Source organism: Spiribacter curvatus (assembly GCF_000485905.1).
GTDB classification, from domain to species: domain Bacteria; phylum Pseudomonadota; class Gammaproteobacteria; order Nitrococcales; family Nitrococcaceae; genus Spiribacter; species Spiribacter curvatus.
The window spans coordinates 1,645,187-1,740,000 of record NC_022664.1 but is presented as its reverse complement, the minus strand read 5'-3'; the positions used below and the strand labels follow the sequence as shown (position 1 = coordinate 1,740,000).

Here is a 94,814-nt window from a genome sequence, read left to right as displayed (position 1 = left end):
GGCAGGGTGAGAATCCCAAGGCGCTTGAGAGAACTCGGGTGAAGGAACTAGGCAAAATAGTACCGTAACTTCGGGAGAAGGTACGCCCGTATTAGGTGAAGCTCTTCGCGAGCGGAGCCGAGGCGGGCCGCAGTGACCAGGGGGCTGCGACTGTTTACTAAAAACACAGCACTCTGCTAACTCGTAAGAGGATGTATAGGGTGTGACGCCTGCCCGGTGCCGGAAGGTTAAGTGATGGGGTTAGCTCTTCGGAGCGAAGCTCTTGATCGAAGCCCCGGTAAACGGCGGCCGTAACTATAACGGTCCTAAGGTAGCGAAATTCCTTGTCGGGTAAGTTCCGACCTGCACGAATGGCGTAACGACGGCCCCGCTGTCTCCACCCGAGACTCAGTGAAATTGAAATCGCTGTTAAGATGCAGCGTTCCCGCGGCAAGACGGAAAGACCCCGTGAACCTTTACTACAGCTTCACACTGGACTTTGAGCATGCTTGTGCAGGATAGGTGGGAGGTGTCGAAACCGGAGCGCTAGCTCTGGTGGAGCCATCCTTGAGATACCACCCTTGCATGCTTGGGGTTCTAACCTAGACCCGTAATCCGGGCCAGGAACAGTGTGTGGTGGGTAGTTTGACTGGGGCGGTCTCCTCCCAAAGAGTAACGGAGGAGTGCGAAGGTACCCTCGGCGCGGTCGGAAATCGCGCTCTGAGTATAAAGGCAAAAGGGTGCCTGACTGCGAGACTGACAAGTCGAGCAGGGGCGAAAGCCGGTCTTAGTGATCCGGTGGTTCTGTATGGAAGGGCCATCGCTCAACGGATAAAAGGTACTCCGGGGATAACAGGCTGATTCCTCCCAAGAGTCCACATCGACGGAGGAGTTTGGCACCTCGATGTCGGCTCATCACATCCTGGGGCTGTAGCAGGTCCCAAGGGTATGGCTGTTCGCCATTTAAAGTGGTACGCGAGCTGGGTTTAGAACGTCGTGAGACAGTTCGGTCCCTATCTGCCGTGGGCGTCGGAGATTTGAGAGGATCTGCTCCTAGTACGAGAGGACCGGAGTGGACGAACCTCTGGTGTTCCGGTTGTCACGCCAGTGGCACTGCCGGGTAGCTACGTTCGGAAGGGATAACCGCTGAAAGCATCTAAGCGGGAAGTCCACCTCAAGATAAGATCTCCCCGAGGACTTGATCCTCCTGAAGGGACGTGGAAGACGACCACGTTGATAGGCTGGATGTGGAAGTGCAGTAATGTATGAAGCTAACCAGTACTAATTTCCCGTGAGGCTTGATCATATAACCCCAAGAGGGCTATAGGACATTGGTCCTGCATGCCAATCGACAATGTTTCTGACGCTGGTGGTGTCCAAGTGGACATGGCCGGTAACCGGTTTGCCTGGCGAAAATAGCGCGTGGGAACCACCCGATTCCATTCCGAACTCGGAAGTGAAACCGCGTAGCGCCGATGATAGTGCCGCCACGCTGTGGTGCGAAAGTAGGTCATCGCCAGGCGCTTACAACGAAACCCTCGTCGGTCTCAGGACCGGCGGGGGTTTTTTTTGTTGAAAAGGCGCCAACACTGAGTGGTTTCAATGGCCAGTTATCCTGACGATCGAGTGCCAGTCCTTCGCGCGGCGATGGGCGAGCGCTGGGTTCACACATCCATTCATGTGTTCGAGACGCTCGAGAGCACGAGTCAGTGGCTTGCGGATCATCCGCCGGACGAGCCGGCGCTTGTCATCGCCGATCAGCAGACCCGTGGTCGGGGGCGGCAGGGTCGGCAGTGGGCCTCGCCGACGGGCGGGCTCTATTTCAGTGTCGGCGTGCCGGTGCCACCCAGCCAGTCGATCCCGCCAGCGCTGTCCCTGCTCGTCGGTCTTCAACTCACCGAGATACTCCAGTCGCACGGTTTCGCTGGTATTCATCTCAAGTGGCCCAACGACCTTGTCGTCGGCGACGCCAAACTCGCCGGACTGCTGGTCGAGCGGTTGCCGAATCTGCTCATCATCGGCGTCGGGATCAACACGATGGCGGGTCATGTCGGCAGGCTGCCCGCCGACCGGCGGGCCATGGGTCTCCATCAGCTCGCTGATGGGGTCGTTGATGACGCGTTGCTCGGTGCCCTGGGTGGCGGGGTGCTCGATGCGACGGCCTGGTCGGCGACCCAGGCCGAGTGGTTGCTCGCCGAGCGCTGGCCCGCGTTTGATATCCTCGCCGGACGGAACATCGTCGTCGATCAGGCGGGTGGCGTGGCGCTCGAGGGCCGCGTCGCGGGCATTACACCGACGGGCGAGCTGCGATTGATCACCGATACCGGTGAGCGGTATCTGCAGGCCGGCGAGTGCCGGATACAAGGGGGGTGGGCAACGCCATCATGACCGATCTGCTGATCGACATTGGCAACAGCCGCATTAAATGGGCCCTCGCGGCCGATGGCGAGCTGATCGGCGCGGCCCGGGCGGCGACCCATGACTCGCTCGAGCGTCTATTCGCCGAATGGCGGCAACTCGCCGAGCGACCGGCGCGGGTCCGGGTGGTGAATGTCGCCAGGGCATCCGTGGTCAACCGCATCACCGCCTGGCTGCAGGTTCACTGGGAGCGGGCACCGGAGTTTATTCAGACGCCGGCGGCCGGCGACGCGATCCACTCCGCTTATACGCATCCCACCGAACTCGGGACCGATCGCTGGCTTGCCATGCTGGGGGCGAAGGCCGCGGGTTATCTGCCCGTCTGCGTCGTCGACTGCGGCACCGCCATCACCGTGGATGTGGTGACCGGGGACGCCCGCCACCAGGGCGGCCTGATCCTCTCCGGACTCCCCGCGCAGAAGGCGGGGCTGGCACGACTGGCGCCGCAGTTGCCCAGCATCGACCTCCCCACCCGGCCGCCATTCCTCGCAACCAATACCGCCGATGCCCTCGCCAGTGGTCACATCTTTGGCACAGCAGCGGCGGTTCAGGGTGTCATCCGGCGTTGCCTTGCCGGCTCGTCAGAGCGGCTGACGCCGGTGCTCACCGGTGGCGATGCACCGATCATCGCCCGCTATCTCGATCTGGACGCGCGATTGCGCCCGGATCTGGTGCTGGAGGGGCTGGCGAGCCTGCCCTGAGGGGATGGATTGCCCCAACAGGGATGGTTGGGTACCCTTTACTCCTCGCTTAGATGCTGGCGTAGCTCAGTCGGTAGAGCAGCTGATTTGTAATCAGCCGGTCGGGGGTTCGAATCCTCTCGCCAGCTCCAGTCCCCTCAGTACTCCCTTTGTCGCCAGAACAGCCCCCACCACTCGCCGGGCGCCGCAGGCGTGTGGAAAACCACAATTTCTCAGCTGCCATGCCCTTCGTACCATTGCGTGAGTAGGTATTACGCGGTGGAGGAAAGATGTCGCTCACTATTGGCACAATGATGGCACTCTCGTTTGTGGTGTCCCTCATTGCCCTCGCCTTTCTGATCTGGGCGGTCGCCTCGAAGCAGTTCCGCGTCGAGCAGGCGGATGCCGAGGTCATTTTCCCGGGCGCCGAGGGCGCGGACCATGCGCCCGACGATCCCACCAGCTTTGGTTTCCAGGAAGACGCCGAGCCCGGGGAGGGCACGGATACCCGCCATCGCAAGCTGATCTTTGCCCTGATCGGCTTCGGGACCTTCTGGCTGGTGCTGGGCTCGATCTTTGGGGTAATCGCCTCGCTCAAGCTGCATCTGCCGGACTGGCTGACCGGTTCGGCACCGCTCAGCTTCGGGCGGATGCGCACGATGCACCTCAATTCGGTGATTTACGGCTGGCTGTCACTGGCAGGCATCGGGGTCGCGATGTTCCTCGTGCCGCGGCTGTTCAAGACCTCACTGCGTGGCGTCAATCTGGCCTGGGGCGGGCTCGTGCTGTGGAATATCGGCGTTGCGGTCGGTGTCTATGCCATCGCCACCGGCTGGACCGACGGGATGGAGTGGCTCGAGATCCCCTGGCAGGTCGATATTCTGCTGGCCGCCGGCGGTGCCTGTTTTGCCCTTCCACTGGTCCTGACCGCAGTGAATCGCAACGTCCATCACATTTACGTGACCGCCTGGTATTACCTGGGGGCGCTGGTGTGGTTTCCGGTGCTTTTCGTGATCGGCAATCTGCCGATTCATTCCGGCGTGCAGGGGGCCACCGTCAACTGGTGGTTTGCGCACAACGTGCTCGGTCTGTGGCTGACCCCGATCGGGGTCGGTGCCGCTTATTACGTCCTCCCTAAGATCATCGGCAAGCCGATCTATTCGTACCGCCTCTCGCTGTTGGGGTTCTGGGCGCTGGCGCTGTTCTACAGCCAGGTGGGCATGCATCACCTGATCGGCGGGCCGGTGCCCACCTGGGTGGTGACGCTCTCGGTGGTGCAGTCGGTGATGATGTTCGTTCCCGTCATTGCCGTGGCGGTCAACCAGCATGTGCTCTGGGGCAGCAACCTCTGGGCGTTCAAGCAGTCGCTGCCGCTACGGTTCGTCGCCTTCGGGGCGGTGATGTACACGCTCGCCTCCTTCCAGGGCTCGATGGAGGCAGTGCGCGCCATCAATACCGTCACGCATTTCACCCATTACACCGTGGCGCATGCCCACCTCGGGGCCTATGCCTTTGTCTCGCTGGTGCTGTTCGGCACGGTCTACTACCTGATGCCCATTCTCACCGGCCGGCTCTGGCCGGCGCCGCGGCTGATCGCGCTGCATTTCTGGCTGGTGGCCATCGGCTTCGGCGTCTACTTTTTCTCGCTCAGCATCGGGGGCTGGCTGCAGGGGCTTGCCATGCTGGATGCGAGCCGCGACTGGCTGGAGTCGATGCAGCTGATGGAGCCCTATCTGGAGGGACGCTCCGTGGGCGGCACGCTGATGACGCTGGGCCATCTGCTGTTTGCGATCAATCTGCTGTCGCTGGTGTTCGCCACGCGCCGGTCCACCGATGCCGTGGACACGGCGACACCGGTCACAAGCGCCAGCTGAGGAGCCAACCATGAATAAAGTCTTTCCGCTGGCTGTTCTGGCGTTCGCCATCCTCGCCTTCGCGACCCTGTTGCTGGTGATACTGCCCGCCGCGCAGATCCGCACCGTCGAGCCCGCCCAGGGGCTTGAGCCCTACACGGCGGTCGAGGAGCGGGGTCGGCAGCAGTACGTCGAGCTCGGCTGCTACTACTGCCACTCGCAGCAGCCGCGCAGCCCCGAGCAGGCCCCGGATCTGCAGCGCGGCTGGGGGCGGCCGACCACGCCCGCCGATTATGTCTACGACGACCCGCATGTGCTGGGTACCATGCGCACTGGCCCGGATCTGATGAACATCGGCGCACGGATGCCCAGCCAGGGCTGGCACCTGACCCATCTCTACCAGCCTCGAGCCATCGAGGAGAGCAGCATCATGCCGGCCTATCCATTCCTTTTCGAGATCAAGCAGAACCCGGACGAGGATGATGTCGTCGTCCCGGTGCCGGCCGAATATGCCCCGGCGGACGGTGCCAGGGTGGTGGCGCGCCAGAGCGCACTGGATCTGACCGCATACCTGCTCTCCCTTGACCGGACCTATCCCGCCAAGGATCGGGAGCTGCGTGACCTGGGTTTTGACGGCGCGGAGGCACGCTGATGAGTGATCACAACGACCAGCGCCCCGAGCCACAACGCACACCCCTCGAGGAAAGCCGGTTCGAGCCCTACGAGGTCAACCGACCGATCCCGATTTTCGTATTGGCAGTCGCGGTGGCCCTGATTGCCTGGGGCGTCTACACGCTCTGGTCCGACTCGGGGCCTTCCACCGAGACTGCCGCCAGCGAGGATGCGCCCACGGTGGGAACGACCGGCGACAGGGACGTCGCGGATGGGCAGGGATCACTCATGAGCGTTGGCGCCTCGCTGTTCGAGTCGAACTGCGTGACCTGTCATCAGGCGAACGGGTCGGGGATCAGTGGCGCCGTGCCGCCGCTGGCAGGCTCGCGTTACGTCACCGGGCCGGCGGAAGCGCCGGTCCAGATCCTGCTGCACGGCATCAGCGGCGTGATCGCGGTGGCCGGCAATCAGTACGACGGCCGTATGCCGCGATTTGGCGAGACGCTGAGTGATCGTCAGATTGCCGCGGTGGTGAGCTACATCCGCCAGCAGTGGGGTCACGACGCCGGAGCGGTGACCCCGGCGTTCGTCAGCGAACAGCGCGGCCGCTTTGCGGCGGATCGCAGCCCCTGGAATGGCGGCGCCGAGCTTGAAGCGGTGACCGGGATAGCGGCCCGGTTGACCCGCACGGCGGCAACGGAGGCATCCCAATGAACATGAAACGTCTGAGTGCGTGGCTCTCGTCAGCCCTGCTGCTCACGCTGGCCCAGCCGGCGGGGGCACAGACCGTTGACGAGGATCTCCCCGATGAAAGCTACGCCGCGGAGATCTACGCCGCCGAGGCGGCGGCGGTGGATCCGGCTGAATACGCGACACTGGCCCGCGAGGGTCAGGGCGATGTCTGGTCGTGCGCGAGCTGCCACGGCGCCAAGGGCGAGGGCAATGGCAACATCCCCCGGCTGGCGGGGCTGTCGAGTGGGTACATCGCCAAGCAGCTCAATGCCTATGCCGAGGGCGTGCGCATCAATCACAACATGCAGTATGTGGCCGATAAGCTCACCCAGAAGGAAATGCTCGGTCTGGCCCGTTACTACGCCGAAATGGAAGCGCCCAGCGCCGCCGAGGCCGAACTGGGCGGCGATCTCCAGCGTGGCCGCGAGCTGGCCAATCACGGCGACTGGGATATCGAGGTGCCGGCCTGCTACAGCTGTCATGGTTCATCGGCCTGGGGGGTTGAACAGGCCTTCCCCAGCCTGGCCGCGCAGCAGCCCGCTTATACCTATGCCCAGCTGGCGGCATGGACCGATGGCCGTCGGAAAAACTCGCCGCTGATGCTGATGCAGGGCATCGCCCATGCCCTGTCCGATGCGGATAAGCGGGCGGTGGCCGACTACCTCGCGACACTGCCGGCCCCGCCGGCGGAGGACTCCATCAATGAGTGACCACAACAACAATGATCGGCCCCGCGAGGATCCGGGGCGGACCACGCTCCGCCGGGCGCTGATCGCCGTCGCCATCGCGGCGGGGCTGGTGGCCATTGGCGCCGGCCTCTACGCCAGCGGCATTTACGCGCCGATCGCCCAGTCACCGGACCGCGAGCCCGACGAGGGGCGCGAGCTGGCTGAAGCGGCGGCGGAGCGCCGTGAGGCGTGGCTGGCCGAGCGCCAGGAGTACACCAACAATGCCGATGCCAATCCGCCCGCGCTGCCGGTCAGCGAGGAAGGCTACTTCATCCCCAACGATGTGGCCGACGCCCCGGACAACGCGTTCGGGGATTCGGTACGCCGTGGCTACGAGGTGTTCACCAACACCCAGACCAATGCCTCCGAGCACGTCGGCAACGGCATGAACTGCGCCAACTGCCACCTCGGCGGCGGGACGGTGCCCGGGTCGGCGCCGATGTGGGCGGCGGCTGTGGAGTACCCGGCATTCCGTGGCAAGAACAAGATGATCAACACCATGGAAGATCGCATCAATGGCTGTTTCACCTATTCGATGAACGCCCAGGGTTCGCCCAGTGGCAGTCCACCGCCCCGGGATGGGGACATCTACAAGGACCTGCAGAGCTTTTTCTACTACATGGCCGAGGGCGCACCGCTGGAGGGCAACCTGCCGGGCCGTGGCTACTCCACCCCGCCCAAGCCTGAGCAGGGCTACAGCATCAGTCGGGGTGAGACTGTGTTCGAGAACAACTGCGCGGTCTGCCATGGCACCGATGGCGGTGGCCGCCAGGACCCCAACGGTCGCTGGATCTTCCCGGCGCTCTGGGGCGATGACGCCTTCAACTGGGGGGCGGGCATGCACCGCATCAACACCGCCGCCGGCTTCATCAAGCACAACATGCCGCTGGGTCAGGGTGGGTCGCTCACCGATCAGCAGGCCTGGGATGTGGCCGCCTACATCAATAGCTGGGAGCGGCCGGCGGATCCGCGGCAGTTCCGCGACAACCTCAGTGTGGCTGAGACCGACGAGCAGTTCCACGAGCACACGCCCAACTGGTACGGCGATGTGATCCGCGGGGATCTGTTGGGCGATGGCGTGCCCGGCGAGCCCACTGAGCAGCCGCCGTCGGCGGGCGCCCCGCGGCACCGCGATCAGGCAAGCCGCTAGCGCCCGCGCATGAGTACCGCGACGGCGACGCTGTCCCGGAGCGAAATGGCGGCGCTGGCACCGGCCGGGCGCGGCCTTTTCTCGATCGAGGGGATGTGGTGCCCGAGTTGCGCGGCCGCCACTGAGCGGGTCATCGCCCGGGTGCCGGGCGTAACGCGCGCACGGGTCAGCTTTGCCACCGGCTCGGCGCTGGTGGACTGGGACCCGGATCAGGTCGACCTCTCGGGTCTGCTGCGGGCCGTGGAGCGGCTGGGCTATGCCATCGGTCCGCCGCGCGCCCCCGAGGAAACCGTCGCCGCCATCGACGAGGAAATCAATCGCCTTGGGCTGCGACTGGCGGTGGCCGCGTTCTTTGGCATGTGGGTGATGGTGCTCGCCATCATGCGCTATCTCGAGCCGGCGGCGCTGGGGCATACCCCCGTCGGGCACACCCTGTCGATTATTGCCATGGGGCTGGTGACACCCGTGGTCGGGTTCTCGGCGGCGCCGTTTTTTGTCGCCGGCTGGCGGACCCTGCGGGCGGGTATCCCGGGTATGGATGCGCTGGTCAGCATCGGCGTGATCGGCGCCGGCGTGCTGTCAGTGATCGAGCTGGCCCAGGGCGGGGCGCATGTCTACGCCGATACCATGGTGATGCTCATCGTGCTGCTGTCCATTGGCAGGATGGTGGAAATGCGCACGGTGCGCCGGGCCGCCACGGCCATCGGTGCGCTCGAGCGCGAGGTCCCCGAGCGGGCCTTTCCCGTGGCGGGGGACGGGCCGGTGGATGCGGGCGAAGTGGCGGTTGGGACTCATATTCAGGTGCCCGCCGGTGCCCGCGTGCCCCTGGACGGTGAGTTGTCGGAGGGCGCGACGCGTGTCGATGCCAGTCTGCTGACCGGCGAGTCGACCCCTGTAAGCATCGCCCCCGGCGGCGCCGTGCACGCCGGCACCATCAACCTGGATGCCCCGGTGACCGTCCGCGTGACCGCCGCTGTGGGCGATCGGCAGATCGATCGCATCCTCGGCCGGATGGTCGAGATGCAGGGCAACCGCAGCGAGATCACCCGCCTCGCCGATGGGCTGGCGCGGGTCCTGGTCCCCGGCGCGCTGGCACTGGCGGCGGCGGTCGCGGTGATGGGAACGGCGCTCGGGCTGGGCCCCGAGGCGTCCCTGCTGCGGGCCCTGTCGGTGGTGGTCATCGCCTGTCCCTGCGCGCTCAGTGTTGCGGTACCGGTGACCTTTCTCAGCTTTGCTGAACGCGCCATGGGCCGTGGGGTCCTGTTCCGCAGCCCGGCGACCATGGAGCAGGCCGGACAGCTCCACGATCTGCTGATTGACAAGACCGGCACCCTGACCCGCGGTGAGCCGGCGGTTATCGAGGCGGTCACCGCCGAGGGTGTCGCCGAATCCGAGCTGCGCGCACTCGCCGCTGAGGCCGAGGCGGGCATCGACCATCCAGTGGCCCGGGCGCTGCAGGATCCGGCGCAGGGGCCGGAGCATGGCATCCATCGGCGTCGGGAGGGGCGTGGCGTCATCATGACCCGTCCCGATGGCAGCGAGGTCCGGGTGGGATCACGGCGCTGGCTGCATGAGGCCGGCGTCGAGGTGCCCGTGCTGGCAACGCCGTCGAGCCAGGCGGCCAGTGGCGCCACGCGGATCCATGTCACCCGCGATGGCGACTGGCTGGGCTGTTTCGCGCTGGGTGATCCGCTTCGTCCGGCGGCGGCCACGACGGTCGAGTCGTTGCAGGCCCGAGGATTCAGGTTGCGGATGGTGACCGGCGATAGTGCCGCGCCCGCCCGGCGGGTGGCCGCTGCGGTGGGGCTGGCCGAGGACGCCGTGGAAGCGGGCTGTCGGCCCGAGGAGAAGGCCGATCATGTGCTCGCCGCCCAGGCCCGGGCACCGACTGCCTTTATCGGTGACGGCATCAATGACAGCGTCGCCATGGCGGCTGCCGATGTGGGGGTGGCGATCGATGGCGCCAGCCACGCGGCGACCAGCAGCGCCGGCCTGGTGGTGGCCCGGGGCGGGCTGCCGGCCCTGGCCGATGCGCTGGGGCTGGCCCGCTCGGCACGTCGGCGCATGCGGCAGAACCTGGCCCTGGCGGTGGTGTATAACGGCGCCGCCATCCCGTTGGCGGTCGCGGGAGTGATCCCGCCGTCGGCGGCCGCGCTCGCCATGCTCGCCAGTTCGCTCAGCGTCATGGCCAACGCGGCACGGCGGAGGAAGCGGTCGACGCTGCGCCCCGATCAGGACAGCACAAGGGCCCCATAATTTCACCTAATTAAGCCGGCTCCGGTTAGATACGCTTCAATCGGTTTTAAATCGATCTAGCAGAGAGAAAAACATACCGCCGATCAGAATGAAGCCCCCGAGTATAGCCGTCTGCCATTCACTCGGTATGCCGACCAAAATCAGAACATTGTTGATGAGAGTTATTAGCAGCACGCCGAGCATTGTTCCGACTACATTGCCAGAGCCACCCGTGATTCTCGCACCACCAAGTATAACAGCGGCAATAACGGCAAGTTCTGAGCCGACCAGATCGAATGGATTGGCGAGGCGATTTGCCATTACATGCGTAATTCCTGCCAGTCCAGCCAGGAGTCCTGCGTATGCAAATACCAGAACTCTTATCCATACTATTCTATAGCCGAGCCGAGCAGCAATATCCGGATTACCCCCAACGGCATAAATCGCTCTGCCGAAGATCGTATAGCGGAGTATCGCGGCGGTGGCGAGAGCTGCCACTACCAGCAGCAGGAAATAAGCTGGAAGATCCACAGACAAACCATTCTTGGATGTCACTGAAACCAAGTTTGATTTGCCAAATGCTGTCATCGAATCGGGAATATTCATGAATAATTGAGTACCGATAAATGTCAGCAAAAACCCCCTCAGTGCGTACTGGGTGCCGATCGTAACAATCAACGCCGGCGCCTGCAGTGAGTGCACTAGGAATCCATTGACTCCGCCAAGAGCTGCGCCACCGACGGCGCCAGCCAGAAATATCGATACAATACCTAGGTCGGGAAAAAATTCCACAACTAACAGAGTCACCGAATACATCACCAATGCAGCGATGGCTGTAAACGAGACGTCCAGCCCGCCTGCGGCAAGAATCAGCAGTACGCCCAGCGCGAATAGCCCGGTGACAACCGAGGCACGCAAGACGTCAAAAAGCGTCGTTAGTTGCCAGAAATCCGGGTTAATCAGTCCGACAACGAAAGAGGTGATCACGATCAGCAGGAAAGGGAAGATGGCAGGGTTGTGCGCCGCCCACACGAATATTGCTCGGCGTCGCTGCGCCTGATTATCTTTCCCGACAGGGCTTATCCTATTCATCGTTTGGCAACCTCTCATCAGAACCCACCACGGCGTCATAGAGCGTTTTCTCATCGACTGTATCTGCCTTGATATCTCTACGCAGACGCCCGCGGCTCATCACAAGAATACGGTCACAGTTCTGTATCAGTTCAGGTAGATCATCTGAAATCATAATGATCCCAGTTCCGGCTTGAGCCTCCGCGTGAATAATTCGATATATGGTATCTTTGGAACCTACGTCTACCCCCATGGTTGGGCCGTGCAGAACAAGTAGACGCGGAGATGTTGCCAGCCATCGTCCAATGAGGACGCGCTGCTGATTGCCACCTGATAGCGATGACACCGGCGCGTCTAAGTGCGAAATCATGATCTCAAGACTCCGTACAAGACGGTCCGCTAATGACCGCATTCTAGCAATGCTCACCAGTCCTAAGGCTCCCTTGAGGCGACTCGTGACTGACATCGCGATATTGATGAAAATTGGCTTGTCGAGGAACAGACCTTCATCTAGCCTTTCCTCGGGGACATACGCCACCCCAGCTTCGATCACCCGGAAAGGTCGAGAGACATCCAACCGAACACCCCCAAGCTTGATACAACCAGCTTGGGGCTTCATCATGCCGGCCAGCGCCAGTCCAATCTCATTACGGCCGGAATCGGACAGCCCAGTAATACCGAGGATTTCACCATGGCCTACGGTTAAATTGATTCCGTTATAATGTTGGAAGTGGCTCAATCCCATCACCTCAAGCAGTGGGACATCTGACTGTGGCATTGCCTCACGGAAACGCCCCTGCTCGAGCTCGCGCCCTGTCATCCAGTATGCTAGATCCACATTGGTTGACGCCGATAGATCGCACTCGCGAATTAATTCACCGTCCCGCATGACGAAGCCCGTTCCGCCAATCTCGCGCGCCTCGTCCAATTTATGGGTGACAAAAAGCACGGCGGCACCATTTTCTTGTAGCCGTCTAATAACGCGAATAAGGTGGTTGACCTCGTTTCGAGTAAGGGATGTCGTCGGCTCATCCATGATCACCAATTTGGCATCTATGGCAACGGTGCGGGAGATTGCTACTAATTGACGTGTAGATAGTGGAAGCGTGTCAATTTGCCTTCTGAGGAAGGCTCGCCCGGAGGGCAAGCCAACAACCTCGAGGGCCTTGGCTGCTGTTGCATCGAGCTTTGTTGGCATAATGGGGCGAAGCAATCGGCCTTTTGCCTTGACGAGCTGTTGTGGCAAAGCGATGTTTTCGGCGACAGTTAGATTGGGTAGCAGAGACAAATCCTGATAAACGGTCTCTATTCCAGCTGAAAGTGCATGAATAGGATCGAGAGCTGTGACTTCGTGACCATTTAACAGGATTTGACCTTCAGTCGGAGCTTCTGCTCCTGCAATGATCTTGATAAGTGTTGACTTCCCACAACCGTTTTCGCCAAGCAAGTGATAGAGCTCACCGGCTCGAATGCTCAGACTGACACCCTTGAGGGCGTGAACGCCACCGTAACGCTTGTGAGCAGAGCAAACCTGTAGGAAGGCGTTGTCCATCGAATAAACCTATACTCGGCGAAGGGAATTATCGAAGTGGCGGGCCACTGGTCAGTGGCCCGCTCCACATGCCTTTAGAAGGGGTAATCTTTCCAATTGGAGGCGTCTACATCAACCCAGGCTTGTCCTCTGACGATAACGCCATCGCCAGGACCCTCCGTGACAGTGACGTTCTCGTAACCTGGCACGCCAAGGTCCATCCCGTTTTTGATCTCCTCGCCGTTCAACGCCATTCCAGCAAGGATGTTCATTACGTAGCCGGCATCCTTAGGATCCCAGAAGGAAATGCCGTCAACGGCACCACTTTCTAAATATGCTGAGGTGTCTTGCGGAAGGCCCAGACCATAGACGCATGTTTCATCCTCTAATCCAGCTTCCTCAACGGCTCGCCCGATGCCAATGACATCGATAGCGGATCCTCCTTGGAAACCTTTGATATCTGGATAAGTGCGCAAAATCTCCCGAGCTGCCTCGTAAGCCTGGTTAGCGTCGTTGAAGCTTTCATTTTTTGGAGACACCAGTTCCATATTTGGGAACTGGTCCATATAAGCCGCTCCACCGTCAGCCCACTGGACATGAGTAAGACTGCCGACCGACCCGACGAATGAGGTCCACTTGCCTTGTTCGCCCATGCATTCCGCGATTTGCTGAGCGAAATGCGCACCGAACTCCGCATTGTCGAACGCTTCCATATCGACCTGCGTGTTGACCATGCTGTCGGCTTCATGGGTAATTACAGTAATACCGCGGTTCATCGCTCTCCGCAGAACACCCTCCAGTGTCGATGGATCCATCGGGACAATAGCGAGTGCGTCGACCTCTTGTGCGACTAGATCCTCTACGATAGCGGTTTGCTGAGCAGCATCGGCACGTCCCGGTCCTACCTGACTCGTTGAGATATCAGGGTGATCGGCACCAAACTTCTTGACTCCCTCCTCCATTCGGATGAACCAGTTTTCACCCGTTACTTTGACGACGGTGGCGATCTCCTGTTCTTCAGCCATGGCCGAAGTTGTCGCCAAGCCCGCCATGCTAGTGAGCACGCCAGCCAACGCAAGGGCTGATACGGAACGCTTGTTTCTAGTCATTTTCTTCCTCTCCTCCTGGTACATAAGCCAGTCCTCGTATGCCCCACTAATCGCGCGTCGAGGACCGCGCGGGGGAGTCTAGACAATTAATCATTACGTGATAGTTGACTTCTTTCTAAGGAAGTGCGGCAAATAGCTCGACCACTGAGCACGCGCGTTCGCGAGAAAAACGAGTAATAAGACACCCCACGCAAAGTCACGAAAGAAGTTGGATATCTGCATAAAGTTGAGCATGCTGGTGAGGAGTTGCAGCGCTGTTGCTGAAAGGATGACGCAGCTCACCCGCCCGTATCCGCCCTCAGGCCGAACTCCAGCCATAACTGCTATCAGGATCGCGATCAGCACATAGGAGCTGCCGTAGTCCCACTTAACGCTGGAACTCCGAGCTGCGATGACGATACCAGCGATCGACGCGAGCACGCTGGATAGAAAATAGGCACGAAAAAGTATCGACCGAGTCCTTATGCCGGCGAAACGGGCTGCCTTGGAGTTTGAGCCCAACAAAAAGAGATGGATACCGAAGCGTGTGAAGCGCAATAGGGCCGCGAGTCCAATAGCTATTAAAAGCAGGAGGGCAAAGGTTCTCGGGATGCCCGCGATAGGCATATTGCCGAACTTATCGAACACGGGGATGTAGCCGAGCCGAAGTGCTGACCCGCCTGTGAGTCCGACTGCAACGCCAGTGAAAAGAAGCTGGGTCGCTAGAGTGGCGATAATGGGTGTGATCCCCGCATAACCTACTAGTAAGCCGTTCAGCGTGCCCCCGATCACACCAACAGTGATAGCCACGAAGCAAAAAGCCGCAAAGAACTGAAGGGGTTCGGCCTCGGCGCTGAACACTAGCGGAGCGCTCATGTAAGCGACGACACCCGCCAGATTCGCGAGCGCTATACCTGAAAGATCGATTCCGCCACGCCCTGAAATCATGGCTAGCATGACTCCGAGTCCCAGTAATCCTAGCTCAGGAACCTGCGCACCCATCGACTGGAAGTTATACAGGCTCATGAAGGTACCATCGACAAACAGGAGCGCGGACACAATCACTAGAGCATTGATGCCACAGAGAAAAATGAACTGGCCGTCGAATGTACCTGGCTGCATTGTTCCTCCGGTTATGTCCATGGCCTGTGGATGAGCCGCGAACGTTCACCTAGAGCAAACCAGAGGGCGCCGACATTTGTCAAACAGCCGCAATACTATGTAAAGTTTGGAGCAGTGGGGCCCGGACATGACTTAACGGTGGCCGGCGGAAAACACAAACCGGGGAGCGGTTTTATGCAGAGGCTGATTAACGATCCCAATGACTTGGTCGATGAGGCAGTGAGAGGCTTTGCGAGAGCACATAGCGATCTCGTGACACTTCATCCTGAGAATCAGAGGGTGGTTATCTCACGGCGTGGCCCCGCATCCGGCCGCGTTGGAGTTGTTACTGGCGGTGGATCCGGGCATGAACCCGCGTTTATGGGATACGTCGGCCACAACATGGTTGATGCGGTGGCGGTTGGGGAGCTTTTCTCCTCGCCGACGGCCAAGAGCTTTTACGACGCCATTAAGGCCGCCGACAGCGGCAGCGGCGTCTGCGTGCTTTACGGCAACTATGCCGGCGACAACATGAATGTGAAGATGGCTGCGCGCATGGCGGCCAAGGACGGCATCGAGGTGACTACGGTTGTCGCCAACGACGATGTCTGCTCGGCACCGGCTGCAGAGCGCAGGAAACGCCGCGGCGTCGCCGGCGAGATCCTGATGTGGAAAGTCGGTGGCGCGAAGGCCGCCACCGGCGCATCACTAGAGGCGGTACGGGCCACCGCGCAAAAGGCGGTGGATTCTACCCGCTCGGTGGGCGTGGGGCTCGCTCCCTGCACCTTGCCCGCCAACGGCAAACCGAATTTCGAGATCGCCCCCGGCACGATGGAAGTAGGGATTGGGCACCATGGTGAACCTGGTATGGAGGTCGTCGACCTCAAGCCTGTGAATGATGTTGCCGACGATATGCTAGATATCGTACTGGCCGAGCAGGATCTCGCCGCCGAAGATGCGCTATGCATACTGGTCTCTGGACTAGGGGCGACGCCAATCAACGAGCTCTATGTTCTTTACGATCGAGTGGCGTCTCGAATTCAGTCCATGGACGTCGAGATCGTGCAGCCATTGGTGGGTAACTACTTCACCTCGCTGGATATGATGGGTGTCACTCTGACCGTCATGAGACTGGATCATGAGCTCCGCGAGCTGATGGCATCCGAAGCGATCAGTCCGGGGCTGTGGGTGTCTGCATGACTGGTATCAGTAACACGAAAAATGCCGGTATTATTCTGGAGGTAGCTACGTGTATTGTCGCCAACAAGGCATACCTTTCGGAGATCGATGGGCAAATCGGTGACGGGGATCACGGCAACAATATGGCAAAGGGTTTTTCAATGGCGGCCGATCGCATTGCCGCTGAAGACTCTCTCGCCGACGGGCTTTCAGTGCTCTCCGACGTGCTCATGACCGAAATCGGCGGGTCGATGGGGCCGCTATACGGTATGATGTTCGAAGACATGGCAGAAGCTGTCCGTGGCGAGTCGATCATAGACGAAGTGGTTTTTCAGCGCATGCTCGAGGCTGGCCAGCAGGCGGTTGTTAACGTCGGATCAGCGCAGATCGGGGACAAGACACTGCTCGATACGCTCTCTCCAGCAACAGAAGTATTCGCCAATACCCCGGGTACTTTTGAGGAACGACTGGCAGCGGCGAAAGCTGCTGCGATGGCGGGTCGCGATAGCACGCAGGACATGATTGCGCGGATCGGCCGCTCAAGCCGATTGGGTGAGCGTTCAAGGGGAGTGCTGGATGCCGGTGCCACCTCATGCTGTATGATCTTATGCATCTTGGTGGACAACGTCAGTCGCCGCTTGGCCTGACTGGCTCGCGTGGGCGTCTACTGCCGAACTATCGGGTGGTGAACGTATGGCCGAACTAGACTCTGACTTCATCGCACGATTTTTCTGCGAGGCAGCGGCGCGGCTCGAGGAGCAGCGTGATGAGCTCTGTCAGCTCGACGGGCTTGTTGGTGATGGGGATCATGGCACGTCAATGGCCAATGGATTCGCCGCTCTGGCGGCACTTGTGCGTGGCGGTTCCAGCCATACAAAAATCCCCGGCGCTCTATTGCGCGAGGCAGCGGACGAGTTTCTGAGTCACGTGGGCGCTACAGTTGGACCACTTTATGCGACTGGGCTGCTGGATACGTCCGAAGCCATGGGAGAGGGAGCACCGTGGGAGCTGAACGAGTTCCCGCGCCTCATGGCTTGCCTCACCCAGGGTATCGCGCGACGCGGAAAGGCGGCAGAAGGTGATAAAACCATGCTCGACGCATGGCTACCCGCAACCCCTGCTGCTGAGGCCAGCCTTGCTCGTGGTGCCTCTGCTGCCGAGGCGGCACTTTGCGCCAGGGAAGCGGCCGCTGAGGGGGCGCGGGCCACCGCGAGCATGATCGCCTCGCGAGGACGCGCAGCGCGGTTGAAAGAGCGGAGCATTGGTTATCAAGATCCTGGGGCAGTCTCCGCATCGATTGTCATCGAAGCCCTTGTAGAGACAATCGAGGCGACGCCGGAGGCGCGCTAAACATGGGATCGGCCTCCACAGGGCATACACCTTTGAAGTTCCAGGACGACGCGCTGCTTTGGGCGGCTTGGTTGTACTACGAAGAGGGCCTTACCCAGGGGGGCATCGCTAAGGCGATGAATGTTTCGCGGCCTACCGTGAACAGCTACCTTGCTGAGGCGCGTGCTAATGGCATCGTTAACATCTCGATCTCGGGCGAACGTCTTAAATCGTTGTCTATCGCACAGCAACTTCAGGCGCATTTCGGCCTGCAAGAGTGCCTTGCGATTCCTGGTGAAGAGGGCGCTCGATCGCTAATAGAGCGATTAGGTTCCGCTGGCGGGCAGGCATTGTCTACTCTGATACAGTCGGGAGACAACGTAGCAGTCACCTGGGGACGGACGATGTTGTCGGTGGCGAAGGCTGCCGCAACGCACGTGCCAACTCGCACGGACGTGCGCGTCATTCAAGCCACCGGTGGAACAACGGCTAATATTCGTTACACTCCAGAAGCTTGCGCTTCGCAACTTGCCGAAAGCCTTGGAGCCCGTTGCATTCCCATTTCCGCACCTGCGATCCTGTCTAGTCACGAAGCAAGATCCCTGCTTCTATCGGAGCCCGTCATTGCTGAGCAGTTTGCTTCATTGGCGGCTGCTAATCGAATCGTCTTAGGCATTTCGTCGCTACGGGGAGATTCTACAATCCATGAAAGTGGGTTCTTTGATAGTAGTCTCAAGCAGTATGACCACTACCGCAGCGCGGTAGGATCTATCGCCGGCTGGTTCTTCGATGCCAATGGAATCCCAGTGGATGGCCCGCTCAGCGATCGAACAGTGGCTATCGACCTAGAATCCCTTCGGACAATCGAAACGCGAATCGCGATCGCGGGCGGGTATGACAAAGTGCCGGCGATTCTTGCCGCACTGCGTGGGCAGCTGATCAACGTGCTGATTACTGATGCTGCAACCGGTGAGGCAATACTGCATGCGGATGGCGTAGAAACGCAAAGGCTGCGTTCTTCCAATCGCTGGCCGAGACCGGATAAGTCGGCACTCCCCGAGCGTACTGGCGTTAAGAAATTTCTAAATTCACCACGCGACGCAGTATCGGAATCCCTTGAGGGTGCCCTGCGCACCTATCCCCACTTCATTCAGGCCACCGGGCATTCAAAGCGCGCTGTACAGGCATCGGCTACGCCGCCTAAGGGCAAGGTCGGTCTGGTGATCGGAGGCGGTTCTGGTCACGACCCCGCCTTTTTAGGGTATGTGGGACGTGGCTTGGCTGATGCTGCGGCCGTCGGCAATGTGTTTGCATCGCCACCGCCGGATCGCATCGTCAACTGCACGCGAGCTGCCTGTCAGGGGGCCGGCGTTTTGTACATCTATGGCAACTACACCGGCGACACCATGAACTTTGATATGGCCGCAGAGCGGGCAAATGCTGAAGGTATCGACGTGCGCACGATCCTGACAACCGACGATGCCGCCTTCTCGGCGGCAGAGGACCGCGAATCGCGGCGAGGAACCGCCGGTAGCGTATTTGTTTTCAAGATTGCCGGTGCGGCATGCGACCGGCTTTACGGCTTGGATGACTGCGAGCGTCTGGCGCGCAAGGCAAACGACGCGACCTTCACCATGGGTATCGGGCTGGAGGCCGCCTCTCTGCCGGAGACTAGCCGACCAACCTTTCACATTGCTCCAGGAGATATGGAGGTCGGGGTCGGTATCCATGGTGAACCCGGCGCTGCCCGCGAGGAGATAACCACTGCGGACCTGGCGGTAGATCGAATCTGTGATCGTTTGTTTTCGGAAATGGATCTTGTTTCTGGAGATCGGGTTGCAATGCTCGTGAATTCCTTAGGAGCGACGCCAATGATGGAGCTCTTCATCATCGCCCGTCGGCTCCACGAGCGCATCGAGGCGCGCAACGCGGTCGCCTGGAGAAATTTCATCGGTTATTACTGCACGTCACTGGATATGGTCGGTGCGTCGGTAACGTTAATGAAGCTAGACGACGAACTGCTTGAGCTGCTTGACCATCCCTGTGCCGGGTTTGGTCTGCAACTCCCAGCATATCCGTGCGATCAATGACCGCTGGTCGAAGACTACGTAAGGATTGATTTCCGCAGGTCTATCGACCGACTTGTGGGTTCGAATCCTCTCGCCACCTCCAATCACTCCAACCCCTTAACCCGCCCCCGTCTCTCCCTTTCGTGCGGATCCATGCCTGTGCGCATGCTGTTCATGATCGCGCTTCCTTGTGCTATGTTGTACTTCCTTAGCCGGTAATACCCAATATGTAGTGCTTCAGCTTTTTCCTGTCGAAGAGGCATGGGTCGCCATTTCCCGGCATCCAGTGGCCGGCTTGGCCATTGAAGCGCGCAGCAAAGGAGTCGCAATGCTTTTCGAAGAACAGATCAGCCGCAAGCCTGACCTCTATCCGTGGACAAAGGAGTTCATCGATACGATCTGGGCGGGGTTCTGGACGCCGGATGAATTCAACTTCCGCAGCGATTACAGCCAGTTCAAGACCGACCTGACCCGGCAGGAGCAGGAGGTCGTGGTCCGGGCATTGTCCGCCATCGGGCAGATTGAAGTGGCGGTCAAAACCTTCTGGGCCGATCTGGGCAAGACGCTGCCCCATCCGAGCATCAACGACCTGGGGTATGCGATGGCCAATAGCGAGGTCATCCACAACATGGCCTACGAAAAGCTCCTCGACGTGCTGAATATGACCCACGTCTTCGAGGAGAACCTCAACGAGCCGGTCATCCGGGGCCGGATCGACTATCTCAAGAAGTACAACGAGAAGGTCTACGCCGATCAGCGTAAGCAGTTCATCTACGCGATCACCCTGTTCACGCTGTTCGTCGAGAACGTCAGCCTGTTCAGCCAGTTCTACATCATCCTGCACCTGAACCGTAACAAGGCGGTCCTCAAGGACGTCTCCCAGCAGGTCCAGTACACGATGAACGAGGAATCGGTGCACTCGAAGGTCGGCATTCGGCTGATTCAGGAGCTTCGGGCCGAGTACCCCGAGCTCTTTGACGCGGGCATGCGGGCGCGCATCGAGCATGAATGCCTGGAGTCGCTGAAAGCCGAGGATGGTGTGATCGACTGGATCATGGGCGACTACGCAGTCGAGGGGCTCGATGCCGATATCCTGAAGGCGTTCATCCGCAAGCGCATGAAGGAGTCGATCGATCAGATCGGTCTCGACAGCAGCGCGATCCACATCGACCAGGCACGGGTTGACCAGACGTTCTGGTTCGACGAGACGCTGCTCGGCTACAAGATGACGGACTTCTTCCAGAAAACGCCGGTGGAATACAGCAAGGGCCAGGGCGTCGACGCGGAAGACCTTTTCTAGGCATCAGGGACGATAACGGAATAATGGCATTCGAATGGTTGAACAAAGACGCCCGCACATTCCTCTCGCGCGGGTACATTCCCGAGGGGATGTCGGCGGAGGAGCGGATTCGGGAAATCGGTGACAAGGCCGAGGCGATCCTTGATATCGATGGCTTCTCGGAGACGTTCTACGACTATATGGGGCGGGGGTTCTATAGCCTGTCCTCGCCGATCTGGGCGAACTTCGGCAACGATCGCGGGCTGCCGATCTCTTGCAACGGCTCCTACATCGGCGACGAGATCGCGTCGATTCTCGAGAAGTCCGCCGAGATCGGGATGCAGACCAAGCACGGCGCGGGCACCAGTGGCTACTTTGGCGACATCCGTGGCCGCGGATCGGCGATCAACACCGGTGGCAAGGCCGATGGGCCCGTGCACTTCATGAATATCTTCGAGCAGATCACCGATGTCGTCTCGCAGGGCAATGTGCGGCGTGGGTCCTTTGCGGCGTATCTCGACATCGAGCACCCGGATATCGAGGAGTTCCTCGAGATTCGTGAGGTGGGCCACTCCATCCAGAACATGTCCATCGGCATCTGCGTATCGGATGCCTTCATGGAGGGGTTGATCGAGCAGGGTGAGGCCGTCAAGCGCGGCGACATGGCCGCGGCGGATGCGGGCAAGCTCAGGATCTGGGCGAAAGTGATGCGTAAGCGCAAGGAGTCGGGCTATCCCTACATCTTTTTCACCGACACCGTGAACCGCGCCCGCCCCAGGGCCCTGAAGGATCAGGACCGGAAGATCCATGCGAGCAATCTCTGCAGTGAGATCTGCCTGCCATCGGCCAGCGACGAGTCCTTCGTATGCAATCTCGCCTCAATGAATCTCGATACCTATGACGCGTGGCGGCACACCGACGCGGTGCGGGTGATGACCCTGTTCCTCGATGCGGTGATGTCCGATTACATCCGCAAGACCGGGCACCTGGCGCACATGGCATCGCCGCATCATTTCGCCAGACGCTGGCGCGCCATTGGCATCGGCCAGCTGGGCTGGCACACCTTCCTGCAGCGCAAGCGTGTCCCGTTCGAGTCGTTTGAGGCGGCCCGCCTGGCCTCGGAGATCAGTCAGCACATCGATGCGGCGTCGCTGGAGGCGAGTCAGGAAATGGCTCGCCACTATGGCGAGCCGGAGGGGCTGAGCGGTTATGGCGTCCGTAACCTGACACGGACCGCGATCGCTCCGACCACCTCGTCGAGCTTCATCCTCGGCCAGGTATCCCCTTCCATTGAGCCGCTGCGGAGCAATTACTTCGTCAAGGATCTTGCCAAGGGGCAGTTCACCTACAAGAACCCGCATCTCGAGTCGGTCCTTGAGTCTTACGGGTGCAATGATCAGACGACCTGGTTGGGCATTCTGCAAAGCGGTGGGTCGGTGCAGCACCTGGACTGCCTCAGCCAGGCCGAAAAGGCGGTCTTCAAGACCTTCGATGAAATCAGTCCACTGACGATCATCCAGCAGGCCGCCGCCCGTCAGACGCACATCGACCAGTCGCAGTCGCTCAACCTGCTGATCCCGCCGAGTGCCGAGGCGAAGGAGGTCAACCAGCTGATCATCGAGGCCTGGCGGCTGGGCGTGAAGACGCTCTACTATCAGCGCTCCTCGAATCCGTCCCAGGAACTGGTGCGCGATATCATGAGTTGTGGTGCCTGCGAGGCGTAATCAGGCCGGGTGGATGAACGCCTCGGCATCGCTCACCGGCAGCGGCCGACCGAAGTAGAAGCCCTGGAGGATGTCGCATCCCATCTCACGCAGCATCTCGACGTGGATGGCTTCCTCCACGCCCTCAGCGACGACCGACAGGCCGAGCTCGTGGGCAAGGTGGATGCAGGAGCGCACGATGCTGGCGTCCTGCTCGCTGGTGTGCATGTTGAATACAAATGAGCTGTCGATCTTGAGCTTGTCGACGGGCAGCTGTCGGAGGCGCATCAGCGATGAGTTGCCAGTGCCAAAGTCATCAATGGCAATGCTAAAGCCAAGCGCCCGCAGTGCCTGGAGGACGGATTGCGATGCCTGCAGATCATGCATGGCGACCGTCTCGGTGATCTCGAGCTCGATGTGGACCGGGTGCAGGTTGTCGTCGCGCACCGCCTGCTCGATGTAGGGGAGCAGGCCGGGGTCAGTGAGCTGTTCGGCGGAGAGATTGACCGCCATCCGCACGGGCCGGTCACTGCGCGCGTTCCAGGCCCGGCACTGGCGCTCGGCGGTTTCAAGCACCCAGCAGTCAGCCTGAGTGATGAGCCCTGTGGACTCAAGCACCGGTATGAACGTCGCTGGGCTCATGATGCCATGCTCGGGGTGGTTCCATCGCAGCAGTGCCTCGAAGCCCACCGTTTCCTCGCCCGCTGCATCCAGCTGCGGTTGATAGTAGAGCGTGAACTGATCCTCGGCCAGAGCGCGTCTCAAATCCTGCTCCAGGGCGATTTCCTGGATCACGCGGGCATTCATGTCGGCGGTGTAGAAGCAGTAGCTCTGATGGTTCTGCTCGTCGCCATTGCGCATCGCGACATTCGCGTTGGTGAGCAGCGTCGCGGCATCGGCGGCGTCGGTGGGATAGACCGCAATCCCCGGGACCGGCTCGGTATAGATCGCCTGAGCGTCGACCCAGATGGGCGCGACCAGCCTCTCCCGCACCGTCAGTGCGGTCTGGACTGCATCCCCATCCCGCCGCAGGTCAGTGACGATGAGCGCGAATTCGTCATCGCCCAGGCGGGCAACCGTGATGTCGCTGCCGAGGTGGCTGGTCAGCCGTTCGGCGGCAGCGCCCAGGAATCGGTCGGCATAGGGGCTGCCCATGCTCTCTTGAATGGCCTTGTAGCGCGTGAGCTTGAATACCAGCAGGCCCACGCGCTGCTGATGGACGTCGGCCTCAAGGATGGCCTCGGTCAGGCGCTCGAGCAGGGCATCACGGTTGGGTAGACCGGTGACGGGATCAAAGCGGGTGACATACTGCACCTGGGCCTCAGCCTGACGGATGTCAGTGATGTCCTGAATCGTGCCGATCCAGTAACCCTCACTGCCCGTGGGCTCGCCGCGCACGAGCACGACCCGCTCGCCATCGGCGTCGGTGAGCACGCGATGCTCCACGGTAAACGGTGTGCCGTCGCGAAGCGCCAGCTTGAAGCGGTCACGGATCGCGGTGCGGTCATCGGCGGGGATGCGGTCTGCGAGCCAGTTATCCGCGTTCGTCTCACCGAGACCCAGAAGTGTGCGCATCTCCACCGACCAGTGGAAGACGGCCATCTCCGGATCGTATTCCCAGTGCGCCACCCGAGCGACGCGCTGGGCTTGAGCCAGACGCGCCTGGTTGAGCTCAGACTCGGCGTATAGGCGCTGCATCCGCAGTGCGTAGCGCACGCGCCGGCGCAGTAGCGGCCAGTTGATCGGCTTGATGTTGAAGTCGGTTGCGCCGGCCTCGAAGGCGCGGTCGATGGAGTCGGTATCATCGAGCGCGGTCAGCATCAGCACGCCCGCCTCGCCAAAACCAGCCTTCTGCCGGATCGCTGCACAGGTCTCGAAGCCATTGATGCCCGGCATCAGTACGTCGAGGAGCACGATGAGCGCCGGGTGCTCCGCGAATCGCTCCAGTGCGCTCTCCCCATCGGCCGCCTCATGAACCTGGAACCCCTCGGTTTCGAGGAGTTTGACAAGCAGCATGCGGGTGACGGGATCGTCCTCAACGACCAGCGCCGGAGCCGGGGCGGAGGCTGTGCCGGTTGCCATCGTGGCGTGCATAGGTGTTCTCGGGTTCGGGCAGCAGTCGGTCACGGTTATAAAGCAGGCGGGTCATCAGCGTTGGCCTGTTGCCGAGCCATCTCGCGAAGGCCTGACGCTAGCATGCCAAACATGTGCAAAATAACGCTATTGGCGCAGGATTGCTACGACTGTGTGGGTGCGGATCGGCGAGCGGTCGTCGGAAAGTGATAGCCTTGTCAGCCATTAACGATCGGACGCCGACGCGGAATATGCGAGTCCTCCACACATTCAAGGTCTACAGTCTCGAGCGCGAGGGCGGGGTGCAGCGGGCCATCACCGCGTTGGCGGCTGGCATGCCCGAGGGAGATGTCGGGCACATCTTCTTCACACTCGCGAACGACGGGCCATGGACACTCCAGCCAGCGGATCCCAATCTCAGTGTGCACGCCGTCCGACGCACCGCCACCTGCTGCGCCACCGACTTCTCCCTGCATGCCCGCCGACCCTTCCGGGCGCTCGCCAGCGATGCGGACATCGTGCACTACCACTTGCCCTGGCCGTTCGTGCATCTGCTTGATCGCCAGGTGCCGCCGGGGGTTCCGCGCGTGGCGACCTATCATGCGGATATCTGCCGCAATCCGCTGCTAAAGCGCGTCTACGAACCGATGATGGAGCGCTTTCTGCGTCGGCTTGATGCGGTGATCGCGACCTCACCGGTCTATGCCCGGACAAGCCCCGTCCTGCAGCGTCTGCCCGAAGCGCTTGTCCAGGTCGCGCCGCTGGGGGTCGAGGTCCGTGATGACCGGGGTGTCGACGTCGAACAGGCGCGTGCCGAGCTCAGCGCCCGGCTGGGCGAGGGGTTCATGCTGTTCCTTGGCGCCACGCGTCGCTACAAGGGCGGACCGGTGGCCATTGAGGCGCTCAGGCACACCACGGCCACCCTGGTCATGGCCGGAGAGTGCGTGGACCGTGATGCGCTTGAAGCCCGTGCCCGCGCGTCTGGCGTTGCTGATCGGGTGGTCTTCCTCGATCGCGTGACCGAGGTGGAGAAATGGGCGCTGCTCGATCTCTGCCGGGCGATGGTCATGCCCTCGACCCTGCGCTCGGAGGCCTTTGGCCTGGCGCTGGTCGAGGCGGGGGTCGCCCGCCGGCCGGCCATCACCTGTGAGATCGGTACGGGGACCAGTTATGTCGTGCGCGATGGCGAGACCGGGCGGGTGGTGCCGCCGAACGATGCCCGTGCGCTGGGCGCGGCGATGGAACAGCTGCATACCGATCCGGCATTGGCGGCGGCGTTGGGTCGCGGCGGTCATGAGCGCTATCGCCAGCATTTCACCGCCGCGGCCTATGCCGGGCGTATGCGGCGAATCTATGATCAGGTCATTGGACAGCGCGGGCGGGCACCGGCATCATATTCGGTTAATTCGTCGTCCGATGACGACGGGACCGATCAGCGTGAAGAGGTTCACTCATGAAGGACGCCTCCCGGCAGGATGAGCCGGAAATAAAACGCATCCTGCGAACCGGCAAGTCGGGATTCGTGGCGGTGGGTGTGTTCAGTCTGTTCATCAACCTGCTCATGCTGGTCCAGCCGTTCTACATGCTCCAGGTCTTCGACCGGGTCCTGCGCTCGCGCAGCACCGAGACGCTGCTCTTCCTGAGTCTGGTGGTGCTGGGGCTTTTCATCCTCATGGGCATCCTCCAGTTCATCCGCTCGCGCATTCTGGTGCGCGTGGGCGTCGCCATGGATGAGCGCATCGGTGGGCGGCTATTCGATGTCATGTTCCGCAACTCGCTCCGCCAGCGCGGCAGTGGCAGTCCCCAGGCGATGGATGACCTCTCGAGCGTGCGCCAGTTCCTCACCGGGCCGGGCATTCTGGCGCTCTTCGATGCGCCGTGGACGCCGGTCTATCTGGGCGTCATGTTCCTGTTCCACCCCTGGCTCGGCATCTACGGCGTGGTCTGTACGCTGATCATCGGCGGCCTGACCTGGGCCAACGAGGCATTCACCAAGGCACCGCTCGCCAGTGCGAACGAGGCCAACCGCAACGCCCGGCGGTTCGCGGGGGATAACCTGCGCAATGCCGAGGTGATCCATGCGATGGGCATGGAGTCATCGATCCGCGAGCGCTGGCAGACCCGTCATGCGAGGACGATCAACGGCCAGGCCTTCGCGAGTGACCGGGCGGGTGTATTCAGTAATGCCAGTCGCGTGTTCCGCTTCATGGCCCAGGCGTTCGCCTATGGCCTGGGTGCGCTGCTGGTGCTGCAGGGCAGTATCAGCGGCGGCATGATCATCGCCTGTGCGATCCTGATTGGCCGGGCGCTGGCGCCGCTTGACCAGATCACCGGCGCCTGGCGGCAGATCCAGCAGGCCCGCGAGGGGTATGACCGCCTCAGCCAGCTCCTCGATGGTTATCCCGAACAGCCCCGCCAGACCTCGCTCCCGGCGCCCGAGGGTCGGCTCCAGCTGGCCAACGTCCTCGCCGCGCCGCCGGGGATCCGCACGCCGGTGCTACGGGGCGTGGGCTTTAATATCGAGCCGGGCGAGGGGCTCGGCGTCATCGGGCCGAGTGCGGCCGGCAAGTCATCACTGGTGCGGGTGATCCTGGGTGTCTGGCCGCTGCTCAACGGCTCGGTCCGGCTGAACGGGGCCGATATCGGTCAATACAACCGTGACGAGCTCGGCCCCTACATCGGTTATCTGCCGCAGGACATCGAGCTTTTCGAGGGCACGGTGTCGCAGAATATCGCGCGATTCGGCCGTGCCGAGGACGAGGCGGTCGTGGGCGCGGCTCAGCTGGCCGGCGCCCATGAGATGATCCTGCAGCTGCCGGATGGCTATGACACCTTTGTCGGCGTGGGCGGCAACACCCTCTCTGCCGGGCAGCGTCAGCGTGTGGGCTTGGCCCGGGCGCTGTTCGGCCACCCGCGGCTGGTGATCCTCGACGAGCCCAACTCCAACCTCGACGACGCGGGTGAGCAGGCGCTGACCGGCGCGGTGCAGCGGCTCAAGGCCGAGGGCGCCACTGTGGTGGTCGTCACCCACAAGCGCAGCATCCTGGCCCAGATGGATAAGCTCCTCGTGCTCCAGCAGGGCCAGGTGGCGGCCTTTGGCGAGCGCGATGACGTGCTCTCGCGTCTGCAGTCCAACACGGCCCAGCCCCTGCGGGTGGCGGGCAACCAGAATAAGGGGGCGCAGTGAAGTCGCTCATGGAACGCTTTCGGCGGCCGAGCGCTGAGGGTGAGCTGATTACCGCGCAGCCGGATCCCCGCCAGCGCGCGGCACAGGCGGATGGTACGCCGATCGCCTCGGGCAATTTCCGCCGCTACACCCTGATCGGCATCCTCGTGCTGGTGCTCGGATTCGGCGGTTTTCTGCTATGGGCGGGGACGGCCCCGCTCGCCGGCGCGGTGATCTCCAATGGTCAGGTGGTCATCGAGGGCTATCGCACAACGCTCCAGCATCTTGAGGGCGGCATCGTCGAGTCGCTGAACGTCGAAGAGGGCGATCAGGTGGAGCAGGGCGAGCTGTTGCTGGAGCTCGACGACACCCAGGCCCGCTCGGATCTGGCGGTCGTGGAGTCGCGGCTGATGACAGCGCTGGGGCGCCGGGCACGGCTGCGCGCCGAGCGCGATGGCGATGAGGCCATCGACTTTCCGGCGGCGCTGACCGATGCCGACGATCCCGGCAAGGCCGAGGAGATCATGGCCAACCAGCGCTCGCTGTTCGCCGCCCGCCGGCAGGCGCTGGAGACGGATCTGAGCCTGCGCGCGCAGCGGATCGAGGAGTTCGAGGAGCAGATCCGCGGGCTCAACGCCCGGCTTGATGCGGTGGATTCCCAGATCGCCTCGTTCAATGAAGAGGTGGACGAGTGGTCCGGGCTGGTCGAGGATCAGCTCTCCGACAAACAGTCGCTGCGCGAGGCGCGTCGGCGGCTCTATGAATACCGCGGCGAGCGCGGCCGGCTTGTCTCCGACATCGCCGGCATCCGCGCGCAGATCGCCAGCACCCGGATGGAGCGCAGCCTCCGTCAGGAGGAGTATGACCAGACGGTGGCGACCCGTCTGGGTGAGGTGCAGGCCGAGATTCTTGATGCCCGTGCCCGGGTGATCGCCCTGCGGGACAAGCTTCGGCGGACCACCGTGACCGCGCCGGTTGATGGCGCGGTGGTGGGGCTGCAGGTACACAGCGATGGCGGAGTGGTGAGTCCCGGCAATCCGCTGATGGACATCGTCCCGCGGCAGCGCACGCTCCTGGTGGACGCCCGGGTGCAGCCCGATGACATCGACGATGTCCAGGTCGGACAGGCGACGGATCTGAGCTTCCCGGCCCTGAACACGCTCTTTATCAATAACATCCAGGGTGATGTCGTCTCGGTGTCCGCCGATGCGCTGACCGACGAGCAGAATAACGAGAGCTACTATCTGGTCCGCATCCGCGTCAACGAGGCGGGGGTCGAGACGCTGCGCGCCGAGGATTTCCAGCTCGAGCCGGGCATGCCCGTGCAGGCGTTCATTAAAACGGGCTCGCGCAGCTTCCTTGGCTACCTGATCAAACCGTTCACCGAAATGGCCTCGAGGGCATTCCGTGAGAGCTAAGCCAATCGCATCCCGCACCGCGCTGATCGGCCTGCTGGCGTTGGGAAGCCCCGCTGCGGCCCTGGCCCAGTCCGGCAACGACGATGGGTCGTCCCCCTCGGTGGGCCTGTTCCGGGCCTATCAGGAGGCGCTCGAGTATGCGCCGGTGATTGATGAGCGCGAGGCGCTGCGCGAGGCGGGGGAAGAGGTGGTCGATCAGGCCAAGGCGCAGCGACTCCCCAACCTCTCACTCGATGCCCGCTATACCGACTCGCGCTATGAAACCAGTGATGTCCGTCTCAACCCCGAGACCGGCGCCCGCGAGCAGGTGATCGCCACCACGCGGGAGGACAGCTATAACTATGGGCTCAATCTGACCCAGCCGATCTATGACCGCAGCGTGTCCACCAACCTCGCCGAGTCGCGGGCGCGTCTATCGGTGGCGGATGCCGAATTCGAGGCGACCCGCCAGTCACTGGCCGCGCAGGTGGCGGAGGCCTATCTGCGGGTCCTGCGGGCCCGGGCCACCCGCTCACTGGCCGAGGCCGAGGCCGATGCCTATCGCGCCCGCTGGGACCAGATGGAAAGCCGCCTCGATCGTAACCTGGCCAGCCGGGTGGATGTCCTCGACGCGCGGGTCCGGTTCGAGACGGCGCTGAGCGATATCGCCCAGGCCAGCAATGAGCTGGATGCCGCCCGACTGGGGCTGGAGCGCCTCACCGGCCTGAACCCCGATGCGCTGCGCGCCGCCGAGCCCCAGTCGATGGCACTGTCTGAGTCCCCGACCGATGGCCGTGTCCGCGACTGGATGGAGCAGGCCGGACGCGCGAACCCCACCGTGGCGGTGGAGCGCGAGCGTCTCAACCAGGCGCGCGAGACCATTGATGTCCGCCAGGCCGAGCGTTTCCCGCGGGTCTCACTGGAGGCACGCTACAGCGACACCAACGCCACCGATCAGCTGATCCAGGGCACGGACGCCCGAGTACTGTTGCGGTTGCAGGTGCCGCTTTTCAGCGGTGGTGGCCTGACCGCCGGGGTGGACGAGGCCCGGGCCCGGCGCATGGCCCAGTCGGCGGCGCTGGAGGATGCCCGCCGTCAGGCGGTGATCGACACCCGGGCGGCCGTCAACGAGCTGCGCAATGCCCAGCGCCGCATCCAGGTCTCGCGTCAGGCGCTTGACACCGCCAAGGCGCAGGTCGAGGCCAGTGAGGAGGGCCTTGAAGTGGGGGTTCGCGACCTGGTCGAGGTGCTTGATGCCCGCGCGCAGTTATTCAGCATCCGCCGCGATCTGGCGGAAGCGGGGTATGACTACCTCATCGCCCAGGTGCGGCTGAAGACCACCACCGGCGAATTCCAGCCGACCGACCTGCGGGAACTCGATCAGCGGTATCTGGATGAGGTGGTGACGCTCCAGATCGGCGATGAATAACGGCGATAGAACGGCGCCCCATTCCAGATCCGTGCCGAGCGGTGTCAGGCTCCTTAGAACCCATCCCGAGTTGGATTATGACGCGCTTGAGCGCGAGATCGACCGCCGCTTAAACCGGTCGATCGGCGTCGGGCAACCGGATGCCGGCCCACCCAGCATCACGCAGTCAGCCGCAAAACCGTCACTCCTGCGCGGGGTCGTCTCGCGCCTGGTGGCCACTCGCTTCATGCGAGAGGAGCTCGCGGCTTATCCGCGGCTCTACCGAGGAGTTCGACGGCTCTATCACGCGGTGCGAAAGTCCCAGTGAAAAGCATCACCGCCATCCACCAGTTCTCCGTCTCCTGTTCGCCGGGCGATGGCATCAGCAACAGTATGTTGTTCATCCAGCGACTGCTGCGCGGGTGGGGCCTCGCATCCGAGATCTATGTCATGGACCGCCCTGAGTCGATGCGTGATGCGGTCAAGCTCTATGAAACCCTCGAGCCGACCCAAACCGATCTGCTGCTCATCCACCACGGTGGCGGCAACCCCGCGGCGCGCTGGCTGCACCGGCTCTCCTGCGCCAGGGTATTGGTTTACCACAACATTACGCCTGAGCGCTTCTTCCCGGCCGATGACCCCCTGCGGCAGACCCTCGCCTATGGCCGTGAGCAGCTGGTCGATTGGAAGCACGCGGTCAACGGGGCGATTGCCGTGTCTCCCCGGAACCACGCCGAACTCATGAAGGCGGGTTATCCACCGGAGAAAACTGCCACCATACCGCTCCTGGTCGACCTCGAGCGGTTTAGGAGAACACCCTCACCGGAGAGGCTGCAGCCGCAAAAAAACGCTCGGCAAATACTGTTTGTCGGCCGTTTGGTGCCGCATAAAAACCCACAGGGCCTTGTTGCCATGCTGGCGGAGCTGACCCATATAGCGGATCAGTCGGTGCGCCTCACGCTCGTGGGAGAGGGGAGTCGTACCGCGATCGCGGCGCTGCATGATCTGGCAGCACGGCTCGGCGTATCAAATCGGGTCGAGATCACCGGCAAGGTGAGTGATGAACACCTCTCAACGCTCTACGCTGGGGCCGATCTCTATGTGAGCATGAGCGAGCATGAGGGATTCGGCATGCCGCTTGTCGAGGCGATGATCCATGAAGTCCCGATCGTCGCCTATGCCGCGCCCGAGAGCAGCATTGTCGATACCGTCGACGGCGGAGGCTTGCTTCTTGATCGCGCCGATCCCGCCATCGTCGCGGCTACGGCGGCGGTCTTGCTGGACGACGCCGAGCTACAGGGGCAGTTGATCGAGGCCCAGAAACCTAGACTCGAGGCGCTCCAGCCCGACCGTCTTGAGCAACAACTGGTAGATTTCCTGCGATCGCTTGGAATGGCGCCGGAGACTGGCAAAGGGGTCAGCGCTGCGTACAATTCAGGGGATGAACAACGCAGTGACTGATTCTGATCGGGCCGACGTAGCCAGCGCCAATCAGCGGGTGACGGAATGACCGCACTCCATGCCCTAGAACCGCTCACGGCCAGAGTGAGGAATCTCTGGGCTTATCGGTACTTCGTGGCAAGCTCGGTCCGAAACGAACTGGTCTCGTCGCTGACACGTAGCCGCCTGGGTATCTTCTGGCTCTTTGCGCAGCCGCTGAGCCTGGTGATCATCTACACGCTGATCCTCTCCAATGTCCTCTCGGCCAAGCTGCCGGGTGTCGAAGGGCAGTACGCCTATGCCATTTACCTTACATCGGGGATTTTTGCCTGGACGCTGTTCAGCGACGGCGTCAGTCGGGGGACAGCGCTATTCATAGACAGCGCTGATCTCATGAAGAAGCTGAGTTTCCCGCGGGTGGCGCTGCCGGCCGTCATGTTGGGGACCATGATCGTTCAGAACTTCCTGTTCCTGCTGGTGGCCCTTGGGGTGTTCTTGCTGCTTGGGCATTCCTTCAGCTTTGCCATGCTCTGGGTGCCGGTGCTGATGATTCTGTTCGGAGGGTTCGGAGCCGGGATCGGGCTGGTCTGTGGGGCACTCAACGTCTTCATCCGTGATGTCGGCCAGTTGATTCCGATCCTGCTTCAGTTCGCCTTCTGGTTCACGCCCATTGTCTATCCAATCAAAATCATCCCGGAGTCCTATCAGGGGTTATATGACCTGAATATCATGTACTGGTTCGTCTCGGCCTATCACGACACTATCGTCTACGGCAGAGTCCCGGATGTAACTCATTTTCTGGTGATGGCCGTGGCCTGTCTGGTAGCTGTGCTGGTGGCGGGCTTTCTCTTCCGTCGCGCCTCCCCCGAGATGGTCGATATGCTATGAGCGAGATCCGGGTTAGAAACCTCAGCAAAGGCTTCCGGCAGTACAAGTCCGAGTGGCACCGGATCGCCAACTGGCTCTATATTAACCGCGCACCGGCAAAGACATTCTGGGCCGTACAGGATATTTTCATCGATGTGTCGCCGGGCGAGGCGGTCGGCATTATTGGCCGCAATGGCGCGGGTAAAAGCACGCTTCTGAAACTCCTTACCGGCACCATGACCCCTAGCACAGGCGAGATCCAGATCGGTGGTCGCGTCAGCGCTCTTCTGGAGCTCGGCATGGGGTTTGATCCGGAGCTCACCGGCCGGGAGAACGTCTATCATGCCTCCAGCCTGCAGGGCTTCGATCGCGGCCAGATCGATGAGCGTATCGATGCCATTGAGGCGTTCGCCGAGATCGGCACCTACTTTGATGCCCCGGTGCGCACCTACTCGAGCGGTATGCAGGTTCGCGTCGCGTTTGCCGTGGCCACGGCCTGGCGGCCGGATGTGCTGATCGTTGACGAAGCCCTGTCGGTCGGCGATACCTACTTCCAGGCGAAAAGCTTTGACCGTATCCGCGCGTTTCTCGCCGAAGGAACCACGTTGCTGCTGGTCTCCCATGACCGGGCCGCCGTGCAGGCGCTATGCAGTGTCGCTTATCTGCTGGAGGACGGACAGATTCGCACTCATGGCGACCCCAAGGCCGTTTTCGAGTACTACAACGCCACACTGAGCGAGCGCGATGGGGTAGCCACCGTCATCGAGCAGCAACCCGATGAATCCGGCGAGTTGGTGACCCGCTCCGGCGATGCATCGGCGCGGATCGAGTCTGTGCGCCTGGTCAACGATAACGACGTGGAAGTGGATCTGCTCCAGGTCGAACAGCGAGCCAGGCTGTGCATCACCGCCCGAGCGGTCCAGGACATCCCCGAGATGGTGATCGGGTTCGAGATCCGCGACCGGCTTGGGCAGCCGGTCTTCGGAACGAACAGCGCCTACAATGAAAAGGTGATCGAGGGGCTCCGCGCGGGGGCGACGGTGGCGGCGGATTTCGCATTCTCGGCCAATCTGGGCGAGGGCGGGTATGTGGTGAGTATTGCTCTGCATGCTGGTTTCGATCACACGCAGCGCTGCTATGACTGGTGGGATGGCGCGGTCAGTTTTGAGGTGGTGAATTCGGCCTTGCCGAAGTTCTCTGGCTCGGCCTGGCTCCCGACAGACATCACGGTGATGGTCGATGACTGATGCATCGCTTTTCTATCGCCGGTTCGAGGACCGATACCGCGGGTCGCGGGAACTGATCCTTGAGCGGCTTCGCGGTTATACCCCTTACCTGAAGGTCCTCAAGCGCCGACATGGGAAGGCCGCTCAGGCCCTGGATCTGGGGTGTGGCCGTGGCGAGTGGCTGGAAGTGCTTGGCGAGGTTGGGTTAGAGGGGCGCGGTGTCGATCTTGATGCCGGTATGCTCTCCGCCTGCGAGGAAAGGGGCTTCAACGCCGAATACGGCGACGCGATCGCCGCACTGCGGTCCTGTGAAGAGGGCTCGCTCGCGCTGGTTTCGGGGTTTCATATTGCCGAGCATCTTGAGTTTGATGTCCTTCGGGAGCTGATCGCCGAGGCCTACCGGGCGCTCGCGAGGGGCGGCATGCTGATCTTGGAGACGCCGAACCCCGAGAACCTTCGGGTAACGGCGGTGGATTTCTACATGGACCCCACCCACCAAAATCCACTGCCGCCGCGGCTGCTTGCCTTTGCTGTGGAATTCTATGGCTTTGATCCATGCCATATCCTGCGACTACAGGAGCCTAGCATTGCCCATGACGCCCCCTTTCCGTCGGCCTCCGAGATCTACAACTGCGCAAGCCCAGATTTTGCCGTCTTGGCAGGTAAAGGGTGGTCCGTGACGATGCGGGAGCGGATCGGAGCGGCCGCAGATCAACATGCCGGCATCACCGCCGAGTTGTTAATGCGTCGGCGCGACGCCGCGCAGCGTAGCCAGCGGCAGCAGGTTGATCAGCGCATAGACGGGCTGGCGTGCCAGGTGGAAGCTGATCGACTGGCTGCTCAGCAACAGTTCAGTTCACTCAAGATCGAGCTTCAGAAGCAGGAGCAGCTCTCGGAAGAGCTCGCAGGCCTCAGTGACCGATTGAACGCGCTCTACGACAGCCGTTCATGGAAGATCACCGCACCACTGCGTGCCACTAGCCAGCGGCTCAGGGTAGGTCGATCCAAGATCAAAGGGGTAATTCTCAGAATCATAAGTCAGCTGGCCCGCTCCGGGCGGCTTCGATCATTTCTGTACAGGCATGATCGGGTTGAGCGACGGGTGCGCCGAGTCATACGGGCGCTCGGCATTGAGCAGCGCCTTCGCGATGCGATCGCTGAACGGTCTTGCCATGCAATGACTAATAACAACGCCGGGATAGCGCGTCATGCGCAGTATGTCTCCAGACGCTTGAAAAGGAAATTTGAGTAGCAGACCAATGCGCATTCTGATTGACATGCAAGGAGATCAGACGGATAGCCACTACCGTGGCATTGGGCGGTTTGTCAGAGAGCTCGTGAGGGCGCTGCCCCCCCAATATCCCGAGCATCGCTTCATTCTCCATTTCGACACTTCGATGCCGGCTGCGGTATGTCGATGGCAAGAGAGTGCGCTGGCCGCCTTACCTAATGTCGAAATCTCCCGTTGGTCCATGCCGCACGGCGTTGACCGCCACATCTTCCACCATGATCGATGGCGGGAGATCGGGCAGCGCCTGTATGCGGCCGCGATTGAGCGAGCGGCGCCGGATATCATCCTTATCCCGTCTTTCTTCGAGTCGGAGGCGGTGGTCAATCTCTCGCATCTGGACCCCGCCATCCCGCGCGTGGTGTTAATGCACGATCTCATTCCGCTGATCGAACAGCGCGAATATCTCGACGCTTACCCCGAGACGAAGGCCGACTATCTCCGTCGTGTTGAAGAGGTGAAGAAAGCGGATCATCTCGTCTGTAACTCGGCCTTTACCGCCAGGGAGGCTATCCAATGGTTGGGAATCGAGGATTCACGCACTACACCGATCTGGGCGGATGCGGAGGCGCGCTTTCGGCCCGATGGAGATAGCGAGACGCAATCCAAAGCGCTGCTGAGGGCGCACGGCGTTGAGGGGCCTTTCGTGCTCCATACCGGCGCGGTGGACCCGCGCAAGAACGTGGATCTGCTCATCCGGGCCTTCGGGCGTCTGCCCGCTGCGGTCCAGGCGACCCAGCGGCTGGTGCTCGCCGGTCCCATCTCGGGCGCTGAGCGTGATGCCCTTGCCGCCTCCGCAAGGCGACACGGAGTGCCCGCCGATGCGCTCATCGTGTTGGGCCATGTCAGTGATGAGCTACTCGTTGCCCTCTACAACGGTTGTTCGGCGTTTGTTTTCCCCTCCCGTCATGAAGGCTTCGGGCTGCCGGCATTGGAGGCCATGCGCTGCGGTGCGCCCGTCCTCGCGGCCAACGCCACGAGCCTGGTCGAAGTGGTGGGTGACGAAGCGGCGCGGTTCGATCCGGATGATCCCCAGGCACTCGCCGAGAAGCTTGAGCGTGTCCTGACGGATGCGGCGTGGCGGGCAGAACGGCTGGCCGCGGCGCAGGAGCAGGCCAAGCGCTTTTCCTGGGATCGTGCGGCCGCCCTGACCATGAGTGTGTTCGAGCATCTCGTATCGGCCGAGGACAATCCACGGCGCGCGGACCCTGCCATGGTGTCCAACACCGGCGGTAAGCCACGGCTTGCATTCGTTTCGCCTCTGCCGCCCGCTCATACCGGGATCGCGAACTACAGCGAGGAGCTCCTCCCGGCGCTTGCTGAGCACTACGACATAACCCTGGTCACGGATGAGCCGCTGGTCAGTGACGCGCTGATCGAAGCATTCGGTCCACCGCTGGAGCCGGATGGCCTGCGCGAGGCGGCATCAGCATTCGACCGTGTTCTCTACCAGGTTGGGAATTCTCCGTTTCATAGCTTCATGGCCGATCTGATGGACGCGGTGCCCGGTGTGGTCGTGATGCATGATGCTTACATCGGGGGGCTCTGGTTTGGTGAGCCGGCGCAGTTCCAGGCCCCGATTGATGGCGCAGGGAAGGGTCCGCCTTGGGCGCAGGCGGTGCGTGTGTCGCACGGCATAGGCGCGGTGGCGGAAGCCCTCGGGATGCCCCGATCCGCGTTCATCGATCAATATCCTGCCAGCTGGCCGATCATCGAGCGGGCTCGTGGCGTGATCGTCCATTCCCGCCACGCCCGTGAACTCGTCGAGCGTCATTACACTTCAGACGCTACAAAGCACTGGGCGGTGATTCCGCATTTGCGGGCCCTGCCACAGGAGGCCGACTGCGATGCAGCCAGAGAGCGGCTCGGACTAGCGCCGGATGCGTTCATCATTGCAAGCTTTGGAATGGTTGCGCCGACCAAACGCTGCAAGACCCTCCTTGAGGCTTGGATGGACAGCAGGCTCGCCGGAGATCACCGTTGCCAGCTTATTTTCGCTGGGCCCCTGGATCTGGGCGAATACGGCGCCGCACTGACGGCGATGGCGTCATCGCCTGGGGCCGGCAACATACGCTTCACCGATCGCCTCACCGACGAGGCCTTCGCCGACTGGTTGGCGGCGGCGGATGTCGCGGTGCAGTTGCGCGGCGAGTCTCGGGGCGAGACCTCCGGTGCCGTTACCCACGCTATGGCCCATGGACTCCCCGTGCTGGTGAATACGCACGGGTCGATGGCGGAACTGCCTGACGACGCGGTCTATAAGATCGATGATCCGATTGAGTCGGATGCGCTGATACGGGCGCTGGAGGCCCTACACGACGACGCTGAGCCTCGCGAGCGCCTGGGTGCAGCGGCGAGGGCGCTGATCGCCACAGCCCATGCCCCAATCGCCTGCGCGGCGGAGTATGCCGAGGCGCTTGAGCGGGCCTATGCCCGAGACCGGGTCTCGGCGAATGGTCTGGTCGATGCGCTGGATGCCGAGGCCATCCAGCGCCTTGGCGCGGCAGATCAAGAGCACCTCGCCACCGCTATTGCGACGACCCTGCCAATGGGGAATCCGAGGCAGCGTCTGTTCATTGATGTAACGGCCACGGCGGCAAGCGATCGAGTGACCGGCGTCGAGCGGGTGGCCCAGCGCCTCGTGGAGTCCTGGCTTATCGACTCACCGGAGGGCTTTCGCATCGAGCCGGTGCGATTGGTGGAAAGCGAGGGCGACTGGTGCTACATGACTGCGATGGATTGGATGCGGCGCATTAACGGCGGTGATCTTGCCGGGCTGAGGGACGAGGTGGTGGACCCTGGGCCGGGCGATATCCTCGGCATTGTCGATATCAGTGGCCAGCAACTGGTGGCGGCGGTGGATAGCGGACTTCATCAGCAGCTGCGGGCCAATGGATGTCTGGTGTTTGCTGTCGTCCACGACATACTGCCGGTCACGCATCCCCATTGCTTCCCGCCGGGTGCCGATAAGACCCATCAGCGTTGGATGGAAGCGGTTTCCACCTTTGATGCGATCTTCGGCACCTCAAAAGCGGTCCGCGATACTGTCCGCGGATGGCTGGTGGAAAACCAGCCGGAGCGCGTTGAGGTCATCAAGACCGGCCACTTTGCGCTGGGAACGGATCATATCGCGACGAGTGAGATGGGGGACGAACCGCCACCCAATCTTGATCTGCCCACCGACCGCCGCCTTTTTATCACCGTGGGCACCATCGAGCCGCGCAAACGCCATCAACAGGTGCTGGACGCCTTCGAACATCGCTGGGCGGCCGGTTCGACGGATTGCCTGGTGATTGTGGGCAAAGAGGGCTGGCAGGAACTGCCGGATCGCCACCGACGGGATATCCCGGAGACGGTCAAGCGGCTGAGCGGCCACCCTGAACGCGGCCAGCGCCTGTTCTGGCTGGATGGACTGAACGATTCCGAGCTGGACGCGCTATACCATCAGGCCGATGGCCTGATCGCCGCCTCGGAGGACGAGGGCTACGGCCTGCCCCTGGTCGAGGCGGGAGCGCGGAGTGTTCCTATTCTTGCGCGCGATATTCCGGTCTTCCGCGAAGTGGCTCCTGCCCAGACCTGTTTTTTCCAGGGCCTCACCGGCGCCGCGCTCGCGACGGCGCTTGATGACTGGGCCCCACAGCGCGAGCGTGACGAATGTCCGGGTCAGAGTGAAGCTTCTGTGTCCTGGCGCGAGAGTGCGAAGCAGCTCTGGGCGCAGATCCGTTCATGATCGGCTGGCTGACCAATCGTCGTGCCGCGATGCATCGCCGTCGGGTATTCGAGGGAATCTACCGGCGGGGCCAGTGGGGGCAAGCACCCAACGGCGAGCGTGAGTCGGGGCGTGGCTCGCACGAGCCCGTCTTCGTGGACCAATACGTCGCCGCCGTGAACGAATTTCTGGCGAGCCTTACGAGCGTTGATCGCCTTGTCGATCTTGGCTGTGGCGATTTCAACGTCGGTCGGCACTTCACCGACCCGGCGCGTACATTCCTCGCCTGCGATGTCTCTGGCCTGATAATTCGCCAAAATCGTAGTCGCTACCGTGCTTTACCCGTTCGCTTTGAGCAGCGGGACATCGCCGCGTGCTCCTTACCCGCTGGGGATGTCGGTTTCCTGCGGCAAGTGCTCCAACATCTGCCGAACGATGACATCGCGAGTATCGTGAGGCGCATCAACGAGGCGCGGCCCTATCGCTGGCTGATCGTGACAGAGCATGTGCCTACTGGCGAGTGCTGGTCACCAAACGAGGATATGCCGGCGGGTGGTTCGACTCGGTTGCGGGTGAATAGTGGGGTGGAATTAGACGCGCCGCCATTTGGCTTAGCGTACCGTGACAGTCAGATGCTATGTGAGGTGCACGCTCCCGATGACGGTCGGGACGCAGCCGTTCGGACAGTGGCCTACCAGCTGTAACGGGTGATGATGTGGCTGTGGGTAATACCGTGACACTGCGGTGACACTGCTGCCGGGGGTGTTGAACCGATCGGTTTCATGAGGCATGATCAACCCAGATCCACTGGAGGCAGTGGAGAACGTGGCTCCCAAAGCGAAAACAGATAGGAAGGTTTGGGGTCCAACTCAATTTTGGTTTTGTCGGAGGACAACCGAGATGGCGATTACCGAAGAGATGCAAGAGCAAATTTCAGAGCTCTACGTGGGCCTGATTGGACGGGCCCCGGATAATGACGGCCTCAGTTTCTGGGTGCAGGCGCTTGACGCACGACGGGCGGAGCTGGACGAGCCGGCAGCCCTTAAGTCAGTCGCGCAGGATATGTTCGAGAGCGCGAGCTCGAACGGGTACTATCCTGGTTTCCAGACGAATGAACAGATCGTTCGAAGTTTTTACGAGAACGTTCTCGGACGTGGAGAGGGCGAGCAGGACCAGGAAGGCATCGACTTCTGGACGAGCGCCATGGACAGTCGCGAGCCGGGTGATGTCATTGTTGACATGATCAGTAGCTTGCTCGACTCAGAGGGCGGCAGCGAGCTGACGCAGCAGAGTCGGGACCTCTTGCAGAACAAGGTTGCCGTCGCGAACTATTATGGCACCGACGTCAGTGAGCCGGGCGAACCGAGTCAGGAAGATGTCAATGTCTCGGAAGCCCTCATCGATTCAGTAACGGCAGATACCGACACTTCGACACCCGAGGCGGTTAAGTCATTCGTCGATGCAGAAGTCGAAGCAGATAGCGGCGAGACTTTCACGCTCACTACAAGCATCAATGACTTCACGGGTACTGCAGACGACGACAAGTTCGAGCAGACGAAGGACGGTCAGCTGTCCATCGACGACACGCTCGACGGCGGTGCTGGGGACGACACGCTGTTCGTTCGGGATCAGGACGGCGGTACTGGTAAGTTTACTGCTACGAACATCGAGACGATCGATGTGCGGGCGAGTGAGGACAACGCTGACATTGAACTCGATAATGTTACGGGTTACACAGCGCTCGTCGCGAATGCCCTGACTACTGATGGAACGAACGCAGATGACCTCGAGTTTACCGAGATTGAAAATTCTGCGGACCTCACGCTTGAGGTGAAAAATATTGCGGCGGCTGACGATCCGAACGCTGTCTTCACGTTCGCTGACGATGAGTTTGACGGCGATGATGACACCGTTAGCGTGCGGCTAGCTAACAATACCAACGCATATGTTGTAGATATTGACTCGAGCAACGCCGGGGCTATCGAAACCCTCAATATTGAAAGTACTGACGATAATACCGCTGCTGCTACATTAGCCAACGAGGCACTGTCCGCGACAACCGTCAATGTGACGGGTGATAGCGACGTCAGCCTCGCGGGTGGTCTCACCGGTGAGACGATTGACGCCTCGGACGCAACCGGAGACGTCAGCCTTGTGCTTGGCGATGCTGAGCAGACCATTACGACTGGGTCTGGCGATGATGTTATCGATATGCAGGGCCGCCTGAGCAGCGCTGACACGATCGACACTGGTGAAGGCGAAGATACTTTGCAGTTAGACGTCGCTACTGGTGCTGTGGTCGATAGCTCGGAGGACGCTGCGTTCGAAAATGTTTCTAATGTAGAGGTTGTTGAAAATACAGAAACAGCCCTTACTGGAACCATTACGGTCGATTTCTCTGAGCTCGACGGCATGACTGGTTACACACAGGGTGCAGGTGATAACGAAGGGCTGACGCTTACCAACGTCACAAATAACGCAACGATTACCCTTGGTGATGCAGCGAATGATTTTGACGACATCTCCATCGGAATGGCGGAGAATACAGGCACCCAGACCGTTAACTTTGTGCTGAATGGTGCCGACGTCCTTAACGGCAACACGCTGTCAACGAGTAATGGATTCCTTGACGAAGCCAACCTCGAGACTGCCGAGGCTGCATCTTTCCTAGAGAACCTTGGATCCTTTGACGTCAACAAGTTGACAATTTCTGGCGACCAAGACATCAACCTCAGCGCTGAGCAAGCGAGTAACGCCGATCACGCCATCTCCTCGGCTACGACTACGGTTGACGCCTCCGAGCTGACCGGTGACTTAGACGTGCTGGCCAGTGGAACCTCAACGGATATTACTGGTGGTGACGGAAACGATGAAATCGTCGGCGGTTCTGGAAGTGATGTTCTAAGTGGTGGTGCTGGTGATGACAGCCTGACGTTCCAGCCAAGTAGCTCCTCTACTGACACATTGACCGGCGGAGATGGAGACGACACCTTCGTGCAGGGGACTGCGAACTCTGATTCTGTCAATGCGGCGACCATCACTGATTTCTCAATCGATGATGACGACTTGGATCTTGAGTTAACGACACTAGAGAACTTGCAGCCCGGCGCTAGTGCGGACGACGTAGACTTGGTTGATGGCAATGCGAACACCATCACCGCGGCTACGGATCTCACGACCGTAGAGGTCGATGGAGACGGAGATAATCCGACGTTAGCTGCTGGAGACCAGATGATCGTGCTCACCGAGGAAACATTTGCCGACTCATCTGCGGTTGAGGCTGCACTCGCAAGCGGCAAATCGCATGAGTTTCAATTTGACACTGCTCCGGCGGATAACGACGGTATCCTAATCGGGTATGAGACCACTGATGGTGACTTCCGTGTCGCAGTGGCTCAAATGAACGCTAATTCTGACAATTCTGACGATATCGATGGCGTTGGGGATGTCGTTACTTTGACTGGGCTTAGTGCAGAGGACGCCTTAAATTCGGCGAACTTTGACTTAATAGACGCCTAATACCTTACAGCGTTGATAGAGTAAAAGCCCCGGCCCACCGGGGCTTTTTTGTGCTTAAGCGAAAATCCCTATAGGCACTTTTAAGCTTGAGCAATCAACTAATTGATAATTGGCAGAGTGGGTAAATGAGTAAAGAAATAAGCTTTACCGAAGCTATCGAGCTAATTCGCAGCTATGCTGGTAAGTCGGATTACAGAAGCCTTCATGGCTGTTTGGCGACTAAAGATCCAATGCTCTCGATCGCCTTATTGCCAAAGATAATACCGCACGAAAAAGCGATTCCTCCGGCGCTCATGCGGTATGCGATGGTCCTTGCCCCGAAGAGTGCCTATGTCAGACGAAACCTCATAAAGCCGCTAAGGGCTTGCGGAGAATTTGAACAGGTTCGCGCCCTCGAGGGCTTTGCGCAGGACAAACTGAGTTTTCATCTCGCCGAACAGCAGTACCTATTGGCACACGCCCAGCACAGAGCTGCTGACGTTGTCCGTGCCTGCGAAACCCTGTACGTAGAAACTGGTGACATAACATATTTGCAAGAAGCAGCGGAGGAGGCAAGGGATAACTTAGGGTGGCGTCGTGCATGGGGCTACTATTTCCGCCTAACGTTAATCGACAATTCCAACTACGCTCTGCATTTGTTTTCCCTTCTGCACCTTCTTGACAGGGAGGACGCCCGAGAAGAGTTTAAACAAGTAACGTCGGCCGCTCGCCAATTGGGTGGGTTTGACGGACCATTAATTTATGCAGCAGCACGTATAGCTATGTGGAGATATGCGTTGGTATTGTTAGCTAGCCGCACGCTAACGGTGTCATCATCGCCGTCAAACTCATCGTCAGCGAACGTGAAGACAGCGTTCGGATCGTCAGCCGCCGCAATATTTTTCACCTCAAGGGTGAGGTCCGCAGAATTTTCAATCTCGGTAAACTCGAGGTCATCTGCGTCCGTTCCATCAGTAGTCAGGGCATTCGCGACGAGCGCTGTGTAACCCGTAACATTATCGAGTTCAATGTCAGCGTTGTCCTCACTCGCCCGCACATCGATCGTCTCGATGTTCGTAGCAGCGAACGTACCAGTAGCGCCGTCCTGATCACGGATGTACAGGACGTCATCGCCAGCACCACCATCCAGCGTGTCGTCGATGGACAGCTGTCCGTCGGCAGTCTGCTCAAACGTATCGTCGTCCGCGGTACCGGTGAAGTCATCAATGCTTGTAGTGAGCGAACAAATACTTCTCAGGCATCATTGGCGATATCTAAGGGATACAGGCGGGTTTCAAGGCTTGCCTCTGCTGTTACTTGCCAATATCTGACGATCAGACTTACCAAAAACTGACGCGACAGCCCCCTGTAAGGGCACTATATTGATATAACCAGTTGATTTAATTGGCTTTATAGGGAATTTTGGCGTCTGATAGTGCTTACGCATGTCTGACCACGGACTGTCAGTAGCCTTCGGCGATCGCCTCGTCACTGCTTTTTATTGAGCTTGTCCATTTGCTCACGGCTGAAGAAACGGGTCCTCTCCTCCTTCACGCCCCCCACCTTTCCTCGTGAGGTGACACTCTCGCCAGCTTTAATGCGCTCGCTCATTTCCTCAATGACCTCTGGCTGAAGAATGATCGAGGACTTACCGTCGCTTTGCCGCTCGAGCACCACACCGGCGGCAGAGAGGGCCTCTTCAATCTTTAGGACAGTCTCAAGGCGGGGCTCACTCTCAAAGCGCTCTAGGCGATTCAGGGCAGGTTTAGATATACCAGCTCGACTAGCTAGCTCCGTCTGACTCCAGCCCAGAACAGACCGCGCTGCTCTTAGGCACAAGATTAACGCAATCATCCTATGGGATAGCTCAAGAGTACTTGAAGATTTCTCAGACATCATTTATACTAGGTGTGTAGTGAGATTTTCTACAGTAGCAGGAGACCCTCTATGCCGAAAGTTAAGATAACCGAGAAACTCCTTGAGCAGACCAACTGCGCAGCCGGTAAGCGAACGACCAACCTGATCGACACCGAGGTCCATGGTCTCGTAGCAGAGATCCGTTCAAACGGGACTGGAACATTCTACCTGCGCTATATGGATAGCCGGGACAAGCGGCGCCACTATCGGCTTGGCCGTGTTGGTGGACTGACGTTGGCTGATGCCCGTAAAGCAGCTCAAAAGGTCAACGGGCAAGTTGCTAGGGGTGAAGACCCAAGGGAAGAGAAAGCCGAGCACAGAGCCACTCCAACAGTTGCACAGTTCGTCTCAGGGAGCTTTCTCCCGTACCTGCTCAGTTACAAGCGGGATCGTGTCAGTGATGAATCTCTGCTGAGGAACCATATCCTTCCAGCCATCGGTGACCTTTATATGGATGAAGTGCGCCGACAGCACCTCGTGGATTTGTTCACCCAGCATCAGATAGACCACAAGCCCGGGTCTACTAATCGTGTGATTGTGCTTGTGCGGCACCTGTTTAATACAGCGATCAAGTGGGAAGTCCCCGGGGTTACCAAGAACCCGTCAAAGGATATCCCCAAGATGGCGGACGAAGGCCAGCGCCAGCGATTCCTCAGTGTTGAAGAGGCTCAGCGGTTGATGCGGGCCGTGGAGGAGTCAAACTCCAAGATGCTCAAGTACATTGTGGCGATGCTGCTACTGACAGGCGCTCGGCGTAACGAGGTCCTGCACGCAAAGTGGGAAGACTTTGATTTCTCAAGTCGTCAGTGGCTGCTGCCGAAGAACAAGTCTGCAAGGACGCGGTACATACCCCTCAGTGATGCCGCTATCCGGCTGCTGGAGACAATCCCGAGGTTGGATGACTGCCCCTATGCTTTCCCCAACCCGGACACAGGCAAACCTTATATGCAGCTCTTCAACTCATGGGATACAGCCCGGAAGAGAGCGGGCCTAGAGGATCTGCGCATTCATGACCTCCGCCACAGTTTTGCTTCCTTCCTCGTGAATAGCGGCAGAAGCCTGTACGAGGTACAAAATCTCCTCGGTCATGCTCGACCCGTTACAACCCAGCGTTATGCACACCTGTCTCAAGAGACCCTCCATGAGGCAACAGGTAGCGTTGGGGCAAGTCTGGAGAAAGCCTTCACCCAGCCCGTGATAGAGGCCGCTTAGCTTTTTTTAGAGAGGCTGGTGGTGGGCTGAGGCTAGGATTTAACAGCTCTTTCACGTCCTGCTTTGAATTCCTAAACTACTGTTTATACACTATTTATTAGATTTTACTGCCCTCTTCAGAGGGCTTGCTTTCTTCGCTAGCTTATTAGGGAATAAATATAAAGGAACACGGGGCTTTTGATGGGGCCCTCTCCGGGCTAGGCCCCCCCCCTAGATTTGTTTGGGTCCCATATCCGATATTCATAGACCACACACACACTTTGGCCCTAGGAGCGATCTAATGAGACACAGGGCAGATAGTTTTTTACCGGGTAAGAAATCTGTAGGCCCCCAACCCACTCTTTTTAATGCACTTTTCTAATACGTCGGAAAACTTAAGAATTTGGCGTTCCTTCCTTTAACAGTAATTAACGATTCGAGGTGTTGCTATGACTGAACGTGACTGGCAGAACTCTCGTCCTTTTAATATCCATCGATGGAGTGATGACCTAGAGGTCGATGCATGGGTGAATGCGCTGTGGAGCGAATATCTATCGGCAACGTTTGATAAACCAAATGATGGGCGGGGACGTCCCCCAGTAAGCACGCCTAGAGACCAGTTTAAGGTGCTCTTGTTGGATCTCTTAGTATGTTGGGGTGAAGATCCACAACAGTGTTTGACGGTTTCTCACGACACAACGTCCTACAAACCAGCCAGCCGATACAATACACTGCCAATCACACGAAAGATTAGAGACATTGTGAAACATCTGATCGCACAGGGCTTACTAGGGGAGCTCAAAGGCGACATCACTCCTCAGTTGAAGTGGACAACTCGAATCTGGCCAACTCAAAGACTCGAGGCATGGTTTGACAGCGTCGCCTTTAACCTCAATGTAATCGGCCAAATGGCCGGCAGGGAGTGTGTGGTGCTCCGACAACCTGTTGGCGACAAGTCAAAGAGACAGATTGACATTGAATACCTCGATGCCGATGAACCAGAACCAAGAACTAACGACGATATAGTCCGAGCCCCTTATGCAGTGAGCACGCTGCGCGAACGCCTTATTGCCTATAATCGCTTGCTTGCGGCTACGTTTGTCGATATTGGAAGTCTCGAGGTTCCTGCTATCGGGATCAGACAAAGGGATCCGAACAAAAGAACTCCTCAAGCGCGCTACCAGCGCATCAGTCAACATAGTAAATTCGTACGGCGCATCTTTGGTCGATCGAGCTTTGAGTGCGATGGCAGGTTTTACGGCGGATTCTGGCAGCATATCGGTAAACACCTTCGAGCAGACATCCGAATCGATGACCAGCCGACTGTCGAGTTGGACTACTCAGGTCTGCACATTCGCATTGCATATGCCAGCGAGGGATTGGAAGCGCCTGAAGATCCCTATTGGTTGCCCTATACGCTACCGGATTACGATGGCGACTCAGTACAGCAGCGCAGTGATGTTAAGCAAATCGTGCTGATCTGTCTTAATGCAAATACCCCAGAGATAGGAACCCACAAGTTTCTTGAGAGTTATGAACAAGAGGTAAAAGATGGAGACCGTCCTGATATTGGTTTGAATAAAAGCAGTTGTCAGTGGCTACTCAAAGAATTCCTATTACTCAATGAACCTATCAGACATTATATTGGGACAGATGCTGGGATTGGCTTCATGAATATCGACAGCCGTATCATGAGTCATATCATCAATCACTTCACCGAAAACAACATTCCAGTCCTCTCCGTACATGACTCTGTGATCATTCAGAGCCAATACAAGCAACAACTCAAGGAACAAATGGTAAAAGCCTTTGAGAAGGTAACAGGTGTACCGAACCCTCCCATAAAGCAAGAAAAAACAAATGAGAGTGAAATCACAGATGGATATAGGACACGACTAGAGGAGTTTCAACAATGGAAGATGAATGGATCTTAACGTTCTATTCGATCATCCCAATAATATCACTTCTGCCTATCCGACTAAGTGAATATTAATAACAATTGGTTACAGTATTAGTTAAACCTAACAAAGCGCGCTTACCACTAACGCGCGCTCCCCAACAACCATCTCCCAGTCAAAAATAACCCTATGCGAATCAATAGTTTGAAGCATGGTCATATCCTTCTCTAATGGCCTTCGCAAGGATGTCCCATTCCACAACCTGCAAGGTCAGCATCGCTGAATCTCTCACCATAGAAGGTGGTAGTTTTGAAACTTCCTCCACCGCCCACAAGGTCAGCATCAGGGACAGATCAGAGGGACTATTTTCCTCAGCCTGCTGGCGCCAATAGCGAGCAGATTCCTCGCTCTCGGTTAGCCACCGATACAGCATCTTTGTCTGTCGATTAGGTCTCGTTAAATTCATAGGGCAGAGGTTAGACCCCATTACCCGATAATTCTGTGAACCAGATCACGTTTCAGGCTAATTAGTAGATAAGAAGCTAGGATAGAAACAGTGAATGCACCTGAGACTCCCGCAGAAGCTCTGTGAGCGTTTTTCTCTTTTTATATGAGGCAACCCTACTGCTAAAAGGTAAAGTCTTCTAAGAGAGCCTATAATTAGATCTTCTTCATAAATCGCTTAGCCGCATCCACTACCTTATTCGCTTTGCTGTGAGCTTCAGCAGTGGCCATCAAAATAGATGCTTTTCTCGCCCTTTTAGCTAACCAATCATCAATCTGAGGCACTAGGATAGATTTTACCCAATCAGCTTGTTCCTGATTAGTCAGCCTTTTCTTTTGTTCATACTCCTGCCGAAATGTTGCCTTCAGGTCAGATTCAATGGCCCCGAAGTCATCCATGTAGGCGCCTAGATCAATCCCCATGTCTTTGAGAAGGGGCCAACAAGCTTTGTGGTACTTCCAGACCTCCAGACGCGCCTTGTCCATTACAGAGAAGGGGCATCGACCTTCCTCCATCTCCTCGAGGAGCGCATCAACGGCTGGGAGTAAATCTGGGTGATACTTCAGCAGAGGTAATTCAGAGGCCCAACCATCTCGCCATCGCTTCAGGGTGGGATAGTCGAAGTCCTCGTCATAAAGCGCCTTTATCTGCCTAGAGAGACGTTCTTGTTGCCGACTCAGCAGGACGATAGCGATGTCGAGGTCTTTCATATGCTCCGGTTAGATACCCGGTACTAAGGGAATACCGCTGCAGCCGGATAGGAGGAGGATTACTAGGGTAAAGATGATTGTTTTGGTCATTGCTCAGGCTCCTCAACCGTATACCCAAAAAACTCCACCCAAGGGTCTAGCTTGCTTCGGCAATAATCGTCGAAGAGAAAAAGGTAGTTTTGATAAGAGGACTGGACGCCTAGAGATAGCCCTTTACGAACGTTGGCATACGAGGGTGTCCTCACAGCACGTTTCTTCGAGTGCTCGGCGAAGTTTATCAATACTGAAGTTGGTTGAACTTCAGAATATCACCCCAAACAGTGACTTTGTCGAAGACCAGGAAGAGCAACAATCGTTGAATAAGGAGAGGGGCAGAAGGTCCAACTTTACATTCTCTTCAGTCGGAATTCCGGTGGGTTCGATACTTCATTTTGTGCGTGATGAGAATATCACCGTCGAGGTTGTGGATGACCGAAATGTAGAGTTCGAAGGCGAAGTGACATCTCTAACCCAATCATCTTTGGTCCTACTTAACCGAGAGTATGGGTGGAACTCTTCATCAGTAACAGGTCCTCGTTATTGGGTGTTTGAAAATGAAACACTGTCTGAAAGAAGATTGAGATTGGAAGATGAGGATTAGGCGATAACGAGAATACACTTAGAAAAGGAGATCGATGAGTATTCAAGATAAGATCAAAGAGAAACTCGACCTTTTGCAACGATCCCTGATCGACGGTAAACACCTCACCAACCCAACCGACTTTGCGTCTCAACTCTCCTCCCTGTCCCTCTACTACAAATACATGTCTGACGAAGACCGTGATTACGTTCATTGTGCACGGGTTGCGTTGGAAGATCAGTTAGTCTGGGAAGTCTAGGTCGCACCAGAAGGTCCAGTCCTTTCGGTTACTGTCACCGTCAATGACATTCAGGTCTTGTTCTTTGTACCTCATGTGGTCAAGAAAAAACATTCCATCGAAGTCATAGACATAGAACCTTAATCAATATCTTATGAAAATATTGGCTCATTCCGCAAAGCTTTCGAAAATTTCCAGAAGCAAAATGATAAAAATCGGGATGATAGATTCCAGTATACGTCGTATATAAACCACCTTGAGACCAACGCACACAAACAGGTTGCAGACTTGCCGGCGGACGATAGGGCAGACTGTTTTGTTCAAACAGGATTTCCGAGAACCGGGACCACCCTTTTAGAAAATGCTCTGAATAGTCATGAAGGGATAGAGACCATCGAAGAATCCGGAGCGCTGATTTCCACATTCCGTGCGGCGGAGCAGGTATCAGAAGAAGATAAAACTTCCAAGAATTCCGCGCTTCGACATAGAGAGTTGTATTACGATGCGCTCGAGCAGCGCCGACAAAAATCCTCAACGATTCTTATCGACAAAACCCCCATATTATCTGCTGACATCCACTACATGGAGAAGCTGTTTCCAGCCAAACGGTATATTTTCTCGGTGCGGCACCCATACGATGTCGTCCTGTCAAATTTTAAACAACGATACCATCAGAATGCGGCAATGGCAGCGTTCAATGAGTTCTGGAGTTCCTGCGACTTTTATGACTACGTGATGAAAAACTGGTTTGAAGTTTTCCCCGGAGAAACTGATCGTGTCTGCTACGTTTACTACGACGAGCTAGTGACAAATTTCGAGCCAACGATACGGCGTGTTATTGATTTCCTCGGCGTTGAATGGGACGACGCTGTACTAGACTTCGCCGAGCACTCGAAGAAACGTGCTGTGAGGACACCCTCGTATGCCAACGTTCGTAAAGGGCTATCTCTAGGCGTCCAGTCCTCTTATCAAAACTACCTTTTTCTCTTCGACGATTATGCCGTAGTAAGCTAGACCCTTGGGTGGAGTTCTTCGGGTATACGGTTGAGGAGCCTAAGACATGACCAAAGCAACAATCTGCACCCTAACGATCGTCCTCCTATCCGGCTGCAGCGGTATGATCCTTCCCACCGGCAGTGGACACCTCAGTAAGTTAGTAGACTGGAGGTGAACCATGGCAACAGCAGCCAACGACATGCCGAAGCGCAAAAGGGTCCGCTACAGCGCGGAATATCATGCCGAGGCGCTGGCGCTCGCCGAGCGCATCGGTGTTTCAGCCGCAGCCAGTGAGCTCGGCCTGCACGCCACGCAGATCTATCAGTGGCGAGCGAAGGCGGCGCACGAGAAGTCCGTCAGTGACCGAGAACGCCAGCTCCGTGAGGAGAATGCCCGGCTTAAGCGCCAGCTCGCCGACAAGACCGAAGAGGTCACGATCCTGGAAAAAACCGCGGCGTACTTCGCGAAGAAGCTGGACTGAAGTACGCCGCCATTCACCAGCATCGATCGGCCCACAGCATCGCGCACCAGTGCGCGGTGCTCGGCGTCTCGCGCAGTGGCTACTACGCATGGCTGCGCCGTCGGGACAGCGTTCCGCAACGCTTGGCCGAGCGGGCCAAGCGGGACGCGAAAGTGATCGAGCTGTTTGAGGCGAACAAGCGCCGCTACGGCTCGCCTCGCCTTCGCGAGGAGCTGGAGGCTGAAGGCATGGCCATGAACCGCAAGACCGTGGCTGAGAGTATGCGCCGGCAAGGGCTGCGGGCCCGCGCGGCCAAACCCTTTCGGCATACCACCGACTCGGGTCACTCGCTCGGTGTCGCGCCCAATCTCTTGGCTCAGGACTTCAGTGCGACACGGCCAGACGAGAAGTGGGCGGGTGATATCACCTACCTGCGGACCATACAGGGCTGGCTCTACCTCGCGGTGATCCTGGATCTGTGCACGCGCAAGGTGACCGGCTGGGCAACCAGCACGCGCATCGACGCTGAGCTCGCCTGCACGGCGCTGCGATCGGCGCTTGCCCGGCGTGGCGAGCCGAGCGGCGTGATCATGCACACGGATCGCGGCAGCGTTTACTGTGGCTGGGATCACCGGAACCTGATCCGTCGCTACGGACTGGTCGCCAGCATGAGTGGCCGAGGCAACTGCTTCGATAATGCGGTAGTGGAGAGCTTCTTCCACAGCCTGAAGGTCAAGAGCATCCATGGTGTGCCGCTGATGCACCGCGACGCCCTGCGCCAGGTCCTTTTCGAGTACATCGAAGTGGAGTACAACCGAACCCGTCGCCATTCTGCCCTCGGATACATCAGCCCTGATGCATTCGAGGCCCGGATAGTGGCGTAATCGAGTGTCCACTGTTACTGGGCAAGATCACCATTGCGCAGACGGCGCGGCAAGCCTACGCCCGGGCGCTGCAAGCGGAGTTACCGCAGTCCTGATCGGCGGCTGTCATGCTCAAAAATTAGCTTGAGACGCCGGTCCGGACGAAACTTCTGGCCAGGCAAGCCGTGTATTCCAGTCAAGGGGGAGCCTACAAAGGGACCTTGCTTCCAAGTGATGGGCCCCGCTTCTTTGGCCAACAGTTTTGACCCGCCCGGCTGATCACGTAGCCATCCCGGCAGGCTTTCTGGGCAAGCGCGCAGGCGAAGTAGGACTTGCCGACGCTGGTGGAGCCGTTGATGAGGACGTTACGCTCCTTGCTTATCCATTGCGGGCTCACGAGCTGGCGGTCCTCCCGGGCCATGACCTCACGATCGAGCAGCAGGGCGAGGCGGTCCATGAAAGGCATCTGGCTGATGGCCTCGCGCTCGATGATCAACACTGCGTTGTCGACGAGGCTCTTATCCCGCGGGCCACGCACCCGTGCCGGGACCACGCGAACGCCGTAGTGCTCGGCAAGCCGCGTGTAGGCGATGTTCAGATCCGGGTCGTAGCGGTGGGCCTTGTTTACACCGCTCCTGAGGTTATCCGGCACCACCGTCTCCGGGACACCGCCGAAGTACTCGAACGCCCGGATATGCGAGCCCTGCCAGTCATGCGCAGTTGCTCGCAGAACCACACGTAGTTGTACCCGTCGGGATGAACTTCGCGGTACTCCAGCCAGACCTGTCGTCGGGTCATGCCGCGGTGCTGGAGCTCACGCTCAACCGCTGACCAGTTCGGTACCGGGCGCCTCGCCCTTGGTGTGGGCTTGGGTTTAGCGTAGAGCATCGCCTCGAGCTGTGCGTCGTCCAGACCCTCAGGAAGCGGCTAGCTCAGACCCGCCGCGCGGACACGCCGCATCGGTAGTCTCCTGGTCGGCATCGTGGCTCTCTCCTCTTTGGTCGGGGAAAGAGCCCGAGTATCTCCCAGCAGCCACACTCGGGTCCCTCATCACGTGGAATCCGGGCTCCGCACGCCGATTCTGCTCGGGTCAACGAAATACCCAGAGGCGAGAGATGGTGTAAATGAGCACGGGCACGGCCAGTGTCGAGATTGTGATGGAAGCGATGCCATTCATGTGTGTCGTCGTCACCACGATGCCGAGGAAAAAGTTATTGATTAGAAACCCGCCGAATGCAACCAAGAAAAACTTTTTTGAGTTGCCTTGACGTTGAAAGGTAAAGTTTTGATGGCCGTAAAAAGAAACCGGCACTGCGCTGCAGAATGCCAGAAAGTTCGTGAGAAAGACGGAGAATCCCGGATAAATCAAGAGCAATGCAGATGCCGTTGCCAGATGGACAGCGGTCGCAGCACCCCCGACGATCCCAAATTTGAAAAGCCGGCCAACTTCAGCAATCAACATGACGACTGCTCCTTAGCTGCCTTGGGTCGTCACGCTTGAGATAGGATGCGATCAATTGGCCGCTCATGGCGTGCAGATCCACACTGATTGTCCATCATCGCATGTGCCATCGCGGTGATTGAATCGTGTGAGCGCGGTCGAACGCTTTGGATAGTCATCTTTGTCGAAAAAGACAACGACGTTATCACCTAGCTGATCGATATTGGACGCGGCGCCCTCGTTGCAGGCTGGGGCGTGTCGGGCGACATAGCCTGTATTAATGGTCATCCCCTCATCGATGGCGAACCGCATGGCGGCTAGCAAATCAGTCGGCGGCCCGTCCTGACAGCCGAAGAGGGGGCTAAAGACAAGATGCTCAGCATCGTAAGGCACGTGCTCATCCCAGATCTCTATCTCGCCCCTGGCTTCCGCCGGTCGATGGAGATAACTGGAGACATTTTCATGATGATTTTGAAGATCAACCAATTGAATCAACGCTAGGCCGATGAAAACAGGGGTTACCCAGTGTGCGTCTGGCCTTTTTGCGTAGGCAAGAACCGCAAAAAGAGCGATCGTATATCCTGGTAACCAAAAGAACCGGCCGGATGACCGGAAAATGTCAGTGATAGGTTCAAATGGCTTGAAGATACGATTCGTGAGTATATGAGTCTCACCGAAGTAGATTTGTGACGATAATGCGTAGAGAGTGAGCAAAATACAGAGAATGAAGAGATACCGATGTTGATTGATGATCCGCCATCGGCTGCCGCATGTACGCCAGACGGCCAATAAGAAAAGCAGAATCACTCCAAAACCCAGATAGTTGAAGCCTTCGCCCTGGCCGCCATGGGCGATGGGGTTCCCCGGGATTTCCAACAGATACCCGCCGGTCAATGGCGCGAGCAGGTTCATCGAGTAGTAGCCAAAACCCCAGCTCTCGGCGCCGCTCGAACCGGGTAGCGGAAGGATGGTGACCAATGTTGATGCGGCGACTGGAACAAAAGCGAGGGCGGCCTTTGATGCAAAGCGGAGCTGGCCGCGACAGGGAGTTACAGCCAGAACTGATACGGCATAGAGCGGAATGAGCATCGCCGTTAGGTAGAGGTTGATATAAAAGGCGATCAGTAGCAGCGCGGACCAGCTGATGAGGGGGAGTCGGGTCTCTTGCCAGCCCCTTAGGTAGAGCAGCAAGCCTGCAAGAAGTAGCCAATGGGAGGTGAGGCTGACATGACCAAGGCGATGTGTGAGGGCGGGAAAGCTGACCAGAAAAAAGGAAAGCGCGATGAGCGCCCCCCACTGACGGACCTGCAGTGTGCGGAGGATCAGCCACCCGAAGACGGCTTGCAGAGTAATGGATGCGGCCAGCCAGGCACCGTAAGGGTTGATGGGTAGCGCAGTGTCCGGAACAAAGAGTTTCAGAATAAGGGCGAGCGCGGGGATTACATCCAGGAAAATCGCATTCGTGCCTTGCGGGTAGACAATTGATTGAACAGATAGGAGCGGAAAGTTCCACGGCTCAGCGAGGAAGGCGTTAAGCCCCGCAAGGTACTGCGAGATGTCTTCTCGCTGAGCGTGCCACCACGGGGCATCGCCGGTCACGAACCCAGCAGGAAAAAGTAGCGTAATGTACGTCCCGGCAATCGCTACAGCAATCAATAGGCCAACGGGACCAGTTGGATCCCTCAGCGATCTCGCCCCTGAAATCATGTATCGTATGGAAGACGTTTCTAGACCACTCATGTGGAATCGGTCTCCATGACGACGTATAGCGGTCGACGTTTGGTCTCAGAAAACATCCTCGCGACGTACTCACCGAGTATGCCGATCGACAGCAATTGCATGCCCCCGAAAAAGAGAACCGCAGACATCAGCGAAGCATATCCGGGCGTATCGATACCCCATATCAGTGTCTTGGTGATAATGATGGCCATATACACGAAGGCTGATAAAGCGATGATACCGCCGATGTAGGTCCAGATTCTTAACGGCCAGGTTGAAAAGCCAATGAAACCGTCGAGCGCAAAGTTCCATAGTTTCCAGTAATTGAATCGGCTCGTTCCCGTCAGACGTCCACGTTGTTGATAGATAACTGCTTCAGATCGGAAACCGGCCCAGGCATAGATGCCTTTCATAAAACGGTTACGCTCGGGCAGCCGATTGATCGTATCCACCACCACACGGTCAAGCAGGCGGAAGTCACCGGCGGAAGCAGGGATATCAACCTCGGATATTTTATTGAACAACCGATAGAACCAGGAGGAAGTGGCGGTCTTGCTAGCCGTCTCTGCTTGTTTGGATGCGGGGATGCCGTACACCACCTCGACGCCTCGGTGACGCCAGACGTCGATGAAATCGATCACCGCTTCCGGGGGGTGCTGCAGATCCGCATCCATGGGGACGACCGCATCCCCCGTCGCATGCTGGAGGCCGGCGCTCAAGGCAGCCTCTTTGCCGAAATTCCTCGAAAAGGATACATATCGAGCGCCCGGATAAGTGCTCGACAGCTCACGCAGGATCTCTAGGGTTCCGTCAGTTGAGCCATCGTCAATGAAGATGACTTCCAGGGCGGGTACCACCGGCAGCAGTACCTCGAGCGTTTCATCCAGAAATCGCCTGAGTGAGTGGGCCTCGTTCAGAACCGGCACGATCAGTGACAGCGTCCACTGATTGGAGGGAGGGTGTGCAGTCATTGGTTGCGTCATTCCGCTCCTGGGTGTTGGGGTATGTCGTGGCGAGGGTCATACAGCAGCACGATACAGCTTGATGCTCAAGTGCCGCGGCTTCCCGCCGGGGTACCGGTGTCGTCGCATGGAGGCAGCGGCCGACGCTGAAGGCAAAGGAGATCGAACGATGGCCTATGACTACAATACGGACTGGCTTGGGTCGGGTACGGACGCATTCAAGGCTCTCATGGCAACCCATGAGGATGCGCTCGCATCGAGACAGACAATGAGTAGTAACACGGTTACGTATTCCTTCTATACCGAGAGTGAGCGGCCTCCGTATTCGGACTACAGCTACATACCGACTGGAGAGTCTGCGCAATTCGAGGCCTTCAGCCAGAGGGAAAAGGATCTAACCCAGGCGGTTTTTGACCAGGTGGCAGCGTTTACCGGGCTCAGCTTTGAGGAAGTAGCCCCCGGCGAAGGGGATGTTCGCTTCGGGACGCACAACATGACCATGGGAGGGTATGCGAACTACCCGAGTGATTACTATGAATATGGGAATAACTTCGTCAGTACGGATCTCGTAGGGCGTGACTTCGCGGAGACCCTGATCCACGAGATCGGTCACTCGCTGGGGCTTAAGCATCCGCAGCCCTACAATGGTGGATATGAATCGGCAGTGCTTCCCGATGCACTTGATACGCCATTAATGTCGGTCATGACCTACAATGCGATCGATACGTCGCCATCATATTACTCACCTGTGAACGCGCTATCGTTTGGGCCCCTCGATATTCATGCGCTCCAGCAGATGTACGGGCGTGCAGATGATGGCTCGGGTATCACCTACCGAGTTGATGATTCGTCTGTAGCGGGCGATTCGGTCGTCAGCGATTTTTCGACGGTGAGCTTTGATCTTGATCTCTCTGGCGCCGAGGGCTCGGACTTTATGTGGCTTTTCGGCACCACGGGGCAGGATAAGCTCTACCTCGGAGAAGTTGGCGGCCGTGTCGACGCAGATCTTGAATCCGGTCGAATCTCGATCGGCGAGACCGAGACCCTCGGCAGCGTCTACGATTGGGCATCGGGGACGAAGAACTCGGCGCCGTTCGGCGAGGTCGGGAACATTCGGCTCGCACCGGATACGAACGAGGCCGCCCACGGGGTTGAACATGTCGTGTTCACCGAACACACCGACAGTGTAAGCCTCGGAGACCTTGCCTCCACGATCGAGTTGCGGGGCGGCGACGACCGCGTCAGCGGCTTCGCGGGCGGTGTCGACCTGGACGCAGGGTTGGGTGAAGACGTCTGGCGCCCAGGCATCAGTTACCAAGACAGTGAGGCACGTCAAAGCGAGAGTGGGTTAACGCTCACATCTAATGGCAGTACGGTGGATTTTTCGGGGTTCAGCGAGGTTGCGTTCTCCGACGATCGACTCGTAATAGGGCCCTCCGGCGACTCTCTCGAAGCCCAGGCGTACAGAATCTATAAGGCTGCATTTGATCGGTTGCCGGATCTGGAAGGGCTTGGCTTTTGGGTCAACGCCCTCGAGTCAGGTGTTGAGGTGGATGAGGTCGCTGCGGAGTTCGTTGCGTCCGATGAGATGGCCGAAAAGTACGGCGCCTCACTGACTGATAGAGCCTATGTTGATGCCCTTTACAACAACGTGCTCGGTCGGTCGCCCGATGATGACGGGTTCGAGTTTTGGCTCAACGCGATCGAGAATAACCCGGCTGTCTCTGAGGAGAGTCTTTTGGTCGAATTCGCCGAATCGACCGAGAATGTTGAGAATGTGGCGGGCATCATTGACGAGGGGGTGATGTATCTTGAGTGGGCGTGAAGGTCGACTCAGATAGCCCACGCCATATGAGTTAAGGCTCAAGCCGGGTCCCTCGGGACGGAGATGAGGCACCCTTGACATCCGCCCCCGCATTCACCAACATTCAGGGCTTGATTCTGGAGGGATACCCAAGCGGTCAACGGGGGCAGACTGTAAATCTGCTGGCACAGCCTTCGGGGGTTCGAATCCTCCTCCCTCCACCAGATTTCTGACCCGCGGCCGTCGCGGGCCCGGGCACGCGGGTGTAGTTCAACGGTAGAACCTCAGCCTTCCAAGCTGATGATGTGGGTTCGATTCCCATCACCCGCTCCAGTGCAGCACGCCCATGTAGCTCAGGGGTAGAGCACTCCCTTGGTAAGGGAGAGGCCGGCGGTTCAAATCCGCCCATGGGCTCCAGATTCAGTGAACCGGTGAGCACTCTAAAGCGATCGACATCATTGAATCTTCCGGGGTCTTGAAACCAACAAAAAAAGATAACTCGTTATTTTATAACAGTTCTACTTCCGCACCACGGATGTGACCGGTGCCTGTGACCTGCCCTCGGGCACGGAGATGGTGATGCCGGGTGATAACGTGCAGATGACCGTCTCGCTGATCGCGCCGATCGCGATGGAAGAGGGCCTGCGCTTTGCCGTGCGCGAAGGTGGCCGCACCGTCGGCGCCGGCGTCGTCTCCAAGATCCTCGAGTATGGTCACGGGGGTGGAGATGTTCCGCAAGCTGCTCGACGAGGGGCGTGCGGGCGATAACATCGGGGCGCTGCTGCGGGGCACCAAGCGCGATGATGTCGAGCGTGGCCAGGTGCTGTGCAAGCCCGGCTCGATCACGCCGCACACGAAGTTCGAGTGCGAGGTGTATGTGCTGGGCAAGGACGAGGGCGGCCGTCATACGCCGTTCTTCGATGGCTATCGGCCCCAGTTCTACTTCCGCACCACGGATGTGACCGGTGCCTGTGACCTGCCCTCGGGCACGGAGATGGTGATGCCGGGTGATAACGTGCAGATGACCGTCTCGCTGATCGCGCCGATCGCGATGGAAGAGGGCCTGCGCTTTGCCGTGCGTGAAGGTGGCCGCACCGTCGGCGCCGGCGTCGTCTCCAAGATCCTCGAGTAATCGGTTGACGTGTTTGTCAAGGGCCTGGGGTTTCAAAACCCCGGGCCTTTGCGTACACTATCGAGTTCGGCGTTTGACGGCCGGTCAGACGTGCGATTAGGCCAGTAGCTCAATTGGCAGAGCAACGGTCTCCAAAACCGTAGGTTGGGGGTTCGAGTCCCTCCTGGCCTGCCATTCAATCCGGCCACTAACAGCGTCGCGGGTTCCATGAGCGCAAACGATCAGACCACCACCACGGGGACGGACAAGGCCAAGCTGACACTGGCCGTCGGAACCTTCCTTGCGGGTGTTGTTGGCTTTTACGGCCTTGAAGGGCAGTCCGACCTGATCCGTGTGATTGGCATGGTGGTCGTGGCAGCCGTTGCCATCGCCATTGCAATGACCAGTCAGCCGGGCCGCAACGCCTGGGCGTTCGCCCGTGAGGCGCGCCAGGAACTGCGCCGCGTGGTGTGGCCGACGCGACAGGAATCGATCCAGACCACGCTGATTGTGCTGGTGATGGTTTTCATCGTCGCCGTGCTGCTGTGGCTGATGGATATGTTTTTCATGTGGGGCGTCGGTGCCCTCGTACGCCCCGGAGGCTGATCACTCATGGCGAAACGCTGGTATGTCGTACACGCGTACTCCGGTTTTGAGAACCAGGTGAAGAAGGCGCTTGAAGAGCATATTGCGCGTGCCGGCATGGAAGACGAGTTCGGCGAGGTGCTGGTGCCTGCTGAGGAAGTCGTCGAGATGAAAGAGGGCCAGCAGCGCCGCAGTGAGCGGAAGTTCTTCCCGGGCTATGTCCTCGTCCAGATGGAAATGGGGGATGACAGCTGGCATTTGGTGAAAAACGTGCCACGGGTGATGGGCTTCATCGGTCCGTCCCGCGGCCGTCCGTCGCCGATCTCCGACACCGAGGCCGAGAATATCCTCAACCGTGTCCGCGAGGGCGTTGATAAGCCGCGCCCCAAGGTGCTGTTCGAGGTGGGCGAGGTGGTCCGCGTGACCGATGGCCCGTTCAACGACTTCAACGGCGTGGTCGAGGAAGTGAATTACGACAAGAGCCGTCTGCGTGTGGCGGTTCTGATCTTCGGGCGCTCCACACCGGTGGAGCTCGATTTCAGTCAGGTCGAAAAGACCTAGTCAGACGGTCCGCCGTCAGGGGAGCCGGGGTGAAAGCCCCCGGCGCTACCACCCACATCAGGAGTCCAATCAATGGCGAGAAAAGTCGAAGCCTACATCAAGCTGCAGGTCCCCGCCGGGGCCGCCAAGCCGAGCCCGCCGGTGGGCCCGGCGCTGGGTCAGCATGGCCTGAACATCATGGAGTTCTGCAAGGCGTTCAACGCGCAGACCCAGGACATGGAGCAGGGTCTGCCGACCCCGGTGGTGATCACCGTCTATTCGGACCGCAGCTTTACGTTCGTCACGAAGACACCCCCGGCCGCCGTCCTCCTCAAAAAGGCCGCGGGCATCAAGTCGGGCAGCGGCACGCCGCACACCACCAAGGTGGGCACGGTGAATCGTGAGCAGCTCGAGGAGATCGCGCAGACCAAGTGGCCCGATCTCAATGCCGCTGGTATGGAAGCGGCGGTCAAGACGATCGCTGGCTCCGCCCGCAGCATGGGCCTGAACGTGGAGGGGGTGTAGCACCATGGCGAAACTGACGAAACGCCAGCGGGTGTTCGAGGAAAAAATCGATCGCAGCCGCCTTTATGCCGCTGAAGAGGCCTTTGGCCTGCTCAAGGAACTCGCGACCGCCCAGTTCACCGAGTCCATCGACGTTGCCGTCAATCTCGGTATCGACCCGCGTAAGGGTGACCAGATGGTGCGCGGCTCGACGGTGCTGCCGAACGGCACGGGCAAGACGGTGCGGGTCGCGGTGTTCGCCCAGGGTGCCAATGCCGAGGCCGCCGAGGCCGCCGGCGCGGATACCGTCGGGATGGACGAGCTGGCCGAGCGCATGCAGGGCGGCGAGCTGAACTACGACGTGGTGATCGCCAGCCCCGATGCGATGGGTGTCGTGGGCAAGCTGGGCCGGTTGCTCGGTCCACGCGGCCTGATGCCGAACCCGCGTGTCGGCACCGTGGCCACCGACGTGGCCGAGGCCGTGCAGAACGCCAAGGCCGGTCAGGTGCGCTACCGCGCCGACCGTGGTGGCCTGATCCATTGCAGCCTGGGCAAGGCGGACTTCGAGCCGCAGGCCCTGGCGCAGAACCTGCAGGCGCTGATCAACGATCTGCAGAAGATCAAACCGGCCTCGTCGAAGGGTGTTTACCTCAAGCGGGCCACGGTCTCCACGACGATGGGACCGGGGGTGCCGGTGGATTTGGGGGCGCTGACCTAGGTCGGCGGCCCCGATGGTGCGGCCATTGTTGAATGGTCGCTGGCTGTCATCGAGACAGCCGTCAGAGACCGTCTGGTGTGGTTCGCCACATAAGGGTCAGAAGACCGCCAGCGGTAGACGGTGTGCCGGACAGGACAGGTTTCCTGCACGGGTTCACCGTTACGGGGCAGACGGGCCGAGGGCCCGGATGCCATTACCAACCGCCGTTCCAGGAGGCATTTGAATGGGCGTAAGTCTGGAACAGAAAAAGCGGATGGTGCAGGAAGTCGCTGAGGTGGCTGGTCAGGCTCATTCCGCGGTTGCCGCGGAATATCGGGGCCTGTCCGCCGGTGATATGGACAGCCTGAGAGTGCAGGCCCGTGACGCGGGCGTCTATGTGCGGGTGGTGAAGAACACCCTCGCCAAGCGCGCCGTCGAGGGCACTGAGTTCGAGTGCATGAGTGAGGACTTCCAAGGTCCGCTCGTCCTCGCGTTCTCCCAGGAAGATCCCGGCTCCGCCGCCCGTGTTCTCAAGAGCTTTGCCAAGGAACACGATAAGCTGGTGGTGAAAATGCTCGCCGTCGGTGGGGAGAAATACCCCGGATCCGAGATCGACCGGCTGGCCACACTGCCGACCTACGACGAGGCGATCAGTCGTCTCATGGCGACCATGCGGGCGCCGGTACAAAAGCTTGCCACCACCTTCAACGAGGTGCCGGGCAAGCTGGTGCGTACCGTTTCCGCCGTCAAGGACGCCAAGTAGTCGGGCTGACAGCTCCCTGTCGCTGCCGTTAACGCATTTATCAATCGAATCAGCCAGGAGAAAAGTACAATGGCCGTTTCCAAGGAAGACATCCTCGAGACTATCTCGAACATGACCGTCATGGAGGTCGTCGAGCTCATCGAGGCAATGGAAGAGAAGTTTGGCGTGACCGCTGCCGCCGCCGTCGCCGCCGCACCCGCCGCCGGTGGGGGTGAGGCCGAGGCCGCCGAAGAGCAGACCGAGTTCGACGTCGTCCTCACGGGCTTCGGCGAGAACAAGGTCGGCGTCATCAAGGCGGTCCGCGCCGCCACGGGTCTGGGTCTCAAGGAGGCCAAGACGCTGGTGGAGGGCGTGCCCGCCCCGGTCAAGGAGGCCGCGTCCAAGGACGAGGCCGACGAGCTGAAGGGTCAGCTCGAAGAGGCCGGCGCCGCTGTCGAGCTCAAGTAAGCGCTTGACGACGCGAACGCCACGAGTGGGCGTTGATGGGGGGCTGGCGGCCGATTCGGCTGTCGGCCTCTCGGTGCTTGTGTACAACCCGTTGCGGTAGGAATCCGCTGCCGGCCGTTGTGTCCAAGTCTGCGAGTACTTGCATTGGGCGAGTCCTCGAAGCCTTGCACACGGCGGACCCCGACCTCGTTGAGGAATCTCGATGGCCTATACGTTTACTGAAAAAAAGCGCATCCGCAATGATTTTGGCAAGCAGCCGAAGGTGTTGGATGTTCCCTATCTGCTGACCTCCCAGATCGAATCCTACCGGGATTTCCTGCAGCTTGAACAGGACCCGGACAAGCGGGACGACAAAGGCCTGCAGGCGGCCCTCGATTCGGTCTTCCCGATCGAGAGCTACTCCGGCAACGCGCGCCTTGAATACGTCAATTACCGCATTGGCGATCCGTCCTTCGACGTCAAGGAGTGTCAGCTCCGCGGCATGACCTATGCAGCACCGCTGCGCGTGCTCGTGCGGCTTGTCATCAACGACAAGGACACCCGCACGGTCAAGGACATCCGTGAGCAGGAAGTCTACATGGGCGAGATGCCGCTCATGACCCGCAACGGCACCTTTGTGATCAATGGCACCGAGCGGGTCATCGTCCAGCAGCTGCATCGCTCGCCGGGCGTGTTCTTCGATCACGACAAGGGCAAGACCCACAGCTCTGGCAAGCTGCTGTTCACCGCCCGGGTGATCCCCTACCGCGGCTCCTGGCTCGACTTCGAGTTCGATCCCAAGGACTCGATCTATGTGCGCATCGACCGCCGCCGCAAGCTGCCGGCCACGGTGCTGCTGCGCGGGCTCGGTTACGACAACGAGCAGATCCTCGACATGTTCTTCGAGAAGAACACCTATCACCTGCGCAAGAAGGGGGCCGATCTGGATCTCGTGCCCGAGCGGCTGCGCGGCGAGACGGCGATGTTCGAGATCAAGGACGGCGAGGGCAACGTCATCGTCGAGAGCGGCCGGCGGATCACCGCCCGCCATATCCGGCAGATGGACAAGGCGGGCCTGAAAAAGCTCCAGGTCCCGGACGACTACCTTGTCGGGCGGGTGCTCGCCGAGGATGTCATCGACAAGTCCACCGGCGAGGTGCTGGCATCGGCCAACACCGAGCTGACCGACGAGCTCGTGCAGGCGCTGCGTGATGGCGGGGTGAAGAAGTTCAACGTCCTGTTCATCAATGATGTCGATCAGGGCCCGTATATCTCCAATACGCTCAACATCGACACCACGACGACGCCGCTGGAAGCGCTCATCGAGATCTATCGGATGATGCGCCCCGGCGAGCCGCCGACCAAGGATGCCGCGGAGAACCTGTTCGCGAACCTGTTCTTCAGTGAGGATCGCTACGATCTCTCCTCGGTCGGGCGGATGAAGTTCAACCTGCGCGTCGGCCGGGACGAGGTCGAGGGCAGTGGCGTGCTCGACAACGACGACATCCTCGCGGTGCTCTCCGAGCTCATCAACATCCGCAACGGCAAGGGAACGGTCGATGACATCGACCATCTCGGTAACCGTCGTGTGCGCTGTGTCGGTGAGATGGCCGAGAACAACTTCCGCATCGGTCTGGTCCGGGTGGAGCGCGCCGTGCGCGAGCGCCTGAGCCTGGCGGAGAGCGAGGGGCTGATGCCCCAGGAGCTGCTCAATGCCAAGCCGGTGGCCGCGGCGATCAAGGAGTTCTTCGGCTCCTCGCAGCTCTCGCAGTTCATGGACCAGAACAATCCGCTCTCGGAGGTCACCCATAAGCGCCGCGTCTCCGCGCTGGGGCCGGGCGGCCTCACCCGCGAGCGGGCCGGGTTCGAGGTGCGCGACGTGCATCCCACCCATTACGGCCGGGTCTGCCCGATCGAGACGCCCGAGGGGCCGAACATCGGCCTGATCAGCTCGCTGGCCTGCTATGCCCGGCTCAATAGCTATGGCTTCCTCGAGACGCCGTATCGGCGGGTGCGTGACGGACAGGTGACGGATCAGGTCGACTACCTCTCCGCGATTGAGGAGAGCCGCTACATCATCGCCCAGGCCAACGCCCGTATCGATGAGAGTGGCCATCTGGTGGACTCGCTGATCTCGATCCGCCATCAGAACGAGTTCGGCATGTCATCGCCGGACAAGGTCCAGTACATGGACGTCTCGCCCAAGCAGATCGTCTCGGTGGCCGCGTCGATGGTGCCGTTCCTCGAGCATGACGACGCCAACCGCGCGCTCATGGGCTCGAACATGCAGCGCCAGGCGGTGCCGACCCTGCGGGCCGAGAAGCCGGTCGTGGGCACCGGCATGGAGCGGGCCGTGGCGGTCGACTCCGGCGTCACCGTGGTGGCCGACCGCGGCGGCATCGTTGATCAGGTCGACGCCGCCCGGGTCGTGGTGCGGGTCAACGATGATGAGGCGCAGTCCGGCGAGCCGGGTGTCGACATCTACAACCTGACCAAGTACACGCGCTCCAACCAGAGCACCTGCCAGAACCAGAAGCCGCTGGTCCGCCCCGGCGACCGCGTGGGTCGCGGCGATGTGCTGGCCGACGGCCCGTCCACCGACATGGGCGAGCTGGCGCTGGGCCAGAACATGCGCGTCGCGTTCATGCCCTGGAATGGCTATAACTTCGAGGACTCGATTCTCATCTCCGAGAATGTGGTCCAGGAGGATCGCTACACCACCATCCACATCGAGGAGCTGACGGCCGTCGCCCGCGACACCAAGCTGGGCTCGGAAGAGGTCACCGCCGACATTCCCAATGTGGGCGAGAGCGCGCTCTCCAAGCTTGATGAGTCGGGCATTGTCTACGTCGGTGCCGAGGTCAAGGCCGGTGACATCCTCGTCGGCAAGGTCACGCCCAAGGGCGAGACCCAGCTGACGCCGGAGGAAAAGCTCCTGCGGGCGATCTTTGGTGAGAAGGCGTCGGATGTGAAGGACACCTCGCAGCGGGTGTCCTCGGGCATGGACGGCACCGTCATCGACGTGCAGGTGTTCACCCGTGATGGCGTCGAGAAGGACGAGCGGGCGCTGTCCATCGAGGCCGATGCGCTGGCCGATGTCCGCAAGGATCTCGATGATCAGTACCGGATCTTCGAGGACGATGCGTTCGCGCGCCTCGAGCAGTCATTGATCGGGCAGGTCGCCGATGGTGGGCCCGAGCAGCTCAGCGCGGGGACCGAGATCACCGCCGATTACCTGCATGGCATCGACCGCCGCCGCTGGTTCGAGATCCGCCTGCGCGATGAGAACGCGATGGCACGGCTCGAGGCGGTCCAGGCCCAGCTCAAGTCGCAGCGTGAGGCGTTCGACGCCCGGCTCGAGGAGAAAAAGGAAAAGATCGGAGCCGGTGATGACCTCGCCCCCGGTGTGCTCAAGATGGTCAAGGTCTATCTGGCCGTGCGCCGTCGCATCCAGGCGGGTGACAAGCTCGCCGGGCGCCACGGCAACAAGGGCGTCATCTCGCGCGTCGTCCCGGTCGAGGACATGCCGTTCTCGGCCGACGGCGAGCCGATCGATGTCGTCCTCTCGCCGCTGGGTGTGCCCTCGCGCATGAACGTCGGCCAGGTCCTTGAGGTGCATCTGGGCTGGGCCGCCAAGGGGCTGGGCCGACGCATCGGTGAGATGCTCGATGCCCGCAGGCAGGTCGATGAGCTGCGCGGCTTCCTCGCGGAGATCTACAACTCCAGCGGCAAGCAGGAGGATCTGGACGCGTTCACCGATGAGGAGATCGTCGAGCTCTGCAACAACCTCCGCGGCGGGGTGCCGATGGCGACACCGGTGTTCGATGGCGCCAATGAGGGCGAGATCAAGAACATGCTGCGGCTCGCGGGTCTGCCGGAGAGCGGCCAGGCGCAGCTCTACGACGGCCGCACCGGTGATGCCTTCGACCGGCCGGTCACCGTGGGCTACATGCACATCCTCAAGCTCAACCATCTGGTCGATGACAAGATGCATGCGCGCTCCACCGGGCCCTACAGCCTGGTCACCCAGCAGCCGCTGGGCGGCAAGGCGCAGTTCGGCGGCCAGCGCTTCGGCGAGATGGAGGTCTGGGCCCTGCAGGCGTATGGCGCCGCCTACACGCTGCAGGAAATGTTGACGGTCAAGTCCGACGACGTCGCCGGCCGGACCAAGATGTACAAAAACATCGTCGATGGCGAGCACCAGATGGAAGCGGGTATGCCCGAATCCTTCAACGTGCTGGTCAAAGAGATTCGCTCCCTCGGTATCGATATCGAGCTCGAGCAGGACTGAACGGGTAGCCGATATGAAAGACCTACTGAATCTGTTCAAACAGCCGGGCGCCCAGCTCGACGACTTTGATGGCATCCGCATTGGATTGGCATCGCCGGAGAAGATCCGGTCGTGGTCGTTTGGCGAGGTGAAAAAACCGGAAACCATCAACTATCGGACGTTCAAGCCGGAGCGGGATGGACTCTTCTGCGCGAAGATCTTCGGCCCCGTCAAGGACTACGAGTGCCTGTGCGGCAAGTACAAGCGCCTCAAGCATCGCGGTGTCGTCTGCGAGAAATGTGGCGTCGAGGTGACACTGGCCAAGGTCCGCCGCGAGCGGATGGGCCATATCGACCTGGCCAGCCCGGCCGCGCATATCTGGTTCCTCAAGTCGCTGCCCTCGCGCATCGGCCTGTTGCTGGATATGACGCTGCGCGATATCGAGCGGATCCTCTATTTCGAGGCCTTTGTGGTCATCGAGCCCAATATGACCCCGCTCAAGAAGGGCCAGCTGCTGAGCGACGAGCAGTATCTCGATGCCATGGAGCAGTATGGCGATGAGTTCGACGCCCGCATGGGCGCCGAGGCGGTGGGCCATCTGCTCAAGAACATCGATCTGCGCGAGGAGACCGACACCCTGCGCGAGCAGATGGATGCGACCAACTCCGAGACCAAGATCAAGCGCCTGTCGAAGCGCCTCAAGCTGGTCGAGTCGTTCCTCGAGTCGGGCAACCGGCCGGAGTGGATGGTGATGTCCGTGCTGCCGGTGCTGCCACCGGATCTGCGGCCGCTGGTGCCGCTCGATGGCGGGCGCTTCGCGACCTCCGATCTCAACGATCTCTACCGCCGGGTCATCAACCGCAACAACCGCCTGCGCCGGCTGCTGGATCTGTCCGCGCCGGACATCATCGTGCGCAACGAAAAGCGCATGCTCCAGGAGTCGGTGGATGCGCTGCTCGACAACGGCCGTCGCGGTCGGGCCATCACCGGCACCAACAAGCGGCCGCTGAAATCGCTGGCGGACATGATCAAGGGCAAGCAGGGCCGCTTCCGGCAGAACCTGCTGGGCAAGCGCGTCGACTACTCCGGTCGTTCCGTGATCGTGGTCGGCCCCACCCTGCGCCTGCACCAGTGCGGGCTGCCCAAGCGCATGGCGCTGGAGCTGTTCAAGCCGTTCATCTTCTCCCGCCTGCAGCGGCTGGGGCTCGCCACCACCATCAAGGCGGCCAAGAAGATGGTCGAGCGCGAGACCGCCGAGGTCTGGGACATCCTTGAGGAGGTGATCCGCGAGCACCCGGTGATGCTCAACCGGGCGCCGACCCTGCATCGCCTGGGCATCCAGGCCTTCGAGCCCGTGCTGGTCGAGGGCAAGGCGGTGCAGCTGCATCCGCTGGTCTGCCCGGCGTTCAATGCCGACTTTGACGGTGACCAGATGGCGGTCCATGTGCCGCTGGCGCTTGAGGCACAGCTTGAGGCCCGGTCGCTGATGATGGCCACCAACAACGTCCTCGCGCCGGCCTCCGGCGAGCCGATCATCGGCGCGTCGCAGGACATCGTGCTGGGGCTCTATTACATGTCGCTGGTGCTGCAGAAGCAGGCCGGTGAGGGCATGACCTTCGCCGATCTCGATGAGGTCCATCGGGCCTACGAAAGTGGCCGGGTGAGCCTTCAGGCGCGGGTCACGGTGCGTATCCACGAGGTGGTGGTCGATGATGAGGGCCAGCGCACCGAGGCCACCCGCCGGGTGGACACCACCGCGGGCCGGGCGCTGATCTACAACATCGTGCCCGAGGGCCTGCCGTTCGATCTGGTCGACCGGGATATGAGCAAGAAGGCCATCTCCGAGATGATCGACCAGTGCTACCGGCGGCTGGGTCTGAAGGCGACGGTGGTCTTCGCCGACCAGATCATGTATCTCGGCTTCCGTATGTCGACCCGCGCCGCGGTGTCCATCGGGATGGAGGACATGGTCGTGCCGGGGGAGAAGGAGCAGATCCTCTCCGATGCCGAGGTCGAGGTGAAGGACATCGAGGATCAGTACGCCTCGGGTCTGGTGACCAACGGTGAGCGCTACAACAAGGTGGTGGACATCTGGTCGCGCACCAACGAGGAAGTCGCGAGCGCGATGATGGAAAAGCTCGGCAAGGAGACCGTCACCGACGCCGAGGACAACGAGATCGTGCAGAAGTCGACCAACTCGATCTTCATGATGGCCGACTCGGGGGCCCGTGGCTCGCCCGCGCAGATCCGCCAGCTGGCGGGCATGCGTGGTCTGATGGCCAAGCCCGATGGCTCGATCATCGAAACGCCGATCACCGCGAACTTCCGCGAGGGGCTGAACGTCCTGCAGTACTTCATCTCCACCCACGGTGCCCGTAAGGGCCTCGCGGACACGGCGCTGAAGACCGCCAACTCGGGCTACCTGACCCGCCGGCTGGTGGACGTCTCCCAGGATCTGGTCGTGACCTCGGAGGACTGCGGCACCCACCGCGGCCTGCGTCTGACACCGTTGATCGAGGGCGGCGACGTGGTCGAGGCCCTGGGTGAGCGGGTGCTGGGCCGGATCGTCGCCCAGGACGTGGTCCAGCCGGGCACCGGCAAGGTGCTCGTCGAGCAGGGTGAGCTCATTGATGAGCGCCGGATCGAGGTGATCGAGAGTGAGGGTGTGGACGAGATCTGGGTCCGCTCGCCGATCACCTGCGAGACGCGTCACGGCGTCTGCTCCGCCTGCTATGGGCGTGATCTGGCGCGCGGGCATCGGGTCAATGTCGGTGAGTCGGTGGGCGTCATTGCCGCGCAGTCGATCGGCGAGCCCGGCACACAGCTGACCATGCGCACCTTCCACATCGGCGGTGCCGCCTCGCGGGCGGCTGCGGTCAGCAACGTCCAGGTCAAGTCCGCCGGTACCGTGCGGCTTCACAACCTCAAGACGGTCGCGCATCAGTCCGGCAACCTCGTGGCGGTGTCGCGCTCCGGCGAGATCACGGTCATGGATGAGGCCGGCCGTGAGCGTGAGCGCTACAAGGTGCCCTATGGCGCCACCATCTCCGTCGCCGAAGAGGAGGCGGTTGATGCGGGCCAGATCGTCGCCAACTGGGATCCGCATACCCACCCGATCGTGACCGAGGTGAAGGGGCGGCTGAAGTTCTACGACTTCGTCGAGGGCGTCACCGTCAACCGGGAGACCGACGAGGTGACGGGGCTGAGCAGCCTGGTGGTGACCGATCCGAAGAGTCGTGGCACCGGCGAGCACGTCCGCGCCAGCACCAACGAGAAGGTGGCCTACAAGGACCTCCGTCCGGTGGTGAAACTGGTCGACGAGGCGGGTAACGACCTCAACCTCGCGGGGACCGAGATCGCGGCCCATTACGCGCTGCCCGCCGGGGCGATCGTGAGCGTCGAGGACAACGCCGAGGTGAATGTGGGCGACGTCATCGCCCGTATCCCGCAGGAGTCGTCGAAGACCCGCGACATCACCGGTGGTCTGCCCCGTGTGGCCGACCTGTTCGAGGCCCGCAAGCCCAAGGAGCCGGCCATTCTCGCCGAGACCTCGGGCACTGTGAGCTTTGGCAAGGACACCAAGGGCAAGCAGCGGCTGGTGCTCACCACACCGGATGGTGAGGAGCATGAGGAGCTGATCCCCAAGCACCGCAACGTCACGGTGTTCGAGGGTGAGTTTGTTGAAAAGGGTGAGGTCATCGCCGATGGCGAGCCCAACCCGCACGACATTCTCCGCCTGCTGGGTGTGGCCGAACTCGCCGCCTACATGGTCAAGGAGATCCAGGACGTCTACCGGCTGCAGGGCGTGAAGATCAACGACAAGCACATCGAGGTGATCAGTCGCCAGATGCTGCGCAAGGTCGAGATCCGCGAGTCCGGTGACACCCGGTATCTGCGCGGCGAGCAGGCGGACTGGGGCCGCGTCGAGGAAGAGAACGAACAGCTCATCGAGCAGGGCCGTGACCCGGCGGTCTGGGAGCCCCAGCTGCTGGGGATCACCAAGGCCTCGCTGGCCACCGATTCGTTCATCTCCGCGGCGTCGTTCCAGGAGACCACGCGGGTGCTCACCGATGCGGCCACCCGCGGGGCGCGGGACGACCTGCGGGGTCTCAAGGAGAACGTGATCGTCGGTCGTCTGATCCCGGCGGGCACGGGCTATGCGTATCACCAGGATCGTCAGCGCCAGCGTCGCGAAACGCCGGCACCGATGATCCCCATGGCGCCACAGTTCGGATTGGGTAACGCCGCGGCGGCGCCTGACACGAGCGACTTGTCGGAAAACTAGCGGGTCAGGGCTTCTGGTTGACACCCATGAAGCCCGATCCTACACTTATCGGCTTTCGCCGGAGCTGGTGTTCCCAGTCCGGCGTTCGTTGAAGGACGGGAGTCAAAACTCTATGGCCACGATCAATCAGCTGGTGCGCAAGCCTCGCAAGCGGCGGCACGAGAAGAGCAACGTGCCGGCGCTTGAGGCCTGTCCTCAGCGGCGAGGCGTCTGCGCCCGCGTCTATACCACCACCCCGAAGAAGCCGAACTCGGCGCTGCGGAAGGTCGCCCGTGTGCGGCTCACCAATGGCTACGAGGTCGCGAGCTACATCGGCGGTGAGGGGCATAACCTCCAGGAGCATTCGGTCGCGCTCATTCGCGGCGGCCGAGTCAAGGACCTTCCCGGTGTGCGCTACCACGTCGTGCGTGGCTCGCTGGACACCGCCGGTGTCAGCAAGCGCCGTCAGGGTCGTTCCAAGTACGGCGCCAAGCGGCCCAAAGGATAAGCGGGTAGTCAATCATGCCGAGAAGAAGAGAAGTACCGAAGCGCAAGGTCCTTGCCGATCCGAAGTACGACAGCGAGATGCTGACGCGCTTTGTGAACATGATCATGCGCGACGGCAAGCGGGCGGTGGCCGAGAAGATCGTCTACACCGCGCTCGACCGCATCGCCGAGAAGAACAGCGGCGAGCCGATGGAAGTCCTCGAGACCGCGCTGGACAAGGTCCGTCCGGTGGTCGAGGTGAAGTCCCGCCGCGTGGGTGGTGCGACCTATCAGGTGCCGGTCGAGGTGCGTCCGCAGCGGCGTAACACGCTCGGCATGCGCTGGGTGATCGAGGCCGCGCGCAAACGGAGTGAGGCCACCATGGGGCACCGTCTCGGCAACGAGCTGCTGGAAGCAGCCGAGGGTCGTGGCAGTGCGGTGAAAAAGCGGGAAGATACCCATCGTATGGCGGAGGCCAACAAGGCCTTCTCCCATTTCCGCTGGTAATCAGGTTCAGGGGTAACAGGTTTTGGCACGCAAAACACCGATCGAGCGCTACCGTAATATCGGCATCATGGCGCATATTGATGCCGGCAAGACAACGGTCACCGAGCGCATTCTCTTCTACACCGGCATCTCCCATAAGATGGGTGAGGTGCATGACGGCGCGGCCGTCATGGACTGGATGGACCAGGAGCAGGAGCGTGGCATCACCATTACTTCTGCGGCCACGACCACGTTCTGGCGCGGCATGGACCAGCAGTACCCCGAGACGCGCATCAACATCATCGACACGCCCGGGCACGTGGACTTCACCATCGAGGTCGAGCGCTCCCTCCGGGTGCTCGACGGCGCCGTCTGTGTGCTCGATGCCAACGCCGGCGTCGAGCCGCAGACCGAGACCGTCTGGCGGCAGGCGAACCGCTATGGCGTTCCGCGCATGGTGTTCGTCAACAAGATGGACAAGATGGGCTCCGACTTCTTCCGCTGCGTGGACATGCTCAAGCAGCGGCTCGGCTGCAACGCCGTGCCGGTCCAGCTGCCGATTGGCGCCGAGGACAACTTCGCCGGCGTGATCGACCTGATCCGCCAGAAGGCGATTTACTGGAACGAGAAGGACATGGGGACGACCTACGAAGAGGTCGAGATCCCCGCCGAGCTTACCGACGACGCGGCCAGATACCGTGAGGCCCTCGTCGAGGCGGCGGCCGAGGCCAGTGAAGAGATGATGGATAAGTACATCGGCGGCGAAGCGCTGACCGTTGACGAGATCAATCATGGCCTGCGCGTGCAGACCATCGCCAACGAGGTGGTCCCGGTCCTCTGTGGTTCGGCGTTCAAGAACAAGGGCGTCCAGGCCATGCTCGACGCGGTGGTCGAGTACATGCCGTCGCCGAGTGAGGTCCCGGACATCGAGGGGGAGCTCGAGGACGGCAGCACGGTCATCCGTGAGTCCAACGACGATGAGCCGTTCGCGGCACTGGCGTTCAAGATCGCCACCGACCCCTATGTGGGGACACTGACGTTCTTCCGCGTCTACTCGGGCGTGGTCAAGACCGGCGACACCGTCTACAACCCGGTCAAGGGCAAGAAGGAGCGCCTCGGTCGTATCGTTCAGATGCACTCCAAGGAGCGCAAGGAGATCAGCGAGGTCCGCGCCGGCGACATCGCCGCGGCGATCGGTCTCAAGGACATTACGACGGGCGAGACGATCTGTGATAACAGCAATCGCGTGACCCTGGAGCGCATGGAGTTCCCGGATCCGGTGATTTCCGTGGCGGTCGAGCCCAAGACCAAGAGCGACCAGGAGAAGATGGGGATCGCGCTGGGCAAGCTGGCCCAGGAGGACCCGTCATTCCAGGTGCGCACCGATGAGGAGTCGGGGCAGACGATCATCTCCGGGATGGGTGAGCTGCATCTCGAGATCATCGTCGACCGGCTCAAGCGCGAGTTCAAGGTGGAAGCCAAGGTCGGTGAGCCTCAGGTGGCTTATCGCGAGGCCATCCGCAAGCCCATCGAGGTGGAAGGCAAGTTCGTGCGCCAGTCGGGCGGCCGGGGTCAGTACGGCCACGTCTGGATCCGCATGAAGCCACGCGATCGGGGCGAGGGTTACGAGTTCCGCAACAAGATCGTTGGCGGTGTCGTGCCCAAGGAATACATCCCGTCGGTTGATAAGGGCATTCAGGAGCAGATGGAGAGCGGCGTGCTCGCCGGGTTCCCGGTGGTCGACCTCGAGGTCGAGCTGTTCGATGGCTCCTACCATGATGTCGACTCCTCGGAGATGGCCTTCAAGATCGCCGGCTCGATGGCCTTCAAGGACGGCTTCATGAAGGGTGATCCGGTGCTGCTCGAGCCGATGATGAAGGTCGAGGTGACGACACCGGAGGACTTCATGGGGGACGTCATGGGCGACGTGACCCGCCGGCGCGGCACGCTGCAGGGCATGGAGGATGGCCCGGGTGGCAAGATCATCCGCGCCGCGGTGCCGCTCAAGGAGATGTTCGGTTATGCTACCGACCTCCGTTCGGCGACGCAGGGCCGGGCCGCCTACTCCATGGAGTTCGACGGCTATGCCGAGGCGCCCAACAGCATCGCGGAAGAAGTGATTAAAAAGGCCGGCTGAGCGACAGGCTCGGTCGGGGTGGATTCTTTGATTTGACGGGTAAGAGGTGAACCGTGGCCAAGGCGAAATTTGAGCGCAGCAAGCCGCACGTAAACGTTGGCACGATTGGTCATGTTGACCATGGCAAGACGACGCTGACGGCGGCGATGACGAAGGTTCTGGCGGCCGAGTACGGCGGTGTTGCACAGGACTTCAGCATGATCGACAACGCCCCTGAGGAGCGTGAGCGGGGTATCACCATTGCCACCGCGCACGTGGAGTACGAGACCCACGACCGGCATTACGCGCATGTCGACTGCCCCGGGCATGCCGACTATGTGAAGAATATGATCACCGGTGCCGCGCAGATGGACGGGGCGATCCTGGTGGTCTCGGCGGCCGACGGGCCGATGCCCCAGACCCGTGAGCATATCCTGCTCGCGCGTCAGGTGGGCGTGCCCTCCATGGTGGTGTTCCTGAACAAGGCGGACATGGTGGACGATGCCGAGCTGCTTGAGCTCGTCGAGATGGAGGTCCGTGAGCTGCTCTCGAGCTATGACTTCCCGGGCGACGACATCCCGATCATCACCGGCTCGGCGCTGAAGGCGCTCGAGGGGGACACCGGCGAGATGGGCTCGCAGGCGATCGTCAAGCTCGTCCAGGCGATGGATGCCTACATGCCGGAGCCGGAGCGGGCCGTGGACGGTGCGTTCCTGATGCCGATCGAGGATGTGTTCTCGATCTCGGGCCGCGGCACCGTGGTCACGGGCCGTGTGGAGCGTGGCATCATCAAGACCGGCTCGGATGTCGAGATCGTTGGCATCAACAAGACCACCAAGACGGTGGTGACCGGGGTGGAGATGTTCCGCAAGCTGCTCGACGAGGGATCGGTTATGGCATCAAATAATCAGAAGATTCGCATCCGCCTCAAGGCGTTCGACCACCGGCTGATCGATCAGTCGGCCCGAGAGATCGTCGAGACGGCCAAGCGCACCGGGGCCCAGATTCAGGGTCCGGTGCCCTTGCCGACGAAGAAGGAAAGGTATACTGTACTGATCTCGCCGCACGTTAATAAAGACGCGCGCGATCAGTACGAGATTCGGACTCACAAGCGGTTGATGGACATCATCGACCCGACGGACAAGACGGTCGACGCGCTTATGAAGCTCGACCTCGCCGCCGGTGTCGACGTGCAGATCAAGCTCTCCTGAGTTTCGGGGAACTACTCCGGCACTGGTCACTGACCAGCCCGCCGGGGCGGGCCTCTTTAGGCCGGCCAATGCCGGCATCAATTCGACAGAAACAATTCGGTTGATGATCGCCTGGCAGGTGAGGTGTATCCGCATCTGTGCCGATCAGGTCAGCCGATAGAAGAGGATAGCGACGATGGCAATCGGAATCGTCGGCCGCAAACGCGGCATGACGCGGGTTTTTACGGATACGGGTGAGTCGATACCCGTGACGGTGGTGGAAGCCACTCCGAACCGTGTCACGCAGATCAAAGCGGAACATAATGACGGCTACAGCGCCGTGCAGGTCACCGTTGGCGAGCGTCGTCCCAACCGTGTCAACCGGGCCATTGCCGGGCATGTCGCCAAGGCCGGTGTCGAGATGGGGCGCGGGCTCTGGGAATTCCGTCTGGACAGCGATGCCGATGTCGGCGTCGAGTCAGGCGGTGCGCTGACGGTGGAGCAGTTCGAGGCCGGTGGGCTTGTCGATGTGACAGGCACCTCCAAGGGCAAGGGCTTCGCGGGCACGGTCAAGCGTCATAACTTCCACACGCAGGACAACTCCCACGGCAACTCGACGGCCCATCGTGCGCCAGGCTCCATTGGCCAGGCACAGGATCCGGGGCGCGTCTTTCCCGGCAAGAAGATGTCGGGGCAGATGGGTAATGTTCGTGAGACGACGCAGAACCTTGAGGTGGTTCGGGTCGATGCCGAACGCAACCTGCTTTTGATCCGTGGCGCGGTTCCCGGTCCAGCTGACGCCGACGTCATCGTTCGGCCAGCGGTCAAGCAGCTCGCTGCGGCGGGAGGTAACTGATGCAGCTTACATTGCAGGGTGATGGCTCAACCATCGAGGTATCGGAGACCGTGCTGGGTGCCGATTACCGCGAACCGCTCGTCCATCAGGTCGTGGTGTCCTATCTCTCCGGCGCCCGCGCCGGAACGAAGGCACAGAAGACCCGTTCGGAGGTGAGCGGCGGCGGCGTCAAGCCGTGGCGGCAGAAAGGCACCGGCCGGGCGCGCGCCGGCACCATCCGCAGCCCGCTCTGGCGCAGCGGTGGCCAGACCTTCGCGGCCAAGCCGCGCGACCATTCGGTCAAGGTCAACCGGAAGATGTATCGGGGCGCGCTGCGCTCGATCCTCTCCGAGCTCCTCCGGCAGGAGCGGCTGCAGGTGGTCACGGCGTTCGAGCTCGACAGCCCCCGGACCCGGGATGCGCTGGAGAAGGTGCGCTCGGTCGCGGGTAGCGACGACGTGCTGATCGTGGATACCGAGGTATCGGAATCGCTCTATCTCGCCGTCCGCAATCTGCCCAGGGTGGATGTGCGGGATACGGTCGGGCTCGACCCGGTGACGCTCCTGGCGCACGAGAACGTCGTCATGACAACGGATGCGCTGCGGCGTGTTGAGGAGTGGCTCGCATGAATCAGGAACGGATGTACCAGGTGCTCCGCGGCCCGCACGTCTCTGAGAAGAGCACGGTGATCGCCGACGAGGCCAACCAGGTCGCCTTCAAGGTCGCGCGGGACGCGACCAAGCGTGAGATCAAGGCCGCCGTCGAGCAGCTGTTTGAGGTAGCGGTCCGCGACGTGCGCGTCGCGAACGTCAACGGCAAGCGCAAGAACTTCGGCCGGATTCAGGGTCGTCGTCCCGATTGGAAAAAGGCCTATGTAGCGCTCGAAGAGGGCTATGAGCTGGATTTCATCGGCGGCGTGGAATAAGCGAACAGGACTGAACGATCATGGCAGTGCGTAAAGCAAAACCCACTTCCCCCGGGCGGCGGTTCGTCGCCCAGCCGGTGAAGAGCGGGCTGTATCGGGGTGAGCCCTATGCGCCCCTGGTCCGGAAGCTGAATAAGAGCGGCGGCCGGAACAACCAGGGTCGAATCACGACGCGCCATATCGGTGGCGGTCACAAGCGGCGTTACCGGGACATCGATTTCCGGCGCAACAAGGAAGATATTCCGGCGCGTGTCGAGCGGCTCGAGTACGACCCGAACCGCAGCGCGAATATCGCCCTGCTGCTGTATCGGGACGGCGAGCGGCGCTACATCATCGCGCCCAAGAATCTGAAGGTCGGCCAGGAAGTGCGCTCCGGCCAGGGCTCGCCGATCAAGCCCGGCAACGCCATGCCGCTGCGCAGCATCCCGCTGGGTACGCAGGTGCATTGCATCGAGATGCGCCCGGGCAAGGGGGCGCAGATGGCGCGCTCAGCCGGCGCCGGTGTCCAGCTCGTCGCTCGTGGGGGTGCGTACGCGACGCTGCGGCTGCGGTCGGGTGAGATGCGCAAGGTGCTCAGCGAGTGCCGGGCGACCATTGGCGAGGTCAGCAATTCGGAGCATTCGCTCCGCTCGCTGGGTAAGGCAGGCGCAACGCGCATCGCCGGCCGTCGGCCGACGGTCCGCGGCGTGGTCATGAACCCGGTGGACCATCCCCACGGTGGTGGTGAAGGGCGGACCTCCGGGGGGCGTCATCCGGTGACCCCATGGGGGATTCCGACGAAGGGTCACAAGACCCGCAGCAACAAGCGCACCGATAAGCTTATCGTGCGCCGTCGCAAACGCTAACGGAAAGGGGTGGATCAGAAGTGCCACGCTCGATTCGAAAAGGCCCGTTTATCGATACGCACCTCCTGAAGAAGGTTCAGGTGGCGGCGGAGGCCAACAGTAAGCGCCCGATCAAGACCTGGTCGCGGCGATCCATGGTAGTCCCGGAGATGGTTGGTCTGACCATTGCGGTACATAACGGCCGTCAGCATGTGCCGGTGCTTGTGAACGAGAACATGGTCGGCCACAAGCTCGGGGAGTTCGCGTCGACGCGGACATTCAAGGGCCATCAGGCCGACAAGAAGGCGAAGAGGTAAGCATGGAAACGGCGGCCAGGCTTCGATACGCGATCATTTCGCCGCAGAAAGTGCGGCTTCTTGCCGACCAGATCCGGGGGCTGCCGGTTTCGCGCGCCCTGGAGGTGCTCGAGTTCAGTCCCCGCAAGGCGTCGGGCATCGTGCGCAAGGTGGTTGATTCGGCGATCGCCAATGCGGAACACAACAACGGGGCGGATATCGATGAGCTGCGCATCGCGCGCATCCAGGTCGACGAAGGCCCGATGTACAAGCGGATTCAGCCAAGGGCCAAGGGCTCGGCGAATCGTATCCTGAAGCGGACGAGCCACATTACTGTGGCCGTTGCTGAGGACTAGGGGTAAGGAATGGGACACAAGGTTCATCCAACCGGGTTCCGGCTCGGTATCACCGAAGACTGGCGGTCCATGTGGTTTGCGAACAGCAATCGCTTCGGCGATCAGCTGCATACCGATCACAAGATCCGCAAGTTCATCCGCGAGCGGCTCTCGCATGCGTCGATCAGCAAGATCCGGATCGAGCGGCCCGCGAAGAATGCCCTGATTACGATTCACACGGCGCGCCCGGGCATCGTCATCGGCAAGAAGGGTGAGGACATTGACCGTCTTCGCCGGCAGCTGTCCGAGCGGATGGGTATCCCGGTTCACGTCAACATCGAAGAGATCCGCAAGCCGGAGCTCGATGCGCAGCTCGTCGCCGACAATGTCGCCCAGCAGCTGGAGCGCCGCATCATGTTCCGGCGCGCGATGAAGCGCGCGGTGGGCAACGCCATGCGGATCGGCTCAAAGGGCATCAAGATCCAGGTGGGCGGACGTCTGAACGGCTCCGAGATCGCGCGCAGTGAGTGGTATCGCGAGGGGCGTGTGCCGCTGCATACGCTTCGCGCCGACATCGACTATGGATTTGCCGAAGCCATGACCACTTACGGTGTGATCGGCGTCAAGGTCTGGGTGTTCAAGGGCGAAATCCTCGATACCGATACGGCGCCGAACCAGCGGGCCGCCAGCTAGGCGGTTAAAAGGAGTCAGTCATGCTTCAGCCAAAGCGTACCAAGTTCAGGAAACAGCAGAAGGGCCGGAACAACGGTCTTGCGACCCGCGGCGACAAGGTCAACTTCGGGGAATTCGGCCTCAAGTCGACCACGCGTGGTCCGGTCACGGCCCGCCAGATCGAGGCGGGGCGTCGCGCCATCAACCGCCACGTCCGGCGTGGCGGCAAGATCTGGATCCGGATTTTCCCGGACGCCCCGATCACCTCAAAGCCGCTGGAAGTCCGGCAGGGTAAGGGTAAGGGCAACGTCGACCACTGGGCCGCGAAGGTCCAGCCCGGTCGTGTGATCTATGAAATCGAGGGCGTGTCGGAAGAGGTCGCCCGCGAGGCGTTCCGCCGCGCGGCTGCCAAGCTGCCCGTGCACACCCGGTTCGTCGAACGGACGGTGATGTAATGAAGGCGAATGAGTTGCGGGACAAGACGGTCGAGGGCCTGGAGCAGGAACTCCTCGAGCGTCGCAAGGAGCAGTTCAATCTGCGGATGCAGCAGGCCACGGGTCAGCTCGCTCGGCCCGACCAGATGACACGGGTGCGCCGCGAGATCGCGCGCATCAAGACCGTGCTCAACGAGAAGACCAAGGGTGGCAACGAGTCATGAGTAAGAACGAGAGCGTCAAGCGCACGGTCAACGGCCGCGTGGTGAGCACGGCGATGGACAAGACGATCACCGTCGTCGTCGAGCGACTCGTCCCGCATCCGCTGTATGGCAAGTACATCCGGCGGACGACCAAGGTCCACGCGCATGACGAGGAAAACGTCTGCCAGAAGGGAGACTGGGTGTCGGTCGTGGAATGCCGCCCCGTCTCGAAACAGAAAACCTGGCAGCTTGTGGACGTGCTCGAACGGCCCGCCCAATAAGCAACGACCAATCATAGAGAGTCAATCGCCATGATTCAGATGCAGACGCTGCTAGGCGCGGCGGATAACAGCGGAGCCCGGGAGGTCCAGTGCGTGAAAGTCCTGGGCGGTTCCAAGCGCCGCTACGCCGGCATCGGCGACATCATCAAAGTCAGCGTCAAGGACGCCATCCCGCGTGGTCGCGTGAAAAAGGGTGAGGTCTATAACGCTGTCGTTGTCCGTACGAAGCGCGGCGTGCGTCGTCAGGACGGGTCGCTGATCCGCTTTGATGGCAATGCGGCCGTGCTGTTGAACGCGAACCTCCAGCCGGTCGGTACCCGTGTGTTCGGTCCGGTGACGCGTGAACTGCGCACCGAGCGTTTCATGCGAATCATCTCTCTGGCCCCGGAGGTGCTGTAACGATGCAGAAGATTAAGGCCGGTGACGAAGTCATGGTGATCGCGGGCAAGGATAAGGGTCGGCGCGGGCGCGTCATCCGTGTCATGCCGGATCGGGATGGCGTCGTTGTCGAGAACGCGAACAAGGTGAAAAAGCACAAGCGGGCGAATCCCCAGGCCAATGATTCCGGCGGGATCATTGAGCAGGAGAAGCCGCTGCATCGCTCCAACGTAGCGATTTACAACCCGAGCACCGGTCAGCCTGACCGCGTCGGTGTTCGAGTGGGTGAAGACGGCCGCCGCGTGCGCTTCTTCAAATCCGACAACACGCTGATTGATTAGGGTATCGAGATGGCCAGATTGCGTGAGCAATACACAAACAAGATCGTTGGGACGCTGTCGCAGCGGTTCGAGTATGCCAACCCGATGCAGGTGCCACGGCTCGATAAGATCGTCGTCAACATTGGCCTCGGTGAAGCGATCCGCGACAAGAAGGTCGTCGACAACGCGGCGTCCGACCTGTCACTGGTGACCGGGCAGAAGCCGATCGTGACCTATACGCGCAAGGCGGTCGCCGGGTTCAAGATCCGCGAGGGCTGGCCGATCGGTGTGAAGGTCACGCTGCGCCGGGACCGGATGTATGAATTCCTCGATCGGCTGGTGAACATCGCCGCCCCGCGGATCCGTGACTTTCGTGGCTTCTCGCCGCGCTCGTTCGACGGCCGTGGCAATTACAACCTCGGGATCGGCGAGCAGCTCGTGTTCCCGGAGCTTGAATTCGACAAGATCGACGCAGTCCGCGGTATGGATATCGCGATCGGCACTACAGCAGTTAAGGACGAGGAAGCCATGGCCCTTCTGGAGGGCTTTGGATTCCCGTTCCGCAAGTAAAGAGGGCAGGAAATGGCCAAGGTTTCCATGGTCCAGCGAGAGCTCAAGCGTGAGCGCCTTCGCAATAAGCATTCGGCGAAACGCGCCGAGCTTAAGGAGATTATCCGCAGCCCTGCCTCCTCCGAGGAGGAGCGGGTGGCAGCCCAGGAGCAGCTACAGAACCTGCCCCGGAATGCCAGCCCGGTACGGGGCCGCAATCGGTGCAATGTGTCGGGCCGGCCGCGCGGTTACTACCGCAAGTTCGGGCTGTCCCGGAACATGCTCCGCCAGGCCGCCATGCGCGGTGAGATCCCCGGCCTGAAGCTGTCCAGCTGGTAAGTGGCATGGGCAACAGTAACCAGGCAAGGAACCAGGTGACGCGAACATGAGCATGACCGATCCCATCGCGGATATGCTGACCCGCATTCGTAACGGGCAGACCGCTGAGAAGCCGGAGGTCTCGATGCCCTCCTCGAAGTTGAAGCTGGCTATCGTCCGTGTGCTGAAGGACGAGGGCTATGTCCACGACTATCGGGTCGAGGGCACTGAGAAAAAGCCCACGCTGGCGGTGACGCTGAAGTACTACGAGGGCCGTCCGGTCATCGAGGAGATTCAGCGCGTGAGTCGGCCCGGTCTGCGGCGCTTTGAAGGACGGGGAACGCTGCCCCGTGTGCGCGGCGGGCTGGGAACAGCCATCATTTCCACCTCGCAGGGTGTTATGACCGATCGGGCGGCGCGCGACGCCGGCCACGGTGGTGAAGTCCTCTGCGTGGTGTTCTAGGAGCGGGATAAACGGTCATGTCGAGAGTAGCGAACAGTCCGGTGACGATCCCGAGCGGCGTGGAAGTCCATCTGGGCGAGGATCGTCAGGTCACCGTCAAGGGCGCCAAGGGCGAGCTCAGTCACACGGTCCATGAGTGGGTCGATGTCGGACAGGAAGAGCAGACCCTGACGTTTGAGGCGAATCGCAAACGCCAGGCGGCGGTTGCGCTGGCCGGGACCACCCGGGCACTGCTGAATAACATGGTGCACGGCGTCCACGAGGGTTTTGAGCGTCAGCTCAAGCTGGTGGGTGTCGGTTACCGGGCGCAGGCCAAGGGTGAGACGATCAATCTGACGCTCGGGTTCTCGCACCCGGTCGATCATCCGGTGCCCGCCGGGGTCACGGTCGAGACACCGTCAAACACCGAAATCGTGGTCCGTGGAGTGGATAAGCAGCAGGTCGGCCAGGTCGCTGCGGATATCCGCGCTTACCGGCCGCCGGAGCCCTACAAGGGCAAGGGCGTCCGCTATGCCGATGAGCGGGTCATCATGAAGGAAGCCAAGAAGAAGTAATGGCGATGGAAAAGAAGGCAGCAAGAGACCGCCGGGCCCGCAAGGCCCGTGCGAAGATGCGGCAGCTCGGAGCAGTTCGGCTGACCATTCACCGGACGCCGCGCCACACTTACGCGCAGATCATCTCGGCCGATGCATCCCGGACGCTGGCGTCCGCATCGACCCTCGAGAAGGACATGCGCGGGTCGCTCGCCAATGGCGGCAATGTCGAGGCCGCCAAGGCGGTCGGACGGGCGATTGCCGAGCGGGCGAGCGCTGCGGGCGTGACCGAAGTGGCTTTCGATCGTTCGGGCTTCAACTATCACGGCCGGGTGCAGGCGATTGCCGATGCAGCCCGTGAAGCCGGACTCAAATTCTGAATAGGGGCAGGTAGGCGATGGCGACGAACGATGTCAATGGTGAGGGCCTCCGCGAGAAGCTCATTACCATCAACCGCGTGGCGAAGGTCGTTAAGGGCGGCCGCCAGTTCGGCTTTACCGCTCTGACGGTGGTTGGTGACGGCGACGGCTCGGTCGGTTTTGGTTATGGCAAGGCCCGTGAAGTGCCGCTCGCCATCCAGAAGGCGATGGAGCGGGCGCGCTTCAACATGCGGGCGGTGAACCTCAACGGGCCGACCCTGCAGTACGCGATGACCGGCTACCACGGCTCGAGCAAGGTCTACATGCAGCCGGCATCGGCGGGTACGGGGATCATCGCCGGTGGTCCCATGCGTGCGGTGTTCGAGGTCGTGGGCGTCAATGACGTGCTTGCGAAGGCGTTGGGATCGCGGAATCCGATCAACGTCGTGCAGGCGACGATCAATGCCCTGACCGAGTACGATTCGCCGGAGTACGTCGCGGCCAAGCGCGGCAAGACGGTAGAAGAGGTCCAGGGCTGATCATGGCAAAGAGTAAACAGCTTCGCGTGACCGTGGTTCGCAGCTTCGCCAACCGCGTAGCGAGTCACAAGGCGTGCATTGCGGGCCTTGGCCTGCGCCGGATGCACCACAGTGTCGTGGTCGCGGATACGCCGGAGAATCGAGGGATGATCAATAAGGTCTCCTACATGCTCTCCGTCGAGGAGGTCTAGGAAATGCGTTTGAATACACTACGTCCGGCACCGGGTTCGCGGCCTGACGCCGAGCGCGTCGGCCGTGGCGCGGGCTCGGGTATGGGCAAGACCGCGCGTCGGGGTCACAAGGGTCAGAAGTCCCGTAGCGGCGGCTTCACCAAGGTCGGCTTCGAGGGCGGTCAGATGCCGCTGCAGCGTCGGGTGCCGAAGGTCGGCTTCAACTCGCGCAAGGGCCAGTATGTCGCCGAGGTCCGGCTGCATGAGGTCGGACAGGTCGACGGCGATGAGGTGACGCTGGATACGCTGCAGGCGGCCGGTGTCGTTCCGCGCAATGCGCGCCAGGCCAAGGTCGTGCTGTCCGGTGAGGTCCACCGGGCTGTCACCCTGCGGGGTGTGCGGGCAACGGCGGGCGCACGGGCGGCCATCGAAAAAGCTGGCGGCAAGGTCGAGGTTTAAGTGGCCGGGCCATCCGCCAATGCTGGCTCGTTCGGGGGCGTGGGCCGTCTGACGGAAGTCCGTCAGCGGCTCACCTTTGTGGTGATCGCGCTGGTCATCTATCGGCTCGGTGCGCATATCACGATCCCGGGCATTGACCAGGGCGCACTCGCGGAGATGTTCGAACAGCAGTCGGGGACCATCCTCGATATGTTCAACATGTTCTCCGGGGGCGCGCTGGGGCGCCTGTCGATCTTTGCACTGGGTGTGATGCCGTATATCTCTGCATCGATCATCATGCAGCTCATGTCGGCGGTGGTGCCCTACCTCAAGCAGCTGCGCAATGAGGGTGAGCAGGGCCGGCGGGCCATCACCAAGTACACGCGCTACGGCACGCTGGGGCTTGCCCTGTTCCAGGGCATCGGTATCACCGTCGCGCTCCAGAACCAGGGCGTCGTCCTCAACCCGGGACCGATGTTCGTGTTCATCGGGACCACGACGCTGGTCACCGGGACGATGTTCCTGATGTGGCTGGGCGAGCAGATCACCGAACGGGGCATTGGCAATGGGATCTCACTGATCATCTTCGCCGGCATCGTGGCCGGGTTGCCCTCGGCGCTTGGCGGAACGCTTGAGCTGACGCGGACCGGTGAGCTCGGCATCCCGACCGTGATCGTGCTGTTGGCGCTGGCGGTCGGTGTCATCTGGTTCATCGTGTTCATGGAACGCGGTCAGCGCCGGATCACGATCAACTATGCGCGCCGTCAGCAGGGTCGGAAGATGTACGCGGGGCAGACCAGTCATCTGCCGCTGAAGATCAACATGGCCGGCGTCATTCCGGCGATCTTCGCCTCGAGCATCATCCTCTTCCCGGCAACCATCGGTCAGTGGTTCGGCGAGATGGAAGGGCTCGCCTGGATGCAGCGGCTCGGGCAGACGCTCAGCCCCGGGCAGCCGCTCTACATTGCGTTCTATGCGGCGGCGATCATCTTCTTCTGCTTTTTCTACACCGCACTGGTGTTCAATTCGCGGGATACCGCCGACAATCTCAAGCGCTCAGGCGCGTTCATTCCCGGCGTGCGTCCGGGTGAACAGACCTCTCGCTACATCGATAAGGTCATGACGCGGCTCACACTGGTGGGCGCGGGATACATCACAGCGGTGTGCCTGCTTCCGGAGTTCCTGATCCTCTATCTCAACGTGCCGTTCTATTTCGGTGGAACCTCGTTGCTGATCATCGTGGTCGTGGTCATGGACTTCATGTCGCAGCTTCAGGCCCATCTGGTCTCGCACCAGTACGAGCCGCTGATGAAGAAAGCTAATCTGCAGGCGCACGGCCGTGGTGGCGGCAGCGGCCTGGCACGCTGAACAGGAAATTTGGAGACGGGACGATGAAAGTACGTGCCTCAGTCAAGAAGATCTGCCGCAACTGCAAGGTAATCAAGCGGGGCGGCACAGTAAGGGTGATCTGCACCTCCGACGCCCGGCATAAACAGCGTCAGGGCTGACGACAACGCATATCTTGAATGCTAATGGGTGATCTGGTTATACTGCCGGGTTTCCGAGTGAAAAGAATAATCCTGGAGTAACGGCTCATGGCCCGTATTGCTGGCGTCAACATTCCCGCCAACAAACATACAGTGATCGCGCTGACCTCGATTTACGGCGTAGGCCGGACTCGTGCAGCCGATATCTGCAAGGCAGCGGACATCGCACCCGATCGCAAGATCCGCGAGCTCACCGATGATGAGCTCGAGCGTGTGCGCGCTGTCGTCAATGAATATGCCGTCGAGGGCGATCTGCGCCGTCAGGTGGCCATGGACATCAAGCGACTGATGGATATGGGCTGCTACCGCGGTATCCGCCATCGGCGCGGTATGACGGTCCGCGGGCAGAGCACGCAGACCAACGCACGGACCCGTAAGGGACCGCGTCGCTCCGTCACCCGTTAACGCAATAGCAGGACAGGTTTTAAATGGCCAAGCCAACCACCCGCACCCGTAAGCGCGTCAAGCGCACGGTTGTCGATGGCATCGCGCATGTCAACGCGAGCTTCAACAACACGGTGATCACCATTACCGACCGTCAGGGCAACGCGCTCGCCTGGGCCAGTGCCGGCGGCAGTGGCTTTCGTGGATCACGCAAGAGCACGCCGTTCGCAGCGCAGGTCGCCTCGGAGCGTGCCGGCGAGTCCGCCAAGGACTATGGGCTCAAGAACCTCGATGTGCGGGTGAAAGGGCCGGGCCCCGGGCGCGAGTCCGCGGTCCGCGCGCTGAACAACGTCGGCTACCGCATTACCAATATCGAAGACGTGACGCCTATTCCGCATAACGGATGCCGTCCGCCCAAGAAGCGTCGCGTCTGATCAGGGGATCATAGAAATGGCACGTTACATCGGACCGACCTGCAAACTCGCGCGCCGCGAGGGAACAGATCTTTATTTGAAGAGCGGCGTCCGCTCACTCGACAGCAAGTGCAAGCTCGACACGCCGCCCGGCCAGCACGGTCAGCGTCGGGGGCGGCTCTCGGACTATGGGCTTCAGCTGCGCGAAAAGCAGAAGGTCCGCCGTATGTACGGCGTGCTCGAGAAGCAGTTCCGCAAGTATTACCGCGAGGCAGACCGCCGCAAGGGCAACACCGGCGAGAATCTGCTGCAGCTGCTCGAGACGCGGCTCGACAACGTCGTCTACCGGCTGGGCTTTGCCGCGACGCGGGCGGAGGCACGCCAGCTGGTGGCCCACCGCGCGGTGCTGCACAACGGGCGGACCACCAACGTCGCGTCGGCCGAAGTGAAGCCCGGTGACGAGGTCGCCATCCGCGAGCGGGCGCAGAAGCAGCTGCGGGTGCAGGCGGCGCTCGAGATGGCGCAGCAGAATGGCGTGCCGGAGTGGCTCGAGGGCGACTCGAAGAATTTCAAGGGATCGTTGAAGCAGCGGCCGGAGCGGGCTGAGCTCGCCGCCGAGATCAACGAATCCCTGATTGTTGAGCTTTATTCCAAGTAGTGCCGCGAGTGGCGTCACTACCGATCAGGAGTGGTATTCATGCAGGGTCAGTTTAAGGACTTCCTTAAACCCCGGGTGGTCGATGTGGATGCGGTGAGTGACAAGCGCGCCCGCATCACCCTCGAGCCGCTTGAGCGCGGTTTCGGTCATACGTTGGGCAATGCGCTTCGGCGCGTCCTTCTCTCCTCCATGCCGGGGTTCGCCGTCACCGAAGTCGAAATCGACGATGTGCTGCACGAGTACACCGCGATGGACGGGGTGCAGGAAGACGTCGTCGACATCCTGCTCAATCTCAAGGGACTGGCGGTCCGTCTGACAGGACGGGAGCAGGCCACCCTGCGGTTGAGCAAAAAGGGGCCGGGCGCCGTGACGGCCGGCGATATCGCGGATGAGCAGAATATCGAGGTCAAGAACCCGGAACTGGTCATCTGCAATCTGACCAAGGCCGGTGAGATCAGCATGTCCATCACCGTGGCGAGTGGACGGGGTTACGAGCCCGCGACGGCCCGTGATCCGGAAGAGGAGCGCACCATCGGCCGGCTGGCGGTGGATGCGACCTACAGCCCGGTGCGGCGGGTCTCGTACAACGTCGAGAGCGCGCGTGTCGAACAGCGCACCGATCTGGACAAGCTGGTGATGGACGTCGAAACCAGTGGCGTGATGGAGCCGGAGGAAGCGGTCCGGCTGGCCGCCGGCGTCCTGCGCGACCAGATGTCGGTGTTCGTCGATCTGGAGGGCGGTGAAGGGGCCGCCCAGCCGCGGCGCAAGGAGCCCGACGTGGATCCGGTCCTGCTGCGGCCGATCGATGATCTGGAGCTCACGGTGCGTTCGGCGAACTGCCTCAAGGCGGAGAGCATCCACTATGTCGGCGATCTCGTGCAGCGCACCGAGGTGGAGTTGCTCAAGACGCCGAATCTTGGCAAGAAATCACTCAACGAAATCAAGGAAGTCCTGGCACAGAACGGGCTTCAACTCGGCATGCGTCTCGAGAACTGGCCGCCGGCGGGTCTCGAAGACGGCAACCGGGCCATGGGTTAAGGGGAAAGACTGATGCGTCATCGTAAAGCTGGACGAAAACTCAATCGGAACAGTTCCCACCGCCAGGCGATGTTCCGCAATATGTCTGCGTCGCTGTTCGAGCATGAGGCGATCCGGACCACGCTCCCCAAGGCTAAGGAGCTTCGGCGTGTGGCGGAGCCGCTCATCACGCTCGCGGGCAACGACACCACGGCCAACCGTCGGCTGGCGTTCTCGCGGCTGCGCAACAAGGCGATCGTCAGCAAGCTCTTCGATGAGCTCGGACCGCGCTACAGCGAGCGCCCCGGTGGGTACCTGCGGATTCTCAAGGCCGGTTACCGGGCGGGCGACAACGCGCCGATGGCGTTTGTGGAGCTGGTGGATCGGCCCGTGGTCGAGGAAGACGACGAGCAGGAAGAGGTCGCCTGAGGGCGATTCTCCCCGGGCCTTGCGTCGGTGTTCGCCGACGCCACAAGAAAAGCCGCCGCGGGGCGGCTTTTTTATGGCTGCAGAGCCGCCTCCTGCGGTCAGGGAGGGTCTTCTGCTAGACTCCGGGCACCTGCGGCAGTGAGGAAAGCTGGCGCTTAAGACGTTGATGGAGGAGTCCGATGAAGACACCTGTACGTGTAGCGGTCACCGGCGCAGCCGGCCAGATCGGTTATAGCCTTTTGTTCCGCATTGCCTCGGGCGACATGCTCGGGCCCGATCAGCCGGTGATCCTGCAGCTCCTCGAGGTGCCGCCCGCCATGGATGCCGTGCAGGGCGTCATGATGGAGATCGACGACTGCGCGTTTCCGCTGGTCGCGGGGCTCCAGGCCAGTGATAAGCCCGAGGAGACGTTCCAGGATGCCGATTACATCCTCCTCGTCGGTGCGAAGCCGCGCGGACCGGGGATGGAGCGCAAGGACCTCCTCGAGGCCAACGCCGCGATCTTCTCGGCGCAGGGGCAGGCGATGAATGCGGTGGCGAGCCGCGATGTGCGCGTCCTCGCGGTGGGTAATCCGGCCAATACCAACGCCCTGATCGCACGGCATAACGCGCCGGATCTCGATCCGCGCTCGTTCACGGCGATGACCCGGCTGGATCATAACCGGGCGCTGGCGCAGCTCGCCAACCGCACGGGCAGCCATGTCACCGGGATCGAGCGCTTGACGGTCTGGGGCAATCACTCGGCCACACAGTACCCGGATGTGACCCATGCGGTGGTGGACGGCAAGGCGGCGGGCGAGCTCGTCGACCAGAGCTGGCTCGAGGAGAGCTTCATCCCCACGGTCCAGCAGCGCGGTGCCGCCATTATCAAGGCGCGTGGCCAGTCCAGTGCCGCCTCGGCCGCCAGTGCCGCCATCGACCACATGCGCGACTGGACCCTCGGGACGAGCGGCGATGACTGGGTGAGTATGGCGATCCCCTCGGATGGTAGCTATGGCATTACCGAGGGCCTGATCTACTCCTTTCCGGTCCGCTGCGTCGACGGGCGCTACGAGATCGTCCAGGGGCTTGAGATCGATGCCTTCTCACGCGAGCGCATGAGCGCGACCGAGCAGGAGCTCATCGAGGAGCGGGACGCGGTCAAACACCTGTTGCCCTGAGGGCGCCGGCTTTTCACCGCGCGCCCGGTGCGGCGAGTAGCGGTCCCAGATAGCGGCCGGTATGCGACTTCGGCTCGGCCGCGACGGCCTCGGGTGTCCCGGTGGCGACGATCCGGCCCCCGCCGCCGCCGCCCTCGGGTCCCAGGTCGATCAGCCAGTCACAGGTCTTGATCACATCGAGATTATGCTCGATGACCACCAGCGTGTTGCCCTCATCGCGCAGTCGATGCAGGACCTCGAGCAGCTGGGCGATATCGTGGAAATGCAGTCCGGTGGTGGGCTCATCGAGGATGTAGAGCGTCTGGCCCGTGCTCTGGCGGGACAGTTCGCGGGCCAGCTTGATGCGCTGTGCCTCCCCGCCCGAGAGTGTCACCGCGTTCTGGCCGAGTTTGACGTAGCCAAGCCCCACTTCGACCAGCGTGCGCAGCTTCCGGGCGAGGGCGGGGATGCTTGAGAAGATCTCCAGCGCCTCGCTGACGCTCATCCCGAGCACATCGGCGATGGTGTGGCCCCGATAGCGGATCTCGAGGGTCTCGCGGTTGTAGCGGGCGCCTCGGCAGGTGTCGCAGGGGACGTAGACATCGGGCAGGAAGTGCATGGCGACCCGGATGACGCCATCGCCCTGACAGGCCTCGCAGCGCCCGCCGCGGACGTTGAAACTGAATCGACCGGCGCCGTAGCCCCGCGAGCGGGCCTCGGCGGTGGCGGCGAAGAGCTCGCGGATCGGCGTGAAAAGCCCGGTATAAGTGGCTGGGTTGGAGCGCGGCGTTCGCCCGATGGGGCTCTGATCGATATCCACAACCTTGTCGAAATGCCCCAGCCCATCGATCGCCTCACAGTCCGCCGGTGCGGTGTCGGCGCCATTGAGTGCGGCGGCCGCGGCTGGATACAGGGTGCTGTTCACCAGCGTTGACTTGCCCGAGCCGGAGACACCGGTGACGCCGGTCATCAGCCCCGCCGGCAGGCTCGCATCCACTGACTGGAGGTTATGGCCGCGCGCCCCGCGGATATCGATCATCCGGGCCGGATCGGGCGCGTTGCGATGCGTGGGCACGTCGATGCGGCGGCGACCGGCCAGATAGTCACCGGTCAGTGAGTCGGCTGAGTCCATGAGCGTGTCGGCCGTGCCGGTGGCGATCACGGCACCGCCCTCGTGGCCCGCACCCGGGCCCATGTCGACGATATGATCGGCCGCCCGGATCGCGTCCTCGTCATGCTCGACCACAATGACGGTGTTATCCAGATCACGCAGATGCCGCAGTGTATCCAGCAGGCGGTTGTTATCGCGCTGGTGCAGACCGATCGACGGCTCGTCGAGGACATACATCACCCCGACCAGGCCGGCGCCGATCTGGCTGGCGAGGCGGATCCGCTGGGCTTCGCCGCCGGAGAGGGTGTCGGCGCTGCGCTCGAGGCTCAGGTAGTCGAGGCCGACGTTCACCAGAAACCGCAGACGCTGGCCGATCTCGCGCAGGATGCTCTCGGCGATCGTGGCACGGGCACCGGTCAGGTCCAGCGCCGCCATGGCGCGTGCCGTCTCACCGATGGACAGGGCGTTGATGGTGGCCAGATCATAGCCGGCCACGGTGACATGACGGGCCGCGGCATTGAGCCGGCTGCCATCGCAGTCCGGGCAGGTCCGTCGGGTCAGATAGCGGGCCAATTCCTCGCGCACAGCGGTGGATTCGGTCTCGCGATAGCGGCGGGTCATGTTGTTGACGACGCCCTCGAATGGGTGCTCGCTCACCTGACCCCGCCCGCGCCGGGCCCCGGCATAGTGGAAGCGGATCGGCGTCTCGCCACTGCCGTAGAGCAGGATCTCCCGGACGTCCGCCGGCAGCGACCGCCAGGGGGTGTCGACATCGAAACCGTAATGGTTCGCCAGGTCGTTGATGATCTGACCGTAGTAGGCGTTGCGCCGGTCCCAGCCCCGGACCGCGCCGGCCGCCAGAGAGAGCTCGGGATGGGCGACGACGCGGGCCGGATCGAAGAACTGCTCCACGCCCAGCCCGTCACAGGTCGGACACGCGCCCTGGGGGTTATTGAATGAGAAAAGCCGTGGCTCCAGCTCGCTGATCGTATACCCGCACTCCGGGCAGGCGTAGCGGGCCGAGAACACCAGCGGCGGATGGTCGGCATCGTCGATGTCGGCGAGTTCCGCAACGTCTTCGCCGAGTGCCAGACAGGTCTCCAGCGAATCCGCCAGTCGGATCGCCAGATCGGGCCGGATGCGGAAGCGATCGATGACCACATCGATATCATGGGCGGCATGGGCATCGAGTGCCGGTCGCTCATCGAGGTCCACCACTCGGCCGTCCACCCGCGCGCGCACGAACCCCTGGTTGCGCAGATCAGCGAATACCTCGCGATGTTCACCCTTGCGGCCGCGGATCCGGGGAGCCAGCAGCATATAGCGGCGGTCATCGGGTTGGGCGAGGATCTGATCGACCATCTCGCTGACCGTCTGGGCCTCGAGTGCGTGGCCGTGACTGGGACAGTGCGGCGTGCCGGCGCGGGCGAACAGCAGCCGCAGGTAGTCATGGATCTCGGTGGCCGTGCCCACGGTGGAGCGCGGGTTATGAGACGTGGATTTCTGCTCGATGGCGATCGCCGGTGAGAGCCCCTCGATATGATCGACGTCGGGCTTGTCCATCATCGACAGGAACTGACGGGCATAGGCCGAGAGTGATTCGACATAACGCCGCTGACCTTCGGCATAGAGCGTGTCGAAGGCGAGCGACGACTTGCCCGAGCCGGACAGGCCGGTGATGACGATCAGCTTGCCGCGCGGCAGTCTGAGATGGAGGTCACGCAGATTATGGGTACGCGCGCCCTCGATGACGATTGAGTCCATGGGCTTCCCGGGTCGGACAATTTGATAGTATAACGCGCCAGTACTCACCCGACCGACAGGGGAAAACGTGCACGGCAAAAAGCCATCCAGCGCTGGATCAATGAATCCCGCGGAGCGTCGGGCCACGGCGGGCCTCGCCACGATCTTTGGCCTGCGGATGCTGGGATTGTTCCTCATCCTCCCGGTTTTCGCGCTCTACGGCACTGAACTCAGTGGTGCGACACCGGCGCTGATCGGTCTCGCAGTCGGGGCCTACGGGCTCACCCAGGCGATTCTGCAGATCCCCTTCGGCATGCTCTCGGATCGCATCGGGCGACGCCCGGTGATCGTGTTCGGGCTTCTGGTCTTCGCGCTCGGGAGTGGTGTGGCCGCCGAGGCGGAGACGATCTATGGCGTGATCCTGGGGCGCGCGCTGCAGGGCTGTGGCGCGATCGCGGCCGCGGTCATGGCACTGGCCGCCGACCTGACCCGCGATCGCCAGCGCACCAAATCCATGGCGTTCATCGGCATCAGTGTCGGGGTCGCGTTCATGATCGCGCTGGTGGCGGGCCCGGCGATCGCCGCGCAGGCCGGGCTGGGTGGAGTCTTCTGGGCGACCGCCGGCCTGGCGCTGGTGGCGGTGGCCCTGCTCTACGGGCTCGTGCCGGGCGGCGGCGAGGTCGCGTTCCGGCCCGAGGTCAACGCCCGCGCGGGGGGGCTGCCGATCGTGCTGCGCAGTCCCGATCTGCTGCGCCTTGATCTCGGCGTACTGGTACTGCACCTGGTCCTGACCGCCAGTTTCGTTGTCCTGCCGGTGGTGCTCGAATCACAGCTGGGCATCGCCGGCGGTGATCACTGGATGGTCTACATACCGGTACTCACGCTCTCGGTGCTGGGCATGGGGGCACTGATCGGTATCGGCGAGCGACGCCGGATCCTGCATCGGTTGCTGGCGTTCGTCGCCGCGCTGGTGATCGTGGCCGATCTGATCCTCGCGGGATACAGCCAGTCCCTGCCAGCGGTGCTGTTGGGGCTGTGGCTGTTTTTCGTGGGCTTTAACACCCTCGAGGCGAGTCTGCCCTCACTGCTGACCCGATTCGCGCCGGATGGCTTGCGGGGGACGGCGCTCGGCGTCTATTCCACGGCCCAGTTCCTGGGCGCCTTCCTCGGCGGTGTCCTCGGTGGCGCCATCCAGGGTGCCTATGGCGTGAGTGGTGTATTCATTTTCTGCGCGCTGGCGGCGGGGGTGTGGCTGTTGGCCGCAGTCGGCCTCAGTGCTCCGGCCTCCTATCGTGAGGCAACAACTGAAGCGGAGACGACATGACGGACCTGATCCCGCCTTACGGCGGCACCCTCAAGGACCTGAGGCTGGATGCGGCGACCGCGGAATCGGTCAAGGCCGATGCGGTGGATTATCCGAGCTGGGATCTCACCGATCGCCAGCTCTGCGACCTTGAACTCCTCGCCAACGGTGGCTTCTCGCCCCTCGAGGGTTTCATGGACCAGCGCGACTACGATGGGGTGGTCAGCGACATGCGCCTCGCCGACGGGACGCTCTGGCCGGTACCGATCACGCTTGATGTGAGCGAGGCCTTCGCGACAACGCTCCAGGCCGGTGATCGCGTGGCACTGCGTGATCCGGAGGGCGTCATCCTGGCGATCCTCACCGTCTCCGACCTCTGGCGCCCGGACCACGAGCGCGAGGCCGAGCGGGTCTATGGCACCCGCGATCCGGCGCACCCGGCAGTGACGTGGCTGCGTGAACAAAGCCACCCGGTCTATGTGGGTGGCCGGATCGAGGCGCTCGATCTGCCCGGTCACTATGACTTCACGCATCTGCGCCTGACCCCGGCTGCGCTCCGCGAGCGCTTCCAGCGCAATGGCTGGCGCCGCATCGTCGCCTTCCAGACCCGCAATCCCATGCACCGCGC

The 94,814-nt window shown here is 61.0% G+C and carries 86 protein-coding genes, 5 tRNA genes, 2 rRNA genes and 3 pseudogenes (2 of these 96 running past the window's edge); 84 read left to right on the top strand and 12 right to left on the bottom strand.

Annotation, left to right across the window (positions count from 1 at the left end):
* The 11 genes from SPICUR_RS08525 to SPICUR_RS08475 form a co-directional block, all read left to right on the top strand.
* Positions 1-1,285 (top strand): 23S ribosomal RNA (locus SPICUR_RS08525) (it extends 1,608 nt beyond the left edge of the window).
* A 99-nt stretch (positions 1,286-1,384) separates the two neighbouring features.
* Positions 1,385-1,501 (top strand): 5S ribosomal RNA (rrf, locus tag SPICUR_RS08520).
* Between the two features lie 80 nt (positions 1,502-1,581).
* Positions 1,582-2,367 carry a biotin--[acetyl-CoA-carboxylase] ligase gene (locus SPICUR_RS09615; RefSeq protein ID WP_077176366.1) on the top strand — a complete coding sequence of 262 codons (786 nt, stop codon included), beginning with the start codon at positions 1,582-1,584 and terminating at the stop codon, positions 2,365-2,367.
* Positions 2,349-3,098 (top strand): type III pantothenate kinase, encoded by a 750-nt coding sequence (locus SPICUR_RS08510; RefSeq protein ID WP_023368050.1) that lies wholly within the window; start codon positions 2,349-2,351, stop codon positions 3,096-3,098. Before SPICUR_RS09615 ends, SPICUR_RS08510 begins: the two co-directional genes overlap by 19 nt.
* A 55-nt stretch (positions 3,099-3,153) precedes the next feature.
* Positions 3,154-3,229: transfer RNA gene (locus tag SPICUR_RS08505), tRNA-Thr, on the top strand.
* Positions 3,230-3,367: 138 nt separating this feature from the next.
* Entirely contained in the window at positions 3,368-4,951 is a 1,584-nt protein-coding gene (locus tag SPICUR_RS08500; RefSeq protein ID WP_041381862.1) for a cbb3-type cytochrome c oxidase subunit I, read from the top strand.
* A 10-nt stretch (positions 4,952-4,961) separates the two neighbouring features.
* Positions 4,962-5,582 (top strand): cbb3-type cytochrome c oxidase subunit II, encoded by a 621-nt coding sequence (locus SPICUR_RS08495; protein WP_023368046.1) that lies wholly within the window; start codon positions 4,962-4,964, stop codon positions 5,580-5,582.
* Positions 5,582-6,256: a c-type cytochrome gene (locus tag SPICUR_RS08490; RefSeq protein WP_023368044.1), complete on the top strand. Its 675-nt coding sequence runs from the start codon at positions 5,582-5,584 to the stop codon at positions 6,254-6,256. The genes SPICUR_RS08495 and SPICUR_RS08490 overlap by 1 nt, the downstream gene beginning before the upstream one ends.
* Entirely contained in the window at positions 6,253-6,984 is a 732-nt protein-coding gene (locus tag SPICUR_RS08485) for a c-type cytochrome (RefSeq protein WP_023368042.1), read from the top strand. Before SPICUR_RS08490 ends, SPICUR_RS08485 begins: the two co-directional genes overlap by 4 nt.
* On the top strand, positions 6,977-8,152 hold the full coding sequence (locus SPICUR_RS08480) for a c-type cytochrome (protein ID WP_023368039.1): 1,176 nt from the start codon (positions 6,977-6,979) through the stop codon (positions 8,150-8,152). The genes SPICUR_RS08485 and SPICUR_RS08480 overlap by 8 nt, the downstream gene beginning before the upstream one ends.
* Before the next feature lie 9 nt (positions 8,153-8,161).
* The gene (locus SPICUR_RS08475; protein WP_023368037.1) at positions 8,162-10,408 is read left to right on the top strand and encodes a heavy metal translocating P-type ATPase; all 2,247 of its coding nucleotides are present in this window, start codon (positions 8,162-8,164) and stop codon (positions 10,406-10,408) included.
* 36 nt (positions 10,409-10,444) lie between these two features.
* On the opposite strand, the gene SPICUR_RS08470 is transcribed toward SPICUR_RS08475, so the two are convergent.
* The 4 genes from SPICUR_RS08470 to SPICUR_RS08455 form a co-directional block, all read right to left on the bottom strand.
* Entirely contained in the window at positions 10,445-11,479 is a 1,035-nt protein-coding gene (locus SPICUR_RS08470; protein WP_041381860.1) for an ABC transporter permease, read from the bottom strand.
* Positions 11,472-13,010, bottom strand: coding sequence for a sugar ABC transporter ATP-binding protein (locus SPICUR_RS08465; RefSeq protein WP_041381859.1), 1,539 nt, complete (start codon positions 13,008-13,010; stop codon positions 11,472-11,474). Before SPICUR_RS08465 ends, SPICUR_RS08470 begins: the two co-directional genes overlap by 8 nt.
* A gap of 74 nt (positions 13,011-13,084) precedes the next feature.
* The gene (locus SPICUR_RS08460; protein ID WP_041382529.1) at positions 13,085-14,098 is read right to left on the bottom strand and encodes a substrate-binding domain-containing protein; all 1,014 of its coding nucleotides are present in this window, start codon (positions 14,096-14,098) and stop codon (positions 13,085-13,087) included.
* Positions 14,099-14,191: 93 nt separating this feature from the next.
* The gene (locus tag SPICUR_RS08455) at positions 14,192-15,199 is read right to left on the bottom strand and encodes an ABC transporter permease (RefSeq protein ID WP_041382527.1); all 1,008 of its coding nucleotides are present in this window, start codon (positions 15,197-15,199) and stop codon (positions 14,192-14,194) included.
* 30 nt (positions 15,200-15,229) lie between these two features.
* Here SPICUR_RS08455 and SPICUR_RS08450 point away from each other — a divergent pair, with 30 nt between their 5' ends.
* From SPICUR_RS08450 to SPICUR_RS08425, 6 genes are all read left to right on the top strand, one after another.
* Entirely contained in the window at positions 15,230-16,378 is a 1,149-nt protein-coding gene (locus tag SPICUR_RS08450; protein WP_335324068.1) for a dihydroxyacetone kinase subunit DhaK, read from the top strand.
* A complete protein-coding gene (gene dhaL, locus SPICUR_RS08445; RefSeq protein WP_023368026.1) occupies positions 16,375-17,004 on the top strand; it encodes a dihydroxyacetone kinase subunit DhaL in 630 nt (209 codons plus the stop codon). Before SPICUR_RS08450 ends, dhaL (SPICUR_RS08445) begins: the two co-directional genes overlap by 4 nt.
* A 46-nt stretch (positions 17,005-17,050) precedes the next feature.
* On the top strand, positions 17,051-17,707 hold the full coding sequence (dhaL, locus tag SPICUR_RS08440; RefSeq protein ID WP_023368024.1) for a dihydroxyacetone kinase subunit DhaL: 657 nt from the start codon (positions 17,051-17,053) through the stop codon (positions 17,705-17,707).
* A 2-nt stretch (positions 17,708-17,709) separates the two neighbouring features.
* A complete protein-coding gene (locus tag SPICUR_RS09805) occupies positions 17,710-19,776 on the top strand; it encodes a bifunctional sugar-binding transcriptional regulator/dihydroxyacetone kinase subunit DhaK (RefSeq protein WP_076742146.1) in 2,067 nt (688 codons plus the stop codon).
* A gap of 307 nt (positions 19,777-20,083) precedes the next feature.
* Positions 20,084-21,055 (top strand): ribonucleotide-diphosphate reductase subunit beta, encoded by a 972-nt coding sequence (locus SPICUR_RS08430; protein ID WP_023368020.1) that lies wholly within the window; start codon positions 20,084-20,086, stop codon positions 21,053-21,055.
* A 23-nt stretch (positions 21,056-21,078) separates the two neighbouring features.
* Positions 21,079-22,758: a ribonucleoside-diphosphate reductase subunit alpha gene (locus SPICUR_RS08425; protein ID WP_023368018.1), complete on the top strand. Its 1,680-nt coding sequence runs from the start codon at positions 21,079-21,081 to the stop codon at positions 22,756-22,758.
* Here SPICUR_RS08425 and SPICUR_RS08420 read toward each other — a convergent pair whose 3' ends face one another.
* Positions 22,759-24,819, bottom strand: coding sequence for a putative bifunctional diguanylate cyclase/phosphodiesterase (locus SPICUR_RS08420; protein WP_023368016.1), 2,061 nt, complete (start codon positions 24,817-24,819; stop codon positions 22,759-22,761).
* Between the two features lie 242 nt (positions 24,820-25,061).
* Between SPICUR_RS08420 and SPICUR_RS08415 the strand changes: the two genes are divergently transcribed.
* The 12 genes from SPICUR_RS08415 to SPICUR_RS09955 all read left to right on the top strand — a co-directional run bounded on the left by SPICUR_RS08415 (position 25,062) and on the right by SPICUR_RS09955 (position 43,816).
* On the top strand, positions 25,062-26,267 hold the full coding sequence (locus tag SPICUR_RS08415; RefSeq protein WP_023368014.1) for a glycosyltransferase: 1,206 nt from the start codon (positions 25,062-25,064) through the stop codon (positions 26,265-26,267).
* The gene (locus SPICUR_RS08410) at positions 26,264-27,997 is read left to right on the top strand and encodes a type I secretion system permease/ATPase (protein ID WP_023368012.1); all 1,734 of its coding nucleotides are present in this window, start codon (positions 26,264-26,266) and stop codon (positions 27,995-27,997) included. Before SPICUR_RS08415 ends, SPICUR_RS08410 begins: the two co-directional genes overlap by 4 nt.
* Positions 27,994-29,394: an HlyD family type I secretion periplasmic adaptor subunit gene (locus SPICUR_RS08405; RefSeq protein WP_051373254.1), complete on the top strand. Its 1,401-nt coding sequence runs from the start codon at positions 27,994-27,996 to the stop codon at positions 29,392-29,394. Before SPICUR_RS08410 ends, SPICUR_RS08405 begins: the two co-directional genes overlap by 4 nt.
* On the top strand, positions 29,384-30,802 hold the full coding sequence (locus SPICUR_RS08400; RefSeq protein ID WP_023368008.1) for a TolC family outer membrane protein: 1,419 nt from the start codon (positions 29,384-29,386) through the stop codon (positions 30,800-30,802). Before SPICUR_RS08405 ends, SPICUR_RS08400 begins: the two co-directional genes overlap by 11 nt.
* A gap of 447 nt (positions 30,803-31,249) precedes the next feature.
* On the top strand, positions 31,250-32,242 hold the full coding sequence (locus tag SPICUR_RS08390; protein ID WP_158499841.1) for a glycosyltransferase family 4 protein: 993 nt from the start codon (positions 31,250-31,252) through the stop codon (positions 32,240-32,242).
* Between the two features lie 114 nt (positions 32,243-32,356).
* Positions 32,357-33,109: an ABC transporter permease gene (locus SPICUR_RS08385; protein WP_202951827.1), complete on the top strand. Its 753-nt coding sequence runs from the start codon at positions 32,357-32,359 to the stop codon at positions 33,107-33,109.
* Positions 33,106-34,335, top strand: a complete 1,230-nt coding sequence (locus SPICUR_RS08380) for an ABC transporter ATP-binding protein (RefSeq protein ID WP_023368000.1) — start codon at positions 33,106-33,108, stop codon at positions 34,333-34,335. The genes SPICUR_RS08385 and SPICUR_RS08380 overlap by 4 nt, the downstream gene beginning before the upstream one ends.
* Positions 34,328-35,566, top strand: coding sequence for a class I SAM-dependent methyltransferase (locus tag SPICUR_RS09610; RefSeq protein ID WP_023367998.1), 1,239 nt, complete (start codon positions 34,328-34,330; stop codon positions 35,564-35,566). Before SPICUR_RS08380 ends, SPICUR_RS09610 begins: the two co-directional genes overlap by 8 nt.
* A gap of 7 nt (positions 35,567-35,573) precedes the next feature.
* Positions 35,574-39,332, top strand: a complete 3,759-nt coding sequence (locus SPICUR_RS08370; RefSeq protein WP_041381854.1) for a glycosyltransferase — start codon at positions 35,574-35,576, stop codon at positions 39,330-39,332.
* Positions 39,329-40,015, top strand: a complete 687-nt coding sequence (locus tag SPICUR_RS08365) for a class I SAM-dependent methyltransferase (RefSeq protein ID WP_023367995.1) — start codon at positions 39,329-39,331, stop codon at positions 40,013-40,015. Before SPICUR_RS08370 ends, SPICUR_RS08365 begins: the two co-directional genes overlap by 4 nt.
* A 196-nt stretch (positions 40,016-40,211) precedes the next feature.
* Positions 40,212-42,830 (top strand): beta strand repeat-containing protein, encoded by a 2,619-nt coding sequence (locus SPICUR_RS08360; RefSeq protein WP_023367993.1) that lies wholly within the window; start codon positions 40,212-40,214, stop codon positions 42,828-42,830.
* 125 nt (positions 42,831-42,955) lie between these two features.
* Complete coding sequence (locus SPICUR_RS09955; protein WP_148291346.1) at positions 42,956-43,816, top strand: hypothetical protein; 861 nt, start codon at positions 42,956-42,958, stop codon at positions 43,814-43,816.
* Positions 43,817-44,297: 481 nt separating this feature from the next.
* On the opposite strand, the gene SPICUR_RS09800 is transcribed toward SPICUR_RS09955, so the two are convergent.
* On the bottom strand, positions 44,298-44,663 hold the full coding sequence (locus tag SPICUR_RS09800) for a helix-turn-helix domain-containing protein (protein ID WP_023367990.1): 366 nt from the start codon (positions 44,661-44,663) through the stop codon (positions 44,298-44,300).
* 93 nt (positions 44,664-44,756) lie between these two features.
* On the opposite strand from SPICUR_RS09800, the gene SPICUR_RS08345 reads away from it, so the two are divergent.
* The gene (locus SPICUR_RS08345; RefSeq protein ID WP_023367988.1) at positions 44,757-45,938 is read left to right on the top strand and encodes a tyrosine-type recombinase/integrase; all 1,182 of its coding nucleotides are present in this window, start codon (positions 44,757-44,759) and stop codon (positions 45,936-45,938) included.
* A 428-nt stretch (positions 45,939-46,366) separates the two neighbouring features.
* Positions 46,367-47,851: a hypothetical protein gene (locus tag SPICUR_RS08340; RefSeq protein ID WP_148291345.1), complete on the top strand. Its 1,485-nt coding sequence runs from the start codon at positions 46,367-46,369 to the stop codon at positions 47,849-47,851.
* 624 nt (positions 47,852-48,475) lie between these two features.
* Here SPICUR_RS08340 and SPICUR_RS08330 read toward each other — a convergent pair.
* A complete protein-coding gene (locus SPICUR_RS08330; RefSeq protein ID WP_023367982.1) occupies positions 48,476-49,030 on the bottom strand; it encodes a hypothetical protein in 555 nt (184 codons plus the stop codon).
* 674 nt (positions 49,031-49,704) lie between these two features.
* On the opposite strand from SPICUR_RS08330, the gene SPICUR_RS09950 reads away from it, so the two are divergent.
* The 3 genes from SPICUR_RS09950 (at position 49,705) to SPICUR_RS08315 (ending at position 52,227) form a co-directional block, all read left to right on the top strand.
* Entirely contained in the window at positions 49,705-49,908 is a 204-nt protein-coding gene (locus SPICUR_RS09950) for a hypothetical protein (protein WP_148291344.1), read from the top strand.
* 267 nt (positions 49,909-50,175) lie between these two features.
* Positions 50,176-50,901, top strand: a complete 726-nt coding sequence (locus tag SPICUR_RS08325; RefSeq protein ID WP_076742145.1) for a sulfotransferase family protein — start codon at positions 50,176-50,178, stop codon at positions 50,899-50,901.
* Between the two features lie 160 nt (positions 50,902-51,061).
* Positions 51,062-52,227, top strand: a protein-coding gene (locus SPICUR_RS08315; RefSeq protein ID WP_148291343.1) for an IS3 family transposase whose coding sequence is annotated in 2 segments (ribosomal slippage) — positions 51,062-51,332 and positions 51,332-52,227 — 1,167 coding nt in all. Because the reading frame shifts where the segments join, the coding sequence is not laid out codon by codon here.
* Between the two features lie 187 nt (positions 52,228-52,414).
* Here the strand turns inward: SPICUR_RS08315 and SPICUR_RS08310 are convergent.
* The 4 genes from SPICUR_RS08310 to SPICUR_RS08295 all read right to left on the bottom strand — a co-directional run bounded on the left by SPICUR_RS08310 (position 52,415) and on the right by SPICUR_RS08295 (position 56,349).
* A complete protein-coding gene (locus SPICUR_RS08310; RefSeq protein ID WP_041381848.1) occupies positions 52,415-52,942 on the bottom strand; it encodes an ATP-binding protein in 528 nt (175 codons plus the stop codon).
* 354 nt (positions 52,943-53,296) lie between these two features.
* Positions 53,297-53,668, bottom strand: a complete 372-nt coding sequence (locus tag SPICUR_RS08305; protein WP_023367972.1) for a GtrA family protein — start codon at positions 53,666-53,668, stop codon at positions 53,297-53,299.
* Positions 53,669-53,731: 63 nt separating this feature from the next.
* The gene (locus SPICUR_RS08300) at positions 53,732-55,387 is read right to left on the bottom strand and encodes a DUF6311 domain-containing protein (RefSeq protein ID WP_148291342.1); all 1,656 of its coding nucleotides are present in this window, start codon (positions 55,385-55,387) and stop codon (positions 53,732-53,734) included.
* Complete coding sequence (locus SPICUR_RS08295; RefSeq protein WP_202951826.1) at positions 55,384-56,349, bottom strand: glycosyltransferase family 2 protein; 966 nt, start codon at positions 56,347-56,349, stop codon at positions 55,384-55,386. The genes SPICUR_RS08300 and SPICUR_RS08295 overlap by 4 nt, the downstream gene beginning before the upstream one ends.
* A gap of 148 nt (positions 56,350-56,497) precedes the next feature.
* Between SPICUR_RS08295 and SPICUR_RS08290 the strand changes: the two genes are divergently transcribed.
* From SPICUR_RS08290 to SPICUR_RS08070, 48 genes and pseudogenes are all read left to right on the top strand, one after another.
* Positions 56,498-58,153 carry a DUF4214 domain-containing protein gene (locus SPICUR_RS08290; protein WP_158499839.1) on the top strand — a complete coding sequence of 552 codons (1,656 nt, stop codon included), beginning with the start codon at positions 56,498-56,500 and terminating at the stop codon, positions 58,151-58,153.
* A 118-nt stretch (positions 58,154-58,271) separates the two neighbouring features.
* Positions 58,272-58,356, top strand: a tRNA-Tyr gene (locus tag SPICUR_RS08285).
* A gap of 35 nt (positions 58,357-58,391) precedes the next feature.
* Positions 58,392-58,465 (top strand) — tRNA-Gly (locus SPICUR_RS08280).
* A gap of 9 nt (positions 58,466-58,474) precedes the next feature.
* Positions 58,475-58,549, top strand: a tRNA-Thr gene (locus SPICUR_RS08275).
* A 96-nt stretch (positions 58,550-58,645) separates the two neighbouring features.
* A pseudogene (locus SPICUR_RS09795) lies at positions 58,646-58,840 on the top strand (EF-Tu C-terminal domain-related protein); the annotation flags it as partial.
* Between the two features lie 7 nt (positions 58,841-58,847).
* Positions 58,848-59,264 (top strand): annotated as a pseudogene (locus tag SPICUR_RS08270) (EF-Tu C-terminal domain-related protein); the annotation flags it as partial.
* 98 nt (positions 59,265-59,362) lie between these two features.
* Positions 59,363-59,438: transfer RNA gene (locus SPICUR_RS08265), tRNA-Trp, on the top strand.
* 33 nt (positions 59,439-59,471) lie between these two features.
* Positions 59,472-59,849 (top strand): preprotein translocase subunit SecE, encoded by a 378-nt coding sequence (gene secE / locus SPICUR_RS08260; RefSeq protein ID WP_041381846.1) that lies wholly within the window; start codon positions 59,472-59,474, stop codon positions 59,847-59,849.
* 6 nt (positions 59,850-59,855) lie between these two features.
* Positions 59,856-60,389, top strand: coding sequence for a transcription termination/antitermination protein NusG (gene nusG, locus SPICUR_RS08255; RefSeq protein WP_023367960.1), 534 nt, complete (start codon positions 59,856-59,858; stop codon positions 60,387-60,389).
* 72 nt (positions 60,390-60,461) lie between these two features.
* Positions 60,462-60,893, top strand: a complete 432-nt coding sequence (rplK, locus tag SPICUR_RS08250) for a 50S ribosomal protein L11 (RefSeq protein WP_023367958.1) — start codon at positions 60,462-60,464, stop codon at positions 60,891-60,893.
* A gap of 4 nt (positions 60,894-60,897) precedes the next feature.
* Positions 60,898-61,590, top strand: coding sequence for a 50S ribosomal protein L1 (gene rplA, locus SPICUR_RS08245; protein ID WP_023367956.1), 693 nt, complete (start codon positions 60,898-60,900; stop codon positions 61,588-61,590).
* Positions 61,591-61,813: 223 nt separating this feature from the next.
* A complete protein-coding gene (gene rplJ, locus SPICUR_RS08240; RefSeq protein ID WP_041381845.1) occupies positions 61,814-62,332 on the top strand; it encodes a 50S ribosomal protein L10 in 519 nt (172 codons plus the stop codon).
* A 69-nt stretch (positions 62,333-62,401) separates the two neighbouring features.
* Positions 62,402-62,779: a 50S ribosomal protein L7/L12 gene (gene rplL / locus SPICUR_RS08235; protein ID WP_023367952.1), complete on the top strand. Its 378-nt coding sequence runs from the start codon at positions 62,402-62,404 to the stop codon at positions 62,777-62,779.
* A gap of 202 nt (positions 62,780-62,981) precedes the next feature.
* Positions 62,982-67,049, top strand: coding sequence for a DNA-directed RNA polymerase subunit beta (gene rpoB, locus SPICUR_RS08230; protein WP_023367950.1), 4,068 nt, complete (start codon positions 62,982-62,984; stop codon positions 67,047-67,049).
* Positions 67,050-67,062: 13 nt separating this feature from the next.
* Entirely contained in the window at positions 67,063-71,313 is a 4,251-nt protein-coding gene (gene rpoC / locus SPICUR_RS08225; RefSeq protein WP_023367948.1) for a DNA-directed RNA polymerase subunit beta', read from the top strand.
* Positions 71,314-71,425: 112 nt separating this feature from the next.
* Complete coding sequence (gene rpsL, locus SPICUR_RS08220; protein WP_023367946.1) at positions 71,426-71,800, top strand: 30S ribosomal protein S12; 375 nt, start codon at positions 71,426-71,428, stop codon at positions 71,798-71,800.
* A 14-nt stretch (positions 71,801-71,814) separates the two neighbouring features.
* Positions 71,815-72,285, top strand: a complete 471-nt coding sequence (rpsG, locus tag SPICUR_RS08215) for a 30S ribosomal protein S7 (RefSeq protein ID WP_041381843.1) — start codon at positions 71,815-71,817, stop codon at positions 72,283-72,285.
* A 22-nt stretch (positions 72,286-72,307) separates the two neighbouring features.
* Positions 72,308-74,401, top strand: a complete 2,094-nt coding sequence (gene fusA / locus SPICUR_RS08210; protein ID WP_023367942.1) for an elongation factor G — start codon at positions 72,308-72,310, stop codon at positions 74,399-74,401.
* A gap of 53 nt (positions 74,402-74,454) precedes the next feature.
* A pseudogene (locus SPICUR_RS08205) lies at positions 74,455-75,306 on the top strand (elongation factor Tu); the annotation flags it as partial.
* On the top strand, positions 75,295-75,591 hold the full coding sequence (gene rpsJ / locus SPICUR_RS10150; protein ID WP_257719857.1) for a 30S ribosomal protein S10: 297 nt from the start codon (positions 75,295-75,297) through the stop codon (positions 75,589-75,591). The pseudogene SPICUR_RS08205 and the gene rpsJ, both read left to right, overlap by 12 nt.
* A 175-nt stretch (positions 75,592-75,766) precedes the next feature.
* The gene (rplC, locus tag SPICUR_RS08200; protein WP_023367938.1) at positions 75,767-76,426 is read left to right on the top strand and encodes a 50S ribosomal protein L3; all 660 of its coding nucleotides are present in this window, start codon (positions 75,767-75,769) and stop codon (positions 76,424-76,426) included.
* A complete protein-coding gene (rplD, locus tag SPICUR_RS08195) occupies positions 76,426-77,034 on the top strand; it encodes a 50S ribosomal protein L4 (RefSeq protein WP_023367936.1) in 609 nt (202 codons plus the stop codon). Before rplC ends, rplD begins: the two co-directional genes overlap by 1 nt.
* On the top strand, positions 77,031-77,330 hold the full coding sequence (gene rplW / locus SPICUR_RS08190) for a 50S ribosomal protein L23 (RefSeq protein WP_041381841.1): 300 nt from the start codon (positions 77,031-77,033) through the stop codon (positions 77,328-77,330). The genes rplD and rplW overlap by 4 nt, the downstream gene beginning before the upstream one ends.
* Before the next feature lie 20 nt (positions 77,331-77,350).
* A complete protein-coding gene (gene rplB, locus SPICUR_RS08185) occupies positions 77,351-78,175 on the top strand; it encodes a 50S ribosomal protein L2 (RefSeq protein ID WP_041381839.1) in 825 nt (274 codons plus the stop codon).
* A 20-nt stretch (positions 78,176-78,195) separates the two neighbouring features.
* On the top strand, positions 78,196-78,471 hold the full coding sequence (gene rpsS / locus SPICUR_RS08180; protein WP_023367930.1) for a 30S ribosomal protein S19: 276 nt from the start codon (positions 78,196-78,198) through the stop codon (positions 78,469-78,471).
* A gap of 2 nt (positions 78,472-78,473) precedes the next feature.
* Positions 78,474-78,806, top strand: a complete 333-nt coding sequence (gene rplV, locus SPICUR_RS08175; RefSeq protein ID WP_023367928.1) for a 50S ribosomal protein L22 — start codon at positions 78,474-78,476, stop codon at positions 78,804-78,806.
* 9 nt (positions 78,807-78,815) lie between these two features.
* Positions 78,816-79,478, top strand: coding sequence for a 30S ribosomal protein S3 (rpsC, locus tag SPICUR_RS08170; protein WP_023367926.1), 663 nt, complete (start codon positions 78,816-78,818; stop codon positions 79,476-79,478).
* Between the two features lie 20 nt (positions 79,479-79,498).
* Positions 79,499-79,912, top strand: coding sequence for a 50S ribosomal protein L16 (gene rplP, locus SPICUR_RS08165; protein ID WP_023367924.1), 414 nt, complete (start codon positions 79,499-79,501; stop codon positions 79,910-79,912).
* Positions 79,912-80,115, top strand: coding sequence for a 50S ribosomal protein L29 (gene rpmC / locus SPICUR_RS08160; protein WP_023367922.1), 204 nt, complete (start codon positions 79,912-79,914; stop codon positions 80,113-80,115). The genes rplP and rpmC overlap by 1 nt, the downstream gene beginning before the upstream one ends.
* A complete protein-coding gene (gene rpsQ / locus SPICUR_RS08155; protein WP_023367920.1) occupies positions 80,112-80,375 on the top strand; it encodes a 30S ribosomal protein S17 in 264 nt (87 codons plus the stop codon). Before rpmC ends, rpsQ begins: the two co-directional genes overlap by 4 nt.
* A 30-nt stretch (positions 80,376-80,405) precedes the next feature.
* Positions 80,406-80,774, top strand: a complete 369-nt coding sequence (gene rplN / locus SPICUR_RS08150; RefSeq protein WP_023367918.1) for a 50S ribosomal protein L14 — start codon at positions 80,406-80,408, stop codon at positions 80,772-80,774.
* 2 nt (positions 80,775-80,776) lie between these two features.
* Positions 80,777-81,094, top strand: coding sequence for a 50S ribosomal protein L24 (gene rplX / locus SPICUR_RS08145; protein WP_023367916.1), 318 nt, complete (start codon positions 80,777-80,779; stop codon positions 81,092-81,094).
* 9 nt (positions 81,095-81,103) lie between these two features.
* Complete coding sequence (gene rplE / locus SPICUR_RS08140) at positions 81,104-81,643, top strand: 50S ribosomal protein L5 (protein ID WP_023367914.1); 540 nt, start codon at positions 81,104-81,106, stop codon at positions 81,641-81,643.
* Between the two features lie 12 nt (positions 81,644-81,655).
* On the top strand, positions 81,656-81,961 hold the full coding sequence (rpsN, locus tag SPICUR_RS08135; protein WP_023367912.1) for a 30S ribosomal protein S14: 306 nt from the start codon (positions 81,656-81,658) through the stop codon (positions 81,959-81,961).
* A gap of 46 nt (positions 81,962-82,007) precedes the next feature.
* Entirely contained in the window at positions 82,008-82,403 is a 396-nt protein-coding gene (rpsH, locus tag SPICUR_RS08130; RefSeq protein WP_041381836.1) for a 30S ribosomal protein S8, read from the top strand.
* A gap of 17 nt (positions 82,404-82,420) precedes the next feature.
* The gene (gene rplF, locus SPICUR_RS08125; protein ID WP_041381835.1) at positions 82,421-82,957 is read left to right on the top strand and encodes a 50S ribosomal protein L6; all 537 of its coding nucleotides are present in this window, start codon (positions 82,421-82,423) and stop codon (positions 82,955-82,957) included.
* 5 nt (positions 82,958-82,962) lie between these two features.
* Positions 82,963-83,316: a 50S ribosomal protein L18 gene (gene rplR, locus SPICUR_RS08120; RefSeq protein WP_041382508.1), complete on the top strand. Its 354-nt coding sequence runs from the start codon at positions 82,963-82,965 to the stop codon at positions 83,314-83,316.
* A gap of 17 nt (positions 83,317-83,333) precedes the next feature.
* Complete coding sequence (rpsE, locus tag SPICUR_RS08115; RefSeq protein ID WP_023367904.1) at positions 83,334-83,834, top strand: 30S ribosomal protein S5; 501 nt, start codon at positions 83,334-83,336, stop codon at positions 83,832-83,834.
* 2 nt (positions 83,835-83,836) lie between these two features.
* Positions 83,837-84,025 carry a 50S ribosomal protein L30 gene (rpmD, locus tag SPICUR_RS08110; protein WP_041381833.1) on the top strand — a complete coding sequence of 63 codons (189 nt, stop codon included), beginning with the start codon at positions 83,837-83,839 and terminating at the stop codon, positions 84,023-84,025.
* Positions 84,026-84,028: 3 nt separating this feature from the next.
* Positions 84,029-84,463: a 50S ribosomal protein L15 gene (gene rplO / locus SPICUR_RS08105; protein ID WP_023367900.1), complete on the top strand. Its 435-nt coding sequence runs from the start codon at positions 84,029-84,031 to the stop codon at positions 84,461-84,463.
* Positions 84,464-85,810: a preprotein translocase subunit SecY gene (gene secY / locus SPICUR_RS08100; protein WP_023367898.1), complete on the top strand. Its 1,347-nt coding sequence runs from the start codon at positions 84,464-84,466 to the stop codon at positions 85,808-85,810.
* A gap of 23 nt (positions 85,811-85,833) precedes the next feature.
* Positions 85,834-85,950, top strand: a complete 117-nt coding sequence (gene rpmJ / locus SPICUR_RS09790) for a 50S ribosomal protein L36 (protein ID WP_069134058.1) — start codon at positions 85,834-85,836, stop codon at positions 85,948-85,950.
* 87 nt (positions 85,951-86,037) lie between these two features.
* On the top strand, positions 86,038-86,394 hold the full coding sequence (gene rpsM, locus SPICUR_RS08095; protein ID WP_023367896.1) for a 30S ribosomal protein S13: 357 nt from the start codon (positions 86,038-86,040) through the stop codon (positions 86,392-86,394).
* A gap of 23 nt (positions 86,395-86,417) precedes the next feature.
* Entirely contained in the window at positions 86,418-86,807 is a 390-nt protein-coding gene (gene rpsK / locus SPICUR_RS08090; RefSeq protein WP_023367894.1) for a 30S ribosomal protein S11, read from the top strand.
* Positions 86,808-86,823: 16 nt separating this feature from the next.
* The gene (gene rpsD, locus SPICUR_RS08085) at positions 86,824-87,444 is read left to right on the top strand and encodes a 30S ribosomal protein S4 (RefSeq protein WP_023367892.1); all 621 of its coding nucleotides are present in this window, start codon (positions 86,824-86,826) and stop codon (positions 87,442-87,444) included.
* Positions 87,445-87,483: 39 nt separating this feature from the next.
* Positions 87,484-88,482, top strand: a complete 999-nt coding sequence (locus SPICUR_RS08080) for a DNA-directed RNA polymerase subunit alpha (protein ID WP_023367890.1) — start codon at positions 87,484-87,486, stop codon at positions 88,480-88,482.
* 12 nt (positions 88,483-88,494) lie between these two features.
* Positions 88,495-88,890: a 50S ribosomal protein L17 gene (gene rplQ / locus SPICUR_RS08075; RefSeq protein ID WP_041381831.1), complete on the top strand. Its 396-nt coding sequence runs from the start codon at positions 88,495-88,497 to the stop codon at positions 88,888-88,890.
* A gap of 179 nt (positions 88,891-89,069) precedes the next feature.
* Entirely contained in the window at positions 89,070-90,050 is a 981-nt protein-coding gene (locus SPICUR_RS08070; RefSeq protein ID WP_023367886.1) for a malate dehydrogenase, read from the top strand.
* Positions 90,051-90,063: 13 nt separating this feature from the next.
* On the opposite strand, the gene uvrA is transcribed toward SPICUR_RS08070, so the two are convergent.
* Positions 90,064-92,904, bottom strand: coding sequence for an excinuclease ABC subunit UvrA (gene uvrA, locus SPICUR_RS08065; RefSeq protein WP_023367884.1), 2,841 nt, complete (start codon positions 92,902-92,904; stop codon positions 90,064-90,066).
* Positions 92,905-93,004: 100 nt separating this feature from the next.
* On the opposite strand from uvrA, the gene SPICUR_RS08060 reads away from it, so the two are divergent.
* Positions 93,005-94,207: an MFS transporter gene (locus SPICUR_RS08060; protein WP_023367882.1), complete on the top strand. Its 1,203-nt coding sequence runs from the start codon at positions 93,005-93,007 to the stop codon at positions 94,205-94,207.
* Positions 94,204-94,814, top strand: the 5' end (the start) of a protein-coding gene (locus SPICUR_RS08055; protein WP_023367880.1) for a bifunctional sulfate adenylyltransferase/adenylylsulfate kinase. The gene runs 1,114 nt beyond the window's last position; 611 of the gene's 1,725 nt are visible here — the first part of the coding sequence; it begins with the start codon at positions 94,204-94,206; the stop codon falls past the right edge of the window. The genes SPICUR_RS08060 and SPICUR_RS08055 overlap by 4 nt, the downstream gene beginning before the upstream one ends.

Bases quoted from the DNA above. Each gene is read 5' to 3' on its own strand.
- SPICUR_RS08360 (WP_023367993.1), top strand. From the start codon at position 40,212: ATGGCGATTACCGAAGAGATGCAAGAGCAAATTTCAGAGCTCTACGTG.
- rpsK (WP_023367894.1), top strand. From the start codon at position 86,418: ATGGCCAAGCCAACCACCCGCACCCGTAAGCGCGTCAAGCGCACGGTT.
- rpsH (WP_041381836.1), top strand. From the start codon at position 82,008: ATGAGCATGACCGATCCCATCGCGGATATGCTGACCCGCATTCGTAAC.
- rpoB (WP_023367950.1), top strand. From the start codon at position 62,982: ATGGCCTATACGTTTACTGAAAAAAAGCGCATCCGCAATGATTTTGGC.
- SPICUR_RS09950 (WP_148291344.1), top strand. From the start codon at position 49,705: ATGAGTATTCAAGATAAGATCAAAGAGAAACTCGACCTTTTGCAACGA.
- SPICUR_RS08345 (WP_023367988.1), top strand. From the start codon at position 44,757: ATGCCGAAAGTTAAGATAACCGAGAAACTCCTTGAGCAGACCAACTGC.
- SPICUR_RS09805 (WP_076742146.1), top strand. From the start codon at position 17,710: ATGGGATCGGCCTCCACAGGGCATACACCTTTGAAGTTCCAGGACGAC.
- SPICUR_RS08070 (WP_023367886.1), top strand. From the start codon at position 89,070: ATGAAGACACCTGTACGTGTAGCGGTCACCGGCGCAGCCGGCCAGATC.
- rplX (WP_023367916.1), top strand. From the start codon at position 80,777: ATGCAGAAGATTAAGGCCGGTGACGAAGTCATGGTGATCGCGGGCAAG.
- rplC (WP_023367938.1), top strand. From the start codon at position 75,767: ATGGCAATCGGAATCGTCGGCCGCAAACGCGGCATGACGCGGGTTTTT.
- SPICUR_RS08470 (WP_041381860.1), bottom strand. From the start codon at position 11,479: ATGAATAGGATAAGCCCTGTCGGGAAAGATAATCAGGCGCAGCGACGC.
- rpsE (WP_023367904.1), top strand. From the start codon at position 83,334: ATGGCGACGAACGATGTCAATGGTGAGGGCCTCCGCGAGAAGCTCATT.
- rplQ (WP_041381831.1), top strand. From the start codon at position 88,495: ATGCGTCATCGTAAAGCTGGACGAAAACTCAATCGGAACAGTTCCCAC.
- rplD (WP_023367936.1), top strand. From the start codon at position 76,426: ATGCAGCTTACATTGCAGGGTGATGGCTCAACCATCGAGGTATCGGAG.
- rplN (WP_023367918.1), top strand. From the start codon at position 80,406: ATGATTCAGATGCAGACGCTGCTAGGCGCGGCGGATAACAGCGGAGCC.
- SPICUR_RS08295 (WP_202951826.1), bottom strand. From the start codon at position 56,349: ATGACGCAACCAATGACTGCACACCCTCCCTCCAATCAGTGGACGCTG.
- SPICUR_RS08390 (WP_158499841.1), top strand. From the start codon at position 31,250: ATGCGTGATGCGGTCAAGCTCTATGAAACCCTCGAGCCGACCCAAACC.
- SPICUR_RS08305 (WP_023367972.1), bottom strand. From the start codon at position 53,668: ATGTTGATTGCTGAAGTTGGCCGGCTTTTCAAATTTGGGATCGTCGGG.
- SPICUR_RS08340 (WP_148291345.1), top strand. From the start codon at position 46,367: ATGACTGAACGTGACTGGCAGAACTCTCGTCCTTTTAATATCCATCGA.
- rplL (WP_023367952.1), top strand. From the start codon at position 62,402: ATGGCCGTTTCCAAGGAAGACATCCTCGAGACTATCTCGAACATGACC.
- rplK (WP_023367958.1), top strand. From the start codon at position 60,462: ATGGCGAGAAAAGTCGAAGCCTACATCAAGCTGCAGGTCCCCGCCGGG.
- rpsQ (WP_023367920.1), top strand. From the start codon at position 80,112: ATGAGTAAGAACGAGAGCGTCAAGCGCACGGTCAACGGCCGCGTGGTG.
- rpsL (WP_023367946.1), top strand. From the start codon at position 71,426: ATGGCCACGATCAATCAGCTGGTGCGCAAGCCTCGCAAGCGGCGGCAC.
- SPICUR_RS08480 (WP_023368039.1), top strand. From the start codon at position 6,977: ATGAGTGACCACAACAACAATGATCGGCCCCGCGAGGATCCGGGGCGG.
- SPICUR_RS08495 (WP_023368046.1), top strand. From the start codon at position 4,962: ATGAATAAAGTCTTTCCGCTGGCTGTTCTGGCGTTCGCCATCCTCGCC.
- SPICUR_RS09800 (WP_023367990.1), bottom strand. From the start codon at position 44,663: ATGATTGCGTTAATCTTGTGCCTAAGAGCAGCGCGGTCTGTTCTGGGC.
- SPICUR_RS08365 (WP_023367995.1), top strand. From the start codon at position 39,329: ATGATCGGCTGGCTGACCAATCGTCGTGCCGCGATGCATCGCCGTCGG.
- rplV (WP_023367928.1), top strand. From the start codon at position 78,474: ATGGAAACGGCGGCCAGGCTTCGATACGCGATCATTTCGCCGCAGAAA.
- rplR (WP_041382508.1), top strand. From the start codon at position 82,963: ATGGAAAAGAAGGCAGCAAGAGACCGCCGGGCCCGCAAGGCCCGTGCG.
- rplA (WP_023367956.1), top strand. From the start codon at position 60,898: ATGGCGAAACTGACGAAACGCCAGCGGGTGTTCGAGGAAAAAATCGAT.
- rpsC (WP_023367926.1), top strand. From the start codon at position 78,816: ATGGGACACAAGGTTCATCCAACCGGGTTCCGGCTCGGTATCACCGAA.
- SPICUR_RS08430 (WP_023368020.1), top strand. From the start codon at position 20,084: ATGCTTTTCGAAGAACAGATCAGCCGCAAGCCTGACCTCTATCCGTGG.
- SPICUR_RS09610 (WP_023367998.1), top strand. From the start codon at position 34,328: ATGACTGATGCATCGCTTTTCTATCGCCGGTTCGAGGACCGATACCGC.
- rplE (WP_023367914.1), top strand. From the start codon at position 81,104: ATGGCCAGATTGCGTGAGCAATACACAAACAAGATCGTTGGGACGCTG.
- SPICUR_RS08410 (WP_023368012.1), top strand. From the start codon at position 26,264: ATGAAGGACGCCTCCCGGCAGGATGAGCCGGAAATAAAACGCATCCTG.
- SPICUR_RS08415 (WP_023368014.1), top strand. From the start codon at position 25,062: ATGCGAGTCCTCCACACATTCAAGGTCTACAGTCTCGAGCGCGAGGGC.
- dhaL (WP_023368026.1), top strand. From the start codon at position 16,375: ATGACTGGTATCAGTAACACGAAAAATGCCGGTATTATTCTGGAGGTA.
- SPICUR_RS08490 (WP_023368044.1), top strand. From the start codon at position 5,582: ATGAGTGATCACAACGACCAGCGCCCCGAGCCACAACGCACACCCCTC.
- SPICUR_RS08330 (WP_023367982.1), bottom strand. From the start codon at position 49,030: ATGAAAGACCTCGACATCGCTATCGTCCTGCTGAGTCGGCAACAAGAA.
- SPICUR_RS08485 (WP_023368042.1), top strand. From the start codon at position 6,253: ATGAACATGAAACGTCTGAGTGCGTGGCTCTCGTCAGCCCTGCTGCTC.
- rplJ (WP_041381845.1), top strand. From the start codon at position 61,814: ATGGGCGTAAGTCTGGAACAGAAAAAGCGGATGGTGCAGGAAGTCGCT.
- SPICUR_RS08450 (WP_335324068.1), top strand. From the start codon at position 15,230: ATGAGCCGCGAACGTTCACCTAGAGCAAACCAGAGGGCGCCGACATTT.
- SPICUR_RS08465 (WP_041381859.1), bottom strand. From the start codon at position 13,010: ATGGACAACGCCTTCCTACAGGTTTGCTCTGCTCACAAGCGTTACGGT.
- SPICUR_RS08460 (WP_041382529.1), bottom strand. From the start codon at position 14,098: ATGACTAGAAACAAGCGTTCCGTATCAGCCCTTGCGTTGGCTGGCGTG.
- rpoC (WP_023367948.1), top strand. From the start codon at position 67,063: ATGAAAGACCTACTGAATCTGTTCAAACAGCCGGGCGCCCAGCTCGAC.
- SPICUR_RS08420 (WP_023368016.1), bottom strand. From the start codon at position 24,819: ATGGCAACCGGCACAGCCTCCGCCCCGGCTCCGGCGCTGGTCGTTGAG.
- rpmC (WP_023367922.1), top strand. From the start codon at position 79,912: ATGAAGGCGAATGAGTTGCGGGACAAGACGGTCGAGGGCCTGGAGCAG.
- rplB (WP_041381839.1), top strand. From the start codon at position 77,351: ATGGCAGTGCGTAAAGCAAAACCCACTTCCCCCGGGCGGCGGTTCGTC.
- SPICUR_RS08080 (WP_023367890.1), top strand. From the start codon at position 87,484: ATGCAGGGTCAGTTTAAGGACTTCCTTAAACCCCGGGTGGTCGATGTG.
- rpsM (WP_023367896.1), top strand. From the start codon at position 86,038: ATGGCCCGTATTGCTGGCGTCAACATTCCCGCCAACAAACATACAGTG.
- SPICUR_RS08455 (WP_041382527.1), bottom strand. From the start codon at position 15,199: ATGCAGCCAGGTACATTCGACGGCCAGTTCATTTTTCTCTGTGGCATC.
- rpmD (WP_041381833.1), top strand. From the start codon at position 83,837: ATGGCAAAGAGTAAACAGCTTCGCGTGACCGTGGTTCGCAGCTTCGCC.
- SPICUR_RS08380 (WP_023368000.1), top strand. From the start codon at position 33,106: ATGAGCGAGATCCGGGTTAGAAACCTCAGCAAAGGCTTCCGGCAGTAC.
- SPICUR_RS08300 (WP_148291342.1), bottom strand. From the start codon at position 55,387: ATGAGTGGTCTAGAAACGTCTTCCATACGATACATGATTTCAGGGGCG.
- SPICUR_RS09615 (WP_077176366.1), top strand. From the start codon at position 1,582: ATGGCCAGTTATCCTGACGATCGAGTGCCAGTCCTTCGCGCGGCGATG.
- rpsD (WP_023367892.1), top strand. From the start codon at position 86,824: ATGGCACGTTACATCGGACCGACCTGCAAACTCGCGCGCCGCGAGGGA.
- SPICUR_RS09955 (WP_148291346.1), top strand. From the start codon at position 42,956: ATGAGTAAAGAAATAAGCTTTACCGAAGCTATCGAGCTAATTCGCAGC.
- SPICUR_RS08475 (WP_023368037.1), top strand. From the start codon at position 8,162: ATGAGTACCGCGACGGCGACGCTGTCCCGGAGCGAAATGGCGGCGCTG.
- rplF (WP_041381835.1), top strand. From the start codon at position 82,421: ATGTCGAGAGTAGCGAACAGTCCGGTGACGATCCCGAGCGGCGTGGAA.
- uvrA (WP_023367884.1), bottom strand. From the start codon at position 92,904: ATGGACTCAATCGTCATCGAGGGCGCGCGTACCCATAATCTGCGTGAC.
- SPICUR_RS08425 (WP_023368018.1), top strand. From the start codon at position 21,079: ATGGCATTCGAATGGTTGAACAAAGACGCCCGCACATTCCTCTCGCGC.
- rpsG (WP_041381843.1), top strand. From the start codon at position 71,815: ATGCCGAGAAGAAGAGAAGTACCGAAGCGCAAGGTCCTTGCCGATCCG.
- rplW (WP_041381841.1), top strand. From the start codon at position 77,031: ATGAATCAGGAACGGATGTACCAGGTGCTCCGCGGCCCGCACGTCTCT.
- nusG (WP_023367960.1), top strand. From the start codon at position 59,856: ATGGCGAAACGCTGGTATGTCGTACACGCGTACTCCGGTTTTGAGAAC.
- dhaL (WP_023368024.1), top strand. From the start codon at position 17,051: ATGGCCGAACTAGACTCTGACTTCATCGCACGATTTTTCTGCGAGGCA.
- rpmJ (WP_069134058.1), top strand. From the start codon at position 85,834: ATGAAAGTACGTGCCTCAGTCAAGAAGATCTGCCGCAACTGCAAGGTA.
- SPICUR_RS08060 (WP_023367882.1), top strand. From the start codon at position 93,005: ATGAATCCCGCGGAGCGTCGGGCCACGGCGGGCCTCGCCACGATCTTT.
- SPICUR_RS08370 (WP_041381854.1), top strand. From the start codon at position 35,574: ATGCGCATTCTGATTGACATGCAAGGAGATCAGACGGATAGCCACTAC.
- rplP (WP_023367924.1), top strand. From the start codon at position 79,499: ATGCTTCAGCCAAAGCGTACCAAGTTCAGGAAACAGCAGAAGGGCCGG.
- secE (WP_041381846.1), top strand. From the start codon at position 59,472: ATGAGCGCAAACGATCAGACCACCACCACGGGGACGGACAAGGCCAAG.
- rpsN (WP_023367912.1), top strand. From the start codon at position 81,656: ATGGCCAAGGTTTCCATGGTCCAGCGAGAGCTCAAGCGTGAGCGCCTT.
- SPICUR_RS08500 (WP_041381862.1), top strand. From the start codon at position 3,368: ATGTCGCTCACTATTGGCACAATGATGGCACTCTCGTTTGTGGTGTCC.
- rplO (WP_023367900.1), top strand. From the start codon at position 84,029: ATGCGTTTGAATACACTACGTCCGGCACCGGGTTCGCGGCCTGACGCC.
- SPICUR_RS08290 (WP_158499839.1), top strand. From the start codon at position 56,498: ATGGCCTATGACTACAATACGGACTGGCTTGGGTCGGGTACGGACGCA.